Consider the following 100,116-nt stretch of genomic DNA (forward strand, 5'->3'; position numbering starts at 1 on the left):
ATGTCCGGGGCTCCCCAGTTCGAGGAGTCGCAAGCCATCCCCGACCTGCCCTACGCCGACATCGCCCAGCGCATGGGGCTGGACGGGGTGCGGGTGGAGAAGCCCAAGCAGGTCGAGGCCGCCTGGGACCGGGCCCTGGCCGCGGACCGGCCGTTCGTCATCGACTTCCGCACCGACCCGGGCGTGCCGCCGATCCCGCCGCACGCCTCGCTGGACCAGATCGAGGCGGCGGCCACCGCGATCCTCAAGGGCGACAGCGACCGCGGCTCCATGGTGAAGCAGGGGCTGAAGGCCAAGGTGCAGGAGATGCTCCCCGGCAGCCGGCACCGCGCCGACCGCCCCGGCGCCGGCAAGCACGACAGCACCGAAGAGAACAAGTGACCCAGAGGGTCCCGCGAGGTCAGGCGCTCCACGACGGGCCCGTCGTGGAGCGCCTGGCCGTCTCGGTGTACCGGATCCCCACCGATCTGCCCGGCGGCGACGCCACCCTGGCCTGGGACGCGACGACCCTGGTGCTGGTCGAGGCCACGGCGGCGGATGTGACGGGGCTCGGCTCCACCTGCCCGCCACGCCCTGCCTGTGCCGCCGATCCGGTGCCGGGCCGACGGCGGAATTGGTGTTCGGGCCTGTGGCCGATCTAGGCTGCGCCGTTCGTGCCGTTCACGGCGGCAGCCCATCCACGGAGAGGAAAGCCGATGACGCAGGCTGCATCGGCCACCGACCCGGCTCCCGGGCGTCGCCCCGAGCTGGTCCCCGACCAGGACGTGGAGGCGGCCCGTATCGCGGCGGTGCGCCGCTACGACATCCTCGACACTCCCCCCGACGGGGCGTTCGACCGGGTGGCGGCGATGGCCGCCCGGCTCTTCGACGTGCCGGTGGCGACCGTCACCATCGTGGACACCGATCGCATCTGGTTCAAGGCCGCCCACGGCCTGGAGGGTGTCGCGGAGATCGGTCGTGATCCGGGCCTGTGCGGCTCGGCGATCCTGCGCGACGACGCGATGGTCATCCCCGACACGCTCAAGGACCCCGTCGCGGCGGACAATCCGCTGGTCGCCGGGGAGATGGGGGTGCGCTTCTACGCCGCCGCACCGATCGTCACCCCCGAGGGGCACCGGCTGGGCACGGTCAACGTCCTCGACACCCGGCCACGCTCGATCACCGAGGAGGACACCGCCACCCTGGCCGATCTCGCCGCGATCGTGCTGGACGAGATGGAGCTGCGGCTGTCGGCGCTGCGCGCCCTCCGCGACGAGCAGGCCCGCCGGGAGGCGGAGAAGCGGCATGCCGAGGCGGAACGGGCGCGGGCCGAAGCGGAACGGGCGCGGGCCGAGGCGGAACGGGCGGCGCGGGAGAAGGCGGAGCAGGACAAGGCCGCCATAGCCGCCTTCGCCTCCACCCTCCAGCGCACCCTGCTGCCCCCGGCCCTTCCCGTGGTGCCGGGCCTGGAGCTGGCCTGCCACTACCGCACCGCCTCGGTCCACGACGTGGGCGGCGACTTCTACGACGTCTTCCCTCTCGACGGCGACCGGTGGGCGTTCTTCCTCGGTGACGTGTGCGGCAAGGGGCCCGAGGCGGCGACCGTCACCGCCCTGGCCCGCCACGCCCTGCGGGCCGCGGCCCAGATCGACGCCGATCCCGTCACGGTGCTGAGCGCCCTCAACACCGTGCTGCTCACCGACGTCACCGCCGGCCGCCGCTTCTGCACCGTCCTCTTCGGCCTCCTGGAGCCCCGGCAGGACGGCGGCTTCACCGTGACCGTGGCCACCGGCGGCCACCCGCCGGCCTACCTCGTGCGCCCCGACGACAGCGGCGCCGTCTGGGTGCGGACCGTACGCCCCCAGGGCGGGATGCTGGTGGGTGCCTTCCCCCAGGCGCCCTTCGCCCAGACCACGTTCTCCCTGACGGCCGGCGAGAGCCTGTTCCTGTACACCGACGGGCTGATCGAGGCCCGCACCACCGAAGGCGCCCTGCTCGGTGAGGACGGCCTGGCCGGCTTCCTCCACCAGCGCACCGGCCCTGTCACCGCCAACTCCCTGGTCGAGGACAGCATCACCTTGCTGGCCTCGCTGCCCGACGGTGGAGCCCGCGACGACGTGGCTCTGCTGGCCCTGTCCGTCCCCCACCCCGACACCACACCCGACGGCGGTGTCGCCGCCACCGCCCACACCGCCGCCGCGCCCGACCACTTCGGCCAGGAGTGATGACCGACGTGACCGACACGCTGCACCTGACCGTCCAGCACCCCCGTCCCGGCCTCGCGATCGCCACGGTCGTCGGCGACGTGGACACCCGCACCGCGGACGCCCTGCGTCGCGAGGCGTCGGGAGTTTTCGAACAGGGATGCCCACATCTGGTACTGGACCTGTCGCAGGTCGGCTTCTGCGACTCCGCCGGTCTGAGCGCGCTCATCGGCCTCTGGCACGCCGCCCAGGCGGTGGGGGGTGGGATCGCCCTCGCCGACGTCCCCGACCGCCTGATGCGGATGCTCGTCCTCACCGGCGTCGACGCGGTGCTCCCGGTCCACGCCACCGCCGCCGAAGCAGTCACCGCCATGCTGCGGGGCCACTGAGCCGGCCGGGGTGCAGCGCACGGCCTGCGACAGACGCTCTCAGTTCTTCGCCACGCGTTCCTCGAGGGCGATGTTGAGCCCGAGGACGTTCACGCGCGGCTCGCCCATGAAGCCGAGGGTGCGGCCCTCGGTGTGCTCGTCGACGAGCTTGCGCACCTCGGCGACGGGCAGACCGTTCCTCTCGGCGACCCGGTGGACCTGGAGGCCGGCGTACTGCGGGGAGATGTCCGGGTCCAGTCCGGAGCCCGAGGAGGTGACGGCGTCCGCGGGGACCTGGGACGGCTGCACCCGGTAGGTGCTCGTGGAGTTGTCCTCGACGACGGCGGTCCTCGCGTCCTTCACCCACTGGAGGAGCTCCTCGTTGTCGGCGGAGCGGTTGGTCGCGCCGGACAGGACGAGCTGGTACCGGGTGTTGACGGTGTTGGTTCCGAGGCCGTTCTGCGGGCGGCCCTGGAACCACCTCAGGTCCGGGGCGGGAGTCTCCTGGCCCTCCTTCAGAGGCAGGTTGTACGCCTGCCCGATGAGGGAGGAACCGACGACCCTGCCGCCCGCTCTCACCTCGGAACCGTTCGCCTTGCCGGGGAACAGCCCCTGCGCGATGCCGGTGACGACCAGCGGATAGAGGACACCGGTCACCAGGGTCAGTACGAGGAGGGCCCGCAGGGCCGCCCCCAGCAGCCGGGCGGTGTTCGATACGGAGGTGTTCATCGCGGTCAGCCGATTCCGGGGATGAGGGAGAGGAGCAGATCGATGATCTTGATGCCTATGAAGGGGGCGACCAGTCCGCCCAGACCGTAGATCGTCAGATTGCGCCGCAGCAGCTTGTCGGCGCTGACCGGCCGGTACCGCACGCCCTTCAGGGAGAGCGGCACCAGGGCGATGACGACAAGGGCGTTGAAGATCACCGCGGACAGGATCGCGGAGTCCGGCGAGGACAGGCCCATGATGTCGAGCCTGTCCAGGCCCGGCTGGACGGCGGCGAACAGCGCGGGGATGATCGCGAAGTACTTCGCCACGTCGTTGGCGATGGAGAACGTCGTCAGTGCACCACGCGTGATCAGCAGCTGCTTGCCGATCTCCACGATCTCGATCAGCTTGGTCGGGTCGGAGTCGAGGTCGACCATGTTGCCGGCCTCCTTGGCGGCCGACGTGCCGGTGTTCATGGCCACGCCCACGTCCGCCTGCGCGAGTGCGGGGGCGTCGTTGGTGCCGTCGCCCGTCATGGCGACGAGTCTGCCGCCGGCCTGCTCGCGCTTGATGAGGGCCATCTTATCCTCGGGGGTGGCCTCCGCCAGGAAGTCGTCGACGCCCGCCTCCCTCGCGATCGCCCGGGCGGTCAGCGGGTTGTCACCCGTGATCATGACGGTCCTGATGCCCATGCGGCGCAGTTCCTCGAACCGCTCCCGCATCCCGTGCTTGACGACGTCCTTGAGGTGGACGACGCCCAGGACACGGGGTCCGCGCTCGTCCTCGACCGCGACGAGCAGGGGCGTACCGCCGGCCTCGGAGATGCGGTTGGCGATCTCGTTGGCGTCCTCGGCGATGGTGCCGCCCTGCTCCTGGACCCAGGAGATGACCGAACCGCCCGCGCCCTTGCGGATCTTGCGCCCGCCGACGTCCACACCCGACATGCGGGTCTGGGCGGTGAAGGCGATCCAGTCCGCGCCCACCAGTTCACCCTGGTGACGCTCGCGCAGGCCGTACTTCTCCTTGGCGAGGACGACGATCGAGCGGCCCTCGGGTGTCTCGTCGGCGAGCGACGACAGCTGTGCCGCGTCGGCGACCTGTGCCTCCGTCGTGCCGCGCACCGGCACGAACTCGGCGGCCTGCCGGTTGCCCAGGGTGATGGTGCCGGTCTTGTCCAGCAGCAGGGTGGAGACGTCACCGGCGGCCTCGACCGCGCGCCCGGACATCGCGAGCACGTTGCGCTGCACCAGCCGGTCCATCCCCGCGATGCCGATCGCGGAGAGCAGGGCTCCGATGGTGGTCGGGATCAGGCAGACCAGCAGGGCGACCAGCACGGCCATCGTCAGGTGCGTGCCCGCGTATGCCGCCAGGGGCGGCAGCGTGGCGCAGGCCAGCAGGAAGACGATCGTCAGCGAGGCGAGCAGGATGTTCAGGGCGATCTCGTTGGGCGTCCTCTGCCGCGCCGCACCCTCGACCAGGTTGATCATCCGGTCGACGAAGGTCTCGCCGGGCCTCGTCGTGATCTTGATGACGATGCGGTCGGAGAGGACCTTGGTTCCGCCGGTGACGGCCGAGCGGTCACCGCCGGACTCCCGGATGACGGGCGCGGACTCGCCGGTGATCGCCGACTCGTCGACCGACGCGACACCCTCGACGACGTCTCCGTCACCCGGGATGATGTCGCCGGCCTCGCAGACGACCAGGTCGCCGATCCGGAGCCCGGTGCCGGGCACGCGCTCCTCGCGGTCGTCCACGAGGCGACGTGCGACCGTGTCGGTCCTGGCCTTGCGCAGGGTGTCGGCCTGGGCCTTGCCGCGGCCCTCGGCCACGGCCTCCGCCAGGTTGGCGAAGATCACCGTCAGCCACAGCCAGGCGCTGATGGTCCAGCCGAACCAGTCGCCCGGGTTCGTGAGGGAGAACGCCGTGGTCAGTGCGGACCCGATCCACACCACGAACATCACGGGCGACGTGGCCTGCACCCGGGGGTCCAGCTTGCGGAAGGCGTCCGGCAACGACGTGACCAGCAGCTTCGGGTCGAAGAGGCCCGCGCCCACGCGGCCCTCGGGGGTCTTGTGCCCGGTGGGTGCGTCCTGGTGGGGCGCGAGGGTGGGAGTGGACATGGGGTCCTGCTTCTCTACGTCGGTGGTCATCACGCCAGCCCTTCGGCCAGCGGTCCCAGCGCCAGGGCGGGGAAGTACGTCAGACCGGTGATGATGAGGATCGTGCCGACCAGCAGGCCGGTGTACAGCGGCTTGTCGGTGCGCAGGGTGCCCGCGGTCGCCGGAACGGGCTTCTGCTCGGCGAGCGAGCCGGCCAGCGCCAGTACGAACACCATCGGCAGGAAGCGGCCGAGCAGCATGCACAGGCCGAGCGTGCTGTTGAACCACTGCGTGTCCGCGTTCAGCCCGGCGAAGGCCGACCCGTTGTTGTTGGAGGCGGACGTGTAGGCGTAGAGGATCTCGGAGAACCCGTGCGCCCCGCTGTTGGTCATGGAGTTCGGCGGCGTCGGCAGCGCCATCGCGAAGGCCGTGAAGACCAGCACCAGCGCCGGGGTGACCAGGATGTAGCAGGCGGCCGGCTTGATCTCGCGGGAGCCGATCTTCTTGCCCAGGTACTCGGGGGTGCGGCCGACCATCAGGCCGGCGACGAACACCGCGATGATCGCCATGATCAGCATGCCGTAGAGGCCGGAGCCGACACCGCCGGGCGCGATCTCGCCGAGCATCATGCCGAGCAGGGTGATCCCGCCGCCGAGACCGGTGAAGGAGGAGTGGAAGGAGTCCACGGCACCGGTCGAGGTCAGCGTGGTGGACACGGCGAAGATCGACGATCCGCCGATCCCGAAGCGGACCTCCTTGCCCTCCATGGCACCGCCGGCGGCCTGGAGAGCCGGGCCGTGGTGGGCGAACTCGGTCCACATCATCAGCGCGACGAAGCCGACCCAGATGGTGGCCATCGTGGCCAGGATCGCGTGACCCTGCCTGACCGAACCGACTATGACGCCGAAAGTCCGGGTGATCGAGAACGGGATCAACAGGATCAGGAAGATCTCGAAGAGATTGGTGAAGGGGGTGGGGTTCTCGAAGGGGTGGGCGGAGTTGGCGTTGAAGTAGCCGCCACCGTTGGTGCCCAGCTCCTTGATGACCTCCTGCGAGGCGACCGCGCCGCCGTTCCACTGCTGCGAACCGCCCATGAACCGGCCGACCTCGTGGATGCCGGAGAAGTTCTGGATCACACCGCACGCGACGAGCACGAGCGCGCCGACCACGGCGATCGGGACCAGGACACGGACGACACCGCGCACCAGGTCGGCCCAGAAGTTGCCGAGTTCACCGGTGCGCGAGCGCGCGAACCCGCGCACCAGTGCCACGGCGACGGCCATGCCGACGGCGGCCGAGACGAAGTTCTGCACGGCCAGACCGGCGGTCTGCACGACGTGGCCCATGGCCTGCTCGCCGTAGTACGACTGCCAGTTCGTGTTGCTCACGAACGAAGCGGCGGTGTTGAACGCCTGGTCCGGGTCGATCGAGGCGAAGCCCAGTGAGCCCGGCAGGTGGCCCTGTAGGCGCTGGAGCAGGTAGAGGAACAGGACGCCGACGGCGGAGAAGGCGAGGACGCCGCGCAGGTAGGCGGGCCAGCGCATCTGCGTGGCGGGGTCGGCACCGATGCCCTTGTAGATCCACCTCTCGACGCGCCAGTGCTTGTCGGAGGTGTAGACCTTGGCCATGTAGGTGCCGAGCGGAATGTAGGCGAGCGCCAGTGCCGCTGCCAGGGCGAGCAGTTGGAGCACACCCGCGAGTACGGGACCCATAGCTGGTCTCAGAACCTCTCCGGGAAGATCAGGGCGAGGACGAGATAACCCAGCAGGGAGACGGCCACGACGAGGCCGACGATGTTCTCGGCGGTCACAGCTCGGTCACCCCCTTGGCGACAAGGGCCACCAGCGCGAAGACCGCGATCGTGGTGACGACGAAGGCCAGATCGGCCATCGCGAACTCCTGGAGTGAGGTGCGGTGGGAACGGACGAGTAGAGGAAAGCCCATCGGTGACCGGATCCGGCCGGTCGTTGACGGCTCCCTTACGGCGGACCCCACGTCCTTGACGGAACCCTGACGGGGACCGGTCGGAGAGGGTGAGCGGACTCGCCACGGAGGCGGCCGGCCCGGCCTCACGGCAGCCGGAAGCGCAGCCGGCAGATCACCGCGTCCATCCCCCGCCGCACGGCGTGCGCGACGAACGCACCCCGCCGGCTCGGGCCCGCCCGCCGGCGTCCCCACACCCGAACTGCTCGCCCGGGTCTACGGTGTGACGGCCCAGGTCACCGTCCACCCCCGGTCAGGCGCACCGCAGGTGACCTTCGTCCCCGGGGCGCCGCAGTCCACCCCCTCACCACCGGCCCGCTGCGCCGGGGGACGAATGCGCGACGGTGGGCTTCCCACCAGAGCCCTGTCGACCGGCTCCTCGTCTCCGTCCGCACCACAACCGGCGGATGCGAGACCCCGACAAGCCGATCGGGACCGTGGCAAGGAGTCCAACGCGTCCCGACCTACGACCTAACGGCCCTTGCCCGCCGGCTCCAGAATCGCCACGCACTCCACGTGATGCGTCATCGGAAAGATGTTGGCCTGGGCGCAGGCAGGAAAGCAGCAGGTCAGGGGTGTTTTGATGCCCCGGATGGAAGCCGCCGGGCACCCGGAGCGTCAAATGAGCGTCACGGCCCTACATCGATTCGGCGCCGACAATCTGGCGCGTCACGCCTACCTACGCAGCGTCTCCCCCGGTACAGAGCCTCACGTCAGTAGCGTCACGTCGGTGCGCCCAGTGCGTATGAGAGGCTCGCCATCGAAGGGGCAGTGTGGCCGAAATTCGCTGACGAGGCCGCTCCGGGCCTGGGAGGCTTGTCCCGCCTGTTGCACGCCGCCGGGGACGGAGCCACCTACTTTGATCATCCTGGACACGAACATGCTGTGGGGTGTCTCCCCTGACAACGCGAGTGTCGACCTGCTCAAGACCATCCGGGCGACGGGGGTGCAAGGCGTCGCCGTCCCGTGGACGGTCATGGAGGAGCTGGCCGCGCAACGGGCGCTGAAGTACCAGGAGAAGTACGACGCCGCGTTCCACGCGCACAAGGCGTTGCGCTTGATCACGCCCTGGGAGACCAACGCCGTAATGCAGCCTCTCGAAACCGAGAAGGTGCGGCGGTACTGGCGGGATGCTTTCGCCGCCATCCTGGAGGTGCTGCCTCCGAGCGCGTCGGTACTGCAAGAGGCTGCCTACCGGGAGGCAAATGTCATCTCGCCATGCAAGCAGCTGGAGATGAAGGGGGTGAACAAGCCGGTGAAGACCGGCTCGCGTGATGCCGCGATATGGCTGACCGCCGTCGAGTACGCGCGCGAGCACCCAGACGAGACGGTGTACTTCGTCAGCAAGAACACGAACGACTTCGGTGACGGCTCCTCGTACAAGGGACGGGCGAGACTGTGGCGGGACATCCAGGAGCTGGGGGATCGCTTCAAGCACTACGCGTCCCTCGACCCCGTCGTCGCCGAGTTCACTCAGCCTACCGAGGTGGACGATGCCTTGGTGCAGGAGCAGGTGGGCACCCCCGAGGCGGCATCGATCATCGCCCGGGAAGCGGGAGCCAAGTGGGGTGCCGACGTGGAGAACATGCACGCGTTCGACGCACCCACCTTCCTGGGAACACTCTGGCCCGACTCGGAAGACAGCAAACGCCCCCTTATGGGCGGTGCTGGTCCCTGGATTACGACGCCCTACGCCCAGGTGGACCTCGTCAGCGATGTAAGCGCCTACCGCATCGGCGACCACGTGTGGTGCACAGCAACGGTGCGCTGGCTGCTCACCGGCCTGGCTCTACTTGGCAGGCAAGCGGGGCTCGGACGAGTAGGGTGCGCCTGGGAGACGCGCCTGCTGTTGAGCCCAACCAGGGCTGAGTCACAGCTCACTATCCTGCGCAGCAGCTCTCCAAGGCCCCTCACCGCAGATGACTTCCAACGGCTTTCGACCCCTGCGGCATCCGCCTCTCTCCCCGGCTACTCGGCGGAGGTGTGGCAACAGCTCGCGGAGTGGCAGGAAGCCGAGAAGCCGACTCTCTTGCAGAGCGCTCTAATGGCTATGGCCTTGTGGGCCGGTAGCCGGCGTAAAGACGGGTAGGGCAGCCTCTGGCTGCTCGTCATCGGCCGCTGCACCTGCGGGTGGCCCGGGGGGCCACGTCTAGGTGCAGCGGGTGCGGGCTCCGGTCAGGAGGTGGGCACGACCCAGCAGCGCGGGTGGACCGCACAACACTTCACCGAAAGCCGAGCTTCGGTCCTCCAGGCGGACGGTGGGCCAGGGCCGGGCACATCGGTATGCCCACTGCGGAGTGGACCCACCGCGGGTCAGTCGGCGGGTGACTCTGCCCCCGGCATGTCGTGCTCGGTTCCGGCATGCAGGGTGCGGCCGCCCGATGGGATCACCTCGACGAGGCGTTCCTCTTCCTCGCGGGATAGATCCGTGAAAAGTCGGATGGACGTGTTCACGAGCTCCAGTAGCGGGACACTGCCGCGAGGCGGTTTTACCGAGGCGGTCTGGGTGGAGAAGTTGTACCTCACCGGTACGCCACTTGGCGGTAGGGCTTCGAGATTCTTGACCAGGGTTCCCGGTCCGAGGGATTCGCTGAGGTGGCGGAGCCGGTCCCCATGCAAAGCGCCCACCTCTCCTTCGTACGCCACCTTCCCCCCACCGTTGACCAGCGTGATGGCCTTGAGGCTCAGCCCTAGGAGCGGCAGACGATTGCCGACCTCGTCGAGGGCCGGCAGTTCGTACGCCGCACGTGCCGCCGACGATGTCAGGTGGTCGACCTTCTGTGCGAGCGTGAGAACGAAGCCGGGCGCGTCGAAGCTGAGGGCTCCCTCGCCCTTAGTCCAGTGCAGGGGGGCTGCGTCACGGCGAGCGGCGACGGAGGAGGGGGCTACGCCACAAACCCGGGCGTTCCATGTGCTCAGCGCAGCGCGCATGAGGTGCTGGAGATTGTCGGTGGCGGTGATCCTGCCGTGCCGCAACAGATCGGTCAGAGTGATCTCATTGGCGATACGACTCCAGAAGTTCCCGTCAGGGATCTCTTGGCCTTCGAGGAGGTAATCGAGCGACAACTCGTCCAGTTGCTGCGGATACCTGGGAGCGCGTTCGAGCGCGGCTACCGGAGCACCACTAGCGCGCCATAAAGTACCCAAGAAGGCCGTCAGGCGGCGCGCGATCGACGGGGACAGCGTCTCCGAGGCAAAGGCAAGCGCGTCCTCAGTGCCCTCACGCTCACCGCGGCGGGCTGCCTGCACGCCGGCCGTCATGGCACGGGCCAGCCGGGACACGGAGCGCACGTCAAGGAGACCCTGGCCGCCTTCAATGACGGTGTTCGCGATCAGGTGCCTCAACGCGGCGTCGGCCGACTCGCCAGAGGTCAGCTCCGCGAAAGCCGCCAAGTCCAACACCAGGGTGCGGTGATCGATCGCGAGCGAATCCAGGGCGCGGGCGTCGAAGGACGGGCGGAGGGCGCCGAGCGCCAGAACAATGGGCCGATCCTGGCGAGCAAGGCGCCTGATGTCGAATAGGAGCTCGTCCGTGTCTGTCGTGCTGCGGAGGTAGACGTATCGGTCGCTGAGGTCGTCGTGCGGCCATCGCATGACCAGGTCCGGCATGTGGGTGTGGTTGTAGTACCCGGTGCGCCTGGTCCGGATCTGTGGATTGATCTGCCGAAGGTGTCGTTCGAAAATCCGTTTGATTTCGGCGAACGAGCGGTACGGGTCGTCCGCCTCGAGTGCCTCGGCGATCGACGATGCGATGGCGTTCACCACTCCCCCTTCAGGATCAGCTCGTGCGCCAAGATGGCCCGCCACTCGGTGAGGGGCAGCAAACCCTCCTGCTTCTCTGACAGGACAATGCGCCACACGCGCTCGGACACGCTCTGGACCGCGTTCGCGTCAATCCTCTTCCTGGCTTCTTCCTCGGAGACGTCACCGAAGATGCGTTGCCGGTGTTGGACGACAGCGGACTCGATCCTTTGCGGCTCGTGTAGTTGCGACCAACTGTTCACATTGAAAGGGGCCCAGGTGATCCACATGTAGTGATCGCCGAAGAGGTACTTCTCCTGTTGCGCGACGTAGCACTTGGCGAGGAACTCGACGAAGTGAGTGCCCTGGTCCGCCGGCCCCTGATAGTGCTTGACCTCCGCGCAGAACTGGTCGCCGTGGTACGGGGCGCCCCGCATCGACCCGCCCAGGTCGAAGGAGAAGGTCCGGCCGCCGCCCTCGGGCCAGGCGAGTGTCAGTTTCCTCGCCCAGGCGTCCGAGTCCGTGTTCGCGAAGGCCCCACAGATCCGCATCGTGCCCTCGAGGTAGAGCTTGGCTCTCTTCGCTCCCGTGATTCCCTTTAAGTGGGCGTCCTCTCCTACCACGGTGAGAGTCTAAGCGCCGCGGAGGGGCGGCGGCTGATGGCCGCACTAGCGGGCGATCCCCGATCCAGAGCAGGGAGTGCTGTGGAGACAACCTGGCGGTGCCTCGAAGGGGCGGAGCGGACCATGGGATCCAGGCAGGTAGCGCGACCGCTCCTACGCAGGCCGCAATTGACCGCGCCAGAGCGCCGCACGTGTGTTGTCTCCTTCTCCCTGAGTCGTCAGGCGACAATCACACAGACGAGAAGGAGGGCGAGCCCGTAGAAGGCTATAGCGAGGTGCAGCCCTACCCACAGGCGGTAAAGCCGAATGCGGTGCAGCCGGGGAAACTCGCGGTAGTGCGCCGCGCGTGCCCGGGCAAGCCCTTCATCGGACCCCAGCACGCCCCGGTCCGCCAGGTCTCGGGTCAACGCCCGTGCCTGGGTGAGGTGGTAGGAGGCCCGCTCGTAGTACTTGGCCACCGCCACAGCCCCGTAGACTCCAGTCGTCGCGACGAAGAGGCACAAAGGCAGAACGTTCAGCGTGAACTTCTGCTGGACGATCAGACCGCTCAGGGCTGCCGTGACGATGAGCAGGAGGTTCGTCAATGTGGAGCGCTGGGTCTCACACTGCCGCAGTTGCTCTCGGTGCTCCTTCCAGTAGGCGCGTATCGCCTCTTCCGACGTCTCGGCCATCAAACCCCCAGTTGAATGCCGGCACCAGCCACCCGGTTCGCCTCACAGCAGAACCCTCAGCAGTGGAGACACCGTAGCGTGAGGATCTTCATCAGTAGTGCCCGCAAGGGTCTGGAGGAGGAGCGTGACGCCCTTGACGGGCTGGTCCGCGCTCTCGGTCACACCCCGGTCCGGTTCGAGGACTTCTCAGCTCAGACCACGCCGAGCCGGGAAGCCTGCCTGAAAGCTCTGTCGACCGCCGACGCGTGCCTCTTCCTCCTAGGCCCGAACTACGGCCACGTGTTCCCCGAGACGGGGCAGTCAGCAACCCATGACGAGTGGGTAGCAGCCCAGCAATCAGGTATGCCCCGCCTCGTCTATCGCAAGCTGGACGTGACCTTCGAGCCCAATCAGCACGCGTTCGTACGCGTAGTGGAGGCGTACGCCACCGGAGTATTCCGCGACAGCTTCCGCACGGCCGCGGATCTGCTCCCTAAGGTCGCCGGGAAGATCCGGGAGCTGGAGTCGGGCCCGTCCCCCCTGGCCTTCGCCAAGCTGGCCCAGCCACCCGCCCTGCACTGGACCCTTGAGGAGGGCACAGGCGGTCTGCAGACCGCCGGCGTGACCACCCTTTTGGAGCTGCACGTCCTACCGCTGGACTCTGCTGGTTACTCAGCCAGAGAACTGGAGGCGCTCGGCCAGTCGCTGCCGGGCCGTATGCGCGCGACCGGTATGGTCGAAGACGATGTCCCCCTAAGCTCTTCCCGGTCGCAGGGCCATATGGCCGTCTCCGTCCCTGCCAGCCGCCCCCGTTCGTGGGACACGCCCCGTCCGGGCCAGCTCGTAGAGGTCCGCCTGTACAAGACGGGCCAGCTCTCCACCCGGGCCTTGCTTCCCCAGGACAGTATGGGGCCGATCCTCGATTCCAACGCCCTGCCCAAGCAGATCGCCGAACTGCTCAGGTTCACCGGCGCGTTGAACATCATCAGGCAGGACCGCATCGTGGTGGCTGCTGGCGTGTCGGAGCCCGCCATGACCAGCATCGATACCTTCGACCCACGTCAGTCACGGCGCACAGCCAGTCTCGCCGGCTTCGGCAGGTCATTCGCCCTGCGTACCGAACCCGACGAGTCCGTCACCCTGGCGGCCCTGCAGGCCGGAGCCGAGGAAGTTGCCGAACATCTCGCGCGGGCACTGATCGCGCACCACCCCTCCGCTGCCTGAGGCCGTTTCGACAGCAAGCGGGCACGGCCGAAGCCTGCTCTCGCTTGACGCTTGACAAGGTCCGAACCGGCTTAGCGATCGACGCCCTCTTCTTCCAGCGACTGAAGCGGACGGTCGACCTACTGAGCACACCGCCCTGACCGGGCCGTCCAGACGAGTTCCACCGCGTGAACCATGTACCGGACGGAAGGGTGCAGGTCAACGCCAGTGTCACTTCGTACCTCTGGGGCCGCACGGGCCAGTCGCGCCCCAGCCTCGACACCGGTGCCCGAGTCGAAGGCGCGGACCGGCCTCCGTACCCGTCGCGCCTCCGTTGGCAGGACATGATCAGACGCGATAGCCTGCCGGGCTGCCTTGTTGCGGAAGGCGGCAGAAGGGATGGGAGCCCCATGCCGAATCACAGGTCCGACATCGCCGAGGTTCGTGCCGCGATGCGTGCCGTCGGCTACACGATTCTGCAGGTAGAGCCGCGGCTTGAAAACTTGTCGAACCTTCGGCCGGATGTACTGGCGTGGGCGTCGAATGCCGACGGGGAACTCGTGCCGTGGGCGGTTGTCGAGTACAAGAACAAGAAACTCAGGCAGCCCGAGCTCGTCCTTCCCTCCCTGGCGGGCAGCCGGGACCTGCTGGGTACGCTCGAGCACTACGCGGTGATCAATGGGCAGTGGTTCAAGGCCGACCGTGGTGTCCGTTCCTTGCAGCCGGTCGACGGCCCGACTCCGCCCGAGCACGGCTCGCAAGGCTTGGTCACCGACCGGTCGCTGGCTACCTCCCTCCTGGTGCAACGTCTGTGGTTCGAGGCGGACCGTCTCCGCAACTCCGGGGTCTCAGCCGACCGGTACTTTCCTTCCGGGAACGTCCTGACGTCTTCCCGAAATGGGAGGCCGGGTATCGAACTGCCCGACGGTGGGTTCGTGCCGGTTCGGGCAGACGTACTCTGGCGCGCGAAGCGGGACGCGTTGACCGAGTTCGCCTCCCGTGGCAGACACCGAGAGTTCAGCTCACCCCGAGTGGTTGCCTCCGCCGTTTCGGCGTTGGTTGAGAAACATCTGGCTGGCACCGTCTTGGATCCGTTCTGCGGAACCGGATCGTTCCTCTGGGCGGCCTTGGACCGTGCTGCGGAGCAAGGCGTCGCGGCGGAGTTCATCGGCTACGAGTTCGACGCACAGCTCGCCGAACTCGCGGCAGGGATCGGTCGGGACGCGCCGAGGCACGTGGTGATCGAGAAGGGCGACTCCTTCCAGAGGGACCTCGCGGATGCCGACGTCGTTGTCACGGCGCCGCCTGTCGGTCTCTCCCTGGCCGACCGCCACCTTCTCCTGGACGGATCGACCACGCCCGACGGCAATGTCGCAGCGCTGGACAAGTGTGTGCGGGCGTTGAAGCCCGGAGGACGCGCTGTCCTGCATATCGCTCACTCGTTCACCTTCGCGGACCGGTACGCGGCGTACAGGATGTTCCTGGCCGAGAACTTCCACGTAGCCGCTCTTATCGGGCTCCCGGCAGGAGCGATCACGGGCACCGGTGTGCGTTCCGTTCTCGTCGTCATCGACCGCACTGAGCCCGCGGAGACGCTGGTCGCCCATCTCGGTGAGGACTGGGAGACGCAACTCGGCCCGGAAGGCCCTGGGCTGAACGCCGTCCTGGAGTTCGTCGACGCAGAAGACGACCGGCCACGTACCGCAGGACGGTCATGAGCAGCTTCTTGGCAGTTGATCTGCGGGGCGAGGCCGACTGGGATCCAGGACGCCTGGTTGGTTCCACCTTCGCTTGGCCGACAGCGGCGCCGGTGGTCCCATTGCGGGAACTCGTTACCACTGTCCGGGCGGAGAGTGTCGCGACCGCTGGTTCCCCGGTCATCACGCCCGCTGGCCTGGTGGCGCGCACCGGGGCGATTCGGCGGCGGAGCACCAAGTACCAAGGCAAGGCATTCACAGTCGGAACGCGCGGCCTTCGGCGTGGTGATGTCCTGGTGCCGCCCTCGCCGTCCGGGCCGGCCGTTCTTGTCGACGACCGGCTGAACGGTGCGCTCCTCTCATCCCGGTTCATAGCCCTCCGGCCTCTCGACCCGGTGCTTTCCCGGTGGATCTGGGCCGTGTTGAACTCGCGGGCGGGACAGGCTCGCCGGGCGTCGCTGGCGATAGGTACCACCATGGCGTCCGTGAAAATGCCGGATTTGCTGGAGATGGGCGTGCCCCTGCCGCCCCTTGTGGAGGTCCAGCGGCTCGACGGAGTGCTGGCTTCGATCGAGGCGAGAACACATCGCGAGGAGGAGCCGTCTGAGTCGACATGGTGGGTCACGGCTGACCTTCGGCTCCGGGACGACTGGGGGATCATGCTCGCCACTCCTCGTCCCGAGCTCCTGGAGGACGGCGAACCGCTCGGTTCCTTCGTACGCGAGATGAAGCCGTCCCGCTCAACCCGCAGCTTCGAGGTGCCGACGGAACTGCCGGGCACGCTTCCGGTCGTGGACGTGAGTGTCCTGGGGGGCCGTCCGACCCGGCGATGGGCCGCGCCGCAGTCCACCGCCGTCACCCTCATCACCCCGGGCGACCTCCTGATCTCCCGCGTGGGCGAGTACTCATACGCCACCGTCGCACAACGCCCGGCCGTCGCAGATCCGGGCGTCTTCGTCCTCCGGCTGCATGACCAGTCACAAGGACCTGCGCTCGCGCACTTCCTGAACGGGCGCGAGGGGCAGACCAGGAGGCGCATGTTCTTGCGAGGCATGACGGTTCCGTCCCTGCGGAGGGCGGACATCGAGAGATTCCCGATCCCTGCAGAAGCCCTCGAGTTCGAAGGAGACGTCGATCCGGACGTGGGGTTGGCGGACCAATTGGAGCAGGTCTTGTGGACGGCATGAGCTGCACGCTTTCGCCCCTCGTCTACGCCGAGCTGTACCGGTTGCTTGCCGCGGACAAGCAGCGGTACGACGACATCGAAGAGCGGCTGAGCGAGATCGGGTACGCCCCCGCGTGGCTGAGTACCGCTGCCGACGCCTACAACGAGTACTGGGCGATGCAGCTGGAACTGGCCGGTGCGGAAGGCGTCGGGAACATCTCGGTCGAGAGTGCCGAGCATGCCCTCCTGGCTACCTGGGTACTGGCCGGCCTTCGCAACACAGGCGACGACAACACGCTGAGCTCGGCGCTCAGGGCGAACGTCCATAGGCGTGCGGTCAGCGAGGTCCCCGATCTAAGAATGCCTCTGCCATCGGTCCTCAACCCGGTCATATACGGGTGGACTCTCGGCAAAGTCGTCAGCCTGAGTTCGACTGACGTACCAGTCGATCCCGTCGCTCCGGCGAGCATGCCTGACGACGATAACCTCGTCGCGGCGTACCTCGGGCTCGTCAACCACGTCCTTGCACTGGAGGGCATGGCCGAGCCGTGGCCCGAGGTGATGCAGACGTCCACTTACTGGCGCGGTTACGGGATCGCAGAGGCACTGAAACCGGGGGCCGGGGATGGCGGCCGAGCACTCCTGGAACTGCTAGCAGAATCGCGGCCCTTGCTTTCACAGCCAGTCTTCTCCCAGCTCAACAACCACTTCAGCCGCTTCGGGGCGCGCCGGAACGCCCTGTCACACGTCACGGACGATGCACGTCGTCCAGAACGGTTCGTGAAAGTCGTCGAGGACACCCACGGCTGGGAGCACCTGCGGGTGACCCTCCGTGGCCTCACGCAATTCGTCTGCCAGGAGGTCTCTCGCCTGCTGTACGAGGAAGACCCACCACCGGCTCTTCGGAACGATCCGTGGAGCTACCTCGTGCGGGAGATGCCTACGGAATGGTGGGCTTAGAGGCGTGCTACGAGAGTATGAAAGCTGAATGCCCACGGCGTCAGGGAGCTGAGCAGTCCGAAGGGCGAGGGCGGCTGGGACAGGCGGTCCGCCGGGCTCGCAACCATCGCCCGTCAATCCCTGTTCAACAGCACCATCTCCGATTCAAGGGCTGGGCGCCGACATACCAGATCGCGAGCCGTCGCCGGGCTGCACACGCGGCTCTTGGCGGATGTGATCGCCTCCGGCACCCCGTCTAGGCGCACCACGGCTGGCTGCCTATCTATCCTCCTCGAGTTGGTACACCCGGCTGTGCGCCCCTCTGATGCCCGTAACCGTCACACTGCTGCTCGGACGGCAAGTCAGCTGCTGGAGCGGCTGCGGGATGATGCGTACAGAGACGGGGCCGGCCCCGGACTCCAGCCCGGAGACGACGACGAGGAAGAAGTCGTCACTCTCCACTGCTCGCTGGAACTCCGCGGGCGTCAGCAGCACCGTGTCAGGCTCGGTGTCTTTGTATGCCTTGAGTTCGTAGAACCTCGACAGTGCGTCCACCGCGTCGGCGCCGAGGCCACGCTGGGCTCGTAGGTCGCGCAGCCAGTCATCATCGGCGCCGAGTGCCTTGCGCACCACGTCCAGAGCCACCTTTTCCTGCTCCAGGCTCGTGTAGGCGCGCGGTGGCGTGTGCTGTTGGGGGATCGCTGATCCGGCGCGGGGCTGCGGCAGGCCGGACGTTCCCGATGTGTACCCGCTCGGCCGTGCGGTGGGCGCGTCCGCGGCCGAGGGCCTCGGTGGCGTGATGATGCCGCTCGGGTCGACGAGCCGGAGTCTGCCGGGGTGTACGAGCTTGCGCGGTGGAGCGGCGGGAGCCGCAGGCGGGGCTGATGGCCCCGTCGCGGGCGGCGGTCCGCCGGTTACAAGCGGGAGGATCACCGCCGTGCGTGAGGTACCGGCTGCCGTGCCGGCCTGCGCCTTGGCCGCGGTACGGCGTTGGTCCACCTCGTTTCCGAGTTCCAGGAGCCGTCGTTCGCGTTCGGCCTCCGCGGCTTCCCGGTCGCGCCGCACCTGGTCGTCGGCAAGGCTCAGTTGTACGGCCGTACGGCCCTCCTCGGCCTGGTCACACGCTGCTCCCCAGGCGAGGGCCACCTCGCGGCGGCTGCCCGGAAACCGGTCGGCGATCGACCGGCCCACCCCGGATGTGCGTGTCAGAGCGGCAGTGTCACGTACGTACAACGTGCCCGAGGACCAGTCGATCCCGGCGTCCACGGGCACGTGCACCGTCTCGCCCGTGTCCGGAAGATCGAGGCAGCAGGCCAGGTGAGGGGCGATGCATACAGTCAGGTCAGCCAGCTGGCCCCACGAGCAGTCCAGGGACTGCGCAACGCTCGCGGCGTTGCGCTGCAGGTCCTCGCGGAGGTGGGTGACGGCTGACCGGACCAGCGCTGTGGCGTCCGGGTCCGCCGGGGCCGGGCCAGGGCTGTACACGGTGACATGCTCTGCGGCGAGCTCGCTCACGCGCAGGGCTCCGATCAACGGTCGGAACTGCTCCAATTCGGCTCCCGGGTACCACACCGCACGTTCCCGGCCCAGCACCTCGGCTACCACTGGGTCTTCGACGGCGTACACGGGCCGCTTGCTTCGCCAACCCTGGCTCGTCCAAAGAGGGAGGCGTCCCAGGCGCTTGGCCGTCAACGCGCCGGGATGGGTACGGCCAAGAGCGGCGAGCATCTTCAGGGTCTCCAGGACAATGGACTGGGTCGTCCCGTCCGGCTCGTCCCGACCCTGCTTCCGGTCCTGCTGTGCCAGCTCCCTGATCACGGCCGTGGCGTCGTCCACAGTCGGCAGGCGCACTGCGAGCCGCTGCCAGAACTCCTCGCTGCCTGGAAACGTGGGAGCGAACGCACGGAGCGGACCGAAGAGCGGCGCTCCGCGCAGGCACTGGCTCGGCCGGCGCCAGCCGGAGTCCGTGAGGACGAGGCCGCTCCCCTCGCCGAATGCCCGGAGGACCGAGCCCAGGGACATCTCCGCCGAGGCTCTCTCGCCACGGCCGAAGGCGCGCTCTGCCAAGGCTTGGTAGAGGATCAGCGCCGCGGGCACATCCCTGTCGCCGACCTCTTCCTCCCGTCGGCGCAGGCGCTGCAGACATTCCACGAGGTCCTCCGTGCGGGCCTCTGCAGAAATGCCGAGGGCGCGCAGCACATCACTGCGTCTGCCGACCAGTTGCTGGATCTCGGGATGGAGGAATCGCTCGTCGTCCGCCCCGTACACCGCGACCGTGCCGGTGGTCCGCATGTGGAGTCGAGCCGGGGCAGACAGTGCGCCGTTACCGGCGTCCAGCCATGGTGTGTCGCGCAACTGCCACAGCCAGAAAGCTGCGGTCCTGCCCCGGTTCTGCCATGCGTAGTAGTCGTAGACGGCATGCACCTCGTCGTGGTCGGAGAAGCGGCTCCATGCCCGCCCGAGGACGTGAAACAGCGCTGCCGCCCTGCGCCTGCGGAGCTGCGGGTCCTGCTCCACCGCTATGCCAGAGGCGACGGCCCGTAGGTCGGGGCTTTCGTAGTCGTCGAGCGTGAAGGTCGCTCCCAGAACGCGCAGGGCATCAGTGCGTGCTCGAGGTCCCGAAATGACCTCCGCCGGCAGCCCCTTCGGGCTCTGCGTGAAGCGTTCCCGCGCCCCCGGGTGCCTGCGCAACCTGGGCGCGGTCTCCGCGCCCAGGAGCCTCAGGAACTTACGGGCGCCCATCCCGGCGCCGCCGCGCTGCAGGACCTCGGCGTACCGGGGCCGCAGCCACACCAGCCCGGCCGTGCGACCGGCGGCGAAGGCGAAGCTCTCCTCGCGTTCCGAACTGTCCAGTCGGGCAGGTAGGTACGCCCGGGCGGGAGCGACGTCGATGTCTTCACGTTTTCCGGCCCGGTCGTAGCGATGCCCCTGCAGCCGGATTGCGTGGCCCACGTCGCGCCCAAGGTCTCACGCTCGTGGTCCGGCACGCGTGCGAACCCGTCGCGCAGTTCGATGAGCTGGTCATCTGTCAGCCGCAGTACGTTCGGGCCGCTGCTCCCCGCCGCGCCGATGGCCGCGAGGCGCCGGATCACGGCCACCGCGTCCGCGTCGGTCAGCAGCGCCTCCCGCTTACGGAGCCATGTCCTCACCGACCGCGCCTCCTCGGTGTCGGCGAGGAACGCCGGATGGATTTCCCGGGAGAATCCGAGACTTGCGCCGAGGCCCCGCGGGGCGTCGGTGAACACCGCTGGTTCCGCGGACCAGGGCACACGGTGGCGGCCCCCTGAGCTGTCCACGAGCCAGCGGCTCGACAGCAAGGAGGAGGAGATATTCGAGGCAAGTCCCACCGCGGCGAGGCGGATGTTCGCCTGCGGCGACCGGGTTTCGTCGTCGAGGAGGCGTAGCGCGTCGTAGAGGTCCACCGTCACGGGAACCGCACTGTCGTGATTCTCCCAGTCCGCCAGCACCTCACGCCATCGACCGTCCTCGTCCCGCGCCACCTTGGGCAGCACGGCGGTCCGCTCGGCGACGCGGGAGATCTCTTCTTCGGTGACCACGCCCACCAGCGTCTCGTCCTCCACCGCGAGATCATCCAGGCTGAGCGGCCCGTAGCCCGGGACGTCCAGAACAAGACCGTGGGACACGCCCGCTCTGGCACGGTCGAGGAGTAGTCGCTCCAGCGCGGCGACCGGGTCGCGGGAGTCGCGCATGTCGTCGGGGAGCGGCACGGCGCGCCAGGCCCGTGCCGGATCCCGCCGGAACTGCCACAGGGCGGCGGCCGTCCACAGGTCGCCCACCAGTTCATTCAGTGCGCGGTTCCACGGGGTGTCGTCGAGCGCCTGACGGCTGGCGATCGGATCGAACTGGGCGCTGATACAGATGGACAGAGCGGTGTCCGCGACCGGAAGACCGGCGTAGATCCGCCCGGCGTCATCGGGTCCGAGAGGAAGAGCCACAGCGATTGCGGTGGTGGACCCCACCGCCTTGTGAGACCGGGTGATCCCGGGTGGGCTGGGAACGGTCGTACGGCAAATCAGCCACCGGGACCCGTCGCCGGCACGTGCCTCGCCGGTCTCCACGTCGGCGCTCCGCCCGCCCACCACGGCCTCGAACGGCTCGCCGGTCTCACGGTCGAGCGCCAGCCGGTGCCGGACACGACCTTGCTCGTCCAGGTGCGTGACGCTGCCGACACTACCGAGGAAGAGCAGCGCGCTGTCCCCCCACTCGGCAAGCCACGCGTCCACCTCGTCCGCGCCGAGCACGCCCGGCTCCAGAGGAACCCGTAGAACCGTCCAGGTGTCGCCCGCGAACCAGTCAGGCAACGGGAACGGCCTGGCCACGGCGATGTCAGGATCGCCGACCCGGAACCGGTAATGCCCGCAGTGAACCTCCAGATGCGGGGAGAGGGACTGGAGGGTCATCAGGCCGATCCCGAACCTACCGGTGGATTGCGCCTGCTCTGCCTTGCTCGTCAGCCAGGGCATCGCCAGGGCCAGAACATCCGGCAACCGTACGGCACTACCGTTGTGGGCGACGAGGAGTTCCCGTCCCCTCGTCAGAATGCGTACGTCGGTGGCGCCGAGGTCCTCGGCGTTCTGCACGATCTCCGAGAGTCCCTGGAGACGGTCGCTCGACAAGTTCCCCGCGTGGTCTCGGGTACGTCTCAGCGCGTGCCGTACTTGACCGTCCAGTCGCGCGAACCGGCTGCCGAGTCGCTCGACCGCCGCCTCAGTCGCCGCCTCACCCTCCGGCTCCGGTACGACGGCTCCTTCTGGGATGCCCTCCATGGAGAAGAGCGCATCGGCGGACGCAATTCCCCGCTCCACCGCAGCCGTTCGACGCACCGCACCCCCCGTGCTCATCTCCGCCCCCACGTACCTCGTCGCTCCCTGCGACACAGGGTAACGAGGCCAGCGCAATCAGCACACGTCTATCCGAGACCTGTCGCCGTATAGCCCAAGCCCAAGCCCAAGCCCAAGCCCAAAGAACAGACCTAACGCGCTACTCGACAGGTTGAGCCCGCCAAGTCGATTGACCCGCGCCATCTGGTCCAGGAAGACCACCTCACACTCCGTCAGAAACAGCGTCAAACGAGCGTCAAGACATTTCCCGAACCCGTCTCTGACGGAGTTGAGCAGAGCGTTCTGGACTCACGCTCCCGCTGCGAAACCGCAGGTGAGCCAGTGGCGGCTACCTACAACATGCTCCACGCGGTGAACTTCGGGAAACAGGTCGAGCATCACCGGCCACATCTGGAAAACACAAGAAAGCCGCAGGTCAGAGCCCCTTTGCAGTAGGCTCCAAAATCGCCACGCACTCCACGTGCGACGTCATCGGAAAGATGTCGGTCTGCGACTGCTACGAGAAAGGCCAGGTCAGAGCGGGTTTTCCGACTCGCTGTGTCGCGCGTGGGCGCCCTGAGCGTCAAACGGGCGTCACGGTCGGCAGACCAGGAACATGGGGAAGAGCTGTGGAGCGGACCCCGGCCTACCAAGGATGCTCGCACGAACATGGGCGGGTGGAACCGAGTAAGACGAGAGCCGCCTCCACGGCGTCCCGGGAGAAACAGCCCATGGCCGCCACGAAGCATGGCCGCCGGTAATTCGCGGCACGTCGTACCGCCCCGGGACCGGTGCTACGGCAGGTGACCGGGCTCAGGCGAAACCGGTCGTCCGCTCCATCCGCAGGCGGCGGGCAAACCTGTGGACAACGGCCTCAGCCTCGGATGTGAGATTGGGGGGAATGCTCATACAGTTCTTGACCGCTGTCGGTGTCCTGGCTGGGCTGACCATAGTGCCCGGGCCGGACATGACCGTCGTGACCTAACGGGCCGTCGCCTCCGGGTGGCAGGACGGGCTACGGACAGTGAGCGGGATCACTGCGGGACTGCTGGTCTGGGGGGGTGCTCACGGTGGCCGGCCTCGCCGCCGTCCTGGCCGCGTCCACCACCGCGTATACGGTGGTCAAACTGGTCGGCGCCGCCTACCCCGTCTTCCTCGGTGTCCAGGTGCTGCGTCAGAGCCGTCGCGTCCGGTCGCAGGCGTTGGCTCGGCACACGCGGCTGCGTCGAGGACACCGCGCCCGGAACGCTGCCGGTCCCGCCCCGACTGTACGACCACTGCGCCCACCAGAGAGGAACAGGACGATGATGCACGACGACGACCCGGTACTCGACGATCCGGTAGGTGAGTCGCTCGGCGGTCGGCACGCGCATCTCGCCCGGAGGCTCGGCCGGGCCGCCACCTATCTCACCGAAGTGGCGACTTTCTCCTCCGTGTCCGCCGACCCGGACGCGGCGGACTGGAGCGACCTGGCCCGACTGCTCGGTCCGGGCGCCTTCGCCGACATGTTCAACTGCCCGGCCGTTGCGCCGGCGAACTGGGAGCCGGTCTTCAGCCTTGAGGGCCGTCAGATGATCTGGCCCGGTGGTAGCCACCCGGACCGACCGGGTTCCGAGCGCGGCACCGATGTGGTCGAGTTGGGGGCGGAGAGCGTGCCCGAGATGCTGAATCTCGCCGCGCTGACCGAGCCGGGGCCGTTCTGGCCCCGTACCCATGAACTCGGCGCCTACCTGGGTGTCCGGGTCGACGGCACTCTGGTGGCGATGGCCGGTGAACGCCTGCGTCCTCCGGGCTGGACCGAGATCAGTGCCGTCTGCACCGCTCCCGGGGCGCGCGGGCAGGGCCATGGCGCCCGCCTCGTCCGCGCTCTCGCCGAGCGCATCGTGGCGCGTGGTGAGCGTCCCTTCCTTCACGTGGCCGAGACGAACACCGGCGCGATCACCCTGTACGAACGGCTCGGCTTCAAGACCCGCAGGCCGGTCACCTTCCGCGGCTTCCGGACGCCGTGACGTTCCGCGTATGCGATGTGCCCGGAACGGCCGGCCGACGAGATGCGTCACCGGCGCCGGAGCGGGTGCCAGGAAGCGTCCGAGCGGGTGACGAGGGCGTCGGCGGTGCGCTTCCAGGCGTACACCGGCCGTTCGCCGGGGCGGGGCCTAGGTAGGTGTGGCCGGTCATGTGGCACCAGGCGGGCAGGTCGAGCGGTGCCGCGGGGTCGGTGGCGATGACGTGGACGACGGTGCCCGGCGGCACGTCGGCGATCTGATCGCGCAGGCGGAGCAGGAGGGTGACGCAGAGCAGGCCGGTGCCGTCGACGGTCAGGACCGGTTCGGCGGACGGAGGCGTGCGCGTCATCGGACGGTGTAGTCGAGGCGACCGTGGGCGCTACGGTCCCGTCCGGCGGCAAGACCGCCGCGCCGAAGAGGTCCAGGCCGCCTGGCGGTGTGCTGCGAGGACGTGGCGGCGGGCTGATCGGTATCGACCGCGTACTGCTGCGGAGCGTTCCGCTCGCCACGGGCTGGAACGGCCTGCTGGGGTGGCCGCCCTGAACAAGGCGGGCTTCGAGTGCGGCGTGCACTACCCCGAGTACCTAGATGCGGACGGGACCGATGAAAAGAGCAAGGCCCTTCAGGAAGAAGACACGGACAGCACGCTCTTCAACGAGGAGGAGCGGGCTCTGATAGCCCTCACCGACCAGACGCCACAGCGACATGTCACGTACCGGCTGCCGGCGTCGCGGTGGTCGGTACGGGCGCAGACCTGACCGGTATCGAAGTGGCGCGGTCGAGCCGCGTTCACTGGTAACGCGGCGTCGAAGACGGTCGCTCGCAGCGCCGGCGGAGGCTTCCGCATCGAGCGTCATCCGAGCGTCAAGAATCGCCGAACACCCCTCCGAAGGCGTCGCCCATGCAGGCACCTCGTTCACGAACCCGCAGGCCGGCAAGACGCAAAGACTGATCCGACCGCTTGAACCGCTACACGGAGGAGAATAGGTCGAGAAACCCGCGCAGGTTCGAGGATCGCCACGCACTCCACGTGCGACGTCCTGCGGAGGAGGTCCGCCGTCCACGGCGGCGGATCACCGCTTGCGCCTCGGGCTCATCGGCCGCCTGTCTGCCGATGGGCCCGTTCGTCTCGCGCGGCGAGACTCCCTTCATCCAGTTGCGGACACACGGAACGGCAGACGGGTGAAGCCGCTGACTGCTCCGCCAGGTCTGCGGACCGCCCGCCCCGCCGGTCGCAGGTGTGGCAATCGGCTGGCCAGGGTCCACAGGGCGATCTCTCCCGCCAGCCGAGCCAATGAGATCTCAAGTCTCATGGCACCGTCCGCAGTGAGGTGACTGGGCTGGCAACTCCGTGCGAGGTCGAAGCGGGCAGGGTAGGGGAATCGCAGACCGTCGCGGTGGGCCGCGGCGAGCACAACCAGAACACCGCTGCGAGGTGGCAGGGGGCTACCTCCCACCTCGGCCTGCTCGGAGGCGATACGCAGGATGAACCGGCGCGGAGGATCGAAGCGCAGGGTTTCGTCGACCGCCTTGGCCGCGAGGTTCGGTGCTGTCCTGAGTGTCTGCCATTGCTCAGGGCGGGCCGCCAGCGCGGCCACCGCGTTACCGATCAGACAGACCGCGATGTCCAGACCGGAGGCGATCAGAGTCCTACAGACTGCGGCGGTCTCTTCCAGACTCGGCTTGTCAGGGACGATGCCCGACCGCTCCGGACTCGTCGACGGTGTCTCCTGGCGGTCACGCCGTTGCACGTGGTCGATCAGCCTGGTCAGGTCGTTCCCTCTCCCGTTTGCGCTACGGGGAGCGGTGAGTCGGCTGATCAGGTCGCCTCCAGGGCTCTGTCGCCGCTCACGCTCCAATCGAATGACCAGGGCTGCCAGGTCCTCATGCGCGTCCTCGACCGCTTCGCTCCGTGCTGCTGAGGGCGTCCCGTGGACGGATCTGCCGATGACATTGCACATGTCGGCGAAGCGTGCTGAGTCCGCTGACGGAATACCGAGCACTTCACCGAGGCAGGCGACAACGAGTGGAAAGGCGAAGTCGTTCACGAGGTCTATGGAGTCGGCTTCAGCGTGCCGGCGAAGCAGGTCGTGAGCGACGGTGTCGATTCGTGTGGCGGCCTGATGCAGCGCCGGGTGCAGCAGCGGTTCGGCGATGGCGTACGCCTCGTCGGATCGCTTCGCAGATGAGCGGCGCCCCTCAGTGCGAGCCGGCGCCGAGCATGCGAGCGCGCAGGTGTCCGCGGGGTGGGTGAGTGATGCGCAGGTCGAGAAGCGTGGATCCTGGAGGACCTGGTGACAGCCGTCGTACGAGACGACGGCGAACAATCCCGTGCGACTGCGGTGGACTGACCCCTGAACTCGCATCTGCTCGTACAACGCACTGGCGTCACCCCGGAAGCCCGGCGCGATGAGCTTGGCCACAGGGTCACCGGTGCGGGCCAGGAACTTCGTCTTCATGCTGTGCGGGCCGAGGGTGCCTGCGCAAGGCGGCTCGATGTCGTTGGGGTGGTGGTTCATGGTCTTCCCCTCAGCAAGCGACTTTGGGCTGGGCGCTGGTCACGACTGATATCCGCGGGCGTCCGGAGCTCTGGGGTCGTCGTGCACTCGTCGTTGATGCGAGTTCTGCCAGGTTGGCGGCAGGGCCTGAGCGACACGTTCCGCAGGTGCGGTGGTGGGTGTGAGCAGGTCGGTGACGACGCGGCTCTCGTTCCGACTCATAACTCATGAGTCAACGGTATTCCAAGTGAGACGTAAATGTATCAGGTGAACCGTAAACGACTCATCGTGTGCTCCTTCCTGAGCGAAGCCCCGTCCGCTAGCGCTGGACTTGCAGGCGTCGGCGGTGGAGCCATTTCGGTAGTCCAGGGGCCTCCAGGAATCCCTCCGCGCGGGCCGATGCCAGTCCTATGCGAGGCAGATCTGCGCTCTTCTCGAAGAGCAGGAAGCGTGGTTCCCAGATCGGGCGGTACTTCGCGTTGGCGCGGTAGAGGGACTCGATCTGCCACCAGCGGGAGAAGAAGCTCAGCAGCGATCGCCACAGGCGCAGTACCGGCCCGGCACCGAGCCGTGCTCCGCGCTCGAACACCGAGCGGAACATCGCGAAGTTCAGGGAGACTTGGGCGGTGTCGATCTCGTCTGCCCGGCGCAGCAGTTCGATGACCATGTACTCCATCAGGCCGTTGTCGGAGTCGCGGTCGCGGCGCATCAGGTCGAGGGAGAGCCCGTGAGGGCCCCATGGCACGAAGGACAGCAGGGCCCGCAGTATGCCGTCGGCGTCGTGGCATTCGACCATCACGCAGCGCCCGTCCTCCGAGTCCCCGAGCCGGCCCAGGGCCATGCTGAATCCGCGCTCGGTCGCGCCGTCGCGCCAGTCGTCGGCGCGCTCGACGAGACGCGCCATCTCGTCGGCGGTAATGTCCTCGTGGCGCCGGATGCGCACGGTGTACCCGGCTCGCCGCACCCGGTTGTGCGCCTGCCTCACGGTGCGCATGGCGCGGCCCTCCAAAGTGAAGTGGGCGACTTCGACGATGGCCTCGTCGCCGAGTTCGAGTGCGTCCAGGCCGTGCCGGGCGTAGACGGTGCCTGCTTCCTCGCTCGCGCCCATGACGGCCGGCACCCAGCCGTGTGCGCGTGCTTCGGCGAGCCACGGGGTGATGGCCCCCGGCCAGGCTTCCGGGTCACCGATCGGGTCCCCGGATGCCAGCGACACGCCGCCCACCACGCGGTAGGCGATTGCGGCCTTCCCGGTCGGGGACCACACCGCGCTCTTGTCCCGGCGCAGTGAGAAGTAGCCGAGGGAGTCGCGCTCTCCGTGGAGCTCGAGCAGTGTCCGCAGCTGTTCGTCATCGTGCTTGGTGAGCGGGTCGACGGCGCGGCGTGCGCGGAACGCGGCGTAGGCGACAGCGATGACGAGCGCGGTGCCCAGCACGTTGATGGTGACGTTGGCCCAGTGCGGGACGGCGATCCCCGGGAAGCGCGACTTGTCCACCGTGACCGTGATCAGCTGCCACGTACCGTAGCGCCAGCGCTCTGTGATGGTGGGCCGGCCCTCGTGGGGCGACTGGTTGGTGGCGGTTACCAGCAACCAGGCAAGCAGGGAAGCCGTGGCCAGACCGCCGACGGCCACGACGGCGGCGAGCTTGGGGTTGGAGCGGTCGCCCTTGGCGTAGAACTCTCGCCGTCCTGCCAGCAGCACGACGACGAACGCGGCAGTGAGAAGAAGTGAGATCCAGTTCTGCGGGTGCCGCCGCCACTGCGGGAAAAACATGGCGAAGCAGACGAGCGCCAGGAAGAGCCCGCTGAGCGCCAGGTTGAGGATCCATGCCGCGCGTTTGCGGCGCCGCATCGTCACCGCGAGGAAGGCCGTGACCACGCCGGAGGCGAATCCGGCGGTCAGCAGGTACGGCGTGAACAGGTCCTGTTGGTTGTGCCGCCGCAAGTCCTGGCCGAGGGAGACCCATACGGCGCTGAGGAAGTTGATGAACGCAACTACCCGCAGATACCAGACGGCGTAGGAGGCGGCCCGCTGCGACAGCGGGGACTCTCGGCCTGCGTCGGTCTGGGGTTTGGCGGGACGGTTGCTCATCGTCTCTTCCGTGTCGTGTCGTCAGGGGGCAGGGCATGGGACAAGGGCACTTCGCCCCTGCGTCGGAGCCACCGGTGATGCGGGCCTAAGCACCAGGGCCCGCATCACCGTTACAGCTTCTGTCTGGGGCGGCAGATACTGCGTCCGCCGTTCAATTCGCTGGTCAGTGCTGGACGGGTTCGTTCGTCAGCTTCTGGCCGCGCAGCAGGAACCAGGCGACGGCAGAGGCCAGAAGGAGCAGCACGGCGCCGACGCCGGCGGCGAGTGCCACACCGTCGACGAAGGACTCGCGTGCCGCCTGCAGCAGTGCTGCGGCCGCCTCGGCGGGCATGTGCACGGCGGCCACGACGGCTCCGGCCAGCGATTCGTGTGCCGCCTCCGGGGTCCCGGCCGGTCCGGTGAAGTCCTGGTAGATGTTGGTGACCACGGAACCCAGCAGGGCGATGCCCAGAGCGGTGCCCAGCTCGTAGGCCGTTTCCGAGACCGCCGAGGCGGCGCCGGCCTGTTCCTTGGGGACGGCGGTGAGGATGATGTCCGAGGTGATCGTGAACGACAGGCCGGCGCCGAACCCGACAAGCAGCAGGGTGGTTCCGATCAGCGGGTAGCCGGTGGTCTGGGTGATCGTGGTCAGCGCGGCCAGGGACAGGCCGATGACGGCCAGGCCACTGGAGACCACCGCGCGCACCGAGAAGCGCCGCGCCGCGGCGCCGGCGACCAGACCGGCCACGACCGCGCCTGCGGCGGCCGGCAGTTCGGCGATGCCCGCTTCGATGGGCCGCCGGTCCTGGACGAGCTGCAGGTACTGGGAGAGGAAGAACAGCAGACCGGAGAGCCCGAGAATGGTCAGTACGTTCGCCAGGACGGCGCCGCTGAAGCCGCGGTTGCGGAACAGCCGGACGTCCACCAGCGGGACGGGCAGAGTGCGCTGGCGCCGGACGAACCCGTAGAGAGCGGCCGCACCGAGCACTCCTGCGGCGAGGGTGAGCCAGGCGAACCCTTCGGCCGCGGCCTCCTTGACGCCGTAGACGACACCGACCATGCCGATCAACGACAGGAAGACACTCGGCATGTCCCACGGCCCCGGGGAGGGGTTGCGCGATTCCGGCAGCATCTTGACCCCGACAATGACCAGTAGCGCCATCACGGGCAGGTTGATCAGGAAGACCGAGCCCCACCAGAAGTGCTCCAGCAGCACACCGCCGACGATCGGGCCGACTGCCATGCCCGCCGAGGCGGCGGCGCTCCAGATGCCGATGGCGAGGCTGCGCTCACGCGGGTCGTGGAAGAGGTTGCGGATCAGCGCGAGCGTTGAGGGCATCAGCGTGGCGCCGGCGACACCGAGCAGCGCCCGGGCGACGATCATCATCTCGGGAGTCTGCGCGTAGGCGTTGAGTACCGAGACCAGGCCGAACGCGGTCGCTCCGATCAGCAACAGACGCTTGCGGCCGATGCGGTCGCCCAGGCTGCCCATGGAGATGAGCAGACCGGCGATCACGAACGAGTAGGCGTCGCCGATCCACAGCAGTTGAGTACCCGAGGGCTGCAGGTCTTCGCTGAGGTAGGGCGTGGCCAGGCCGAGGACGGTGGCGTCCACCGCGACGAGCAGCACGGCCAGGACCAGGACGCCCAGGGCGATCCAGCGGCCCGGAGCCCGTTGGGTGCTGCCCCGCTCGGCCGTACGCAGAGGATGGGTCATGATGCGTCCCTTCGCATCGTGCCACCGAGCAGCAGCTCGGCGATCATGTGAGTGAAGTCGTTGCGGGCCACCCGGCCCTCGATGACGGCCCAGCCGCCGGCGGCCAGCAGGCCGTAGAGGGCCTCGGTAAGCCACACCGCACTGAGGTCGATGCGGAACTCGCCATCGGCCTGACCGCGCCGGAACAGGGCGGTGAGCTGCTCGTCGATACGGGCCCAGCCCGCGTGCTGCCCATCGCCCTCGAAGAGCTGGTTCTCGGAGTAGAGGAAGGCGAGCAGGCTCGTGCAGGGTTCGAGGGCACGGACCAGGCGGCGCACTGCGTCCTCCGCCGTGCCCTCCGCCAGGCGAGCCGAGTCCAAAGCTGCCTCGCACTCAGCGATGCCGAGCTCCTCCAGGGCGCGCACCAGGGCGTCACGTCCGGGGAAGTGACGGTTCAGCGTCGCCCTGCTGATCCCGGCGGCCCGGGCGACCTCTTCGGTGGTCGCCGTTGCCTTGCGCGTCAGCAGATCGGCAGCGGCACGTAGCACTTGATCACGATCGAAGCTCATGAGTCAACAGTAACCCACATGAGACACGAACGTCTCATGCGACACAGAACCGTCTCTCAATGTGGGTCGATGACCTTGAACGACACCGCACCCCCTCTCGACACGGCCAAGCCGCCAGGCGCGTCGATTCCGGCATTGACAGTCATCGACTTCACCATAAACTAGACTGACAAGTCAGACTAGTTTCGTCAGGAGCGCGTATGAACTTCGGGACCGTGGAGCCCGTCCGCCACCGACGGGCTCTCGTCGTGGGGTGCGGAATGGCCGGGTGTGCCGCGGCATGGTGGCTGGAGCGTGAGGGATGGGAGGTCGTGCTCGTCGACAAGGAGGCCGAGCCGTACCCGAGCAGCTATCTGCTGCAGCTGGATGCTGAGGCGACGCGAGTACTGCGGCTCATGGGCGGCCAGCAGATCGTCGACGAGGTGACCTTCGCGGCGCCGGCGATGTCGATGCGGTGGGGCACGCGCAGGGTCCGCGAGCTCAAGATCGACGGTGCCGACGACTGGCGTCTCGCTCGCCGTTCGGTTCTGCTGTCCAGGCTCTTCGCCCACCTGCCCGCAGCGGTCGAGAAGAGGCTGGGAGTCGGGCTCGAGGCGCTGGAGCACCGTAGCGACGACGTCCTTGCCCGGTTCAATGACGGTTCAACGGAGTCGTTCGATGTGGTGGTCGGGGCGGACGGGCTGCACTCCACGGTGCGCCGGCTGACGCTGGCATCCGAAGCGCACAGCGTGTACCGCAATGGCCTGACACACGTATGGATCAACGCCGACGTGCCGCTGCCCGACGGGCGTGCGGTGATCGCCTCCCGTGAGGGGATGCTGTCGATGATCTGGCCATTCCTGGACACCGACCAGACTTCGGTCATGGCGGTTGTTCCCGTGCCGGGCTCGACCGTGCCGGACGAGCCGATGCTGGTCGAGCGGGTCTGCGACATGGTCGAACGCCTGGGCCCGGACATGCGCGCTGTCGCGGCGGCGGCGCGGAAGTCCGAGGACACCAAGCTGACCCGGTTCTCCCAGGTGCGCCTGCCGCGCTGGTACACCCGTCGGGTCGTGCTCCTCGGCGACTCGGCGCACTGCATCGACCCGGTGTCCGGCATGGGCGCGCACGCGTCACTGCCGGGCGCGAAGGCACTGGCCGAGTCCCTGCGGGACACCGATGACGTCACTCTCGCGTTCGCGCGGTTCGAGGCCGAGGTCCGGCCCTTCGCCAAAGCGGCGCAGAGCATCACGGCGCGGGCCGTGGAGTTCAGCACCAGGGCCGAGGGACGCAGCCGCATGGCCACCCTCGCCGGAGGGGTCGGCGACCTGGTGTCCGCCATCCCTGCGACACTGACGAGGCGCAGCATCCGCAGGCAGGCCACCCTCCGGGCCTGAGCCCTCCTGCCTGGCAGGCCACCAGCGTCATGAGGTCGTGTTGCAGCCGGGCACACTGGTCGCCGAACGACGTCGCTACTGCACATGAGAGAGATCAATGGGACGCACAGCAGGACGAGGGCCCGAGAACACCAAGCGGTTGATCCTGGACTCCGCGAGGGGCGTCGTCGTGGCACAGGGAGCCCGGGCGACCCTCGATGACGTGGCAGTCGCGGCCGGGCTGACTCGGGGAGCGGTGATCTACCACTACAGCTCGAAGAACGCGCTGTGGCTCGCGCTGGCCCAGGACGTGCTCGCCCAGTTCCACCAGGCGGTGCAGGACCGTATCGAGGACGGCCAGGCGCCCGGGCGGCTGGCGCGCGCCTTCATCCGCGCATCGCTGGAAGGCGACGCGATCGAACTGGTCGGCGAGCGGCTTTTCCTGCTGGCTGCCCTCGCAGTGACCCCTGGGGTCTCGGAGATCGCCTCCGAGGACGGTGCACGCTGGAAGGCCAAGATGGCCGAAGACGGACTCTCCGTGGGAGCACGCACCGTCATCCTGAACGCCGTCGACGGCGCCGGCCTCATGGCCGGATGGGGGCTGAGGCCCGACCGGTCCGAAATCGCCGCCCTGCGAACCGAGTTGGAGAAGCTCACTACGCCCGGCACATAGCACTGCGTCGACGTCCCAGCCCGGCGCTGCCCAAGTGTCGCAGCGTCCGGCCGGTCTACGCGTTGAGCGATGACCTTGCGATCTGTGCCTCCGGCGGGTGGGGCACGCGATCTCTCTCCCGCACCAGCTCGAACTGCTGCGCGTCCCCGCGCCGGCCCACCGTCACCACAATCGACAGGACGTTCCGGCCTGGCTCGACGGCCAGGTGCAGCTTGGCGGTGACCCTCGTCGCGTGAACGTCCCAGCCCGTGATCTCCGCGCTCGCTGAACACACCGCCCTGCGGGTTCTCATGCGCGTACCTCCGCCTTCCGACCCGAGATGCATCCGCGCAGGCCGTCCGAGGCCAGGGACGGCCGCCCACCGTCGCCCGAGCGAGCGACACGCCTCCCCTCGTGTGGGCGACGGCAGCCGGGGGCCTCCCGCGCGGACTACTTCCCCTTAGGTCTCTGCGGTTCTCCACCCCTCGTACCGGTGAGCGGCCTCACCTTGAAAACTACACTGACAAGTCAGTACAGTATTTGGACCAGGCAGACGGCCGGCAGGCCGCATACGAACGGAGCGCGACCATGACCAGTGTCAGCACCCGATCCGCCGACGTCGTTGTCGTCGGTGCCGGGCTCGCAGGGCTCACTGCAGCGGACCAGCTCTCCCGGGCCGGTCACGATGTCGTCGTCGTCGAGGGCCGTGACCGCGTCGGCGGACGAATCCACACGGTCGAGGTCGCGGGCGTCCCCGTCGACGCCGGCGCGACCTGGGTCGCACCGGGTCACACCGCGGTACGCGACCTTGCACGCCGATTCGACTGCGAGTTCGTGGCCCAGTCCCAGCCGGGCAAGGGCGTCATGTCCTTCGGAGGCAAGCGCAAGATCGAGAGCGCCACGTCCATGGCGCCCTGGGCGATGCTCGACCTCACGCGGATCATGGGGGTCCTGCAGAAAATGGTCGACGGCCTCCCCGTCTCCTCTCCCTGGGAGCACCGCCACGCCGCGCACTTCGACTCGATGTCGCTCGGCGAGTGGCTGACCTTGAAGCACGCCCTCAAGGACACCCGGAAGTTCATGAACATGTTCAGCCTCGTGCACTGGGGTGCACCCGTAGGCGAGGTCTCACTGTTCAACGTGATGCGGTACATCAAGAACCTGGGCGGCATCGAGCACATGCTCGCCGTCGAGGGCGGCGACCAGCAGGACCGGTTGCTGGGAACGATGCACACGCTGGTCAGCAGGCTCGCCGGCACGCTGGAGGACTGCCTGCTCGTCGCCTCCCCGGTGGAGCGCATCACCACGGCCGGAGAACGCGTCACGGTCGAAACCAGCAAGCACGCCATCGATGCCCGGTACGTCATCGTGACGGCATCGCCGACACACCGATCGACCATAGAGTTCACGCCCGCACTCCCGGAGCGTCACTACGGGCTCTCACGCAGCTGGCGACTCGGAGCACTCAGCAAGGCTTTCGTCGCCTATGACCGCCCCTTCTGGCGGGACGAAAATCTCTCGGGAGAAGGAATGTCCGACGACGAGACCGCCTTCCTCACTTTCGACGTCAGCCCGGCCGCCGATGGCCCCGGCATCCTCATGGTCTTCTGCGACGCGCGCGGGTTCGACGCATACGACGAGGCCGAGCGCCGCCGCCGCGTCATGCGGCACCTCATCCACCTGTACGGGGCGCCCGCGCGCCATGCCATCGACTACACCGACTTCTCCTGGGGCAACGACAGCTTCGCACCCGGAGGGCCGAACCCGGCAGTCGGGCCGAAGACGTGGACCACCTTCGGACCGTTCCTGCGCGAGCCGGTCGGACGCGTCCACTGGGCCGGCACCGAAACAGCCGACGAGACCTCCGGCACCATGAACGGCGCCATCCTCTCGGGCCAGCGCGCAGCCACCGAAGTGGCAGCACGCCTCGACTCCGGTCAGTGACCCTACCTGCCCCCACTGTCCTCGCCCCCGGACCGTCGGCGCCGGCCTCCGGTCCAACAAGCCACCGCTCCCGATAGTTCGGCAGAACGGGCCACGAGCAGACAGGGGGCCAGAGCCGATCCGTCCCGGACGGTCGTCCTCGTCCTACCCGCCCAGAGCCCTCGACGTGCGCGCCCTGAGCAGCGACCTCTCCTCCCGCACGCGGACCGTCTTTTTCCGACTCCGCCGAAACCGACGTCCGCGGCCGCTTCTCCACCGCGCCCACACTCAGGACCTCGACGCCGCACCCACCGTCCCCATGCTCCGCCGGCAGCCCCATGCCGTAACGACCTCCCAGTCACGGACCCGCACCGAAGAGGAGACACCCGTTGAACAAACCCGCACCCCGAGCCCTGATCGTCGGCATGGGCATCGGCGGCCTCGCCACGGCGATGCGCCTGCACGACATCGGCTGGGATCCCGTGATCGTCGAGCGAGCCTCCGAGCGCCGCGCCGCCGGCTACTTCATCGGCCTCTTCGAAACCGGCCGCGCCACCGCGAAGCGCATGGGCATCCTCGACGCCATCGGCAACCGCACCGACCCCACCACCATCACCTATGACGTGGAGCGGGACGGACGCCGCCGTCCCGGCATGGGGTACGGCGACCTCCCCGGCGGCCCACGCCTGATCCTGCGCGGCGACATCGAGACCGCCCTCCACGACGCGGTCGCCCTCCGTACCGAGATCCGCTACGGCACCACACCGACCGCCCTCGACGAACACCCCGCGGGAGTCGACGTCACCCTGCGCACCACCACCGGCGAGGACGTCGCGGAGACCACTGAGCACTTCGACCTCGTCATCGGCGCCGACGGCGTGCGCTCCACCGTCCGACGCCTCGCGTTCGGCCCCGACAGCCGCTTCATGCGCCCGCTGCACCACATTGTCGCCGCCACCACCATGAAGGAGCCCGTTCCCGGCTACCGGCCCCAGGACGGCGTCGTCCTCGCCGAACCGGGGCGCTCGGTGTGGACCTTCCCCTTCACCGATCACCAGCCCGGACTGCTGTTCAACTACCGCACCGACGACGAAGACGCCCAGTTCCGCCGTCCGCCCATCGAGTCGCTGCGCGCCGCCTTCGGGCCAGAGCCCGTCGGCCCCGTCCTCGGTCATCTGCTCCGGCAGTTCGAGCAGGCCGACGACTACATCTTCGACTCAGCCCACCAGATCGAGATGGACACCTGGCACACCGACCGGGTCGTCCTGCTCGGTGACGCCGCCTGGTGCCTGACCCTCTACTCCGGCATGGGCGCCTCCACCGCGATGGCTGGCGCCGACCTGCTGGGCACCCTGCTCCAGCGCAATCCCGGCAACACGCCCCGGGCCCTGCGCGAATGGGACCAGAAGCTGCGCCCCTTCATGGCGCTCCAACAGAAGTCCGCACGCACCGAGGGCCTGCCGACATTCGTCCCCCAGACCCGCAAGGACAAGATCGTGCGCACCGCCATGCAGAAGGTGCTGACCAACCGGGTCGGCAAGAAAGTCATGACGGCCATGATGGACAAGGCGTTCAAGGAGATGTCCATCGATATCGCCGCTGTCTGACAGCCCCCACCACGAAGTTCGTTTTCACGTGTGCCCCACTGGGGGCACACCTCCATTTCGATGAAGGTCTCGGTTCCGACAGGTTGGGCTGCATGAACGCGGAGAATGACAAGCAGAACAAGGTCGCCGGGACGGTGACCGCCGATTCCGTTGCGGGGGACGAGCGGGCGGCGGAGCGGAGACTGGGCTCGCGGGCCCCTGAGTTCATCCGGAAGTCACGCTTGCTCCGCACGGGCTGGCAGGTCGGAATCTTCGTCGTCGGTCTCGCCGTGGTCGGGGCCGGCGTCGCGATGCTGGTACTGCCCGGCCCGGGCTGGCTGGTGATCTTCGGAGGCATGGCCATCTGGGCGACCGAATTCACCTGGGCACAGATCGTCCTGCGCTGGACCCGACGCAAGGTCACCGAAGCCGCCCAGCGCGCACTCGACCCCAAGGTACGGCGGCGCAATATCATTCTCACCACGACGGGGCTCGTGATCATTACGGCGCTGGCAGGAATATACCTCTGGAAGTTCGGCATAGTCGTACCGTGGAAAATCAAGCAGTGATTCAGCAATGGTCCTGCGATGCAACTGCCAAAGGACAGAGTATGTCGCCCGGATCTGCTGCAGGGGAATTGCCTGGATCACCACGTGAGACCACGTCTCAGGAGAGGTGATCGACCGGGAGCAGGACCACTCCGTCCTCGTCCGCATGCAGGATGTCACCCACGCCGAACGACACACCGCCGAAGGTGACGGGCACGTCCACCTCTCCTCGCCCAGCCTTGCCCGCTCGCCGCGGATTGGTCCCCAGTGCCTGCACACCGAGCCGTGTCGCGGAGAGTGAGGCGCTGTCGCGGACAGCGCCGTGCACGATGACACCCGCCCATCCGTTGTCGCGGGCCCTGGTGGCCATCCGGTCACCGAAGAGCGTGGTGGCGAGGGACCCTCCGCCGTCCACGACCACGACGGCCCCACCCCCGGGCATGTGCAGCAGCTCGTGCAGCAAGGCGTTGTCCTCACGGCACGAAACGGTCCGCACCGGACCCGCGAAGGAGCGCACGGCCCCGTAGCCGGTGAACTGCAGGGAACAGACACGGAGCCGGTCGCCGTACTGGTCGGCGAGGTCGGCGGTGGGGACGGGAGTCGTGTGCATCGTCGGAAGCGCTGCCTCTCATCGAGTGAACTCGGGCTGGAGAGCCGGATCGACACCCCGACCGACACTTTGCATCAATAGACGTTCCAATACAATGCTGGTGCGAGATGAGCCCTCCATCACCGCGTACGCCGGGACCCAGCCCATAGGATGGAGCGTCCGACGTCCCCGTTCGAAGAGCGCAGCCTGATGCCGCGGCCGAATCTGACCACCTCCACCGCCACCCGCCTGGTGGACCTCCTGCGCCGCAGCGGCCTGGAAGAGGGTGCGCACGTCACCGAGCAGTGGGCGGCGGACGAGCTGGACGTCTCCCGCACACCTGCGCGCAAGGCGATGGCCTTCCTCGCCGAGGTGGGCATCCTCAGGCGTGAGCGGAACCGGGGTTACTTCCTGAACCGCGCCGCTGCCAGCCTGACCGGAACGGACCTGGCGGGGGCTGCCGATCTGGAGGAGGAGGCGTACTTCCGGGTCGCCGACGACTACATCGGGGGCCGTTTCACCGGGGCGTTCACCGCGGCCGACATCGGTCGCGGCTACGGCCTGACGCCACGCCAGGCCGATCGGGTGCTGGCGCGCATGGAGTCCGAGGACCTGGTGCGCCGCAAGGCCGGCGGGCGCGGCTGGGAGTTCCAGCAGGTGCTCTCGACGGTCGAGGCGCACGACCAGAGCTACCGGTTCCGCATGGTCATCGAGCCGAACGCCCTGCTGGAGCCCGGCTTCAGGGTCGACCCACAGGCCGCGGCCCTGCACCGCGGGCAGCAGGAGTCCTTGTTGCGCGGGGACATCCTGCTGCTCCCGCGGGCCGAGTTGTTCCGCGTCAACGCCTCGTTCCACGAGATGCTCGTGGGCTTCTCGGGCAACCAGTTCCTCCTGGACGCCGCCCGCCGTCAGCACCGGCTGCGCCGCCTCATCGAGTACCGCCACCAGGTCGACCGCTCCCGTCTGGCCGGCCAGGCCCGCGAGCACCTGCACCTGCTCGACCTGGTCGAGGACGGGAAGCTGGAGGAGGCGGCCGCCTACCTGCGCCACCATCTGGACAAGGTCCGCATCATCAAGACGCAGGGCTGACCACCCCGCGACCGAGGACCTGCCTCCCTCGCCGCAGCCGGTGAAGCTTCGCGTTCCAGTGGTTGTATCAATCAGCGGCTTGAGACAATATGGGCCGCGCCCGGAGCCATGCGTCCGTCGGCTCCTCCGGAACGACAGCAGGGACTATGCGTACAGACCCCACCGCCACCGCCGTGCTGACCGTCGACGGCCACTCGTACCGGTACCAGCCACTGGCCGGGCTGCTGCCTGCCGGGCGGCTCGCCGAGGTGCCGTACTCGGTCCGGGTGCTGCTCGAGAACGTCGCCCGCCGCTCCCCCGCCGCTCTCGACGACGTACTCGCCCGCGCCCGCTCGGGCCGCGGCGACTGCGAACTGCCGGTGTACCCGAACCGGATCATGCTGCACGACACCACGTGTCTGCCCGCCCTCGCCGACTTCGCCGCCCTGCGCGACAGCGTCGCCGAACTCGGCGGCGACCCGGAACGACTCCAGCCGGCCGTCCCGGTGGACCTGACCGTCGATCACTCGGTCATCGTCGAGGAGTACGGGCTGTCCGACGCCGTCGAGCGCAATCTGGCGATCGACTTCCGCCGCAACGGCGAGCGCTACGCGTTCGTGAAATGGGCCGAGCGCAGTCTGCGCGGCTTCCGGGTCGTACCGCCTGGCACAGGCATCATCCACCAGGTCAACATGGAGGTGCTGGCCCGCCTGGTCTGGCGCGAGGAGGCGTCTGAGGGCGGCCTGCCGTGGCTGCACCCGGACGTGCTGGTCGCCACCGACAGCCACACTCCGATGATCAACGCTCTGGGCGTCGTCGGCTGGGGCGTGGGGGGCCTGGAGGGACAGGCCGCCATGCTGGGCGAGCCCGTCACCATTCCCTACCCGCGGGTGGTGGGCGTGCGCCTGACGGGGCGGCTACGGTCCGGCGTCGGCGCCACCGATCTCGCCCTCACCCTGACCGAGCTGCTGCGCGCCCGGGGCGTAGTGGACCGGTTCGTGGAGTTCTGCGGCCCCGGCGCGGCCACTCTGGGGTGGGCGGAGCGGGCCGCCGTCTCCAACATGGCACCCGAGTACGGGGCGACCTGCGTCTACTTCCCCTATGACGACGAGACCGCCGCCTACCTGAAGCTGACCGGCCGCGACGAGGCACACGTACGGCTGGTCGACGCGTACCTCGCCGCGCAGGGCCTCAAGCGCACCGCCGACCGGCCCGAACCGCACTACGACGACGTCATCGACCTCGACCTGGCCACGGTGGAGCCGAGCCTGGCCGGCCCCGATCTGCCCCACCAGCGGCTTCCGCTGTCGCGAGTGCCCGGCTCCTTCCGCACTACCGCCGGACGGCCCGCGGACACCGCCCACTTCGGAGCGCCGCTGCCCGAGGGACCGGTCGCCATCGCCGCCATCACCAGCTGCACCAACACCGCCAATCCGTCCCTGATCGTGCAGGCAGCCCTTCTCGCCGAGCGGGCCCGGCAGTCCGGACTCAGAGCACGGCCCTGGGTGAAGACCTCCCTTTCCCCAGGTTCACGGGTCGTCGAGGACTACCTGCGCGCGGCCGGGCTCCTGGACCCGCTCGCGGAGACCGGCTTCCACATCGTCGGCTTCGGCTGCATGACCTGCATCGGCAACTCGGGCCCCCTCCACCCCGAGCTGGAGCGGCTCACCGCCGAAGCCCGCGTCGACCCGGTGGCCGTCCTGTCCGGCAACCGCAACTTCGCCGGCCGCGTCAACCCGCGCATCGCCCAGTCCTACCTGGCCTCACCCGCGCTGGTCGTCGCCTACGCGCTGGCCGGCTCGATCCTGCACGACTTCGCGCGCGAACCGCTCGGCACCGGCACCGACGGCAACCCGGTGTTGCTCAAGGACCTGTGGCCCACCGACGAAGAGGTCGCCGCTCGCGTCACAGCCTCCGTACGGCCCGAGATGTTCCGGGCCAACGCCGCCCGGCTGCGCGAGGGCACCCGGGCGTGGCACGAGATCGAGGCCGCGGACGGCGTGCGCTTCTCCTGGGACGCGGACTCCACTTACATCCGTCGCCCCCCGCACCTCACGGGCCTGCCCGCCTCACCGCCCGACCGGCTGCGCGTCGAACGGGCCCGGGTGCTGATGGTGCTGGGCGACGACGTCACCACGGACCACATCTCCCCGGCCGGTGCCATCCCGGCGCGCAGCGCCGCCGGACGATGGCTGGCCGACCGCGGGGTCGCGCGGCGCGACCTCAACCAGTACTCGACGCGTCGCAGCAACCACGAGGTCATGCTGCGGGGGGCGTTCACCAACGCCGCAGTCCGCAACCGGCTCCTCCCGTCGGCGAGCAACCTCACGGGCGGCCACGCGTACACCGCGGACCGTTCGGCCGTCCTGCCCGTCCACGAGGCGGCGCCGACCTACCGCGCCGCGGACCACGACCTCGTCGTCGTCGCAGGCCGCAACTACGGTGCCGGGTCCAGCCGCGACTGGGCCGCCAAGGCCCAGGCACTGCTGGGGGTGCGGGTGGTGATCGCCGAGTCCTACGAACGCATCCACCGCAACAACCTGATCGGCATGGGTGTACTGCCCCTGGAGTTCCAGGACGGCGACCGTGCGTCGGCCCACGACTTCACCGGAGAAGAGGACCTCGCCTTCCACGGCCTCGCCGAGCTGTGCGTCGGCACCAATCCCGTCTCACTGTCCCTCACCCGCCCCGACGGCTCACGCAGCACGCTCCGCCTCCGTCTGCGCCTCCACTCGCGCCAGGAACTCGCCTACCTCCGGCACGGCGGAATCCTGCCGTACGTGGTGCGGCGCGCCATCGCGGCACCGTGACCGAACCGCCTCCCCGCCCACCCCTCCGCTCCGTCGGCGCCCCGGCCCCGCCGACCTCTCGAAGCAGCTGACAGCGCCGTCGTGCCCCCTACGAGAAGAGCCGCCATGTCCTCCAGCCCTCCGCCACCCGCACCGGGCCCAGCCCTCCGGCCCTCCCGCCGCCGACTCCTGCGGGGCGCCGCGGCCGTCGGCACACTCGCCGCCTTCGGCGGCACGCTCTCCGCCTGTACCCCCGACGAGGCGAACGCCGCCTCGCCGACCGCCCCCGCGTACTACCCCGCCACCTACGACACCCTCATCGAAGCCTCACGGCGGGAGCGGAAGCTCCTGATCTACTCGAACACCTCGCAGACGAACTGGCAGCCCGTCTTCGACGCCTTCACCCGGCGCTACCCCTGGCTGTCCGACATTCGCGCGACCAACCTCGGCGGCTCCGCCGTCTACGAGCGGTACTACAGCGAATCCGCCGCCGGCACGTCCCCCGCCGACGTGCTGGCCAACAATGCCGGTCCGCTGTGGGGCGACTACGCGACGCGGGACGTCGCCGCCGACTACCGCTCACCGGAGAGAGACCACTTGCCCGACTGGGCCGAGCTGCTGCCCGGCGTATGGACCATGTCGACGGACCCGGTCGCTCTCATCTACAACCGCAAGACCCTCTCCCCCGACCAGTTCCCCGACGGCCTGCGGTCGCTGGCGGCGATCGTCGAGGCACGGCCCTCCCGCTTCCGCGGCAAGATCGGTGTCTACGACCCGACCAACGCCTACGGCTACGCCAGCAACCAGGGCTACACCTCGAATGTCGCGGGCGGCTGGGACACCTTCCGGCGGCTGCTGCCGTTGGCCCACGCCGACCACTCCTCCGGCACGCTGGTGGAGAAGGTCGTCTCCGGCGAGTACGACTTCTCCATCAATCTCAGCGGCGGCGTCGCCATCCCGGCCGCCGAGCACAGCGGGGGCCTGCTGGGCTGGAGCTACTACGCCGAGGGCACCGTCGTCATGCCGCGCGCGCTGTCCATCGTGAAGACCGCCCCGCACCCCAACGCGGCCCGCCTCTTCCTCGACTTCCTGCTCTCCGCCGAAGGGCAGGCGACGGTCGCCGAGGGCGGCCTGGTGCCCTACCGGCCGGACGTGCGCCAGGACGCCATGGACAGCCTCCAGGACATGCGGCGCAGGCTCGGCGCGGAGCGCGTCCACCTCTACCGGCCCGTGCGGGTGCCGGAGCGCGTGCAGGAGGCGTACGTCGCGCGCTGGCAGAAGGCAGCCGGCTGAGCCGCCCCCGCCCGATGCCTCTGCCCCCACCCCGTTCGTTCGTACGGAGTCGCCATGGCCATCCAGACACCCCCGGCGCCACCAGCCCAGTCCCGCGCCCCGCGCGCGGGCGAGCTCGGCACGCCCCGGTACCGGCGCCTGTTCGGCGCCGGACGTGAAGTCACCATCCACTGGCTGACGTTCCTCGTCACCGCCGTGCTCGTCCTCGCCCCCGTCGTACCGATCCTCTACCAGTCGGTCCGCAACCAGCCCCTGTATGCCGCAGGCGGCGCCTTCACCCTCTCGAACTACACCCACCTGTTCACCCAGGCGGGCTTCGGTTCGATCATCCTCGACACCCTCCTCTTCGCCGTCCTGACGACCGTGTTCGCGCTCGCCATCGCGGTGCCCATGGCGATCCTGCTGGAACGCACCCGCTTCCCCGCCGCCCGCCTGTTCGGCCAGGTGCTGCGCTGGCCCATCTACATCTCCCCGCTCGTCCTGGCCTTCGGCTGGATCGTCGTCTACGGCCCGGCCGGCTTCCTGACCAGCGCGGTGCGCGAGAGCTTCGGCTGGGTGCCCTGGAACCTGTACTCACTGCCCGGCATGGCCTTCGTCGAGGCCGTCGCCCAGGTCCCCATCGCCTACCTGTTCTGCGCCAATGCCCTGGCCGCCTCCGACACCTCGCTGGAGAACGCGGCCCGCAGCGTCGGCGCGGGACCTCTGCGCGTCCTGCGCTCGGTCGTGGTGCCGATGCTGCGTCCACCGATGCTCTACGCGGGTCTGCTGATCTTCGGCACGTCGATCGAGACACTGTCCATCCCGCTCATCCTGGGCGAGCCCGCCGGCATCACCCTCTTCTCCAACTTCCTCTACGAGCAGGGCATCGACTCGATCAACCCGAACTACGGCCTGCTGGGCGCGGCGTCCACCTTCATGCTGCTCACCACGATCGCCCTGGTCGTGTTCCAGACGCGACTGCTCAAGCACGCCCAGCGGTTCGTGTCGGTGCGCGGCAAGGCGACCCGTTCCGACCTGCTCGACATCGGTGCCTGGAAGTGGCTGGGCTTCGCCTTCGTCGGCCTGTACGTCGTCTTCGGTGCACTGCTGCCGATGCTCGCGCTGATCCTGCGCGCGTTCACGTCGCTCCTCACCCCGCTGGTGAACCCGTTCGACCTGCTCACCCTGGACAACTTCCGTCTGATCTTCGACTACGCGCCCTACACCGAGTCGATCGTCAACAGCATCACCGTGGCCTTTGTCGGGGCGGTGGCCGTGACCCTGTTCGGCACCGTGGTCGTCCTCGTGGCACGCCGTTCCGACTTCCGCTTCGCCCGTCTCCTGGAGACGACAGCGCAGTCACCGCACGCGGTCCCGGGTCTGATCGTCGGCATCGGCCTGTTCTGGGCCTTCACCTGGATACCCGGCGGCGACCTGCTCCGCGGCACGCTCTTCGCGCTGATCATCGCCTTCGGCATCCGGGCACTCCCGTCGGCGTACGGCGCGATCTCCCCGGCGACCATGCAGCTCGGAGCCGAACTCGACAACGCCGCACGCGTCGCAGGCGCCGACTGGTGGCGCACGGTCTCCCGCATCATGCTCCGTCTCCTGGTGCCCGCGATGCTCGCCTCGTTCCTGCTCATCTGGACCCAGATGATCCGCGAGTACGCCCCTGCCATGTTCCTCGCCGGAGCCGAGTCACAGGTCATCGGCACCACCGCCATCGACCTGTGGACCCAGGGTGAGACCGGCTCCGTCGCCGCCCTCGCCACCCTGCAGATCGCCGTCACCGCCGTCGTCGCCGGCCTCGCCGGTCTCCTCCTGAAGGGGAAGAAGCATGCCTGAGCTGGTCGTCGAGAACATCAAGAAGTCCTTCCACGGCACCACCGTCCTGGAGGACATCGACTTCACCGTCGCCGACGGGGAGTTCTTCACCCTGCTCGGCCCGTCCGGCTGCGGCAAGTCCACCACGCTGTCGTGCGTCGCGGGCCTGGAGACCCCCGACTCGGGCACCATCCGCGTCGGCGACCAGGTCTTCTTCGACGGCATCCCACGCCACACCGTCCCGCCGGAGGGCCGCAACCTCGGTCTGGTCTTCCAGTCGTACGCGCTCTGGCCACACATGACCATCGCCGACAACCTCGCACTGCCGCTCAAGCTCCGTAAAGTCCCCAAGGCCGAGCAGCGCCGCCTCATCGACGACGCACTCACCAAGGTCGACATGGTCCACCTGCGCGACCGCTATCCGCACCAGCTCTCCGGCGGCCAGCAGCAGCGCGTCGCCCTCGCCCGCGGCATCGTCTACTCCCCCGGCGTCCTGCTCCTGGACGAACCGCTTTCCAACCTCGACGCCAAGATGCGCGACCAGGCCCGCGTCTGGCTCAAGGACCTCCAGCGCGAGGTCGGCATCACCACCGTCTACGTCACCCACGACCAGGTCGAGGCCATGTCCCTGTCCGACCGCATCGCCGTGTTCATGCACGGCCGCCTCCAGCAGGTCGGCACCCCCACCGAGATCTACGAGACCCCCGCCACTCCCGAGGTGGCCGGCTTCATCGGCCGCTGCAACCTGCTGGAGGGCCGCGTCGACTCCGCAGAGGAAGGAAGCGTCCAGGTCGAATTGGGCACGACGGGCCAACGCCTGAAGGTAACCGGCACCGGCTGCGCGGGGACGTCCGCCACCGTGGGCCTGCGCTCCGAACGCATCACGCTCACCGACCGCGTGGACGCCCCGCACGACGGAGGCGTGAACGTCCTGCGAGCGAGGATCGAGCAGTGCTCGTACACCGGTGCCCGTTTCGAGTATGAACTCAGCCTCGGCGACCTGCGCGTCCACGCCGAAAGCCCCGTCCAGCACACAGGCCGGGAGATCAACCTCCTCATCCGTCCCGACGACTGCCTGCTCTATCCGGAAACCGTCTGACTGTCGACCCAGTCGGTCTCCCCGAGCCATGCGTGGACGAACGCACGGATCTGAGTCGGGTCGGTCTCAGCCTGTCGCGGCGGCCCCGTCGTGCTCGGCGTCGACCCGTACGGTGACGCCTGTCTCCACGATGGTGCGCGTGGCGTCGACCGACCCGTAGATCCACAGGATGCGCATCGGCTCGGTGGCGGAGGCGTTGCGGAAACGGTGGGGCGTGCCCGCGGGGACGTAGGTGGTGTCGAAGCGGGTGAGGTGGTGCTCGGTGCCGTCGATCTCCACGAGGGCGTCGCCTTCGAGGATGGTGACGCTCTCGGGGCAGTTGTGGGTGTGCAGCGCGATGCCGGCGCCGCCGTCGAAGAGGGTCTGGCCGGTGAGGAAGACCTCGGCGCCGACCGCCTGGGTGACCAGCGGGACGGTGCGGGCGCCGCCGCCTCGGCTGAAGGAGGGCAAGTCGGCCGGGCGCAGGACCGCGGGCTCGAAGTGGCGGAAGCAGGGCGCGTCGGTGTCCTGGTGGTGCATGGTGTTCTCCCTGAGGTGCTCGGTGGCCCGGACCGGACTTTTCGATGCCCCCGAAGGGCCCCGAAGGGCAGGCGCGGGTCCGATGCGTCGCCGGTCTCGTGGTGATCGTCATGGTGGCGTCCGCCGTCGCCCTGCTCGTCAAGGGTGACGAACCATCGGGCCCCGGCACGAACCCGGTGGGCCGCACCGACATGGGGTGCGGCCCACCGGGCACGAGGACGCAAGGCACAGGGTGCGGCTCAGGTGACGCTGATGGCTCCGGTGATGACGGCGAAGAGGATGTAGGCGGCGGAGACGAGGACGCCCCAGCGCAGGGCGTGCCGCTGGAAGTCGCCCAGCTCGGCCTTGACCAGTCCGAGGAGGACCCACAGCGGGGCGCTGGTGGGGCCCATCATGTGGAGGATCTGGCCGATGGCGCCGGCGCGGGCGATCTCGTTGGCGGGGATGCCGTAGTGCGCGGCGGACTCGGCGAGGACGGGGACGACGCCGAACCAGTAGCCGTCGTTGGACATGAAGAAGCCGAGCGGCAGGGCGAGGATCGCGGTGAACAGCGGAATGATGTTGCCCCAGCCCTCGGGGACGATGGCGAGGGCCGCGTCGGCCATGGCCTTGATCATGCCGGAGTCGGTCATGATGCCGGTGAAGACGCCGGCGGCCAGGACGAGGATCATCACCGGCACGGCGTTGGCGGCCTGCCGCTTGATGAGTTCCTGCTGGTCCCCGATGGCTCGGATGTTGACGAGCAGGGCGATCACGAACGCCACCATGAACAGCACCAGGAGGTCGGCGACCTCGGCGATGAGGAGCACCATCAGCAGCAGGGTGAGCGCCGCGTTGAACCACATCCGCCAGTCCGCCTTGACCGGCTCGAACGCCTCGCCGGAGGCGATCTCCAGCTTGTAGGCGGCGAGCTTCTCGCCGTCGATCTTGTGGCGCTCGCGCAGACCGAGCCAGTAGGCGACGGCGATGATGGCCAGGCTGGTGAGGGCCATGGGGCCGATCATGTGGACGAAGTACTCGGTGGCGCTCAGGTGCAGGACGCTGATGCCGCGGGTGGCCGCGCCGCCCCAGGGGGTGGTGCCGGAGATGGTGCCCAGCGCCATGGCCGCCAGGGTCGCCAGGATGAGGGGGTTCATGCCCAGGCGCCGGTAGATGGGCAGGAACGCGGAACAGACGATCATGTAGCTGGTGGTGCCGTCGCCGTCGAGGGCGACCAGGAGGGAGAGCACGGCGGTGCCGACCACGATCCGGACCGGGTCGCCCTTGGAAGCCCGGACGATGGCCTGGACGATCGGCTCGAAGAGTTTGACCTCCATCATCAGGCCGAAGTAGAGGACGGCGAACAGCAGGAGCGCCGCGGTGGGCGCGACGGTGTCCAGGCCGTTCATGATCATGTCGCCGAGCTTCGTGCCCTTGCCCGCGATGACGGCGGCGGCGATCGGGGTGAGCATGATGGCGGTGAACGCGGAGAGGTATTTCCGCATCACGAGCAGCATGAAGCTGCCCAGGGTGGCGAAGCCGAGGACGGCGAGCATCGTTGCTCCTTGGGGCAGGGCTGAGAGCCGCCGGTCGGACGGCGGCGCAGGACGGCGCGTGGGATCGGTGCGGGTCGGTTCAGGCGGCGACCGGAAGCGCACGCGATGTCTTGCTCGGCTCGTGCGTCGGATCGGTCACGGGGGCTGCGGGCTCCTGTACGGCGATTCGGCCGGCGCACGGCCGCGGCGGGCGATGGCCCGATGCGGTGGTGAGCAGTGCGCCTGGCATGGCTGGGACGACCGGGACACCCGGTCGCTCAAGGATGGCGGATTGGCTCGCCTACTTCCGGACAACCGGTTTACCGGATTGCCGGTAGGTAACTAGAATCCGGCCATCGCGTCAATACCGAAGTGAGGAAATCGATGGCCGAACTCGCCAGGATCACGGTCGAGCCGCGCGAGCCACTGGCCGCCGAGGTCTCCCGCCGCCTGATCGACTACCTGATGTCCGGCGAGGTCCAGCCCGGCGACCGCATCCCCTCCGAGCGGCAGCTCACCGAGATGCTGGGGGTGAACCGGCCCACGGTGCGTGAGGCGATCAAGTCGCTCGGCTTCCTCGGCCTGCTGGAGATCCGGCAGTCCAGCGGGACGTACTTCCGCGGCACCGACTCCGACGTGCTCTACCGCCTGTTCGAGCTGGGCCTGGTCCTGGGCGAGCGGGGCGCCCGCGACATGGTGCAGGCCCGGGCGGAGCTGGAGGTGATCGTGGCGGGGCTGGCCGCGCAGGCGCGCGACGAGGCGGGCGTCGAGCTGCTGCGGGCCCGGCTGACGGCGATGCGGGAGTGCCCGGACGACGAGTTCGCCGAGGCGGACACGGCCTTTCACGCCGCCCTCGGCGAGCTGGCCGGCAACACGGTGCTGCGCGACATGCTCAAGGGCATGCGGGCGATGATCCAGCGCGGCTGGGTCGAGCGTACGGGCGCCGTACGGTCCCGCGAGGTGGCCTATGCGGACCACGTGCCGATCTTCGAGGCGGTCGCGAAGGGTGACACCGAAGCCGCCCGCGCGGCGATGGCCCGGCACATGGAGGGCGCGTCCCGCCGCCTGATGAAGGCACTCGAACAGCGCGAGGCGTAGTGGGAAACCGCGAGCAGCCGGTCCCGGATGCCGGCGCTCGCGGGCTTCGCACCGACACAACCGGTTGACCGGTTGACCGGTTCGACCTACAGTGACGGCACGGCACCGCGACACCACGCCGCCGTCCCCCATCTCGGGCCCGCGCCCCCGCCGTCGGGAAACATGTCCCAGGTCGGCCGGAGGCAGGCCCGCGGTCGGGACCCTTGCCGGTCCCCGCCTACCGGAAGAGGTAAGAACCCCGGTGATCGAACCCCAGCCTCTGGTCGCCATGATCCACGCCGTGCCGCCCGCGCACCGCATCGCCGAAGAGGCGTTCGCGCAAGAGTTCCCGCAGGCCACGGTCTGGAACGTGCTGGACGACCGTCTCCTGGACGACGCCCGCGTGGCCGGCGAACTCACCGGCGCCCTGCGCCGGCGCATGCTCCGCCTGATCGGCCACGTGATGGACGGCGGCGCCCAGGCCCTGCTGCTGACCTGCTCCTCCTACGGAGAAGTCGTGGACACCGCCCGTACCCTGTGGAAGGCGCCCGTCCTGAAGTCCGACGAGGCGATGTTCAAGGCCGCCCTGGCCGGCCCGTACAGCCGTATCGCCGTCGTCGCCTCGACGCCGCCTGCCGTACCGGCGGCCGTCGCCCAGCTCGAAGCGCTCGTCCCGGCCGTACGCCCGGACCGGCCGGTCGACATCGTGACCGCCCTGAGCGAGGAAGCCGCCGGGGCCCACCCCGGGGAGGCCGCCCGATACCTGGCGGACGCCCTGCGCGCAGCCGGGGGCGCCGACGCCGACGTTGTGCTGCTGGCGCAGTACTCGCTCACCCCGGCCCGCGACGTCCTGGCCGACCTGTTGGGCGTGCCGGTGCTGGACGGCGCGGGCGCCGCCGCACGCGAACTGCGCGACCTGCTCGTTCCGGCAGGAGCACCGGCGGTCGCGTCATGAGTACGGGGCTGCCGTGGCCGCTGGCCTACACCGTCTCCGGTCACGACTGCTCCGCGCCGATGCCGCTCGGCTTCACCGCGCCGCCGGCCGAAGCAGTCCGCCGACTCGCCGAGCTGGGCTACGACGGGGTGGAGGTGCAGGTCCGCGAGACCGGCGCGCACGCCGCCGGGGAACTGACCCGCACGGTGGAGGCGGCCGGCCTGAAGGTGCTGGGTATCGGCACCGGCCCGGTCTGCGCACAGGACCGGCTGACGCTGACCGACCCGTCGCCCGACGTACGCCGTCACGCCCTGTTCCGCCTGCTGGGCGCGGCCCGTCTCGCCGGCGAGCTGGGTGTGCCGGTCACCCTCGGGCAGACCCGCGGCACCTTCCTGCCGGGGCTGGAGGACATGCAGCGCCTGTGGGCCGAGCGCGCCGTGCAGCAGCTGGCCGAGGAGGCGGCCAACCGCGGCAGCCGGCTCCTGCTGGAGCCCCAGTCGCGGGCCAACACCTCGCTGTGGCACACCCCCGGGGAAGCCCTCGCCTTCATCGACTCCCTTGACGCCCCGGCCGGACTGGTACTGGACACCCACCACCTCGATGCCGAAGGTGTCGACGTGGTCCGGGCGATCACCGAACACGCCGCCGTCACCGGCTGCCTGCAACTCGCCTCGCCCTCCACCCGAGGCCCGCTGACCATCGGTGATCCCCGCCTCCCTGCCCTGTTCAGCGCACTGCGCGAGGGCGGCTTCACCGGCTGGCTGACCCTGGAACACACCCAGGACGACGACAGCACCAAGGCCGCCGCCCGCTCCTGGACCGCGCTCACCGACGCCGCCTCGGCACTGTTCTGACCACTTCATGTTCTGAGAGGAACTCGCACCATGAGCAGCAAGACCTACCGCCTCGGCGTCCTCGAGGGCGACGGCATCGGCCCTGAGATCGTCCCCTCCTCCGTCGAGATCGCCACCGCCGCAACCGAAGCCGCCGGCGTCTCCGTCGACTGGGTGACCCTGCCGCTCGGCGCCTCCGCCATCGAGACCCACGGCACCCCCGTCCCCGAGGAGACCAAGGACGCCCTCGCCGCCCTGGACGGCTGGTACCTCGGCCCCCACGACTCGGTCTCCTACCCCGAGCCGCACAAGTCCGCGCTCAACCCCTCGGGCACCCTGCGCAAGCACTTCCAGCTCTTCGCCAACATCCGCCCCGCCAAGAGCTTCCCCGGCGCGCAGGCCGTCTGCGACAACGCCGACCTCGTCATCGTCCGCGAGAACACCGAGGGCTTCTACGCCGACCGCAACACCTTCGCGGGCACCGGCGAGTTCATGCCCACCCCGGACACCGCGATCATGCTGGGCATCATCACCCGCGAGGCCACCGAGCGCGTCGCCCGCGTCGCCTTCGACCTGGCCCGCTCGCGCCGCAAGAAGCTCACCATCGTCCACAAGGCCAACGTCCTCAAGCTCACCACCGGCCTGTTCCGCACGGTGTGCCAGGAAGTGGCGAAGGACTACCCGGACGTCGCCGTGGACGACTTCCACATCGACGCCATGACCGTCCACCTGGTGCGCCGCGCCCAGGACTTCGACGTCATCGTCACCGAGAACATGTTCGGCGACATCCTCTCCGACCTGGCCGGCGAGATCTCCGGCTCGCTCGGTACCGCCCCGTCCATCAACTCCTCCGCCACCACCGCCATGGCCCAGGCGTCCCACGGCTCGGCCCCCGACATCGCCGGGCAGAACATCGCCAACCCGGTCGCCATGATCCTCTCCGGCGCCATGCTCTTCGAGTGGCTCGGCGCCAAGCACGGCGACGACAGGCTCGCCGCCGTCGCGAAGATCGTCGAGCAGGGCGTGGCCGACGCGATCGCCGCCGGCACCTCCACCCGCGACCTCGGCGGCTCCGCCTCCACCACCGAGTTCACCGCCGCCGTCATCAAGGCCATCGGCGCTGCCCGGTAGCAGCCCCCCGGTCGTCCGGGGCGGGTTTCACGCCGCCCGCCCCGGGCCCCACAAGCCGCACGCGACGCACAGCCCGAGGAGAGAGCCCGACCATGACCCTGCGCATCGGCTGCATAGCCGACGACTTCACCGGCGGCACCGATGTCGCCGCCGCCTTCCGGCGTGCCGGCCTGCGCACCGCCCTGGTCTTCGGCACCCCGGACGACACCACCACCCTGCCGGCCGACTGCGACGCGGCCGTGGTCGCCCTGAAATCCCGCTCCACGCCCGCCGACGAGGCCGTCGCAGACTCCCTCACCGCCCAGCGCTGGCTGTGGGACAAGGGCGCGGCCCAGGTGTACTTCAAGTACTGCTCCACCTTCGACTCCACCCCGCAGGGCAACATCGGTCCGGTCGCCGACGCGCTCCTCGACGCCGCCGGCGGCGTCGTCACCGTGCACTGCCCGGCCTCCCCGCCCAACGGCCGCACGGTCTACCAGGGCCACCTGTTCGTCCACGACCAGCTGCTGTCCGACTCCCCGCTGCGCCACCACCCGCTCAACCCGATGACGGACTCCGCGCTGGTGCGCCTGCTGTCCGCACAGACCCGCCACCCGGTGGGCCTGGTCGACTGGGCCACGGTGCGGCGCGGGGTCGAGGCCGTCCGCGAGGCGATCACGGCGCACCAACAGGCCGGTGTCCGGCACGTCGTCGCCGACGCCCTCACCGACGAAGACCTCGCCGTGCTCGGTGCCGCCACCCTCGAACTGCCCGTCGTCGCCGGGGCCGCCGGTCTCGCCGAAGGACTCGGGCACGCCTATCCCGCCACCGGACCGTCATCCGTCGAACCGAAGCCGTCCGAGGGACGGGCCGCCGTCCTGGCCGGCAGCTGCTCGGCCCGCACCCTGGAGCAGATCGCCCAGTTCTACGCCGCCGGTCTGCCCTCCCTGCACCTCGACGTGCTCGCCGCCGCCACCGGCCGCGACGTCACCGGCGAGGCCCTGGCCTGGTATGCCGAGCAGGATCCGGCACTGCCGGTGCTCGTCTACGCCTCCGCCTCCCCCGAGGAACTGGCCGCCGTCCAGGCCCAGCTCGGTGTCGCCGAAGCCGCCGCACAGGTCGAGGAACTTCTCGGCACCCTCGCCTCCCATCTCGTCGAACGCGGCGTCCGCCGCATGCTCGTCGCGGGCGGGGAAACCTCCGGCGCCGTCACCACCGCCCTCGGTATCCGCGCCGTCCTCGTCGGCGAGGAAGCCGACCCCGGCGTGCCCTGGACCTACGCCACCACCAACAGCGGCGACCTGGCCCTGATGCTGAAGTCCGGCAACTTCGGCGCTCCCGACCTGTTCACCCGGGCCCTGACGGAGACCAAGTGACCGCCTACGCCGACGAGTCGGCCGCCCGCGCCCTCATCGTCCGTACCGCACGCTCCCTGTTCACCCGCGGACTGACCCACGGCTCCACCGGCAACCTGTCCGTCCGCCTGGCCGACGGCACCCTGCTGCTCACCCCCACCGGTTCCAGCCTCGGCACGGTCGAGGAAAGCGAACTGTCTCGCACGGACCTGCGCGGCAAGCACCTCGACGGACCACGGCCGACCAAGGAGGCATTCCTGCACGCCGCCTTCTACCGGGCACGGCCCGCCGCCAACGCCGTCGTCCATCTGCACTCCACCCACGCCGCCGCTGTCTCCTGCCTCGACGGTGTCGACCCCGCCAACGCGCTGCCCCCGCTCACCGCCTACTACGCCATGCGCGTCGGCACCCTCCCCCTGCTCCCCTATCACGCCCCCGGCGACAGGAGCCTGGAACCGCTCGCCGAACGGACGGCCCGCACCCACCACGCCCTCCTCCTCGCCAACCACGGGCCTGTCATCGCCGGCCCGTCCATGGAACAGGCCGCCGACGCCATCGAGGAACTGGAGGAGACCGCCAAGCTGCACCTCCTCCTGCGCGGACACACCACCCGCCCCCTCACCCCCGAGCAGGCTGCCGTGCTCGCGCCCCCATCCCCCTGACGGCCGGATGAGCCGCGAGCACGGCAGCCACCCAGCGAAGAAGGAACCCATGATGGTCACCCCCGTCCCCACCGCCGACCTCGTCGACCAGTACGGCACCGACCTGCGCGTCTGCGACCTGCAGTTCCGCCAGTTCGGCGCCCACCGGACCTTCGCCGGGCCGGTCCGCACCGTCTCCTGCCACGAGGACAACGGCCTGCTGCGCGACCTGCTGCGCACGCCCGGTGAAGGCGCCGTCCTGGTCGTCGACGGCGGCGGCTCCCTGCGCACCGCCCTGGTCGGCGACCTCATCGCCGGCGCCGCGCAGGACAACGGCTGGGCCGGCCTGGTCCTGCACGGTGCCGTCCGCGACAGCGCCACCCTGGCCGGTCTCCGCCTCGGCATCAAGGCACTGGGCGCCATCCCCCGCAAGAGCGCCAAGGAAGGCGCCGGAGCCGTCGACGTGGCCGTCACCTTCGGCGGCGTCACCTTCCGTCCCGGCGACGTCCTGCACGCCGACGACGACGGCATCGCCCTCCTCCCCGAGGGCACGGTGAACTGACCGGTGCTTCTGAAAACCTTCGGGTGGTCGTTCGCGGTCACCGCGCTCGGCCTGGTGGCCGCGGTCTTCTACGGGGGGTGGGCCGCCTTCGGCGTCGTGGCGATCCTGTCCGTCCTGGAGATCTCGCTGTCCTTCGACAACGCGGTGGTCAACGCCGGGATCCTGAAGAAGATGAATGCCTTCTGGCAGAAGATCTTCCTCACCATCGGCATCCTGATCGCCGTCTTCGGCATGCGCCTGGTCTTCCCGGTCGTCATCGTCGCCATCAGCGCGTCGCTCGGACCGATCGAGGCCGTCGACCTCGCGCTCACCGACAAGGACCGCTACCAGGAGCTGGTGACGGACGCCCATCCGTCGATCGCCGCCTTCGGTGGCATGTTCCTCCTGATGATCTTCCTCGACTTCATCTTCGAGGACCGGGACATCAAGTGGCTGGCCTGGCTGGAGCGGCCGCTGGCCAAGCTCGGCAAGGTCGACATGCTGTCGGTCTGCATCGCCCTGATCGTGCTGCTCGTCTCCGCCATCACCTTCGGCGCCCACGCCCACCAGCACGGCGGCACCCACGCCGACAAGGCCGAGACGGTCCTGCTCTCCGGCATCGCCGGTCTGATCACCTACCTGGTCGTGGGCGGCCTCTCCGGCTTCTTCGAGGACAAGCTCGAAGAGGAGGAGGAGCGCGAGCACGAGGCGGAGGAGGCGGCCGAACGGGCCGGCAAGCCCAAGTCGGCCGTCAAGCTGGCCGGCAAGGCCGCGTTCTTCATGTTCCTCTACCTGGAGGTTCTGGACGCGTCCTTCTCCTTCGACGGCGTCATCGGCGCCTTCGCCATCACCAACGACATCGTCCTGATGGCCCTCGGCCTCGGCATCGGCGCCATGTACGTCCGGTCCCTGACCGTCTACCTGGTCCGCCAGGGCACCCTCGACGACTACGTCTACCTGGAGCACGGCGCCCACTACGCCATCGGCGCCCTCGCCGCCGTCCTCCTGGTGACCATCCAGTACGAGATCAACGAGTTCATCACCGGCATGATCGGCGTGGTCCTGATCGGCGCCTCCTTCTGGTCCTCGGTCCGCCGCAACAAGCGGCTCGCCGCGGCCGGTGGCGAGAGCGAAGGAGAAGAGACCGAAGCGGTTCCCACGGCATGAGCCCCATTGGGGTGGCGAGCCCCGGTGGCCGACCTGTGCATGGACGGTGCGGTGGCACGCGCGTCATGACGTCGGCCGTCCCTGCCCCGGGAAGCGCGGACGGCCGCCGGTAGTGCCCGACGAGCGGAATCAACCTGCCCGGCGGATAGCCTCGATCCAGCACCCTTACGACTCAGTCCGACCCCGAACCCACGACGTCGAACGTCACGGAACGGGGAACCATGTCGAGAGGCGTTTGGCGATGGCCGGTACCTCGATGCTGTCCTGCGCGACGTCCTCGACGAACGGGCCGGCCACGGAAACGGGCGGCGGAACGGTACGCGCGCTGACGCTGTTGAACCGCAGGAAGACGCGCATGGCGAGCCAGGCGGTGCGCTTGTTGCCGTCGATCAGCGCGTGGTTGCGGGCGACGGAGTGCAGCAGGGCCGCGGCCTTCTCGTGCAGCGTGGGATACAACTCGGCCCCGAACACGTTCGTCCGGGGTCGCTCGATCGCCGACACGAGGAGGCCCATGTCGCGCACGCTGTGTTCGGTACCGTTGACCGTACGGGCGATGGCCAGGATCTTCGAGTTGCACTTCGCTCACCTGGACAGCTGCGGGCGCTGCGGCCCGGGAACGCCGGCTCCAACACCACGGCCGACACATCGAGACCGCCCGGATCATCCTGGACCAACTACCGAAGACCTACCGGCGCGGACGCCGGACACTCATCCGCACCGACTCCGGAGGCGACATCCATGACGGGCCTTGAGTCAACGCCCTTCGATCACAGACCGGAGGTCGTGGGGGTGCTTGGCGTTCTTGCTGCTGTTGCAGCGGCGATGCGCGGCACGCATGTTGCTGTAGACGTGATGGCCGCCCAGGGCGAGCGGCATGTGGTGGTCTACGGTTGCGGCCTGCGGATCGAAGCGGTCGACGAACCGTGGTATTTCACCGCCGCATAGTTCGCATCGCCAGCCCGCTGCCTCGATGATCTCAAGTGGGTCCACGTCTTCGAAATAAGCGCCGGCAAGGGCTCTATAGGCGGCAGTGGACCGGAAGCTGGCTATGCGCGTGGCCGGTGAGCTGTTGATGAACGCCGGCACCGGCTCGCTCAGGTCTGGACGACATGAGTCACCGCAGTACTCCTCTTCGGAGGACGGATTGAGTTCAGCCGAACAGCCAGCGCACTGGCGGCTGAACCAAGATTCCTGCGCCTTGGCTGCCAGATGCTTGTGGAGCCGTTGCAGAAAGGGACGGTTCACAGTTCTGCTCCGTCCGGCCCATAGACGGGATGCCGCCCGCAGTCGCAACTGCGGGCGCGGCGCAGACTGATGCCGAATTGGCTCGGGCGCGGGATCCTGATCGCCACGCCGTCGATGCCTTTGAGGAGTACGCAGGTATCTCCGAAGACGTTGACGAGCTGCTGCAGCACTGTCTGGGCCGTCTCCTCCGACACTGCGGGGGTAAGAACCACCATGCGCTTGCTCTGCACTCTGTGACCAATCCCGTGCAATGCTTCGGCGACCTGGTCGCCGACCAGCTGGAGATAGTCCACTTCACACATCGGCTGGAGCTTTCCACCGGGCAGCGCGCTCGCGGCCTCCACGGTCTCTTCGCGGATGCGCCGCTCCCGGTCGATTGCCTGCCGAGCGGTGTCAGGGGCATCAAGGATGTCAGCAGCCATGCTGGTGGAGAAACGTTCGCTCGGCTCACGCGCAACGGTGACATACACGTCTGTCAGGTGCGCGGCCCTGCTCTGTGTCTTTGTGCGAGCTGTGGAGGCCGCGACCCGCGCGAGCCTGGTGGCTGCCTGCCGCAGAATTCTCTGCTCTTCCCGAGCCAGCTCGTTCGTGTTCACCCTGAATTTCGTCCGTAGCCTGGACAACGCCTCCGCGTCGAGTCCGACGGAGTGTGCTGCCTCAGCTTCCAACTGGTCGAGCAGCGCTTGTTCCTCACTCAAGGACGGCGGTGTCGGCTCGGACTTGGCAGCGGCAACGTGCGTCGGTGCGACCCACAGAGGCATGGCCCACTTCTGCCGTTTCCGGGTACGGTCGATGAAGAAGCCGAGCTCCTCACCCCCTACGGCCTGTGTGGTCTCTTCTTCGGCGATGGTGAGCAGCCCGGAACTCGCTGCCTTTTCCAGACGTGTCACCCGAGCCTTGAGTGTCTTGACTCGCTCCATGCTGAGAGCGATGGGAACTAGCCCTCGCAGTGAGTGGAACGGCAGCTCGTCGAACATGGTCCGACGACCACCTTCGTGAGGTTCTACCGTGCGGCGTCGGGCCACCCATGACAGCTCGTTGCCAGCGTGCAACAGGAAGGTGAGCGAGACACGGGCAGCTTCCTCGTGAGGGTCCACCTCATGCGTGTGCGGCAATGCTTTGACCAGCTGACTCAGACGATCGGCCTCGTGTAGCAGGTAAGCGAGTACGCCTCCCGGGCCTTGCCGCACGGGAGCTACGCGGAGCTTGAGACGGAAGTCGCTGTCTATGCCCTGAAGGCAACCAGCGAGAACTTCGCGTATCCGACTGTTCGTCGAAACAGCATCTCGATCTACTTCGTCGCGCTCGTCGCTCAGCAGCCGTACGGCTTCAGCAAGCGCGGCAAACAGGGGCCTTGTGGTGCTCTTCATGGTTGACACGGCCCGATACTCCCAGACCAACTAATGCGACGCGTGTGAGGTGGCGGAGTTCGAGGAGCCAGACACGGTCGTAGTCGGCAATCTGCCGGAACCTGTCCCTCCTCCATGATGGGAAGGCTGCCCTTTCGGCTACCGGGTCTCCGTCGAGACCGGGGCGAGGCGGAAGACACACTGGACCGTGTTGAACTCGATCACCTCGGCGACGAAGCGGAACTTGTCGCCAACGGCAACAGTGGCAGGGACCTGCTTGCCGGTCAGGTGCAGATTGCCGGTGTTGACGTCCTCATACTTAAAGTTCGGGCCGTCCGTCGTCTGCGGCCCCTTGTCGCCCGGGCCGAGAAGGAAGTCGTAGCGGGTCCGGTCATCCGCGTGGGCCGTCATGTGCCTGATTGACCCATCGAAGGCGACCGTTTGCCCCGCGTGCTTGGTGGCGAAGTTCACGTTCGCTCCGCCACACGGATCCGCCTTCAACAACGTCGCGAACTCGGGGCTGTTCTGCGCCGTGATCACCTCAGCGGTGGTCGGGGCGTCTGCGGGCGGCGTAGCGGAAGACTTCTCACTGGCGGCCGGCGAACTGGCTGACGCGCCCTTCTCCTCGTCGCCGTCGCCAAGTGCAACGCCTGTGCCGATGATGGCGGCCAAGACCACGAGGGCGGCGGCCCCCGCCCCGATCAGACGCCAAGGCAGTGGCCTCTTCGGCCGACGAAAGTTGAGGGTGGTGCGAAGTCTGCCTGGGAGCTGTTCCACGAGCTCCCATCCGTCCTTCTGCATCTTCGAGATCACCAAACCGTCGGTGCCCCGAACGGTCTGCACGGCCTTGTACTCGTACTTGATCTCATCGGCCATGCGGCTCTCTGCCCCCTGAAGCGAACTGGTCATACCGACTGGGCGCGAGCATAGATGACTCCGCGGGAGACGAACGTCGCCTTCGGCCCCTGCTCTCCCGCTCGGCCGGGTCGCTCGCTGCCGCGCCTGAGCGGCGCGTCTCGGTTGCGGGTGCGGGGCATAGAGACGACGTCGATGCCTACGCCTATCCGTGGCCGTTCGGCGCTGTCGGCCGCAGGGTGCTCCCCCACGATGAGCCGCCCGACTCGAAGTCGCGATCGTGAGCGTGATCGTGTCCATGTTCCGCTCGCAACCGGCTTCGCCCCTGTCCAAGCAGGACAGGGGCTAAGGAACCGTTTATGCAGCGATCGTGAGCGGGGTTTCCATCCGTTCCCAGGCCCCGAGGACGGCCTTGTGCGCATCCGGCTGCAGGTGGGCGTAGCGCTGGGTGGTCTGGAAGCTCTCATGGCCAAGGAGGTGTTGGACCTCGTAGAGGGAGACCCCTTTCTGGACCAGCCATGAGGCGCAGGTGTGGCGCATGGAGTGGGGCGGGTAGTGCGGGACGAGTTGCTGCTCGCCGTCGTCATCGAAGTAGCGGGATCCCTCGATGGCTGGCCACCAGGTCTGTCGGCGCCAGTTACCGTCGTCGAGAAGCCGTCCGGACCGACCCTTGGTGACGGTGGTGAACACCACGGCGTCCCGGTCGAGCCGGTATATGTGACGTTCAAGTGCTTCAAGGACATGGGCCGGGAGTGGGACCTCCCGGCGGCTCCTGGAGCTCTTGGGATACTCCTTGATGCCCTGCTTGGTGTTGACCTCGACCACGAAGAGGCGCGAGCGACGCTGGTCGATGCGGTGACGGTGAAGGCCGGAAAGTTCGCCCCATCGCAGTCCTGTATAGACGCCCAGTAGGCACATCGTCTTCCAGGGTGCGGCAAGCTCGTCGAGGATGCTCTGCGCCTGGTCGGTCGTAAACCACTGCGGCGGCTTGACGGCGATCTGAGGCAGGTCGATGCGGCGGCACGGGCTCAACGCGATCACATCGTCATCCACGGCCGCGCGCATGATGGACGAGATCAGGTTGTACGCCCGCTTGATCGCGGCGGCGCCCACGCCCTTCTCCACCAGGGAGCGGATCCAGCTCTGGACGTCCATGCGAGTAACGGCCCGCATCTCCCAGTCCGCCCAGTGGGGCATGACGTGGTTTTTGATGGTGGAGGCGTCGCCGCGCAGGGTGCGGGGCTCAACGATGCGGGCATCCCACCAGCGATCGTGCCACTCACGGAAGGTGATTTCGCCGGCGCGTGGGTCGCGCATGCCTCCGCGAGCGGACTGTGTCTCCATCTCGGTGCCCCAGGCGCGGGCTTGCGCCTTGAGGGGGAACGACTCGCTGTACCGGCCTCCTGCCCGGTTGCGTACGGTTACTTGCCAGTTGCCGGACTTCAACTTGCGGAGGTACAGGTTCTACTCCTTGCTCGACTACGGGGCTGCCGTGATCGGGATCAGCGGCGTGTCGTCGGCATGACAACGGCGCGACGGCTGAGGAACTCGTCCAAGCTGGCCGCTGGGACCCGCACACGGGAGCGGCCTGGCCCGGTGCGGAGGTCGACGACAGGCAGGTCGCCGGCTGCGATGAAGCGATAGACGGTCCGACGGTCGACGTCCAGGGCAGCGGCGACGGTGGGTATGGACAGCAGGCGTGCGGGCATAGCGGGGGCCTCGAAGTACTGGGGGAAGGGCTGGGCATCCGGCGAGACGGCTATCAGAACGTCGGCCGGTGTAAGGGGCGGCCAGTCAACCCTGTCAGGGCAAGCAGAGCTCGAACCTGCTCCTCGGAATACAGCCACTCTTCTTCCATGACTTCGACCGACATACTTTTGAACTCCTTGCGGGAACGACGGAACACGCCCGGCAGATCAGCGGGTAGTTCAATGGTCTGGAGAAACGCCGGTTTGGCTAACCGGCGATCGTCGGCTATGTTGCGCCCGGCTCGATGCCCTCGCCCCCCTGACGCACACGCGTGAAAGCGGCGCGTAGTCGCGCTGCTGCGGACTGTTCTAGGTTTGCTTGCTTCGACGCGTCATTCCAGTCAAATGCGCCCTCAATGTGTCTGCCGTCGGCGAATCAGCACAATCAAGCACCGCGTTGGGGTACTGCCAGCTTCACCAGCGCCGGGCAGTGAGGAGCTGTCTGCCGTGGGCGAATGTCACTCCCGGCTCGGCTGGAAACCCTCCCGGGTGTTCTTCGAGCACGCGGAGCCCGCCCTCGCTTTCGGCCGAGCCGGACGGATGTCCGTGCACGACATCACCAGCTATGACTGTCTGCCAGGCCGCCCACGAAGCCCGCTTCGGTTACAAGAACAAGCACTTCCCGTGCTGGACACGGGGCGTCAAGCCGAGCTCGGCGTACTAAGAAGACCCCGGTTCAATTCCGTTAACCGCATGCCGCGGAGCGCTCCCGACGGGCACTGCGCCTCGACCGGGTCCGCCAGACGATCGTGATCCCCCGGCAAATCCTTCTGCCTGAACAGACCGTCCAAAAATCCAGGATGTGCGAAACCGAAGTGGCTGCGCTCTACTTGGCCCCCGGAATACTCGGTGTTCCCGGCGGCGCGACATCACTGCTCGCGAGCTCCTCAACGCCGCAGCGAGTTTCCCCTGTGTGGACGCGTGTGCCGGTCACAGCGATGAGGAAGCGTGCTGCTTGCCTCACCAATGATTGGCCGGTCACGAAGGAAGGACCGTGGCTCGACTGGCGCGACAACACGGTCCGCAGGGAACCACCCCGGTCATATGAGACCTAGAGAGCCTCGTCCTGGTCGATGAGGCGGAGCAGGGAGGTGGTGGAGGTGAGGTCGGCCAGAACGTGTTGTGCACCTGCAGCGCGTAGTTGCTGTTCGGTGGTGGTGCCCGAGGCGACCGCGATCACCCTGGCGCCTCCTTCCAAGCCGGTTCGCACGTCTTCCAGCGAGTCACCTACGATCACGGTGTTGTCCCGGTTAAACGAGTAGCCATGCTTCGCGGCAGCCCGCTCTTGTGCGATGCGCACGAGAGCCGGGCGGTGAGGGTCGTCGGACGCGTAGCCGCCGATGGTGGTGTCGAGGTGGTCGATGAGGCCCAGCGCGGACAGCTTGGTCTCGGCGCTGCCCCGTAGGTTTCCGGTGACGACGGTTGGGATCAGGTGCTCCGCCTGCTGGACCGCGGCGAGCGCGTCCATGGCGCCCGGCATGATGACCCCGTCGTTAAACAGCAGCTCCCGGTGGCCGGCTAGGCGTTCGGGGAGTTCGTCGACGATGCGGGCTGCGAACGTCTCCACGTCCTGTTCGGGTACCTGGTTGACGCGTAGAAGTTCACGGACGGCCAGGGGCATGGTGACTCCGGTCCCCCGGGCCGGCAGGGCTATCGGGGAACGGCCGACGACGCTGGTGAAGGTCTCCTTGTAGACACGTCGGTCGATGTCACCGGTGTAGACGAGAGTGCGGTCGATGTCCCACAGGACCAGGATCGTGCGCTTCATGCGGCGCGTTCCTCCATGACGGCCTGACCACGCTCCAAAAGCTCCCGGGCGGGAGTCGCCAAGGAGTAGCGGCGGGCCTCGGCGAGCATCGTGTCTAGGTTGTCGTCCAAGCGTGCGGAGCGGACTCCGGAGACGAGAGCGAGGACTTCGTGTCCGGTGGCAGATCCGGCGTCGACGTCGCCGGCGCGCATCTGGGCGGTGGCGGCGCGGGAGAGGAACTGGGCGCGGGTGCGGATCTCGTCCGGGCTGAAGGCGTTGCGGGCGTCGGCGAACGCCTGGGCGGCCTGGTTGGGGCGGCCGAGGTCGAGCAAGCAGCTGCCGGTCTGACCCATGATCTCGCCGGGGTTGATCCAGTAGAGCCAGTGTGGGTCGTCCTCTCCGCGTCCGCGGGCGCACAGTGCCTGTGCTTCTTCCAGGGCAGTGCAAGCCTGGCGGTCTTCGCGTAGACGGGCGTGCCCGCGGGCCTGACGGGTGAGGAGCATCGCGTTCAGGGCGGGCGCATCTTGGTCGGCAATCACCTGGCGGGCGGTGCGCGCGGCGGTGACTGCGTCGCGGGGGTCGCCGGCGGAGTAGCCGTGGATGGCGATGAAGGACAGCGCCCCGGCCCGGAGCCTGCTGTCGCCGCTGGCATGAGCGGCGCGGAGGGCTCCGACGAGGAGGTTGTGGGCGACGGTGTGGGCGCCGCTGTCGAAGTGGTACCAGCCGGTCTGGATGGCGGTGTCCGCGGTCACCGCTGCGAGGCGCTTCCCGGTCGCCTCGTTGAAGTCCCCTTCTTTCAGGAACCGGAGGAGGACCTTGAGGTGCGCTGTGGCTGCTCGGGCGAGATTACCGCTGCCATGACTGGCGTCGGCTTGGCGCAGAGCGTCGGTAGTGGATTGCAGGCTGGTGAGGAGCTGCTCGGAGACGCTGATTCCGTTCCGGGCGGTGGAGGCGACGGCCTCGGGAGGGGCGACGGCTGCTTGCAGGATGTACTGCGTGAGGCCGGCCCCGCCCAGGGCGATCACGCTGCGACGGTTCAATCCGGTCATGGCTCCTCCGACTGCTGCTTCCAGTGACGTCACCATACGAGCCGCCGTCCATGGCAGAGCCGGGTCGATGACCTCGACAAGTCGCTGCGATTCGGCCTGCGCGAAGGGGGCGAGGAGGAGCGGGCGAAGGTCGGCGGGAAGCCCCAGTCCGGTCAGGAGGTCGATGATCGTCTCGCGGCCGTTGACCTGTTTGAGGCCGCGCTCCAGGTCCGAGATGAAGCCCTGAGTGAGTCCGGTCAGCTCCCGTACGACCTTCTGCGAAAGCCCGGAGCGGCGGCGGACCAGACGCACAACCGTCCCGAAATCCCAGGCAGCAAGGGCCCTGTGCACTTCCTCGTCGCGCCAGGCCCGGTCCGGGATCGTCGGTGTCGCATCGGTCCGGGCGCAGGTGGAACAGCGTGTCTCCGGGTTGTACCGGCTGATCGGCAGCCCGCACCGCACGCACGTGCGCCCTGGTCCCCCTGACATGGTCACCTCGGCTCTCCTTCTCGCGATCCAGCTCGCCCCAGCCGTGAGAACCAGGCTAGGTGGAGATCGATATCGCTGCAGCGATATCGCCACAGCGATGCCCTCGAAGCCGACGCGGCTTCAAACTCATGGCACTGCACCGGCCACTCAGCGTCCAACTGCGCTGGTGGCAAGTCGTTTTCAACCGCCGGCCCGGAGAGGAGACGCCCGATGGGAACAGGACACCTGGCTGTGTACCCGTCACATGGCACCTGCCCTCGGCTATGCCGCGATCTCCGTGCGGAGCTGGGCCAGGGCACAGGTGGCGGCGTCATGGATATCGGGGAGCCTGCCAACGGTGGTGCGCTGGACGCGCTGGAGCTGGTGCGGAAGGCGCTGGGCCTGTGCTTCCCGTACAGCCGCGGACAGAAGCTGGGTAGCACCATGACTGTCGCCGGCGAGAAGGCGGACGCGGCCCGTGGTGATGAGTTCGATGACACGCCACTGGGGTGCGACCGCGATGGTTGGGGCGGGCGGAGCCGCCTCAGCATGCCGTATCGCATCGCGGGTGCGGCCGGTGGAGATAAGGCCCCGAAGATGGATCTCGTAGAGAGCACTGGGGTTGACGAGGCTGGTGTGCTCGACCGTGTCAAGGAGCTGGTGGGCCTCACGGACGGCTTGGTCGAACAGCACCGCATTGCCGAGGGCACCGGCAGCACGGGCCAAAAGCGGCAGCACCGCGGCTCGCTGCTCGGTGCCGGGTGCGGTGACCGCAGCCTGGTTGAGCCGGTCGACGGCCGCGCCGAGCAGGCCGGCCTTGCGCAGCTCGTTGCCGTGCACGCGCAGAGCGGTGGTAGTCAAAGCCCGGTCATCGAAGGCGCGCACCACGTCCAGGCTCTTGGCGGTCCAGAGCGCGGCGGTGGCCAGCCGTTCCTCGGGCAGCACGTTTCCCAGAGCCGTCCCGAGACTCAGCCGGGCGTGCGCAAGGAGCCGAAGGACACCTCGTTCGGTGCTCCCGTCCCGGGCGCGGGCTTCCAAGCGAGCTACAAGCGGCCACAGTTCGGCGACGGCCTCGGCCGCTCGCCCGCACTGGCGGGCGACTTCGGCGAGCCGCACGGTGGAGGTGCCGAACTGGATCATCGCCCGGTGGTCGGTGTCGGCCGGATCGGTGACGCCCAGGACATGCGCGGGCAAAGCGAGTCGCTCGGCGACGTGACGCAAGCTCCCGACATCGCTCAGATGCCGTTTGCCCAGTTCCAGGGCCGAGATGTAGGTCTTGTCATAGCCCAGGAGCTCACCGGTCTCCAACTGGCTGGTGCCGTGGACGTGCCGGTAGTACTTCAGGATCGAAGCAAGGTCGCGCGTAGCGAGGACGGCCTGAGCCTCCGGCGTCGCCCAGCGCCAGGAGACCAGCCGCGCCGACCGGCGCGTGGCCGGCCCGGAAACAGAAGTGAAGGCGTCCATGCCGGGTCACCTTCCGGGGTGGTCGTACCAGGCCGCGATCGACTGCTTGTAGCCCTCGGGCATGGTCAGGCCATCGACCTCGTGCCGGTCGAAGAGCCCGATCTCCTTGTGCTCGTGGCTCAGGACCGGCACACGGTCTGGGGACAGGACCGTGCAGCCGTAGGTGACGATCAGGACCCGACGGTCGGGGATCGGCTCGTAGATCCAGGTCCCGCCGTCGAGCAGAGGCCCGGCCTTCACCATCCAGCCGCTCTCCTCCGCCACCTCGCGCTCCAACGCCGCACCGGGACTCACGTCGGCCGGCGCCGACCCATTACCTGCGGGACCGATCTCCAGCCGGCCGCCCGGCAGTTCCCACTCGCCGCGCTCGTTGTGCAGCAGCAACACGCGTTCGCGGGCATCGAGAGCAACGCCCTTGACGGACACCGGCCACAACGACGGCTTGTACATGGGCTGTCCCTGAGTCGTGAGGGCGGGCATGTCCTCCGGAACGTAGCACCCGTCCGCAAGATGAAGTCGGGCTTGCCGCCTTTGTCCGGGTCGACAGTTTGTCACTTTACGCCGCCCGCTATTCGTCCGGACGCTGGACGTCCAGCCCGATTTCAGAGGAGCACGTTGATGACGACCCGTTCGCTCACCCTGTTCGAGGCACACGTCACGCCCCTCGTCGGCGGTTTCGGCCGAACCTCCGCCGTGATGGAACTCCTGCGGGCGCGGGGTGTCGCCACCGTCGAGGGACTGGACACCCGGGCCAAGGTTCTCGCCTTCGCCCAGCAGGTGATGACGCTGGTACCGCACCCCGACAGCGACCCGGATGCGCTGACCACTATCCGTGACAGAGGCGCCGCCTCCCGACGCCCCGGGCTGGCGGGGCTGGGCACCGGGGAACTCCTCGCGCATACCGAGCGCTCCAGTCTTCCCCGTCCGCCCCGTCTGATGCTCCTGGTCTGCCAGCAGCCCGCCGCGACCGGTGGAGACGTGCTCCTGACCGACGGCCGCGCCCTGCACGCCCTCCTCATGGAACGCGCGCCCCGGGCTTTGGAAGTGATGGCCGTGCCCGGTACCGCCTTCTACGGCGACGGCGGCGGACACCCCTCTCGGATCTTCACCCGCCACCGAGGCGAGCGGGTCTCCATCCGCTTGCGCCAGGACGCCCTCGCCGCGTTCAGCCCCCTCCTCACCCCCCACCTGCCCCACCTCCGCACGGCGATCGAAGCGCTCCAGCAGCGCGTCACTCTCGACGCCGGCCAGGGCTATCTGATCGACAACAGCCGCTGGCTCCACGCCCGCACCGGCTTCTCCGGCGACCGTGTGTGTCTGCGGGCCCTGGGCGACCCCCGCACCCCGATACCCCCAGGCTTCCCGTCTCAGATCCACTGGCCCGCGCCGTGACTAACGGGCCCGTCGGCGCCTAACGGCCGAACGCTGCCGTGGAGCGACCCGCACGACACGGTCTCGCCGCAGGTGCAGTCCCCGGCCGCCCTGCTCAGCCCAAAACCGCCCGGAGGAGCGCGACGTGGCTTTCGACGTCGACCAGCTCACCCGGTGCCGGTCGAGAAACGCCTTCACGCACAGATGATGACCGGATTTGTACCTTGTCGGGACCGCTTAGGGGAGCTGATGAACGTGCATTTCTCCGACGCCGCTCTTCAGCGGTCGGACGAAGTTCTTGACGTGGCGGTTCACAACCTCGTGGGTCCCCATCCCAGTGCCCCCGTCGAAACCGTGCCGATCGCGGACCGGAGCCGTGCCTTCGAGATTGTGGCGGTGTACCCGGCGGAGGTGGCAGCAGTCTCGCGGGGCCGGCGCGAACTTCACGAGTTGATGCTGCTAACGGGACTGGCGGCCATCGCGGACGCAGTTGCTCTGGGAGCCCATGAGCTGATGGCGAATGCAGTGACCCACGGGTGCCGTCACCAGGCGGTGAAGGCGTTCACGCTGAAGGTCACCCACTCCAGCGGACGTCTCCGGACCGAAGTGCAGGACCCCTCCGGGAGACAGCCTTTCCAGAGCCTACCGAGCGACGAGTGTGAGGGAGGCCGGGGCCTGCTCCTGGTCGACGCGTTGGCCGCGAACTGGGGAGTCCGACCTGGCCCGGGCGGGGGCAAGACGGTCTGGATGGAGCTGGACGTCCCCGGTGAAGGGACTGCGTCGTGAACCTCCTCAGCCGTGGCGCTCGCACAGCCGCCTGGTCCGTTCTGCCGGTACCGGCCGGAGGCTTTGACCGAATTCCCGTTCGGGGAGCGGAGTATCAGCGAGGACGGCCGACTACTTGGTGCGCCCCTCTCATCTCTGCGAGCGGGGCCCTCATGAGCGCTGCCGCGAGCGACAGATCACTACGGCAGGTCGGCTTACGGACGCTCCGAGACATCCAGCCAGTACGTGGCAAGCATTTCGGCCGGCCAGGCTGGCTGATGAACCGGTCCTCGGGGCCCCATCTGGGTGAAGTACGGCGCTATGTCGAGGACGGGAGTGCCGTCTACAGCGTCCAGGTCGGTGACGACGAGGTCCCGGCCGTCCGTCTTGAGCAGTCGCGGATAGCTGATCGCCAGTTGGTTGGGGCGTCGGTGGTTGCGGTGGACGAAGGTTCCGGTCGCCGGCCAGATCGGATTTCCCCTTGGGCTGCGGGCGTGGAGCTGCACGTCTTCGGGACGCGCCAGGTGGAAGCGCCAGGTCACTGTGAGGTGGGAGAACTCCTCAATGCCCTGCAGCGTTTCGAGCGGGAAGGCGTCGTTCAGTCGGATGATCGATTCCACTCCGCCCTGGTAGTCGTCTTGGACGCGGGTGTGGCCCCCTACGACCGTTGCGATCGGTTCGACCTCGTACGTCGCCATCGGCGCTCGTTCCTCTCCCATGAAGTCGCGTGTGCAGCAACCGCCGGCCGCACCTGCGGACCTGCCCTGTGGTCAGCCTATGGCGCGCAGCATTTCCCGTGCCCGGCGGTCCAATTCAACAACGTGGCGGCCTCCGCGTTGCCTCACGGGCGACAGGTCGCTCTGCATGCGGACGATGACGTCGCGGGCGCGGCCGGACTGGACGCCGACCATGGCATCGAGGGCTTGTCCCCAGGTGCCGCATGCCTCGTCGAGACGTCCTTGCTGGACCTGGACGGCGCCCAGGTAGCCGAGTGTCACGCTGTGGGTGCGGGCGTACTGCTGCCGGCGGCGGGTGCGGACGCTGCGCTGGAAATGGATCTCCGCCTCGACGGGGTTGCCCAGGTCGCGCAGGGCGCAGGCAGTTTCGTGGGCGAGAGAGGCTTCCTGGAAGAAGCCAACGCGGTCGGGGGCGTCCTCGTTGTCGGCGCGGGCGAGGTCCCGCTCTGCTCGGCTGATGGCCGCGAGGGTGCCGGGGCGGTCGCCATCGGCGGCCAGGGCGCGGGCGTGGACGATGGAGAGCAGGGCCTTCTCGCGCGAGCTGGCCTGGCCGTAGTGAGTGCGGGCCATGGAGGCGTCGGCCAGGTCGAGGGCCCTGCGTGGGTGTCCGAGGTCGACTGCTTGGTGGGCGAGGGCGCGCAGGATGTGGCCGCCCAGCGGTCCGTCGCCGGCTTCGGCCGCGATGCGGGCGGCGAGGGTGAGGTAGCGCTGGGCGGTGCGGTGCTCCGAGGCGTCGAACGCCATCCAGCCGGCGATGTAGGTCATCTCTGCCACGGCCGAGTACGTGTCCCGTCGGTGCCGTTCCGTTCGAAACCTGCTGCCCAGCAGGGGCACCGCTTCGTCGCGAAGGTGGCCGGCCAGAGCCGAGCGCCCAGAGGCTCCACCACGCTGCTGGTCCCGTGCGGAGTAGAAGGCTGTCAGGTTGCGGACGTCATCGATGTCGGCCTGGGTCACCAACCGTGGGGAGACTGCTGGGCGCGATGCTGCAGCGGCTGGGGCGGTTGTCCACCACGAACTCGCGGGCAGAGTGAGGCCGGCGGCCGAGTACGCGGCGGTCGCCAGCAGCTTGCGTCGGTGCATGTCCAGGTCGTCGCTTCCCAGCTCGGCCAGCACGGTCAGAGGGTCGACGCTCCAGTCGGAACTGCTGTCGGGCGAGCCTGTCGGCCCGTCTTCCAGCCCGAGGTCAGCGAGGGTGAGGGGGCGACTGAGCCTGCGGGACAGCGTCTCACGCAGGATATGAGGCGCTCGTCCGCTGGGCTTGGTGCCCTGGACCCACATGGCGATGTGCGAGCGCGAGATGGCCTCCAATTCGCGAGCACCGCTCTCCGCGGCGACACGAGCCACCGCGGCGGCTGCTTGGGGCTGGGACCAGCCCGCTTCGCGCAGGAGTGCGGCGAGGGCGACGTTTCGCTCACGGGCCATGGGCTGCCCCTCAGGTCCGAAATGATCTTTGACGCCTTTGACGGCCTTGCGGGCCGCACAGGCATACCCCCCAGCGGGGATTCGCGGTACGCTCAACGTAGCGGCCGGATCACTCACCATGCACGCCGACCGACTGTGGTGCACGTCGTCTCTCACTCAATTTGGCTTGATTCACATAGGAGTTGTGTCATGCGTCTCTCGCTGGCCCCTCGCCGGGCGTTCTGCCAGCGCAGTGGTCAGGGCCGGAGACTCGGTGATCCGGGTGCCGGGCGTGACCAAGCGGTGTCCGCGACGGAGACGGTGACGCTCGTGCTGGGCGAGGACTCCCCGGTGCCCGAGACCGCCGCCGATGTGGAGGACCTCGACCTGCGGCTGCGAGGGCACGTCAACCAGCTCGGAACCCTGGTGCCTTCGCAGGAGCCGGCCTTGCTCCGTGCGCAGCAACTCTGCTCGGTCGGGCTCCCGGAGGGCTATCTGCCCAGCCGGGTGCACCTCGTCAGACTCGCCGAGGCCACGCAGGAACTCATCGCGAAGATCCGGCTGGACGTCGTCGGAGCGAGTCGACCGGCGCGGAGGTTGGCTCGATGGACGCCGCAGATCAACGTGCTGCGCGGTGCGGTCTTCGCCGTCGCCCTCACCTGCCTGGTGTGGGCCGCTTCGGTGCCCCGGACATGACCCTCACCGGAGCGCTCCTCATCGGACTGATCCTCGTCGCGATGGCGTGGCTGGTGTGCCGAGGCACTCGTGCGACTGGCCTCGATCCCGCAGACAGGGCCTCTACACCACCTCCGAGCGAGCCTGCGTCCCCGCGCTGACCGCTGACTCCTTGACTCCCGGCCTGTCCCCGGCCGCTTCGGCGGCCCCGATAACACCCCCAGACCAGCGGGGCTTAACGGAGATCCACACACGATGAAACGCCTTCCGCGTATCGAGCAGTACGGCCTGATCGGCGACACGCAGACCAGCGCCCACGTCTGCGACGACGGCACGATCGACTGGCTTTGCCTGCCCCGCTTCGACTCACCGGCCGTGTTTGCCGGTCTGCTCGGCACACAGAGGCACGGCACCTGGCAGATCGCCCCGGCTTCGTCCGCAGGCGGGTCCGGCTCCGGAAGAGTGGCTGAGCGCCGGTACCGCGGTGACTCGCTCGTTCTCGAATCGCTGTGGCGTACCCCGACGGGTTCGGTCCGGGTCCTGGATTTCATGCCGCCGCGCGACGGTGCCCCGCAGGTGATCCGGATCGCTGAGGGCCTGACTGGCGAAGTGGAGATGGTCTCGGCCATGCGTCCTCGGCCGGGGTACGGCAGCGTCAGCCCGTGGATCCACGAGGTCGGTGGGCGCATGGTCGCGGAGGCCGGCGCGGACGCTCTGTGGCTCGACACCTGCGTCCCGCAGGTGGAGAAGGACGGCGTCGTCGTCAGCGCCTTCACCATCGCCGCCGACCAGAGTGTGGCGTTCGTACTGGGCTGGTGCCCGTCGCATGCAGCCGCCCCTGACGTTGCTGCCCCTGAGACCGCCCTCGCAGAGACGCTCGCTTTCTGGCAGGACTGGACGCAGGAGTGCACCTACGACGGGCCCTATCGCGAGGCCGTGGTCAGGTCCTCGATCACGCTGAAGGCCATGACCTACGGGCCGAGCGGCGGGATCGTCGCGGCGCCGACCACGTCGCTTCCCGAGGAGATCGGCGGCGACCGGAACTGGGACTACCGCTTCACCTGGCTGCGCGACGCCGCCACGACGCTTACCGCGCTGCTGGGGACCGGATACCGGCAGGAGGCACAGGCATGGCGGCGGTGGCTGCTGCGCGCCGTGGCCGGAGACCCGGAGAACCTGCAGATCATGTACGGGATCACCGGGGAGCGTGACCTGCGGGAGCGGGAGCTTCCCTGGCTTCCCGGGTACGAGGGCTCGGCCCCGGTACGGGTCGGGAACGGGGCGGCGAACCAGCTGCAGCTCGACGTGTACGGCGAGGTCATCGACACCCTGTACCTCGCGCACCAGAGCGGAGTCGCCTACTGCGCCGACACCGCGGTCCTGCACCAGCGGCTCATCGAGCACCTGGTCCAGCGCTGGCGGGAGCCCGACGAGGGCATCTGGGAGATCCGCGGGGCCCGCCGGCACTTCGTCCATTCCAAGGTGATGGCCTGGGTGGCGGTCGACCGCACCATCCGCCTGGCCGAGGCCGGCGCGCTCGACATGGACGTGGCCGCGCTGGTCGAGCTGCGGGCGGCGATCCACCGGGAGGTCTGTGACAAGGGCTTCGACCCGGTGCGCAACACCTTCACGCAGTCCTACGGCTCGCAGGAGCTGGACGCTGCCACGCTGCTCATCCCCCGCACCGGCTTTCTGCCGCCCGACGACCCGCGCGTCATCGGCACCGTGGATGCGGTCCGTCGTGAACTCTCCACGGAAGACGAGCTCGTGTACCGGTACCCGACCTGCGGTGAGGACGTCGGGGTGGACGGCTTGACCGGCGACGAGGGCGCCTTCTTCCTGTGCAACTTCTGGCTCGTCGACGGCCTCGCCCTGACCGGCCGCCCCGACGAGGCCCGTGCCTTGTTCGAACGCCTCCTGGCTCTGCGCAACGACCTCGGGCTCCTGGCGGAGGAGTACGACCCCGACCAGCAGCGCCAGCTCGGCAACTTCCCGCAGGCGTTCAGCCACATGGGCCTGATCCAAAGCGCCCTGCTCCTTCAGCAGATGGCGGCGCAGTCCTGCCCCCGCCACGCCGCGCTCGCGGTTCCCGCACCCCGCTCAACCTCCCGCAGCACGCGCCAGTCCACCGCCGACCTGACGCCGCAGCACGCATAGCCACCCCACCCCTGACGAGGATTCCCATGCCCGACAGCGCCTTCCCGGCACGGCCGGCCGCTACCGGCCACCGCAGACGGCGGCCCCCGGTCGACGCGACCACGCTGTACCTCGCCCGTCGCGCCGTGGCACTGCCCCTGGCACTCCTAGCCGCGCTGCTGCTCGCCGCCTTCGCTCTCCGGTCGGGGTCCGTCGTAGGCCCCGGCTTGGTCCTGGCCGGCCTGGTCTGCGGACTGGCGGCGGTCGTCGCGGTGGCGGCACACGGAACACGCACCGTGGCCAGTGCCGTGCAGTCGGCCGTGGAGGAGTCCCAGGCAGCAGCGCTGACAGCGGTCACAGGGGCAGCGGCAGCCGTTGAGAAGTCGGTGCAGTGGTCGGCGGACGAGCTGTGCCGCGGAAAACGTCCAGCGTTGCCGGACCCGCACACCGCGCAGTCGCCCACTGCGAACGCCGGGATCGACAACGCGCTGAGTGCCCTCCAGGCGCAGGCCATCATGTCGCTGATCCGCGTGCACGACGAGTCCCAGTCCGTGGTCCTCCTGGAAGTGCTTCGCCGCCTGGCCATGCGCGAGCACGCCCTGGTCAGCAAGGCACTCCAGGCACTGAGCCAGCTGGAGATGCTGACCGACGACCCGGAACTGCTGGCCAAGATCTTCGAGATCGATCACCTCGTGACGCGGATGCGCCGCCAGGTCGAAAGCACGGCGGTCCTGGGCGGACAGTCCCTGCGCAGCGTGCGCCGGCCCGTTCCCGTCACGACGGCCCTGCGTGGCGCTGTCTCCGAGGTTGTGCAGTATCCGCGGGTGGCCGTCGCGGCCGGATCCGTGGGCGCCGAGCTGGGGTTGCCCGGCCATGTGGGGCCGGACCTGACGCACCTGCTGGCCGAGCTGATCGAGAACGCCTGCGAGTGCTCGGATCCAGCGACGCGGGTGATGGTGCGCGCGCAGCGGGTGCCACACGGGCTGGCCATCGAGGTCGAGGACCGCGCCATTCCCATGCACCCGCAGACGCGGGCACAGATGAACCACCTGCTCAAAGCCCCGGACGAGGTCGACGTCAGCGGCCAGGTCCGGGCTGGACAGCTCGGCCTGCTGGTCGCCGCGAAGATCGCCCAGTCACACGGGTTGTCCGTCCTCCTGCAGGAGAACGCGACGGGAGGCACCACCGCCCTGGTCGTCATACCGGCACGGCTCCTGGTAGCCATTCCATCGGTCGAGGACGCGGGTGCGCCGCAGCCCGAGGAAGCTCGCATGTCCGGGCAGCAGCCGCAGCAGGTGGCCGCGGCTCCTGCCGCCCCAGGGGTGGGGCAGGTCGCACGCCCCGGCTCCGCTGGGGCATCGACCTCGGCGGGTCATTCGGCCGACGCGCCCGCTCTTCCCACGCGCACGCGTCGGTCGGAACCTTTCCGTCCGCCACAGGAGCGGGAGCAAGCCCCCGTGTCCGCGGCGACGCCCGGGCTGGCAGCCGCCTTCCGCAGCGGCCTCCAGGCCGGCGGAACCGCCAGTCCCCCTCCCGCCTCGACAGAAGACCCCACCCCCTGACCCGCTTCTTCCGCGTTCCCGGCGGCCCAGTACACCCACTGGCCCTTCCCCCTTCTGGAGCGATCCCCATGAGCACTGACCCCGCGATGAACAACGTGACCGACGGCTCGCCCGCATCCGCGACGACAAGCGGACAGCGGGACAGCATGGCCTGGCTGCTGCGTCAGTTCGCCTCCGAGACGCCGGGCGTCACGCACGCCGTCCTGCTCTCGCGCGACGGACTGCGGCTGCTGGACAGCGACGTCGACAAGGACTGGGCGGACGAACTGTCGGCCGCCTTCAGCGGGGTCGCCTCCCTCGCGGCGAACATCACCGGCCCCAGCCACAAGAAGAGGCCGGCCCGGCAGGTCATCATCGAGCGAGACGACTGCCTGTTCTTCGTCCAGAGCGCCGGGCGCAGCGCGGCCTTCGACACCCACCCCGGTGCCGAACGCGGTGAGGTGGACACGATCCTCGCTGTCATCGCCACCAGGGACGCCGATGTGGGCACCGTCGGCTTCGAGATGGGGCGCCTGGTCCAGAAGTTCGCCCCGTACATGCTGATCCCCGTCCGCGTTGGCACGGGCGGAGAGGTCCGGTGACCACGTACGGCCGCGCGGCCGAGGAGTCGGCGTTCGTGCGGACCTACGCCGTGACGCGCGGGCGTACCAAGCCGCGGCACCTGCTCGCTCTGGAAACCGTCCTGGAGGCCGGGCAGGGAAGGCCGGGCCCGGCGCAGGCCGAGGAGTGCGGGGAGATTCTCGCCCTGTGCCGGGAGCGCCGGCGGTCGGTGGTCGAGCTGGCGGGGCGCATCGGCCGGCCCGTGACCGCCGTCAAAGTGCTCGTCTCCGACCTCCTGGACGCCGGCGCCCTCGTCGTTCCCCTGACCCAGTCCTATGCCGATACCGGCGCAGGGTCCGGTCCGTCTATCCAACTGCTGGCAGCCGTTTCCGCCGGCTTGAAGAGGAGGTGGCCTGATGCCTATCCCCAGGCCGGATGACCCGTCCACGGTTTCGCCGCACTCGCAGGCCGGTGCGCCGACTGTGCTGAAGATCGTGATTGCCGGCGGTTTCGGTGCGGGCAAGACCACGGCCGTGGGCGCCGTCAGCGAGATCACGCCGCTGAGTACGGAGGAGTATCTGACCGAGGCGAGCGCGGACGTCGACAGCCTGGCGGGCCTGGAGTCCAAGCGGACCACCACGGTCGCCTTCGACTTCGGCCGATTGAGCCTGCCCGATGCACCGATGCCTCTGGAGCTGTTCCTGTTCGGCACGCCGGGCCAGGACCGGTTCGTCGACCTCTGGTACGACCTCTCCCGCGGCGCCGTCGGCGCGGTCGTCCTGGTCGATACCCGCCGCTTGGAGAGCAGCTTCACGCCCGTCAGCTTCTTCGAGGACATCGGCCTGCCCTTCGTCGTCGCGGTCAACCAGTTCGACGGCGCACACCGCTACCACCCCGAGCAGGTCCGCGCCGCTCTCGAACTCCCCGCCGCCGTGCCGGTGGTCACCTGCGACGCCCGCGACACGAATCACGTCGCCGGCGTTCTGCTGGCCCTCGTCGACCACGCCGTCGATTGCGCCGCCACCACCAATCGCGCTGGTCACACCCCTTCTACCACCCTCCAGGACGCCTGATGTCACAGCACCCCAGCGACCCCTACCGCACGCCGCAGACTGCCCCGCCCGCCCGGTCCTTGCCTCGGCGCGACATGCGGGACACCACCCCCGGCCCGTTCACCCCACCCGGCACCGCCCTCACCAGCCAGCGACCTCAGCAGTCGCGGGAACTGGCTCAGCGTTACGAGCTGCTCAACCGCCTGGGCGTGCCCCCGGTGGCCAACGAGGACTTCGACGAGCTGGCCCGCGACATGGCCACACAGGCCGGGTTCTTGTACGGGTTCGTCAACCTGTTCCTGGAGGAACAGACTTTCGTCGGGCTGCACCAGCCGCCGGCGGACAGCGGGTTCGTGATCGTCGGCCGCACCATGAGCCGGGACCACGGCTGGTGCCCGGAGGTCATGGCCCGCAGGAAGGCCCTCCCGCTGCACGACGTGCACGCCTCCCCGCGCTTCAGCGGCAACGCGGTGGTCGACGCCGTCGGGATCCGCTCCTACTTCGGCGCTCCGTTGATCCACGACAGCGGCACGGTGCTGGGCACGGTGTGTGTGATCGACCCCGAGAAGCGGCCCCTGGCCGAGGCACGTCGTCTGCGGGACATCGTCATCAACGCCAGTGCACAGGTGATGGACCACATCGCCCGCGCCCCCGTCCGCTAGGCCGTTCCACAACTTCCCACCCGGGAGCCGTAGGCGTTCCCCGGCCGCTCCACGCGTTGCGACCTTCATCCAGGGAGAGGGAGACCATGTCCGCCACACCCACCACGCCTCCACCGGCGCTGCGTCCCTACCTCACCGCCCGCCACGATCTGCTGTGGCAGGAGGCGGACGCCTTCGCGGCCGAGCACGTCGCGCCGCGCGCCGCGCGGATGGAGGCCGCTCCGGGCAGGGTGGAGCGCAAGGTCGCCGACCTGATGGCCGCCCGGCGGTGGTTCGCTGTCACCGTCCCGGCGGTCTTCGGCGGGCTGGGCGCCGGACACGTGGCCAGGACCGTCTTGGTCCACCGCATCGCGCGGGTCTCGGCGGCTGCCGCGGCCATCCTGCAGGCCACATTGATCCCCGTGGGCGCTCTGCTGCACTTCGCCACCTACGAGCAGAAGGGCCGCTGGCTTCCCCGGGTCGCGGACGGGTCCGTGCTGCTGTCGATCGCCGTGACCGAACCGCTCGCCGGCGGACACATCGGCGGCGTCGAAACCACCGCCCAACACATCGGCAACCAATGGGTGATCACCGGCAGCAAGATCCATATCGGCAACAGCCACCTCGCCGGAGCCCACCTCGTCGTCGCTCGCACCGCCGGGCCGGGAGTAAGCACCTCACAGGCGCTGACCGCGTTCATGGTCGAAGCCGACCGCCCCGGACTTTCCGTCTCCGACCACCGTGCCGGGCTCGGTCTGCATGGCTTCTCCGTCGGCCGCCTCGACCTCGATCACGTCCGCGTCCCCGAGGACAACGTGGTCGGGGAGATCGGCCAGGGACTGGCCGTGGCCCAGAGCAGCAGCATCCTCTACGGCCGCCCCAACCTGGCCGCCGTCAGCCTCGGCATCCACGAAGCCGTCGTGGACACCACCACCGCCCGGCTCAAGACCCGCCCCCGCTACCAGGGCGCCCTGTCCGACCTGCCGGTCCTGCGGGACCGCGTCGGCGGCATGGAAGCCCGCCTGCGCGCCGCCCGGATACTCGCCTACCAGGCCGTGCACCTCCTCGACCAGGGCCTGCCCTGCGACGCCGACCTGATCAACTCGAAATACCTCGGCCACCAGTGGGCCGTCCAGTCCGCCCAGGACGCCATGGAACTGCACGGCGCCAACGCCCTCGATGGCGACTACATCGTCCAGCGCCTGTGGCGCGACATCCAGCACACCTACCCACCGGCCGGAACCGGCGAAGTCCAGCGCATACGCCTGGCCGACGCCGCCTTCGCAGAGGACCACATCCAGTGGTCCGAGCGCCTCGCCGCCGAAGCCGCCTGGGCACGACCCGACCCGACCGCCGCATGAGCCCCCGTGCGCGGCACCCCGTGACTCCCCACCGCCGCGCACGGGCCCGTGCCGCCGGCCCCCGTCCCCCGCGGGGACCGGCAGCACCCCTCCCAGTGACCATCCACTCAGCCGAGAGAGACACCGTGACCCCGCCCGTGACGACCAGCGCACCGATCACGCCCCTGACGCCGACTCTGCAGCGCGTCGCCCAGCACCTCGCGAACGGCCTCACGGCCAAGGAGATTGCGGCAGAGACCAGCCTGTCGGCCGTGACCGTCCGCCAGTACATGCGCGACATCCGTGAGAGCCTGCACTGCCCGCCCCGCTGCAAGCCCCCGGTGATCGTGCACCGCCTGTTCACCACCCAGCAGGTGGCCTCACCCACGGCGGACCGGCCAGCGCCATCCCTCACCTCGGAGCAGCGGCTGCTGCTCCGAGCCGTCGCCGAGCACAGCGACCCCCGTGACATCGCCGTCGCCGCCAAGCTCGCCCCCGCCGACCAGCGCGCCGCACTCGACCAACTCCTCGCCGACACGGGCGCGCGGGACACCACCCACCTGGTGATCCTTGCCCACGGCTGGAAGCTGCTGCCGACCGACCCGGCGGCGCGGAGCGGAGCGAGCCAGTGAGAAGGCCCCCCACTCCCCTGGCCAACGAGGAGGCTCCGGCTTCCCCGTCGTTCGCAGCGAAGTACCCGGGCGCCGTGTACGCGGTGCGCAGGTTACGTACGGACGCCGAGCGCGCGGAAGCCGCTGCCCTCGCGCAGGACCGGCAGCGCTGGCTCACCCTGCGCGGTCTCCCCGTGCCCGCCCAAGCTGACGTGCCGGCCCTGTTCCGCGACCCGCACACGACGTCGGCCGGTCTGTTCGAGGACGGAAAGCTGCTCGCCTGCATGGTCCCCGCGCGCGACCCCGGACTCAGTTGGGGCGAAGGCCCCTGCCTCCGCCTGGGCCACGTCCACACCCTGCCCGAGCAGCCCGACGACATCACCCGGCTGATCACCCTGTGGGCCTCCGACTTCGCCGCCCGGCAGAGCCTCCCGCTCGTACGGGCCGAAATCCTGGCAGGCCACACCCTGCAAGCCGAACCCATCGCCGCCCTGCTGCGTCGGCTCACGGACATGGGCTGGGACGTGCGGGGTTCCGGTCCGGGACGGGAGGGGGACCGGGTCGCCCGCCTCGAACTGGCCGCCGAGCACCGCCCCCGACTCAGCACACTAATCAGCTGCCAAACCCAAGCTCCCCATCTTGCTGCGGAAGAAGGGAGCAGCACGTGACAACCGAAAGGCCGCAGCGGCCCGACATCGCCCGCGAGCTGATCGCCCGCGCCACGGAATCGGCCGCGCACCGGGCCACACGCGTGCGCAACCAGCTCGACGGCGTCCAACTCGGCCGTGGTCGGCACACCGACTACGCCAACGCCAAGTTTCTGCGCCGCGTCCTGGGCGAATACGAGTGGCCAGGCCACCGCCTCGTCGGCCCTGCTGCTACCCGAGCCGCCTGGAGCATCGCCCTGCACAGCGACCACGATCTCGTCTTCCAGCGCGCCGCCACCATCCTGCTCGGGCGTGCGGTCGAGGCCGGCGACGCGCTCGTCCACCACTGGGCACACCTGCACGACCGCACCCTCATCAACACCGGCCAGGACCAGGAGTACGGCACCCAGCTCCTTCTGCGCTCCGACCGCATCGAGCTGTGCCCACTGCGCGCGCCGGGATCCGTCGACAAACGAAGGGCCACGGTCGGTCTGCCGCCGATCGCTGTCGCACTGGAGACGGTGCGTAGCCGATACATGCCTAACGGCTCTACCGATGAAGTCCCGAGCGTCGTCCTCGCGGAGGCCGCGTGAACAAGCGGAACACCGCGGTCCCCACCATTCGGCCTTCATGCCGCACATCCGCTCTGCGAAAAGGTTGTTGATCGATGAAGCTCCCTACCGCCGTCCTCGCTGCCGGTGTTGCTCTGTCCCTCACGACCGCCGTGGTCGGAGCCGCCCGGCTCAGGCAGAACGCACGGCACCAGGCCGAGCGGCACGAGGCGCTCCTCGCGGACAACCAGCTCGACTGGCTGAACCGGGTGTCCACCAACGCCGACCTCGCCGAGCTGTGGAAGCCCGAGGACATGAAGGCCGAGGAGTACATGCAGCTCATGTCGGCCAACCGACTCATCTGCGCCCTCAGCCTCCGACACTGCCTCGGCCGCGTCCGCGACGGACAGCTGCCGTTCTACGCCGAGATGGTCATGAGCAGTGACGTCTGCCGGCGCTACTGGCAGCGCTTCGGCGACCTCCGCGCTCAGGAGGCCGAGGGAGACAAGCGGGCCGAGCACTTCACCCTGGTGCTGGACCAGGCCGCGAAGAACCATCCTCAAGCGCAGCCCGCGGCAGCCTGACGGCATATCTCGGTTCACCTTTCGGACTTCCGTGTCCGTCCCCAACTCCTCTTCCGGACAGCAGTTCTCGTGTCTGAAGAGGTGGCCGGCGAGGACCCGACCGGCGCAGGCCACACAGCTGCCCCCCACCGGGGTCGGCCGTACCGCAACACACCGAATCGAAGTGTTCCACCGGACCAATCAGGAGGATTCCCGTGACTCCCAGGGTGACCGACCAGGGCATGAGGACCGCCTCGGCCTCTGCCTCGCAGGACCCGTTCGACCTCGACATCAGCGTCATCGAATCGGGTGGCACGGTCGGGGCGAGTATCGCCTCCGACGGCGGCTGCGGCTCAACCTGCGGTGGCAACGCCTGTATCTCCAGCGGCTCCTGACCGCACCAGACCACCGGCACGACGCCCATGTCCTGTCGGCGCCGCCCACGCGGCACGTCCCTCGCGGCTCGATCGGAGCCGCGCACGACAACGGAGGAATCACCACATGCAGAACGACGAATTCGACCTCGACATCAGCGTCCTGGAGTCCGACGACGGCTCCGCCACGCTGATCAACCTCACCGACGACGGCTGCGGCAGCACCTGCTCCAGCCCGTGCGCCACCAACGTGGCCTGATCATCTTCCACCGCACGACGAGTAGGGAGAAACCCGCATGAACGCGAACACGATCAAGGGCCAGGCACAGTCCCCGGCCGCCACGGCGGGCGGTGACGCGTTCGACCTGGACATCAGCGTCCTGGAGTCCGGCGACGGCTCCGCCACGGTGATCAACCTGACGGACGACGGCTGCAAGCCGAGCTGCCAGGGGTCCTGCGCCACCAACGTGGCCTGACCTCGGCGCATTGATCTGCCAGCCCGCGCGGCCTTGCGCCGCGCGGGCTGGCACCCACCCCAACACACCACAACCAGGGAGGGTGCATGGGTTCCCGTAAGGACGGCCCGCTGTACCGGTGCGCGGATACTGCGCTGGTGCGCGCCGCCCGTTCCTCGAGACTGCCGCTTCCCGCGTGGCCGGACCTCACCGACGACACCCCGGACCGTGAGGTGCGGTGGCAGACGTGGCTGCGCGACGTCTGGTCGCTGTCCGAGGCCGCCGACTCCATCGAGCAGGCCAGCCCTCTGCTCGCGCAGCAGGTTCAGACCCTGTGCTTGGTGGCCAGTCCCGAGACCCGTCAGTTGCGCCGCGCAGTGGTGTCGGTCATGCGGTACCTGCTGCGTATGACGGGCCGGGCGACCCCGAACGGTCTGTTCGCCGGTATCGCGCCCGCCTCGTTCGGGGAACGACCGGGATGGTCCTGGGGTGAGAGGCATCGACCCGTCATCCGTGCCGACGGCGACTGGATCGCGGACCTGGTCGCCCGTCTGGAAGCAGATCCTGAACTCCTGCGGCACCTGCATGTGATGGCCAACAACACCATCTTCGTACGGGGCGATCGGCTGATCGTGCCCTACCCGCCCCGTTCATGCCGTACCGACGGCAGCCCGGCGGCCGAAGTGTCCCTCCGGTACACCAGCGCCGTACGTATCGCCGTTGATGCCGCCGCCTCGCCCGTCCCCGTCCATGCGGTGGTCGCACTGATGAGGAGCGAGTTCCCCGACGTTCCCGCGGACCGGGTGGAAGGGCTCGTCAGCAGCCTCGTCGAACGCGGTGTGCTCATCAGCAGCCTGCACGCGCCCTCCGCCACCCTCGACGCCCTGGACCACCTGGTCGAGCAGGCCGAAGCAGCCGCCGCCCCATCAGCCACGGACCTCGTGGCCGACCTGCGGACGGTCCGCGACGCCATCGCCCGGCACAACCAGGTACTGGCCCCGGCGGACGGCCGGCGCCTGCGTACCGCCTTACGTCGGAAAATGACCGCCTTGAGTAGCGTCAAGGCTCAGCCGTTCACGCTGGACCTTCGCATGGACTGCTCCCTCACTCTGCCCCCACAGGTTGCCCGCGAGGCGGAGCAGGCCGCCACGGTGCTGGCCCGGCTGAGCGCGTACCCCTTCGGCACTCCGGCATGGAAGGACTTCCACAACCGATTCTTCGAGCGGTACGGCATCAACTCACTCGTCCCGGTCCGGGACCTGGTGGACCCCGATGTCGGCCTCGGGTTCCCGGTCGGATACCGCGATGCGCAACCTGAACAGGGTGAGGCCCTGACCGCCCGTGAACAGCGGCTGCTCTCCCTCGCCCAAGCGGCCGTCCTCGACGGCCGCGACGAGATCCGCCTGGACGAGGACCTGATCCGCACGTTGACGGTCGGAGATCGCAACGCCCCGCAGGTACCGGCCCACACGGAGCTGCGCTTTCGAATCCGTGCCGCTTCGCAAGAGGCCCTGGAGAGTGGAGACTTCGTTCTTCACGGCATCGCCCCGTCCCGCGGGATCGGCACCACGATCGGCCGCAGCCTGGGGCTGCTCGCATCAGACGATCAGGCCCGCGTGGCCGTCATGCTGGAGGAGCTGCCGGTCAACACGCCCGGCGCGGTGCCCACGCAGGTCTCCTTCACCCCACTCGACCAGGGCGACACCAACGTCACCCGCGTTACAGAACTCCTGCCGGCCGTCATCAGCCTGGCGGAGCACCGTCCGGTCGACGCGCGCACCATCCCGCTCGACGACCTCGCCGTGGGCTGCGACCGCCGCAGGCTCTACCTCGTCTCCCTCTCCCGCGCCTGCCTGCTGGACCCCATGACGCTGCACGCGCTGGACCTGCGCGGCCACACGCCGCCGCTCGCACGCTTCCTCACCGAGATCAGCCGCTCCCAGACCGCCGTCCTGACCGTCTTCCCCTGGGCGTCCGCTACCGCACTGCCGTACCTGCCGCGGGTGCGCTATGGCCGCGCGATCCTCTCTCCGGCGAGGTGGCGACTGGACCGGTCGGAGCTGCCCGACCGCCGCGCCTCCTGGGGGGAGTGGCACAAGGCGGCCGACGAGTGGCGCGCACGCCGCCGAGTTCCGGACGAAGTCGCGCTGGCCGAGGGCGACCAGCTTCTGCCGCTGGACCTCTCCGAGCGCGCGCACCTCGCGCTGCTGCGCGCCCACCTGGACACTCATGAATCGGTGATCTTGACGGAAGCGGAATCCGAGGAAGGCTGGTTCGACGGACGGACCCACGAGATCATCGCCCCGATGACGGCCGTCCGCCCGCCGCAGTGGCCGGCCGTCCCTCCCGTCACCGCGGACCAGCTCGTCACGCGCGAGCACGGTCACCTTCCGGGCGCCGCCTCCTGGCTGCTGGTCAAGCTGTACGGGCACGTCGAACGGCAACCCGAGATCCTTGCCGACCACCTGCCCGCGCTGCTCGGCCAGTGGAACGAGCCGCCGACCTGGTGGTACATGCGCTACCGCGACCCCCGCCAGCACCTGCGCCTGCGCATCGCGGTCCCCAGCGAGCAGGACTTCGCCCTCACCGCGCAGCGCGTGAGCGCCTGGGCGAACGGACTGCGCCGTGCCGGGCTCCTCACCGACATGCAGTTCGCAACCTCCTACCCGGAGACCGGCCGGTGGGGCCCCGGGCCGCTGATGAGCCTGGCCGAGGACGTCTTCGCCGCCGACTCCCGAGCCCTGGCCGTCCAGTTCGCCCAAAGCTCCCGTCCGCACCAACAGGTCCTCGCCGCAGCGAACTTCGTCTCCGTCGCCGCCGCCTTCACCGGCAGCACCGCAGCCGGCATGAACTGGCTGATCGCCCACGGCCGGATCACCGACCCGCGCCCTATGGACCGGACCGTGCGCGGTCAGGCGCTGCGCCTAGCCGACCCGGCCGACGGCTGGGCGGCCCTGCGCGCGGCCCCCGGCGGCGACGCCATCGCCAGCGCCTGGAGCGAGCGCGACGCGGCCCTGGCCCGCTACCGGCAGAAGCTGGACGCGTTCGGTGGCATCGACCCGGACGTCGTTCTCGACTCGCTGCTGCACGCCCACCACATCCGCGCCGCAGGCATCGACAAGGACGACGAGCGGATGTGCGTACGGCTGGCCCACGCCGCCGCCATGGCCTGGACTCACCGAGGAGATCACCATGAATCTGCGTGAAAGCGCGCGGGCAGCCGCCGACACGATCGCCGAGCGGCTTGCCTCGCCGCAGGATGTACGGGGGCTGCATCACCGCCAGGGCTGGTGGCCGCAGTCGCTCGCGCACGGCGCGGCCGGTGTCGCGCTGCTGCACATCGAGCGGGCCCGCACCGAGCTGGGTCCGTGGCAGCGCGCACACGACTGGCTCGCCTGCGCCGCAGCCGAACCCGCTGTCGGCGACCCGGACAGCCACCTCTATTACGGGGCGCCCGCGCTCGCCTTCGCCCTGCACGCCGCCGCCGACCGCCCCGGACGCTACGCCCGCGCCCTGGACACCCTCGACCGGTACGTCACGAAGGCGATCCGGGACCGGCTCGCGGACGCCCACGCACGCATGGACCGCGGCGAGATGCCCGCGCTGGCGGAGTTCGACGCGATCCGCGGCCTGAGCGGGCTGGGCGGGCTCCTGCTGCACCGCGACGTCCATACCGACGTCGTCCGCGAGATTCTGACCTACCTGGTCCGCCTGACCGAGCCGGTCAAGCACGACGGGGAAGTTCTGCCCGGCTGGTGGAGCTCCCTAGCTCCCTCCGGCACGATCTCCCCGGAGTATCCGGAAGGGCACGCCAATAACGGCGTCGCCCACGGCATCGGCGGCCCCCTCGCTGTGCTCTCCCTCGCAGCCCGCCGCAGCGTCACCGTCGAGGGCCACCTCGACGCGATCACCCGCATCCTGGCCTGGCTCGACCACTGGCAGCAGGACGGCCCCGCCGGCCCGTGGTGGCCGTACTGGATCACCCGTAAGCAACTACGCTCCGGCACGATCGACCCCGGACCATCCCGGCCGTCCTGGTGCTACGGCACCGCAGGATTCGCCCGCACCCAGCAGCTCGCCGCCCTCGCCCTCAAGGACCCGGCGCGCCAACACGCCGCCGAATTCGCCCTCCTGCGCGCCATGACCGACCCCGGCCAACTCGACGCGACCGTGGACGTCTCCCTGTGCCACGGCTTCGCCGGCCTGGCGCACATCACACAACTCGCTGCCACCGACGCCCTCACGCCCGGCCTCACCGCATGCCTGCCCCGGCTCCTGGCACCAATCACCGACACCCCGCCTGGCGCCCTGGCGGACTCACTGATCAACCCTTCCGGCGGCGGCGACATCGGACTCCTCGAAGGCGCCGCCGGCACCGCCCTCGCCCTGCACTCCTTCCACACCGGAACGCCGTCCGCGTCCGGGTGGGACACCTGCTTCCTGATCAACTAGCCGACGAGAAGAGGAAACATGGCAGCGGACGAATGGCCGCAACGCCTCATCCGGTTCACCGACTGGAGCCGCGCGGAGGCCACCGCCGTGGAGCATCTGCTCCCAGTGCTGATCGCCCAGGAGTCGGAACTGGCCCAGTGGTCCTTCCTGCGAAAGTTCCCCTGGTGGCGGTTGCGGTACCGGGCCGCGGGCCCGGACACGGCGAAGGCCCTGGACGCTGCCCTGGACGAGCTGGTCGACGCCGGCGTCCTCGCTTCCTGGACGCGAGGCATCTACGAGCCGGAAGAGACAGCCTTCGGCGGCCCCGCCGCGATGAAGATCGCCCACACCCTGTTCCACTACGACAGCCGTCACCTGCTGGAGGAGGCGGCCCGCCAGCAGGCAGTCACCGGTCCCCAGCTCGGCCGCCGCGAGCTGGCGGTGCTCCTGCTCAGCGTGGCGATGCGCGCGGCGGGTCTCGACTGGTACGAGCAGGGCGACGTCTGGGCGAGGATCGCGGCCGAGCGCCCCGGCGACGAGGTCTGCAGTCTGCAACGGCACCGGGCCGCTGTCCACCGGTTGATGACCGTCGACGTCAGCACCACCAGCCGCAGCGTCACCCAGGGCCGACTCGCGCCGCTGGCCGAGTGGATAGCCACGTTCGAGTGGTTCGGCCAGCAGCTCGCAGACCTCAACCGTCAGGGCCGCCTGGAACGAGGGTTGCGGGCCGTGATCGCCCACCACGGCATCTTCCACTTCAACCGCCTGGGCCTCCCCGCCCAGGACCAGCGCACCTTGTCAACACTCGCGAAAGAGGTAGTCATGGGAACGAGCGACAACACCGCGTCCACCCGAGCTGAGGGGACGGCGAGCACTACGGTCAACGGGGTGAACAGTGACACCATCGAAGCCCCTTCCGCAGACCGTCTGCGCGCCCAGTTGATCGACCATCTGGTCGAGACCGGGTGCGTGCGCACGCCCCGTGTGGAGGAGGCCATGCGGACCGTTCCCCGCCACCTCTTCGTCCCGAACGCCCCTCTGGAAAAGGCGTACGGCAACGCCCCCGTGGACACGAAGTTCGACGGATCCGGCCGCTCCATCAGCTGCGCCTCACAGCCCGACATCGTCGCCATGATGCTGGAACAACTCGACGTCCAGCCTGGCCAGAAGGTCCTGGAGCTGGGGGCCGGCACCGGCTTCAACGCCGGACTCCTCGGTTACCTCGTCGGCGAGACGGGGCACGTCACCACGATCGACGTGGACGAGGACATCGTGGACGGAGCGCGCGGCGGACTGGCCGCCGCCAGCATCCACAACGTCGAAGTGGTCCTCGGAGACGGAGCCGTGGGCCACGCCCCCAACGCGCCGTACGACCGGATCGAAGCCACCGTCGGCGCCCACGGCGTTCCGCACGCCTGGCTCGACCAGCTCGCCCCCGGCGGACGACTCCTCACGCCACTACGCCTGCGCGGCAGCGTCTCCCGCTCGATCGCCTTCGAGAACCAGGACGGAGCCTGGCGCAGCGTCGGCAGCCAGATGAACACGTTCATGCCGCTGCGCAGGGGCATCGCCGACGACCCGCGCGTCTTCGTTCCCCTGGACACCGACAACACCGTCACGCTCGTCACCAACGGAGACCAGAAGGTCGACGCGGACGCCCTGCGCGACATCTTCCGCCAGCCGCGCGCCGAGGCGTGGACGGACGTCACCTTCCGGGGCCCGGAATCGGCGGAGTACCTGGAGCTGTGGCTCGCCTGCGCCATGCCGAACGGCCTGAGCCGGATGCCCGCCAACAACGAGGCCATCGAGAAGGGCCTGGTCACCGCGCCCTACCCGTCCTCGACCGCGGTCTTCGAGGGTGGCACGCTCACCTACCTCACCCGGCGCCCCTACGCGAAGAAGGCCCCCGATGGCGCCACCCTGTACGAGTTCGGCGTCATCGGCCACGGCCCTGACGCCGAAGCCCTGGCCTCGGACGTCGCGGACCAGGTCCGCACCTGGAACCAGGGCTTCCGGGCGCTCGACGTCGGGTTCGAAATCCAACCACTCGACGCGACCCCGCTCGCCCCGAAGACCGGCCGCTTCACCTTCGACAACCCGCTGAACCGCATCGTCATCGAATGGCAGTGACATGGACGTCAGCCAGATAGCGAAGCGGTTCCCACTCGTTGCCCGTCCACGTCCAGCGTGCCCGCCTCTCGCTGAACGCATCCGCGAAATCACCGACCTCGCTGCCGCCGCCGAGCGCGACGACAACGTGACCTCCGCAACCGTCGCCCTGAACAAGGCGGCACTGATCGCAAGCGACTGCGGCATGCCGGACCTGGCACGCTCTCTGTGCTGGCGCCACGCCGAGGCCGTCCTGCGCGCCCAGCCCCTGGGCGCGCAGGAAGCCCGGTACGCCCTGGAACCCCTGGTCAACCTGGCCCGACTGCGCATCCGCGACGGCGACGGGACTGGCGCGTATCATCTGCTCGATTCCCTGAACCGAGCAGTCAGATCGAAGACGGAAGCGGTCATCGACGACCGCGCCACGTCCTTCCAACGCCTCACGAAGTCGGCTTCCGACCATCAACAGGTATGCCAATGGCTGTGGGCCGTACTCCTCGGCGACGGAACCCGTGCCCTCGTCGCAGCAGGTGAATGGGACTACGCCCGGGCGCACAGTAGGCAACACCGGGGCGTGGGACAGCGCCTCTTCGACGGGCGCCAAGTCGAGGTGCTCGTCCGCTGCCTCGGCGAGCAGCCCAGCGATGCGTTGAAGTTCCTACACGAGAGCACCCTGGTGGAGCCATGGGAGCACGCCGTCGCGGCAGCCCTTGCCGTCCTCTGCCACAGGGCAGCCGACGAGCAGCCAGTCGAGCCGATCAACAAGATGGTGCAGCACTACCTGGCTCTCGGCTCGGCCCCCGACCTTGCCGTCTTCCGCTCTCGTGTAGGACTAGTTGTGCTCGACCTCTCCCCAGAGTCCCGACAAGCCGAATTGATGCACCGCCTCACCAGCGAAGCGACGACGCATCCCGACGGGTACATCGCACGAGACGTCCTGGCCCACTCTGTGTGCCGCGAAGGGCTGAGCCAGGACGAGCGCAGAACGCTCTCCACTGCAGTCGCCTCCGCCGGCCTCGGACGGGGCAGCATCCCCGACCCTCTGGATCAGGCCATACGGGACGCTTCAACAGTCGCAGCGGATGTCTGGCAACGCCACGCTAGCTGCCGAGCTAACGCCTGGCCCGCATGACCGGCACCCCGAGCGGCGCACCCCGTCGTATGTCCACTGCAACCGCGGTTGGCCGAGCGAACTCGACGCGAATCAACAGGAGTTCTCGTGAACGAGATGCGGCCCAGCGAGCAGATGCGCAACCTCGGCGTAGTCCAGGAAGGCGCCTCCGTCCTTGCCGAGCCAGCACGCCCCTTCTCACTCCCTGCCGAACGTGAGGCCGCCGAGCAAGCCGTGGAAAGCCTGTTCACCTCCATGGCGCGCATCGCAGGCGTCCACACGTTCGCCAAGGGCATGGGCATTGCAGCCCCACAGATCGGCATCCGCCGGGCCGCGGCCGTCGTCCAGCCCGCCGAGCCAGGAGCGGGCGCGATCGTACTGCTCAACCCCCGGGTCATCGCCGCCTCGCAGGAGACCGACGACCAGTACGAGGGATGCCTGAGCTTCTTCGACGTACGCGGCCTCGTCCCTCGCCCCCTCCGGATCACGGTCGAGACCACGACACTCGACGGGACGACCGTGACCACTGACTACGAACGCGGCCTCGCCCGTCTGGTCCACCACGAGATCGACCACCTCGACGGCCACCTGTACACAGCCCGGATGCGCCCCGGAGTGCAGCCCATCTCCGTGACCGAGTACCGGCAGACCGGACGGGCCTGGTCCTACGAGCACTGAAACCCGATCCTGCCGGCCCGCGAGCGGATGCAGGGGCCCGAAAGCCGGGTGAGATACCTGGGAGGCGTAGCGGTCGCTCTCAACCACGCCCCTCCTTCGGATCAGCGCGCCAGGTGGAAGACGGCTGCGGCCACGATGGTGCCGAGGATGGTGCCTGCGATCACTTGGTTGCGTGTGTGGTCCCGCAGCTCGACGCGGGACCAGCCGACGACGACGACCAACAGGAAGCCAAGGGCCATCCACGGGCCGTAGGTCTGCACGAGCATCGCGCAGGCACCTGCGGACACGGCCTGGTGGACGGAGATCTTCCAGGCGAAGGTGATCGCGGTGAGAATCGCGAGCGTCACGAGCATCGAGACGATGAGGGCAACCATGGTGCGCGGCGCCCCCGCGACAAGCATCAGGACGATGCCGGTGGCTACGGAGAGCAGGATGACGGCCATCACGACTAGCCGTGCTGGCTTCGCTCCGACGTGTCTGTCGCCCCAGTGACCCTTGCGAATGCCGTACTTGATGAAGGTGATCGGGATGACGGCCGCGAAGAGGGCGCCGACCACACCCCAAGCAACACCTGTCCATTCTGCGGTGTGCCAGCCGACCAGCAGCGTGACAGCGATGATCCAGTTCTTCGGCTCAAGCCAGTCTGTAATGCGGCGGGCCAGCCGCGACTCGCTGGGGCGGACATCAGTTGTCATCTGAGGAGATCCTTTCCGAAGCGCCCTGCTCGTGGGAAACGGACGAATGTTCTTTCCGGACGAATTCGGAAACGACTGGCGAGGAGAGGTACGCGCGGGCAACGGTGCGCAACCATGACAGTTCGCTCGCTCTGTCTCGGCCAGTGACGCCGAGGGGTGGATATTCAACTCCCCGCAGCCGTTCCCCATTTCGTGCGCTCTGGACGGCTGCACGCAACCAGCAGGCTTCCGCCACTGCGTCAGAGAGTTGCGCAGCGACCCCTTCCTGACGGACGAACCTCCGGGCCTTTGTGTGCATGTCGACTGACGCGTACTCGCGAAGCGCCAGGCAGGCATCCTCGATCTCGATGACGCACCGTTCCAGCCGGAAGCGGACACGCCACCTGCCTACAGATGTCGCCAGCACCACATACGGGGCTGCTTCCGTGAGCTGCACCCAGAGGGGACGCAGTTTCCGCAGGGTGCTCCACGCGGCGACGTATTCCACGGCGACGGAGAGAGGAGGCAAGCAGACGCCGACTGCGACCGACAGGACGGTGGCTTGCTTGAGCGTTGTGGAGAGAAGGTTCTCCAAGGCTGGATAGCTGGTGCCGGAGGCAAGCTGAACCGTCACGAAGACGATGCGCTGGAGGGCGTACAGGCTTCCGAGCAGGGTTCCCGAGCCCAGAAATCCGAGGCCGGCCTTCCCCAGGAGAGTCCGGCTGTGGCGTACGCCGCCGAGGAACAGCCATGTAGCGACGACCATGGCGATGCCGATGTACAGCGTGAAGACCGTCATGTAGAGGACGGGAAAGAGGGCGCCACGGCCCTCCCCAAGCCTGACGGGCCCTCCTGACGTCCAGTTGGCCAGGGCGTAGAAGGCGAGCATGAGGGGCAACGTCACGCCGGCGGCCACCAGCCGGGTGCGACTTGCCAGGCCCTGCGGTCGAACGACTGCGATGACGAAGTCGAGCAGATATGCCGCCGAGGTAACGCCGAGCAGGTGCTTCAGCAGCGGCGACAGCCTGGCGTCTGCGCCGACGGCGGCATCGACTGCCTCTTTGACCGGCGGAACCTCGAACGTCATGGCAGCTGCGAGAGCCACCAGGGTCAGCGCCAGACTTCGCTGCTTGCGAGAGTGCCGGAGGGACGGCAGTCGCCACAGAGCCACCAGCCAGAGGACGCCGGCGATGAGGGTGGATGTACTCATGAGCGGCGGTTCTTCCGTGGGTGGACCAGGGCGTCGTCGAGCCGCGCCACGGCACCGGACCGACCGCGTTCCCGGCCCGAGTGGGCAAGATCGTGAAAGAGCTCTCCCAGGCAGGAGGCGGCCATTTCGGCGTCGTACTCGGTCTCGCTGTCGTAGCTCGTCCGGCCGAGAGCGGAGAGCACGGCAGAGGGGTCGACCCCGTCAGGCAGGACTCCCAGTAGAGACCTGACGACGCTCTCGTTGTTCCCGGCGTGCCCGAGCAGCAGGTGCGCTAGCTCGTGGCGCACGATTTGTGCACGATGCCGCTCGCTGGTAGCCGCGACGTGAAAGACGTAATCCCCGTGGTCGAACGAGAGGACCATTCCGCAGGGAGCGTTGGCCCCTCCGGTCTCAGGCAATTCGTGGAGGTGCAGGGGGCGGCCACGCTTGACGGCGAGCTGCCGGCATATTTCATCCACCGCGTAGGGATCGGATATCTCGATCCCCCGCAACTGCTCCTCACACAGTCGCCTCAGCTGCGCCTCTCTGCGCGCGAATTGCCGCTTGAACATGGACGAGATCCTTGCTGTAGCCCCCGAATGAGCGCTGACACGGCCTGCGCTAACCGGAACCCACCATTCCGCGTGGTTCTAGCGGAGCTTTGCATAGGTACAGATGGTTGCCCAAGGCGATCTTGAAGATCCATGCGCGGCATACCAGTCAAATCCACCCAGCAGGTGAGTGAGGTCACATCACTGCCCGGGCTTGTCGAGCCCTTCCCACCGTCTCGCCTGATTGATCACATCCGTGATCATCCTCAAGCTGTCCGCCGAGAGGCCGTTGGCTCGAAGCGCAAGGCCGCGGACGTCGCTGTCGGCTACGGCCTCGATGAGTTCCATGGAGGCGCGCACCTTCTCGGCCTCCTCGGCGTCGTAGTCCGAGAAGAAGTACTGCTCTTTGACGTGGAAGTGGCCGGCCAGTCGTTCCACCGTCGTGTAGGTGGGGTTGGGCTTCGCCCCGGTCCGCAGCTGCGAGATCGCACTCTCGGACACGGAGATCGCCCGGGCGACCTCGGCATTGGTGTAACGCTTGCCGGTCTCCGGGTTCGTCACGGTCTGGAACAGGTGGTTGAGCTTGTCGGCGAATGAGCGCCGAGCGTCGGCCGCGCCGCCGGGCGCCTCCGCCGACCCGCTGGACTCCACCATCACCGACTCCTCTCATCTAGACGCCGACTCCGGACTGTACTGCAGTGTAGTTCCCAGGACCAAAGGCCGAGAGGCTTCACTTCAGTGTTGACAGACTGGGATCACTCTGGCGTAGGTTTTCGAACACAGCTTCACTGAAGTGATGTGACGCCGGCGGGGTGCGGTAAGCGCTCCTTGCCCGGCCGTCGTGACCTACGTACGCGCTAGGACTCGCCCATGCTCGCTCCACCCCCGTCGCAGCAGCTCACGCGACTTCTACAGGGTTTAAGAACCAACTCTGGACCTTGACGCGGAGCCGTGCGTATGTTCGTCGTCCCCCGCCGGGCAGACCGCCCGCACGGACGAGCACAGGAGCAATGACGTGCACAACCTCCGGGCCTCATAGGCCCCAGAACACAGCGACGGCGCCCGAGAGCGGCAACTCCCGAACGCCGGACGCTTAACGGCTGTACCGCCCCGGCAAGGGCGGAGATCGCCACCATCACCACGCTGATCCCTTCCACGGGGCGTCTCAGCGTGGCAACACCAAAGGAGATTCTTGCATGCGCTCCGCCCTGCGCAAAAGGCCCTACCGTCCGGCCTGCGCGGCAGCTAGCTCCGCCTCGGCGCCTCAGCGCCCCGAGCCGGACCGCACCATCCAGGCCCCCGCGAGCCGCCCCGCCCGCCCGCTTGCCGGGAGCGGCCGATGAGCAGCGAAGCTCGCGAGTGGGTGTGGGAGCACAGCTCCAGCCGAGGGGCCGCGCGTCTGGTCCTGCTGTCGATCGCCGACCGGGTGGCCGACGACCAGTGCATCTCCTGGGCCTCCCTGTCCAGCCTGGCCAAGCGCACGCACGCCTCGGTCTCCACGGTGCGCGAAGCCATCGAACGCCTCGTCCTCGCCGGCGAGCTGGAACAGCTCGACGACCTGGTGGGCCCGCAGCGCAGCACGGTCTACCGCCTGCCGCTCGCCGCCGAAGCAGTCGCACAGGCGCTGCGAGAGCAGCGGGAGGAAACGAGCGAGACGGCAGTGCCGGACGAGCCCGCTGGCCCTGCCAAGCTCCGGCTGTCGGCCCTGCGGCGGTACGGAATCCGCCCGCGTGAGGTGCCGGAATCCCCCGCCAGGGTCCGGAAACCGGCAGTACCGGAAACCGGCAGGCCCAGGCGGAAACCGGCACAGCGGCGTACCGGCCACCGGCACAGCGATGTACCGGCCACCGGCACACAGAACCGTAGTGAACCTAATTTGAACCGGAGGTACAGCAGTGGTGGTGCTGCCGTCCTCCCGGCTGCCGAGTGGCAGGTCGACCCCGCCACCCACACCTGGGCCCGCCGGCAGGGACACCTCGACCGCCTCGGCGAGCATGGCCTGCAGGCCGCCGACGCGAAGTGGCGTGCCCACCGGGCGGCCCACGCCCCGAGGCCGGCGGAAGCCTGGGCTGCCGACTGGCGAGCCTGGATCACCCGGGAACACGCCCCCAACCGCCCGAACCTCTACGCCGTGCCCGGCCAGAACACCGCCGCGCCCGGTGGCATGACGCGGGCCGAGAAGCACACCGCCGCCCTTCTCGCCGCCCTGGACGAGCCGACCGGAACGGAGGGCTGACCGTGGACCGCCGCGAAATCGCCGCCCTGCTGGCCTACATCGGCCGACTCGACCCCCGCAGCATCCGCACCGACGAGGGCGAGGCCCGCGACCAGCTCGCCCAGTGGCACGAGCTGCTCGGCGACGTGCCGATGGCCACCCCGCACGGCTGGGACGCCCGCATCGCCGCCCGCCAGCACTACCGCACCTCGCCGTACCAGATCCAACCCGCCGACGTGGTCCGCCCCTGGGAGAGCTACCGGCGCAACCGCCTGGCCCTCCACTGGGACCCCACACCGTCCGCGGACCCGGACGACCAGGCCGCCTGGACCGCAGAGCTGGTCGGCACCCGCCGTGCCGTCGCCGCCGGCATAGCGCAGCCCGCGTATGCCCCGGCCATCACCAGCAGCCAGGAGGGGATCAACCCGAGGCTGCAGGCTCGGCTGGACCAGATCGGCTCCTGCATACCGCCCGCCGCCCGCGCCGCTCTCGCACCGTTCCGGCCCGCCCGGGCAGCACGCGAAGCCGCCGTCGCGCAGGGGCTGCCCGATGCCCTGAGCGTGCGATGCGAGTGGTGTCTGGCCCCGGTCGGCGAGCCGTGCCGGCGCCGCCGGATCGGCCCCAACGACGGGGTACGCGCCATCACGCCGCGCGCCACCCCGCACCCCGGCCGTGTGGACCTCGCCGCCCAGCAGGCCCAGCACGCCGAGCAGGCCCAGCAGCCCGCCCTGGCCTGACCGGCGCCTCCGGCGCGTGCATCCCGTCCGCTGCACCGCCGCAACCTCACCGTCCCGCACCGGATGCGGCGCACACCCACGCGCCGCAGCCGACGCCCGACGCCGCACCCGCCAGGCACTGCGCCAGCCGGCCGGTGTGGCAGCACATCGGAGACTCGCCTTGCGCCACATCACCACCCACGACGCGCCGGCCACCGGCCTGCGCGGCATCGCAGACACCAGCTGGCACGTCCGCGGAGCGTGCCACGGCATGGACGTCGAGGACGCCGACGCCGTGTTCTTCCCCGGGCCCCGGGATCACGAGGAGATCGCGGAGGCGAAGGAGCTGTGCGGCTGGTGCCCCGTCCGCCGCGCGTGCCTGGACTTCGCCCTGGAGAACGTCCTCAAGGAGGGCGTCTGGGGCGGGCTCACCGAAGCCGAGCGGCGCCCGCTGCACGACAACCTGCACCGGCGCCTGGACTACCGGCGTGTGACCGCCTTCTTCCAGGGACGCGACGTGCACCTGACGGAAGCCGAGCGGCAGGTGGCCATCGACCACGCCTACGTCCGGGGCTGGCAGCCCGACCGACTCGCCGCCGCCCTGCAGATCAGCCACAAGCACGCCCGCGACCTGCTCCGGCAAGCGGCCAACAAGGTCTTCGACCGGGACCGCAACTACGGCGTGCCCCGCTCCAAGAAGAAGCGGAAGAAGACCTCCAAGGCCAAGGGCACCCCCGCGCCCGCAGCTCCCGGCACTCAGCAGCCGACAGGCCGCCCGGCGGCGTCGACCCCGGCGCACGCCCCACTCGGAAAGGCAGCATGACCCACCCTGTCCTCGCCTTCGGTGCTACTTCGGACCTCCCTCTCCTCCTCGCCGCCGCCGTGCCCGCCGCCCTCGCGCTCGTGCTGACCGCCTGGGCGATCCGGCGCCGGGGAACCCGCCCGCGGAAACGTCTCGGCGGCCCGGCGGTCAAGGTCGCCGCCGTCGCCGCCCTGGGCTGCACCGCCTACAGCGCCGACACCAGCTGGCGCTTCGCGGCCGACTACCTCGACATGGCCGGCACCGCCGAGCGCGCCGGCATGTTCGCCGCCGCCGAACTCGCCCTATTCGCCACCGCGCTGATGGCACGGCAGAACCTCGCCGTCCAGGGCGCTCCCGGCCTGCCGGGCACGCTGGTCTGGGTGATCACCACAGTGCAGGTGATCCCCGCCTACGCCGAGAGCGGCCCCATCGGCGGCACGGTCCGCGCCTTCGTCGGACCGGTCATGGCGGCGATGCTGTGGCACCTGGCCATGGGCATCGAACTGCGCCTGCGCACCCCGGGTGCAGCCTCGAACGGACTGCTCGCCGTCCTGGGCCGGGAGGCACGCGAGCGGCTGCTGTCCCGCCTGGGCATCGCCGCGCGGGACCGCGACGCCGCGCTGATCACCCGGGACCGGGCCACCGCCCGTGCGGTCACCCTCGCCGCCCGCCTCGCCGAGCGCACACCCGAGCAGCAGCAGAGCCGTCGCGGCCGGCGACTGACGCGACGCCTGTCGAAGGCGGTCGGCAGGGCTTCGGTCGGCACCGACCCTCACCAGCGGGCGCAGCTGCTCGACCAGCTCGCCGCTCGGCGACACGCGCTGGCGCTCGCCACGGTCCCGCTCCCTTCTCCCTGGTCCCCGGCGCACAGCAGCGCATCGGCGGCCACGGTCCCCGTACAGCCGACATCGGATGTGCCGGTCCCCGTCCCCGGTCCCGACGGTTCCGACGAGCCGGTCCCGGACCGAGGACCGAGGGCTCCTCGGAGCCCCGTCCCCGAGAACCCGGAAGCCGAGGTCGCCGCAAGGACCAAGGGCGACGCAACGGGAACGTTCGCGGGAACCAAGCCCTCTGAAGACGGTGCGGTCCCAGGGACCGTGCTCGCCGGACCGGGAGCCGCAGCGCGGGACGCAGCGGCCATGAGGACCGACCACAGCACGCGAGAAGTGGCAGCTCAGGACCCGGATTCTCATCGGGGACCGGGCATCACGAAGTCGGGGACCGAGACCACCGAGGACCGAGGACCGACCGCCCCACAGTCCGGGACCGAAACCACCCAGGACCGAGGACCGACCGCCCCACAGTCCGGGACCGAAACCACCCAGGACCGAGGACCGACCGCCCCACAGTCCGGGACCGAAACCACCCAGGACCGAGGACACAAGGTCCCGCTTCGCCGGAAGCCGACCAGGACCTCCCGGACGAAGAACAAGGACAAGCGTGCACGGTCCCGCTCGCAGACGGAGCGCCAGGCACGCGAGCTGGGTGAATCCGAGCGCCAGCTTGTCCGTGAGGTGCGTCCCCATGTGCCGGCTCTGCTCAAACGTGACGGCAACGGCGCGGTCACCCGAGTGCAGCTGCGCGAAATCATCCGCCGCCAGGGCCTGACGGGTGTCGGTAACGACCGACTCGGCCTGGTCCTCCAGGAGCTGCGGAACGCGGACATCACGACGGCGAGGAGCACCGCCCGATGAAGACCTGCCACCAGTTCAAGACGGTCCGCGCCGAGTACGAGCGCGAGATCGGATTCATGCTCGCTCACTCCGAGCGGCATGCGGGCAGGCCGGCGGCGAAGTCCAGCGCGAAGCAGGCAGCCTCGGCGAAACAGCGGATGGCCCGCGCGCTCAACAGCCACGTCGGACGCTGCCCCGAATGCGGCTGAACCGGCAAATCCCAGCACAAGGCCCGTATCCGTAAAGGTGGCCCGGCTCCACGCCGGGCCACCGCCCCGCTTAGGAGGTACGCCATGATTCCTCGTCCCCCTCGCTTTTCCGGGCCCACCACCGCCGAGGCCGGTGCCTGGGCGGACGTCTTGGTCCGCCGGCGACTCCTCCACGCCGTCGTCCTCACGCCGACCGGGCAGTGGCTCGTCCAGGACCGTCCCAACAGACCGGTTCGCGTCCTTGCCAGCCCAGCCGAAGTTCTCGCGCTGGCCGCAACCATCCAGCAACGCACCCGCTCTACGAGGCCCGAATCTCAATGACGAACGCACCCAAGAACGGCACCACCCAGGAACCTGATCGCGGCTCCAACTCGGTCTCGGGGCGAGCAAGTTATCGCAAGAGCATTGCTCCCGAGGGGAGCAATGCTCTTGCGTTCCCCGCCCCTGGAGTGGCGGGAGCGGAACGGCACCGGGAGGCGCCGATCCGTGAGGATGCGACCGAGGGCGGCTCGCATCCCGAGGAGCAGGACCAGCACGCCTGCCACAGTGCGCACTACACGCACACCGCCCCTTCAAAGCCGCATGTGCAACAGCGTGAGCGCCTGCGCGACGAGAACAAGCGCATGCGCCAGCCCAGCTGCCGCATGAACGACGACGAGTACCAACTCCTAGCTCGTGCAGCCGCCGTGTGCCACATGAGCGTCGCCAGTTTCCTCGCCCACGCCGCTCTCAAAGCCGCCCACGATCTCGACCGTACGGCGGCGGAAATCGCCGCCCAACGAGAAGTCCACAACGAGCTCTTCGCTGTGCGCCGGCACCTCGGCCACATCGGCAACAACGTCAACCAGGTAGCTAAGGCCGCCAACTCCGGTGCCGACGTCCCCTACGCCGAAGCCGTACTCGGCGCCGTCCAGCGCGCCACCCAGCGCGTGGACGCCTTCATCCAGCACTACCTCGACACCGAAAGGCGAACCGGTTGATCCCTCGCGTCCACAAGCGTGGCTCGAACACGTTCGGCCTGCTCATCTACCTCTACGGCAAAGGGACCCATGAGGAGCACGTCGATCCGCATCTCGTGGCGGCATGGGACAGCTTCGCTCCCGACCCCGGTCGCGATCCTCAAGCTACGAAGAGACAGTTGCAGCAGCTCCTGGACCAGCCCGTCCAGACGCTCGCGGAGTCGCGCCGCCCGGCTTTGCACGTCTGGCACCTATCCGTCCGGGCCGCACCCGACGACCCGGTTCTCTCCGACGAGCAATGGGGGGAGATCGCCCGACGCATGGTCGCCGCGACCGGCATCGCTCCGGCCGCCGACGAGGCGGGATGCCGCTGGGCAGCCGTGCGCCACGCCGACGACCACATCCACATCATCGCCACGCTCGTCCGCGAAGACGGCCGGCGCCCCCGACTCAACAACGACGCCAAGCGATCCCAGGCCGAAGCCCGCCTGATCGAAGCCGAGTACGGGCTCAAGCAGCTCAGCACCGGGGACGGAACCGCAGCGCAACGACCGACCAGCGCCGAGCGCCACAAGGCCCAGCGCCAGGGCCGCGAGCGCACCGCCCGCGAGGAACTGCGGGAATCCGTGCGGCGTGCGGTGGCCGGCGCGAGAAGCGACGAGGAGTTCTTCGACCGCCTCGCCGCCGCCGGCCTCCTGATCCGCAAGCGCGCCGCGCCCTCCGGTGACTTGCTCGGATACAAGGTCGCCCTGCCCGACGACCTGAACAAGGACGGCGAGCCGGTGTTCTACCCCGGCGCGCGCCTCGCTCCCGACCTGTCCTTGCCTCGCATCCGCGAGCGGTGGTCCGGTGATGCGCAGGATGTCCCTGCGGCCCGGCGGGAGGAAGCGATTCGTACGGGGCCGGGCAGTCCGGCCGCCGCGCGCCGCGGCACGGCATCGGCCGTGTGGAAGGCCGTGCTCGTCGTCGAACACGGCGAGGACGGGGTCGCCGCCGCCCACATCGCCGCGGTCGGCGAGGTCCTGGACGCCCTCGCGAAGACGTCCGCCGCTCACACCCGCCGCGAACTGCACGACGCCGCAACGGCCTTCGAACGGGCCTCGCGCTCTCACGTCCGCGCCGTACGCGGGCACGATCGAGCCCTGCGACAGGCCGCCCGCGACCTCGTCCAGGGCGGCCCGGCCCTCGGCCGCGGTGAGGACGGAGCCACCACGGCGATGGCGATCGACATGCTGTTCTTCCTGATCACCGCCACCGCGCACTGGCACGCCCGGAAGGGCCACGCCCAGCAGGCCGAGGCCGCCACCCGAGCTGCCGAACACCTGCGCACCGCTTACCAGGCCGCCTCGGCCCAGCCGCTCGGTGTGCTATACCAGCGCGGCCGACGTCTGAGCCGGCCGATGCTCCAGCGGCAGACCGCGCTGCTGCGCGAGGCGCTACCGGAACTGGCCGAGCAGATCCTCGCCGAACCCGGCTGGTACGCCCTGGCCGCGACCATCACGGAAGCCGAAGCCGCCGGCCACGACCCGGCCGCCCTCCTGTCCGACGTTGCCGCTCGGCGCGAACTGGGCACCGCGGACTCCATCAGCGACGTGCTCGTATGGCGGATGCGACGGACAGCCGACCTGCCCGCCGATGCCTCCCAGCTTCCCGAGACCAGCACCGCAGCGAACCGGTCCGCGACGCGCAGGGCGACGACCAGGCCCTCCGCGCCCGGCAGGCGGCGCAGCGGAGAGGAGTCACCGCGTCAGGCCCGATAAGTACACCAGACGGCACGCAGGCTCCCCGGATCGCCGCTGTGCCGTACCGAGACATGCGTCGTGGCCTCCTCGTCACCCGGGCAGCCGAGAGGCCACACCCGTGCTGACCTGGCCGAAGGGACTGTGGACGTTGTGAATTGAAACCGCCGACGGCGTGGGGCACGATCATGAAACGCGCAGGACGAGGTGCCGAGGTAGAGGAGGACGCCAGGGTGTTTCACCGAATACGCCGCAGGGCCAAGGGGCCGAGCGGAGCTCAGAAACGGTTCGCCGAGCTGCAC

Annotated in this window: 91 protein-coding genes and 2 pseudogenes (1 of these 93 cut by a window edge); 60 read left to right on the forward strand and 33 right to left on the reverse strand. The window is 69.0% G+C overall.

Going from position 1 to position 100,116, the window contains the following annotated elements; translation table 11 throughout:
• The 4 genes in view from ACZ6ZN_RS06045 to ACZ6ZN_RS06060 are tightly spaced (at most 54 nt apart) and all read left to right on the forward strand, a layout consistent with a single transcriptional unit that may run on beyond the window.
• Positions 1-381: the final stretch of a thiamine pyrophosphate-requiring protein gene (locus tag ACZ6ZN_RS06045; RefSeq protein ID WP_469643400.1), read on the forward strand. Its footprint begins 1,464 nt before the window's first position; 381 of the gene's 1,845 nt are visible here — the last part of the coding sequence; the start codon falls outside the window, past its left edge; it ends in the stop codon at positions 379-381.
• Positions 378-641: a hypothetical protein gene (locus ACZ6ZN_RS06050; RefSeq protein ID WP_469643403.1), complete on the forward strand. Its 264-nt coding sequence runs from the start codon at positions 378-380 to the stop codon at positions 639-641. Before ACZ6ZN_RS06045 ends, ACZ6ZN_RS06050 begins: the two co-directional genes overlap by 4 nt.
• Positions 642-695: 54 nt before the next feature.
• Positions 696-2,204 carry a PP2C family protein-serine/threonine phosphatase gene (locus tag ACZ6ZN_RS06055; RefSeq protein WP_469643406.1) on the forward strand — a complete coding sequence of 503 codons (1,509 nt, stop codon included), beginning with the start codon at positions 696-698 and terminating at the stop codon, positions 2,202-2,204.
• Positions 2,204-2,572: an STAS domain-containing protein gene (locus tag ACZ6ZN_RS06060; protein ID WP_469643409.1), complete on the forward strand. Its 369-nt coding sequence runs from the start codon at positions 2,204-2,206 to the stop codon at positions 2,570-2,572. The genes ACZ6ZN_RS06055 and ACZ6ZN_RS06060 overlap by 1 nt, the downstream gene beginning before the upstream one ends.
• Before the next feature lie 39 nt (positions 2,573-2,611).
• Here the strand turns inward: ACZ6ZN_RS06060 and ACZ6ZN_RS06065 are convergent, their stop codons facing one another.
• The 5 genes from ACZ6ZN_RS06065 to ACZ6ZN_RS06085 are packed head-to-tail and all read right to left on the reverse strand — an operon-like array spanning position 2,612 to position 7,302.
• On the reverse strand, positions 2,612-3,280 hold the full coding sequence (locus ACZ6ZN_RS06065) for a potassium-transporting ATPase subunit C (protein WP_469643411.1): 669 nt from the start codon (positions 3,278-3,280) through the stop codon (positions 2,612-2,614).
• A gap of 5 nt (positions 3,281-3,285) precedes the next feature.
• A complete protein-coding gene (kdpB, locus tag ACZ6ZN_RS06070; protein ID WP_469643413.1) occupies positions 3,286-5,409 on the reverse strand; it encodes a potassium-transporting ATPase subunit KdpB in 2,124 nt (707 codons plus the stop codon).
• Positions 5,409-7,070, reverse strand: coding sequence for a potassium-transporting ATPase subunit KdpA (gene kdpA / locus ACZ6ZN_RS06075; RefSeq protein WP_469643416.1), 1,662 nt, complete (start codon positions 7,068-7,070; stop codon positions 5,409-5,411). Before kdpA ends, kdpB begins: the two co-directional genes overlap by 1 nt.
• An 8-nt stretch (positions 7,071-7,078) precedes the next feature.
• A complete protein-coding gene (kdpF, locus tag ACZ6ZN_RS06080; RefSeq protein ID WP_037722934.1) occupies positions 7,079-7,168 on the reverse strand; it encodes a K(+)-transporting ATPase subunit F in 90 nt (29 codons plus the stop codon).
• Positions 7,165-7,302 carry a hypothetical protein gene (locus tag ACZ6ZN_RS06085; protein WP_469643418.1) on the reverse strand — a complete coding sequence of 46 codons (138 nt, stop codon included), beginning with the start codon at positions 7,300-7,302 and terminating at the stop codon, positions 7,165-7,167. The genes kdpF and ACZ6ZN_RS06085 overlap by 4 nt, the downstream gene beginning before the upstream one ends.
• Before the next feature lie 898 nt (positions 7,303-8,200).
• Between ACZ6ZN_RS06085 and ACZ6ZN_RS06090 the strand changes: the two genes are divergently transcribed.
• Positions 8,201-9,430: a PIN domain-containing protein gene (locus tag ACZ6ZN_RS06090; RefSeq protein WP_395758513.1), complete on the forward strand. Its 1,230-nt coding sequence runs from the start codon at positions 8,201-8,203 to the stop codon at positions 9,428-9,430.
• A 224-nt stretch (positions 9,431-9,654) separates the two neighbouring features.
• Here the strand turns inward: ACZ6ZN_RS06090 and ACZ6ZN_RS06095 are convergent, their stop codons facing one another.
• The 3 genes from ACZ6ZN_RS06095 to ACZ6ZN_RS06105 all read right to left on the reverse strand — a co-directional run bounded on the left by ACZ6ZN_RS06095 (position 9,655) and on the right by ACZ6ZN_RS06105 (position 12,376).
• On the reverse strand, positions 9,655-11,103 hold the full coding sequence (locus tag ACZ6ZN_RS06095) for a hypothetical protein (protein ID WP_395758514.1): 1,449 nt from the start codon (positions 11,101-11,103) through the stop codon (positions 9,655-9,657).
• Positions 11,100-11,705, reverse strand: coding sequence for a hypothetical protein (locus ACZ6ZN_RS06100; protein ID WP_395758515.1), 606 nt, complete (start codon positions 11,703-11,705; stop codon positions 11,100-11,102). Before ACZ6ZN_RS06100 ends, ACZ6ZN_RS06095 begins: the two co-directional genes overlap by 4 nt.
• A 218-nt stretch (positions 11,706-11,923) precedes the next feature.
• Positions 11,924-12,376, reverse strand: coding sequence for a hypothetical protein (locus ACZ6ZN_RS06105; RefSeq protein ID WP_395758516.1), 453 nt, complete (start codon positions 12,374-12,376; stop codon positions 11,924-11,926).
• A 78-nt stretch (positions 12,377-12,454) separates the two neighbouring features.
• On the opposite strand from ACZ6ZN_RS06105, the gene ACZ6ZN_RS06110 reads away from it, so the two are divergent.
• The 4 genes from ACZ6ZN_RS06110 to ACZ6ZN_RS06125 all read left to right on the forward strand — a co-directional run bounded on the left by ACZ6ZN_RS06110 (position 12,455) and on the right by ACZ6ZN_RS06125 (position 17,380).
• Positions 12,455-13,579 carry a DUF4062 domain-containing protein gene (locus ACZ6ZN_RS06110; RefSeq protein WP_395758517.1) on the forward strand — a complete coding sequence of 375 codons (1,125 nt, stop codon included), beginning with the start codon at positions 12,455-12,457 and terminating at the stop codon, positions 13,577-13,579.
• A 389-nt stretch (positions 13,580-13,968) separates the two neighbouring features.
• A complete protein-coding gene (locus ACZ6ZN_RS06115) occupies positions 13,969-15,276 on the forward strand; it encodes an HsdM family class I SAM-dependent methyltransferase (protein WP_395758518.1) in 1,308 nt (435 codons plus the stop codon).
• A complete protein-coding gene (locus ACZ6ZN_RS06120) occupies positions 15,273-16,442 on the forward strand; it encodes a restriction endonuclease subunit S domain-containing protein (protein ID WP_469643424.1) in 1,170 nt (389 codons plus the stop codon). The genes ACZ6ZN_RS06115 and ACZ6ZN_RS06120 overlap by 4 nt, the downstream gene beginning before the upstream one ends.
• Positions 16,430-17,380: a hypothetical protein gene (locus tag ACZ6ZN_RS06125; protein ID WP_395758520.1), complete on the forward strand. Its 951-nt coding sequence runs from the start codon at positions 16,430-16,432 to the stop codon at positions 17,378-17,380. Before ACZ6ZN_RS06120 ends, ACZ6ZN_RS06125 begins: the two co-directional genes overlap by 13 nt.
• A 2,699-nt stretch (positions 17,381-20,079) precedes the next feature.
• Here ACZ6ZN_RS06125 and ACZ6ZN_RS06130 read toward each other — a convergent pair.
• The gene (locus ACZ6ZN_RS06130; RefSeq protein WP_469643426.1) at positions 20,080-21,960 is read right to left on the reverse strand and encodes a sacsin N-terminal ATP-binding-like domain-containing protein; all 1,881 of its coding nucleotides are present in this window, start codon (positions 21,958-21,960) and stop codon (positions 20,080-20,082) included.
• Between the two features lie 1,264 nt (positions 21,961-23,224).
• Here ACZ6ZN_RS06130 and ACZ6ZN_RS06135 point away from each other — a divergent pair.
• A pseudogene (locus ACZ6ZN_RS06135) lies at positions 23,225-23,402 on the forward strand (LysE family transporter); the annotation flags it as partial.
• A gap of 105 nt (positions 23,403-23,507) precedes the next feature.
• Positions 23,508-24,209, forward strand: a complete 702-nt coding sequence (locus tag ACZ6ZN_RS06140; protein ID WP_469643987.1) for a GNAT family N-acetyltransferase — start codon at positions 23,508-23,510, stop codon at positions 24,207-24,209.
• Here the strand turns inward: ACZ6ZN_RS06140 and ACZ6ZN_RS06145 are convergent.
• A complete protein-coding gene (locus ACZ6ZN_RS06145) occupies positions 24,181-24,555 on the reverse strand; it encodes a sulfurtransferase TusA family protein (RefSeq protein WP_366252546.1) in 375 nt (124 codons plus the stop codon). The two genes, ACZ6ZN_RS06140 and ACZ6ZN_RS06145, sit on opposite strands and share 29 nt — an antisense overlap.
• Positions 24,556-24,736: 181 nt before the next feature.
• Here ACZ6ZN_RS06145 and ACZ6ZN_RS06150 point away from each other — a divergent pair, with 181 nt between their 5' ends.
• A complete protein-coding gene (locus tag ACZ6ZN_RS06150; protein ID WP_469643429.1) occupies positions 24,737-24,964 on the forward strand; it encodes a hypothetical protein in 228 nt (75 codons plus the stop codon).
• A 390-nt stretch (positions 24,965-25,354) separates the two neighbouring features.
• Here ACZ6ZN_RS06150 and ACZ6ZN_RS06155 read toward each other — a convergent pair whose 3' ends face one another.
• The 4 genes from ACZ6ZN_RS06155 to ACZ6ZN_RS06170 form a co-directional block, all read right to left on the reverse strand.
• Entirely contained in the window at positions 25,355-26,725 is a 1,371-nt protein-coding gene (locus ACZ6ZN_RS06155; protein WP_469643431.1) for a cytochrome P450, read from the reverse strand.
• A gap of 298 nt (positions 26,726-27,023) precedes the next feature.
• Positions 27,024-28,793 (reverse strand): phosphatidylglycerol lysyltransferase domain-containing protein, encoded by a 1,770-nt coding sequence (locus ACZ6ZN_RS06160; RefSeq protein WP_469643433.1) that lies wholly within the window; start codon positions 28,791-28,793, stop codon positions 27,024-27,026.
• Positions 28,794-28,956: 163 nt separating this feature from the next.
• Positions 28,957-30,489 (reverse strand): MFS transporter, encoded by a 1,533-nt coding sequence (locus tag ACZ6ZN_RS06165; protein WP_366252550.1) that lies wholly within the window; start codon positions 30,487-30,489, stop codon positions 28,957-28,959.
• Positions 30,486-31,037, reverse strand: a complete 552-nt coding sequence (locus ACZ6ZN_RS06170) for a TetR/AcrR family transcriptional regulator (RefSeq protein ID WP_366252551.1) — start codon at positions 31,035-31,037, stop codon at positions 30,486-30,488. Before ACZ6ZN_RS06170 ends, ACZ6ZN_RS06165 begins: the two co-directional genes overlap by 4 nt.
• A gap of 200 nt (positions 31,038-31,237) precedes the next feature.
• Here ACZ6ZN_RS06170 and ACZ6ZN_RS06175 point away from each other — a divergent pair, with 200 nt between their 5' ends.
• The 5 genes from ACZ6ZN_RS06175 (at position 31,238) to ACZ6ZN_RS06195 (ending at position 37,122) form a co-directional block, all read left to right on the forward strand.
• The gene (locus tag ACZ6ZN_RS06175; protein WP_366252552.1) at positions 31,238-32,413 is read left to right on the forward strand and encodes an FAD-dependent oxidoreductase; all 1,176 of its coding nucleotides are present in this window, start codon (positions 31,238-31,240) and stop codon (positions 32,411-32,413) included.
• 97 nt (positions 32,414-32,510) lie between these two features.
• On the forward strand, positions 32,511-33,065 hold the full coding sequence (locus tag ACZ6ZN_RS06180) for a TetR/AcrR family transcriptional regulator (RefSeq protein WP_451833993.1): 555 nt from the start codon (positions 32,511-32,513) through the stop codon (positions 33,063-33,065).
• A gap of 519 nt (positions 33,066-33,584) precedes the next feature.
• Positions 33,585-34,988: a flavin monoamine oxidase family protein gene (locus ACZ6ZN_RS06185; protein ID WP_469643436.1), complete on the forward strand. Its 1,404-nt coding sequence runs from the start codon at positions 33,585-33,587 to the stop codon at positions 34,986-34,988.
• A 368-nt stretch (positions 34,989-35,356) separates the two neighbouring features.
• On the forward strand, positions 35,357-36,574 hold the full coding sequence (locus tag ACZ6ZN_RS06190; RefSeq protein ID WP_469643439.1) for an FAD-dependent monooxygenase: 1,218 nt from the start codon (positions 35,357-35,359) through the stop codon (positions 36,572-36,574).
• A 92-nt stretch (positions 36,575-36,666) separates the two neighbouring features.
• On the forward strand, positions 36,667-37,122 hold the full coding sequence (locus tag ACZ6ZN_RS06195; protein WP_469643443.1) for a TIGR02611 family protein: 456 nt from the start codon (positions 36,667-36,669) through the stop codon (positions 37,120-37,122).
• Between the two features lie 97 nt (positions 37,123-37,219).
• On the opposite strand, the gene rraA (ACZ6ZN_RS06200) is transcribed toward ACZ6ZN_RS06195, so the two are convergent.
• Positions 37,220-37,711, reverse strand: a complete 492-nt coding sequence (gene rraA / locus ACZ6ZN_RS06200; protein WP_161325943.1) for a ribonuclease E activity regulator RraA — start codon at positions 37,709-37,711, stop codon at positions 37,220-37,222.
• Positions 37,712-37,900: 189 nt separating this feature from the next.
• On the opposite strand from rraA (ACZ6ZN_RS06200), the gene ACZ6ZN_RS06205 reads away from it, so the two are divergent.
• From ACZ6ZN_RS06205 to ACZ6ZN_RS06225, 5 genes are all read left to right on the forward strand, one after another.
• On the forward strand, positions 37,901-38,779 hold the full coding sequence (locus ACZ6ZN_RS06205) for an FCD domain-containing protein (RefSeq protein WP_469643446.1): 879 nt from the start codon (positions 37,901-37,903) through the stop codon (positions 38,777-38,779).
• Between the two features lie 146 nt (positions 38,780-38,925).
• Positions 38,926-41,568, forward strand: coding sequence for an aconitate hydratase AcnA (gene acnA, locus ACZ6ZN_RS06210; RefSeq protein WP_469643449.1), 2,643 nt, complete (start codon positions 38,926-38,928; stop codon positions 41,566-41,568).
• 105 nt (positions 41,569-41,673) lie between these two features.
• Positions 41,674-42,840 (forward strand): ABC transporter substrate-binding protein, encoded by a 1,167-nt coding sequence (locus ACZ6ZN_RS06215; protein ID WP_469643451.1) that lies wholly within the window; start codon positions 41,674-41,676, stop codon positions 42,838-42,840.
• A gap of 54 nt (positions 42,841-42,894) precedes the next feature.
• A complete protein-coding gene (locus ACZ6ZN_RS06220) occupies positions 42,895-44,664 on the forward strand; it encodes an ABC transporter permease (protein ID WP_469643454.1) in 1,770 nt (589 codons plus the stop codon).
• Positions 44,657-45,742 carry an ABC transporter ATP-binding protein gene (locus ACZ6ZN_RS06225; RefSeq protein WP_469643456.1) on the forward strand — a complete coding sequence of 362 codons (1,086 nt, stop codon included), beginning with the start codon at positions 44,657-44,659 and terminating at the stop codon, positions 45,740-45,742. Before ACZ6ZN_RS06220 ends, ACZ6ZN_RS06225 begins: the two co-directional genes overlap by 8 nt.
• A 66-nt stretch (positions 45,743-45,808) precedes the next feature.
• On the opposite strand, the gene ACZ6ZN_RS06230 is transcribed toward ACZ6ZN_RS06225, so the two are convergent.
• Positions 45,809-46,261 (reverse strand): cupin domain-containing protein, encoded by a 453-nt coding sequence (locus ACZ6ZN_RS06230; protein WP_469643458.1) that lies wholly within the window; start codon positions 46,259-46,261, stop codon positions 45,809-45,811.
• Positions 46,262-46,500: 239 nt separating this feature from the next.
• The gene (locus tag ACZ6ZN_RS06235; RefSeq protein WP_469643459.1) at positions 46,501-47,796 is read right to left on the reverse strand and encodes a CitMHS family transporter; all 1,296 of its coding nucleotides are present in this window, start codon (positions 47,794-47,796) and stop codon (positions 46,501-46,503) included.
• Between the two features lie 363 nt (positions 47,797-48,159).
• On the opposite strand from ACZ6ZN_RS06235, the gene ACZ6ZN_RS06240 reads away from it, so the two are divergent.
• The 8 genes from ACZ6ZN_RS06240 to ACZ6ZN_RS06275 all read left to right on the forward strand — a co-directional run bounded on the left by ACZ6ZN_RS06240 (position 48,160) and on the right by ACZ6ZN_RS06275 (position 55,433).
• Positions 48,160-48,873 (forward strand): FadR/GntR family transcriptional regulator, encoded by a 714-nt coding sequence (locus ACZ6ZN_RS06240; RefSeq protein WP_161331508.1) that lies wholly within the window; start codon positions 48,160-48,162, stop codon positions 48,871-48,873.
• A gap of 241 nt (positions 48,874-49,114) precedes the next feature.
• Positions 49,115-49,807, forward strand: coding sequence for an aspartate/glutamate racemase family protein (locus ACZ6ZN_RS06245; protein ID WP_161331509.1), 693 nt, complete (start codon positions 49,115-49,117; stop codon positions 49,805-49,807).
• Entirely contained in the window at positions 49,804-50,640 is an 837-nt protein-coding gene (locus tag ACZ6ZN_RS06250) for a sugar phosphate isomerase/epimerase family protein (RefSeq protein ID WP_469643463.1), read from the forward strand. Before ACZ6ZN_RS06245 ends, ACZ6ZN_RS06250 begins: the two co-directional genes overlap by 4 nt.
• Before the next feature lie 30 nt (positions 50,641-50,670).
• The gene (locus ACZ6ZN_RS06255) at positions 50,671-51,750 is read left to right on the forward strand and encodes an isocitrate/isopropylmalate dehydrogenase family protein (protein WP_469643466.1); all 1,080 of its coding nucleotides are present in this window, start codon (positions 50,671-50,673) and stop codon (positions 51,748-51,750) included.
• A 92-nt stretch (positions 51,751-51,842) separates the two neighbouring features.
• Positions 51,843-53,105, forward strand: a complete 1,263-nt coding sequence (gene otnK, locus ACZ6ZN_RS06260) for a 3-oxo-tetronate kinase (protein WP_469643469.1) — start codon at positions 51,843-51,845, stop codon at positions 53,103-53,105.
• Positions 53,102-53,746 carry a 3-oxo-tetronate 4-phosphate decarboxylase gene (gene otnC, locus ACZ6ZN_RS06265; RefSeq protein ID WP_469643472.1) on the forward strand — a complete coding sequence of 215 codons (645 nt, stop codon included), beginning with the start codon at positions 53,102-53,104 and terminating at the stop codon, positions 53,744-53,746. Before otnK ends, otnC begins: the two co-directional genes overlap by 4 nt.
• A gap of 49 nt (positions 53,747-53,795) precedes the next feature.
• A complete protein-coding gene (rraA, locus tag ACZ6ZN_RS06270; protein ID WP_469643474.1) occupies positions 53,796-54,287 on the forward strand; it encodes a ribonuclease E activity regulator RraA in 492 nt (163 codons plus the stop codon).
• A 3-nt stretch (positions 54,288-54,290) separates the two neighbouring features.
• A complete protein-coding gene (locus ACZ6ZN_RS06275) occupies positions 54,291-55,433 on the forward strand; it encodes a DUF475 domain-containing protein (RefSeq protein ID WP_469643477.1) in 1,143 nt (380 codons plus the stop codon).
• A 204-nt stretch (positions 55,434-55,637) separates the two neighbouring features.
• Here the strand turns inward: ACZ6ZN_RS06275 and ACZ6ZN_RS06280 are convergent, their stop codons facing one another.
• Entirely contained in the window at positions 55,638-55,946 is a 309-nt protein-coding gene (locus ACZ6ZN_RS06280; protein WP_469643988.1) for a type II toxin-antitoxin system death-on-curing family toxin, read from the reverse strand.
• Positions 55,947-56,036: 90 nt separating this feature from the next.
• Between ACZ6ZN_RS06280 and ACZ6ZN_RS06285 the strand changes: the two are divergent.
• A pseudogene (locus ACZ6ZN_RS06285) lies at positions 56,037-56,176 on the forward strand (IS1380 family transposase); the annotation flags it as partial.
• Between the two features lie 10 nt (positions 56,177-56,186).
• Here the strand turns inward: ACZ6ZN_RS06285 and ACZ6ZN_RS06290 are convergent.
• From ACZ6ZN_RS06290 to ACZ6ZN_RS06330, 9 genes are all read right to left on the reverse strand, one after another.
• Complete coding sequence (locus tag ACZ6ZN_RS06290) at positions 56,187-56,678, reverse strand: HNH endonuclease (protein ID WP_186780321.1); 492 nt, start codon at positions 56,676-56,678, stop codon at positions 56,187-56,189.
• Positions 56,675-58,057: a hypothetical protein gene (locus ACZ6ZN_RS06295; protein ID WP_469643481.1), complete on the reverse strand. Its 1,383-nt coding sequence runs from the start codon at positions 58,055-58,057 to the stop codon at positions 56,675-56,677. Before ACZ6ZN_RS06295 ends, ACZ6ZN_RS06290 begins: the two co-directional genes overlap by 4 nt.
• Before the next feature lie 129 nt (positions 58,058-58,186).
• Positions 58,187-58,903, reverse strand: coding sequence for a DUF4839 domain-containing protein (locus ACZ6ZN_RS06300; RefSeq protein WP_469643484.1), 717 nt, complete (start codon positions 58,901-58,903; stop codon positions 58,187-58,189).
• 336 nt (positions 58,904-59,239) lie between these two features.
• Positions 59,240-60,199: a tyrosine-type recombinase/integrase gene (locus tag ACZ6ZN_RS06305; RefSeq protein WP_469643487.1), complete on the reverse strand. Its 960-nt coding sequence runs from the start codon at positions 60,197-60,199 to the stop codon at positions 59,240-59,242.
• A 185-nt stretch (positions 60,200-60,384) separates the two neighbouring features.
• On the reverse strand, positions 60,385-60,591 hold the full coding sequence (locus tag ACZ6ZN_RS06310) for a helix-turn-helix domain-containing protein (RefSeq protein ID WP_079080635.1): 207 nt from the start codon (positions 60,589-60,591) through the stop codon (positions 60,385-60,387).
• Positions 60,592-61,681: 1,090 nt separating this feature from the next.
• Positions 61,682-62,398 carry an HAD family hydrolase gene (locus ACZ6ZN_RS06315; RefSeq protein ID WP_469643490.1) on the reverse strand — a complete coding sequence of 239 codons (717 nt, stop codon included), beginning with the start codon at positions 62,396-62,398 and terminating at the stop codon, positions 61,682-61,684.
• Complete coding sequence (locus tag ACZ6ZN_RS06320; RefSeq protein WP_469643989.1) at positions 62,395-63,894, reverse strand: helix-turn-helix domain-containing protein; 1,500 nt, start codon at positions 63,892-63,894, stop codon at positions 62,395-62,397. Before ACZ6ZN_RS06320 ends, ACZ6ZN_RS06315 begins: the two co-directional genes overlap by 4 nt.
• A 261-nt stretch (positions 63,895-64,155) precedes the next feature.
• Positions 64,156-65,337: a hypothetical protein gene (locus ACZ6ZN_RS06325; protein ID WP_469643492.1), complete on the reverse strand. Its 1,182-nt coding sequence runs from the start codon at positions 65,335-65,337 to the stop codon at positions 64,156-64,158.
• Positions 65,338-65,343: 6 nt separating this feature from the next.
• Positions 65,344-65,817: an NUDIX hydrolase gene (locus tag ACZ6ZN_RS06330; protein WP_469643494.1), complete on the reverse strand. Its 474-nt coding sequence runs from the start codon at positions 65,815-65,817 to the stop codon at positions 65,344-65,346.
• A 138-nt stretch (positions 65,818-65,955) separates the two neighbouring features.
• Here ACZ6ZN_RS06330 and ACZ6ZN_RS06335 point away from each other — a divergent pair, with 138 nt between their 5' ends.
• On the forward strand, positions 65,956-66,729 hold the full coding sequence (locus ACZ6ZN_RS06335) for a TauD/TfdA family dioxygenase (RefSeq protein WP_469643496.1): 774 nt from the start codon (positions 65,956-65,958) through the stop codon (positions 66,727-66,729).
• 228 nt (positions 66,730-66,957) lie between these two features.
• Entirely contained in the window at positions 66,958-67,494 is a 537-nt protein-coding gene (locus ACZ6ZN_RS06340) for an ATP-binding protein (protein WP_469643499.1), read from the forward strand.
• A 194-nt stretch (positions 67,495-67,688) separates the two neighbouring features.
• On the opposite strand, the gene ACZ6ZN_RS06345 is transcribed toward ACZ6ZN_RS06340, so the two are convergent.
• The gene (locus tag ACZ6ZN_RS06345) at positions 67,689-68,171 is read right to left on the reverse strand and encodes an SAM-dependent methyltransferase (protein ID WP_469643502.1); all 483 of its coding nucleotides are present in this window, start codon (positions 68,169-68,171) and stop codon (positions 67,689-67,691) included.
• A 72-nt stretch (positions 68,172-68,243) separates the two neighbouring features.
• Positions 68,244-69,632, reverse strand: coding sequence for a tetratricopeptide repeat protein (locus tag ACZ6ZN_RS06350; protein WP_174720323.1), 1,389 nt, complete (start codon positions 69,630-69,632; stop codon positions 68,244-68,246).
• A gap of 189 nt (positions 69,633-69,821) precedes the next feature.
• Here ACZ6ZN_RS06350 and ACZ6ZN_RS06355 point away from each other — a divergent pair, with 189 nt between their 5' ends.
• The 20 genes from ACZ6ZN_RS06355 to ACZ6ZN_RS06450 all read left to right on the forward strand — a co-directional run bounded on the left by ACZ6ZN_RS06355 (position 69,822) and on the right by ACZ6ZN_RS06450 (position 89,087).
• Positions 69,822-70,307, forward strand: coding sequence for a DUF6415 family natural product biosynthesis protein (locus tag ACZ6ZN_RS06355; RefSeq protein ID WP_469643505.1), 486 nt, complete (start codon positions 69,822-69,824; stop codon positions 70,305-70,307).
• A 234-nt stretch (positions 70,308-70,541) separates the two neighbouring features.
• Positions 70,542-72,443 carry a glycoside hydrolase family 15 protein gene (locus tag ACZ6ZN_RS06360; protein ID WP_469643507.1) on the forward strand — a complete coding sequence of 634 codons (1,902 nt, stop codon included), beginning with the start codon at positions 70,542-70,544 and terminating at the stop codon, positions 72,441-72,443.
• A gap of 26 nt (positions 72,444-72,469) precedes the next feature.
• Positions 72,470-73,984 (forward strand): sensor histidine kinase, encoded by a 1,515-nt coding sequence (locus ACZ6ZN_RS06365; protein ID WP_469643509.1) that lies wholly within the window; start codon positions 72,470-72,472, stop codon positions 73,982-73,984.
• Positions 73,985-74,052: 68 nt separating this feature from the next.
• Positions 74,053-74,565, forward strand: a complete 513-nt coding sequence (locus ACZ6ZN_RS06370; protein ID WP_469643512.1) for a roadblock/LC7 domain-containing protein — start codon at positions 74,053-74,055, stop codon at positions 74,563-74,565.
• Positions 74,562-74,963 carry a DUF742 domain-containing protein gene (locus ACZ6ZN_RS06375; RefSeq protein ID WP_469643515.1) on the forward strand — a complete coding sequence of 134 codons (402 nt, stop codon included), beginning with the start codon at positions 74,562-74,564 and terminating at the stop codon, positions 74,961-74,963. Before ACZ6ZN_RS06370 ends, ACZ6ZN_RS06375 begins: the two co-directional genes overlap by 4 nt.
• Positions 74,941-75,597, forward strand: a complete 657-nt coding sequence (locus tag ACZ6ZN_RS06380; protein WP_469643518.1) for a GTP-binding protein — start codon at positions 74,941-74,943, stop codon at positions 75,595-75,597. The genes ACZ6ZN_RS06375 and ACZ6ZN_RS06380 overlap by 23 nt, the downstream gene beginning before the upstream one ends.
• Positions 75,597-76,238 carry a GAF domain-containing protein gene (locus ACZ6ZN_RS06385; RefSeq protein ID WP_442749313.1) on the forward strand — a complete coding sequence of 214 codons (642 nt, stop codon included), beginning with the start codon at positions 75,597-75,599 and terminating at the stop codon, positions 76,236-76,238. The genes ACZ6ZN_RS06380 and ACZ6ZN_RS06385 overlap by 1 nt, the downstream gene beginning before the upstream one ends.
• Positions 76,239-76,324: 86 nt before the next feature.
• A complete protein-coding gene (locus ACZ6ZN_RS06390) occupies positions 76,325-77,578 on the forward strand; it encodes an acyl-CoA dehydrogenase family protein (RefSeq protein ID WP_469643522.1) in 1,254 nt (417 codons plus the stop codon).
• A 137-nt stretch (positions 77,579-77,715) separates the two neighbouring features.
• Entirely contained in the window at positions 77,716-78,189 is a 474-nt protein-coding gene (locus tag ACZ6ZN_RS06395) for a LuxR C-terminal-related transcriptional regulator (RefSeq protein WP_469643525.1), read from the forward strand.
• A 74-nt stretch (positions 78,190-78,263) separates the two neighbouring features.
• Positions 78,264-78,836, forward strand: a complete 573-nt coding sequence (locus ACZ6ZN_RS06400) for a hypothetical protein (RefSeq protein ID WP_399450811.1) — start codon at positions 78,264-78,266, stop codon at positions 78,834-78,836.
• A complete protein-coding gene (locus ACZ6ZN_RS06405) occupies positions 78,833-79,408 on the forward strand; it encodes a DUF6624 domain-containing protein (RefSeq protein ID WP_469643528.1) in 576 nt (191 codons plus the stop codon). Before ACZ6ZN_RS06400 ends, ACZ6ZN_RS06405 begins: the two co-directional genes overlap by 4 nt.
• A gap of 74 nt (positions 79,409-79,482) precedes the next feature.
• Positions 79,483-79,950: a DUF6082 family protein gene (locus ACZ6ZN_RS06410; RefSeq protein WP_469643531.1), complete on the forward strand. Its 468-nt coding sequence runs from the start codon at positions 79,483-79,485 to the stop codon at positions 79,948-79,950.
• A gap of 194 nt (positions 79,951-80,144) precedes the next feature.
• A complete protein-coding gene (locus tag ACZ6ZN_RS06415; protein WP_124288030.1) occupies positions 80,145-80,324 on the forward strand; it encodes an FxLD family lanthipeptide in 180 nt (59 codons plus the stop codon).
• 106 nt (positions 80,325-80,430) lie between these two features.
• The gene (locus ACZ6ZN_RS06420) at positions 80,431-80,562 is read left to right on the forward strand and encodes an FxLD family lanthipeptide (RefSeq protein WP_011031314.1); all 132 of its coding nucleotides are present in this window, start codon (positions 80,431-80,433) and stop codon (positions 80,560-80,562) included.
• Positions 80,563-80,599: 37 nt separating this feature from the next.
• Complete coding sequence (locus ACZ6ZN_RS06425) at positions 80,600-80,779, forward strand: FxLD family lanthipeptide (protein ID WP_054100455.1); 180 nt, start codon at positions 80,600-80,602, stop codon at positions 80,777-80,779.
• Positions 80,780-80,865: 86 nt separating this feature from the next.
• Positions 80,866-83,964, forward strand: a complete 3,099-nt coding sequence (locus ACZ6ZN_RS06430) for a lantibiotic dehydratase (protein WP_469643537.1) — start codon at positions 80,866-80,868, stop codon at positions 83,962-83,964.
• Positions 83,951-85,210 carry a lanthionine synthetase C family protein gene (locus tag ACZ6ZN_RS06435; protein WP_469643540.1) on the forward strand — a complete coding sequence of 420 codons (1,260 nt, stop codon included), beginning with the start codon at positions 83,951-83,953 and terminating at the stop codon, positions 85,208-85,210. The genes ACZ6ZN_RS06430 and ACZ6ZN_RS06435 overlap by 14 nt, the downstream gene beginning before the upstream one ends.
• 18 nt (positions 85,211-85,228) lie before the next feature.
• Positions 85,229-87,319: a methyltransferase, FxLD system gene (gene fxlM / locus ACZ6ZN_RS06440; RefSeq protein ID WP_469643543.1), complete on the forward strand. Its 2,091-nt coding sequence runs from the start codon at positions 85,229-85,231 to the stop codon at positions 87,317-87,319.
• Position 87,320: 1 nt separating this feature from the next.
• Entirely contained in the window at positions 87,321-88,430 is a 1,110-nt protein-coding gene (locus ACZ6ZN_RS06445; RefSeq protein WP_469643545.1) for a hypothetical protein, read from the forward strand.
• A gap of 96 nt (positions 88,431-88,526) precedes the next feature.
• Positions 88,527-89,087 (forward strand): peptide deformylase, encoded by a 561-nt coding sequence (locus ACZ6ZN_RS06450; RefSeq protein ID WP_233520842.1) that lies wholly within the window; start codon positions 88,527-88,529, stop codon positions 89,085-89,087.
• Between the two features lie 101 nt (positions 89,088-89,188).
• Here the strand turns inward: ACZ6ZN_RS06450 and ACZ6ZN_RS06455 are convergent, their stop codons facing one another.
• The 4 genes from ACZ6ZN_RS06455 to ACZ6ZN_RS06470 form a co-directional block, all read right to left on the reverse strand.
• The gene (locus ACZ6ZN_RS06455) at positions 89,189-89,782 is read right to left on the reverse strand and encodes a phosphatase PAP2 family protein (RefSeq protein ID WP_054100449.1); all 594 of its coding nucleotides are present in this window, start codon (positions 89,780-89,782) and stop codon (positions 89,189-89,191) included.
• A complete protein-coding gene (locus tag ACZ6ZN_RS06460; RefSeq protein WP_469643548.1) occupies positions 89,772-90,971 on the reverse strand; it encodes an MAB_1171c family putative transporter in 1,200 nt (399 codons plus the stop codon). Before ACZ6ZN_RS06460 ends, ACZ6ZN_RS06455 begins: the two co-directional genes overlap by 11 nt.
• On the reverse strand, positions 90,968-91,522 hold the full coding sequence (locus ACZ6ZN_RS06465) for a secondary metabolite protein (protein ID WP_469643551.1): 555 nt from the start codon (positions 91,520-91,522) through the stop codon (positions 90,968-90,970). The genes ACZ6ZN_RS06460 and ACZ6ZN_RS06465 overlap by 4 nt, the downstream gene beginning before the upstream one ends.
• A 180-nt stretch (positions 91,523-91,702) precedes the next feature.
• Positions 91,703-92,155: a helix-turn-helix domain-containing protein gene (locus ACZ6ZN_RS06470; RefSeq protein WP_469561067.1), complete on the reverse strand. Its 453-nt coding sequence runs from the start codon at positions 92,153-92,155 to the stop codon at positions 91,703-91,705.
• Between the two features lie 685 nt (positions 92,156-92,840).
• Between ACZ6ZN_RS06470 and ACZ6ZN_RS06475 the strand changes: the two genes are divergently transcribed.
• From ACZ6ZN_RS06475 to ACZ6ZN_RS06505, 7 genes are all read left to right on the forward strand, one after another.
• A complete protein-coding gene (locus ACZ6ZN_RS06475; RefSeq protein WP_469643553.1) occupies positions 92,841-93,737 on the forward strand; it encodes a helix-turn-helix domain-containing protein in 897 nt (298 codons plus the stop codon).
• Between the two features lie 2 nt (positions 93,738-93,739).
• The gene (locus ACZ6ZN_RS06480; protein ID WP_061441538.1) at positions 93,740-94,453 is read left to right on the forward strand and encodes a zinc finger domain-containing protein; all 714 of its coding nucleotides are present in this window, start codon (positions 93,740-93,742) and stop codon (positions 94,451-94,453) included.
• Between the two features lie 160 nt (positions 94,454-94,613).
• Complete coding sequence (locus ACZ6ZN_RS06485) at positions 94,614-95,255, forward strand: WhiB family transcriptional regulator (RefSeq protein WP_406721904.1); 642 nt, start codon at positions 94,614-94,616, stop codon at positions 95,253-95,255.
• Positions 95,252-96,928 carry a hypothetical protein gene (locus ACZ6ZN_RS06490; RefSeq protein ID WP_469643557.1) on the forward strand — a complete coding sequence of 559 codons (1,677 nt, stop codon included), beginning with the start codon at positions 95,252-95,254 and terminating at the stop codon, positions 96,926-96,928. Before ACZ6ZN_RS06485 ends, ACZ6ZN_RS06490 begins: the two co-directional genes overlap by 4 nt.
• Positions 96,925-97,116: a hypothetical protein gene (locus ACZ6ZN_RS06495; RefSeq protein WP_007491133.1), complete on the forward strand. Its 192-nt coding sequence runs from the start codon at positions 96,925-96,927 to the stop codon at positions 97,114-97,116. Before ACZ6ZN_RS06490 ends, ACZ6ZN_RS06495 begins: the two co-directional genes overlap by 4 nt.
• A 317-nt stretch (positions 97,117-97,433) precedes the next feature.
• Positions 97,434-98,096, forward strand: a complete 663-nt coding sequence (locus ACZ6ZN_RS06500) for a plasmid mobilization protein (RefSeq protein ID WP_469643560.1) — start codon at positions 97,434-97,436, stop codon at positions 98,094-98,096.
• Entirely contained in the window at positions 98,093-99,835 is a 1,743-nt protein-coding gene (locus ACZ6ZN_RS06505; RefSeq protein WP_469643564.1) for a relaxase/mobilization nuclease domain-containing protein, read from the forward strand. The genes ACZ6ZN_RS06500 and ACZ6ZN_RS06505 overlap by 4 nt, the downstream gene beginning before the upstream one ends.
• Positions 99,836-100,116 lie beyond the last annotated feature (281 nt).

It is taken from the genome of Streptomyces sp. NPDC053665 (genome assembly GCF_055585285.1).

Bases quoted from the DNA above. Each gene is read 5' to 3' on its own strand.
- ACZ6ZN_RS06055 (WP_469643406.1), top strand. From the start codon at position 696: ATGACGCAGGCTGCATCGGCCACCGACCCGGCTCCCGGGCGTCGCCCC.
- ACZ6ZN_RS06060 (WP_469643409.1), top strand. From the start codon at position 2,204: ATGACCGACGTGACCGACACGCTGCACCTGACCGTCCAGCACCCCCGT.
- ACZ6ZN_RS06065 (WP_469643411.1), bottom strand. From the start codon at position 3,280: ATGAACACCTCCGTATCGAACACCGCCCGGCTGCTGGGGGCGGCCCTG.
- kdpB (WP_469643413.1), bottom strand. From the start codon at position 5,409: ATGACCACCGACGTAGAGAAGCAGGACCCCATGTCCACTCCCACCCTC.
- kdpA (WP_469643416.1), bottom strand. From the start codon at position 7,070: ATGGGTCCCGTACTCGCGGGTGTGCTCCAACTGCTCGCCCTGGCAGCG.
- ACZ6ZN_RS06085 (WP_469643418.1), bottom strand. From the start codon at position 7,302: ATGGGCTTTCCTCTACTCGTCCGTTCCCACCGCACCTCACTCCAGGAG.
- ACZ6ZN_RS06105 (WP_395758516.1), bottom strand. From the start codon at position 12,376: ATGGCCGAGACGTCGGAAGAGGCGATACGCGCCTACTGGAAGGAGCAC.
- ACZ6ZN_RS06115 (WP_395758518.1), top strand. From the start codon at position 13,969: ATGCCGAATCACAGGTCCGACATCGCCGAGGTTCGTGCCGCGATGCGT.
- ACZ6ZN_RS06120 (WP_469643424.1), top strand. From the start codon at position 15,273: ATGAGCAGCTTCTTGGCAGTTGATCTGCGGGGCGAGGCCGACTGGGAT.
- ACZ6ZN_RS06140 (WP_469643987.1), top strand. From the start codon at position 23,508: ATGCACGACGACGACCCGGTACTCGACGATCCGGTAGGTGAGTCGCTC.
- ACZ6ZN_RS06145 (WP_366252546.1), bottom strand. From the start codon at position 24,555: ATGACGCGCACGCCTCCGTCCGCCGAACCGGTCCTGACCGTCGACGGC.
- ACZ6ZN_RS06155 (WP_469643431.1), bottom strand. From the start codon at position 26,725: ATGAACCACCACCCCAACGACATCGAGCCGCCTTGCGCAGGCACCCTC.
- ACZ6ZN_RS06160 (WP_469643433.1), bottom strand. From the start codon at position 28,793: ATGAGCAACCGTCCCGCCAAACCCCAGACCGACGCAGGCCGAGAGTCC.
- ACZ6ZN_RS06165 (WP_366252550.1), bottom strand. From the start codon at position 30,489: ATGACCCATCCTCTGCGTACGGCCGAGCGGGGCAGCACCCAACGGGCT.
- ACZ6ZN_RS06170 (WP_366252551.1), bottom strand. From the start codon at position 31,037: ATGAGCTTCGATCGTGATCAAGTGCTACGTGCCGCTGCCGATCTGCTG.
- ACZ6ZN_RS06175 (WP_366252552.1), top strand. From the start codon at position 31,238: ATGAACTTCGGGACCGTGGAGCCCGTCCGCCACCGACGGGCTCTCGTC.
- ACZ6ZN_RS06180 (WP_451833993.1), top strand. From the start codon at position 32,511: ATGGGACGCACAGCAGGACGAGGGCCCGAGAACACCAAGCGGTTGATC.
- ACZ6ZN_RS06195 (WP_469643443.1), top strand. From the start codon at position 36,667: ATGAACGCGGAGAATGACAAGCAGAACAAGGTCGCCGGGACGGTGACC.
- rraA (WP_161325943.1), bottom strand. From the start codon at position 37,711: ATGCACACGACTCCCGTCCCCACCGCCGACCTCGCCGACCAGTACGGC.
- ACZ6ZN_RS06205 (WP_469643446.1), top strand. From the start codon at position 37,901: ATGCCGCGGCCGAATCTGACCACCTCCACCGCCACCCGCCTGGTGGAC.
- acnA (WP_469643449.1), top strand. From the start codon at position 38,926: ATGCGTACAGACCCCACCGCCACCGCCGTGCTGACCGTCGACGGCCAC.
- ACZ6ZN_RS06215 (WP_469643451.1), top strand. From the start codon at position 41,674: ATGTCCTCCAGCCCTCCGCCACCCGCACCGGGCCCAGCCCTCCGGCCC.
- ACZ6ZN_RS06220 (WP_469643454.1), top strand. From the start codon at position 42,895: ATGGCCATCCAGACACCCCCGGCGCCACCAGCCCAGTCCCGCGCCCCG.
- ACZ6ZN_RS06225 (WP_469643456.1), top strand. From the start codon at position 44,657: ATGCCTGAGCTGGTCGTCGAGAACATCAAGAAGTCCTTCCACGGCACC.
- ACZ6ZN_RS06230 (WP_469643458.1), bottom strand. From the start codon at position 46,261: ATGCACCACCAGGACACCGACGCGCCCTGCTTCCGCCACTTCGAGCCC.
- ACZ6ZN_RS06235 (WP_469643459.1), bottom strand. From the start codon at position 47,796: ATGCTCGCCGTCCTCGGCTTCGCCACCCTGGGCAGCTTCATGCTGCTC.
- ACZ6ZN_RS06240 (WP_161331508.1), top strand. From the start codon at position 48,160: ATGGCCGAACTCGCCAGGATCACGGTCGAGCCGCGCGAGCCACTGGCC.
- ACZ6ZN_RS06250 (WP_469643463.1), top strand. From the start codon at position 49,804: ATGAGTACGGGGCTGCCGTGGCCGCTGGCCTACACCGTCTCCGGTCAC.
- ACZ6ZN_RS06255 (WP_469643466.1), top strand. From the start codon at position 50,671: ATGAGCAGCAAGACCTACCGCCTCGGCGTCCTCGAGGGCGACGGCATC.
- otnK (WP_469643469.1), top strand. From the start codon at position 51,843: ATGACCCTGCGCATCGGCTGCATAGCCGACGACTTCACCGGCGGCACC.
- rraA (WP_469643474.1), top strand. From the start codon at position 53,796: ATGATGGTCACCCCCGTCCCCACCGCCGACCTCGTCGACCAGTACGGC.
- ACZ6ZN_RS06280 (WP_469643988.1), bottom strand. From the start codon at position 55,946: ATGGGCCTCCTCGTGTCGGCGATCGAGCGACCCCGGACGAACGTGTTC.
- ACZ6ZN_RS06300 (WP_469643484.1), bottom strand. From the start codon at position 58,903: ATGGCCGATGAGATCAAGTACGAGTACAAGGCCGTGCAGACCGTTCGG.
- ACZ6ZN_RS06305 (WP_469643487.1), bottom strand. From the start codon at position 60,199: ATGCGCGACCCACGCGCCGGCGAAATCACCTTCCGTGAGTGGCACGAT.
- ACZ6ZN_RS06310 (WP_079080635.1), bottom strand. From the start codon at position 60,591: ATGCCCGCACGCCTGCTGTCCATACCCACCGTCGCCGCTGCCCTGGAC.
- ACZ6ZN_RS06315 (WP_469643490.1), bottom strand. From the start codon at position 62,398: ATGAAGCGCACGATCCTGGTCCTGTGGGACATCGACCGCACTCTCGTC.
- ACZ6ZN_RS06320 (WP_469643989.1), bottom strand. From the start codon at position 63,894: ATGTCAGGGGGACCAGGGCGCACGTGCGTGCGGTGCGGGCTGCCGATC.
- ACZ6ZN_RS06325 (WP_469643492.1), bottom strand. From the start codon at position 65,337: ATGGACGCCTTCACTTCTGTTTCCGGGCCGGCCACGCGCCGGTCGGCG.
- ACZ6ZN_RS06330 (WP_469643494.1), bottom strand. From the start codon at position 65,817: ATGCCCGCCCTCACGACTCAGGGACAGCCCATGTACAAGCCGTCGTTG.
- ACZ6ZN_RS06335 (WP_469643496.1), top strand. From the start codon at position 65,956: ATGACGACCCGTTCGCTCACCCTGTTCGAGGCACACGTCACGCCCCTC.
- ACZ6ZN_RS06340 (WP_469643499.1), top strand. From the start codon at position 66,958: ATGAACGTGCATTTCTCCGACGCCGCTCTTCAGCGGTCGGACGAAGTT.
- ACZ6ZN_RS06345 (WP_469643502.1), bottom strand. From the start codon at position 68,171: ATGGCGACGTACGAGGTCGAACCGATCGCAACGGTCGTAGGGGGCCAC.
- ACZ6ZN_RS06350 (WP_174720323.1), bottom strand. From the start codon at position 69,632: ATGGCCCGTGAGCGAAACGTCGCCCTCGCCGCACTCCTGCGCGAAGCG.
- ACZ6ZN_RS06355 (WP_469643505.1), top strand. From the start codon at position 69,822: ATGCGTCTCTCGCTGGCCCCTCGCCGGGCGTTCTGCCAGCGCAGTGGT.
- ACZ6ZN_RS06360 (WP_469643507.1), top strand. From the start codon at position 70,542: ATGAAACGCCTTCCGCGTATCGAGCAGTACGGCCTGATCGGCGACACG.
- ACZ6ZN_RS06365 (WP_469643509.1), top strand. From the start codon at position 72,470: ATGCCCGACAGCGCCTTCCCGGCACGGCCGGCCGCTACCGGCCACCGC.
- ACZ6ZN_RS06370 (WP_469643512.1), top strand. From the start codon at position 74,053: ATGAGCACTGACCCCGCGATGAACAACGTGACCGACGGCTCGCCCGCA.
- ACZ6ZN_RS06380 (WP_469643518.1), top strand. From the start codon at position 74,941: ATGCCTATCCCCAGGCCGGATGACCCGTCCACGGTTTCGCCGCACTCG.
- ACZ6ZN_RS06385 (WP_442749313.1), top strand. From the start codon at position 75,597: ATGTCACAGCACCCCAGCGACCCCTACCGCACGCCGCAGACTGCCCCG.
- ACZ6ZN_RS06390 (WP_469643522.1), top strand. From the start codon at position 76,325: ATGTCCGCCACACCCACCACGCCTCCACCGGCGCTGCGTCCCTACCTC.
- ACZ6ZN_RS06410 (WP_469643531.1), top strand. From the start codon at position 79,483: ATGAAGCTCCCTACCGCCGTCCTCGCTGCCGGTGTTGCTCTGTCCCTC.
- ACZ6ZN_RS06420 (WP_011031314.1), top strand. From the start codon at position 80,431: ATGCAGAACGACGAATTCGACCTCGACATCAGCGTCCTGGAGTCCGAC.
- ACZ6ZN_RS06425 (WP_054100455.1), top strand. From the start codon at position 80,600: ATGAACGCGAACACGATCAAGGGCCAGGCACAGTCCCCGGCCGCCACG.
- ACZ6ZN_RS06430 (WP_469643537.1), top strand. From the start codon at position 80,866: ATGGGTTCCCGTAAGGACGGCCCGCTGTACCGGTGCGCGGATACTGCG.
- ACZ6ZN_RS06435 (WP_469643540.1), top strand. From the start codon at position 83,951: ATGAATCTGCGTGAAAGCGCGCGGGCAGCCGCCGACACGATCGCCGAG.
- fxlM (WP_469643543.1), top strand. From the start codon at position 85,229: ATGGCAGCGGACGAATGGCCGCAACGCCTCATCCGGTTCACCGACTGG.
- ACZ6ZN_RS06445 (WP_469643545.1), top strand. From the start codon at position 87,321: ATGGACGTCAGCCAGATAGCGAAGCGGTTCCCACTCGTTGCCCGTCCA.
- ACZ6ZN_RS06450 (WP_233520842.1), top strand. From the start codon at position 88,527: ATGCGGCCCAGCGAGCAGATGCGCAACCTCGGCGTAGTCCAGGAAGGC.
- ACZ6ZN_RS06455 (WP_054100449.1), bottom strand. From the start codon at position 89,782: ATGACAACTGATGTCCGCCCCAGCGAGTCGCGGCTGGCCCGCCGCATT.
- ACZ6ZN_RS06460 (WP_469643548.1), bottom strand. From the start codon at position 90,971: ATGAGTACATCCACCCTCATCGCCGGCGTCCTCTGGCTGGTGGCTCTG.
- ACZ6ZN_RS06465 (WP_469643551.1), bottom strand. From the start codon at position 91,522: ATGTTCAAGCGGCAATTCGCGCGCAGAGAGGCGCAGCTGAGGCGACTG.
- ACZ6ZN_RS06470 (WP_469561067.1), bottom strand. From the start codon at position 92,155: ATGGTGGAGTCCAGCGGGTCGGCGGAGGCGCCCGGCGGCGCGGCCGAC.
- ACZ6ZN_RS06475 (WP_469643553.1), top strand. From the start codon at position 92,841: ATGAGCAGCGAAGCTCGCGAGTGGGTGTGGGAGCACAGCTCCAGCCGA.
- ACZ6ZN_RS06490 (WP_469643557.1), top strand. From the start codon at position 95,252: ATGACCCACCCTGTCCTCGCCTTCGGTGCTACTTCGGACCTCCCTCTC.
- ACZ6ZN_RS06495 (WP_007491133.1), top strand. From the start codon at position 96,925: ATGAAGACCTGCCACCAGTTCAAGACGGTCCGCGCCGAGTACGAGCGC.
- ACZ6ZN_RS06500 (WP_469643560.1), top strand. From the start codon at position 97,434: ATGACGAACGCACCCAAGAACGGCACCACCCAGGAACCTGATCGCGGC.